This is a genomic window from Janthinobacterium sp. GW821-FHT03A03 (assembly GCF_059421435.1).
In genome coordinates, this window is sequence record NZ_JBWKUZ010000009.1 from 54,156 (window position 1) to 169,498 (window position 115,343).

The window sequence follows — 115,343 nt, forward strand, 5'->3', positions numbered from 1 at the left end:
ATTCGATATCAAACCTATCCTGGAACGCTTGCTGCTCAAGGGCAGCATCGTTGTCAAGAAGGCATATTGCGACTGGGACCGTTATAAAAGTTTTAAGGGCACCATGCATGAGGCGAACTTCGAGCTGATCGAAATCCCCCACGTGCGCCAGTCGGGCAAGAATTCGGCCGACATCCGCCTGGTCGTCGACGCGCTCGACCTGTGCTACACCAAGGCCCATGTGAATACCTTCGTCATCATCAGCGGCGACTCCGATTTCTCGCCGCTGGTATCGAAACTGCGCGAAAACGCCAAGCAGGTGATCGGCGTGGGCGTCAAGCAGTCGACCTCCGACCTGCTCGTGGCGAACTGCGACGAATTCATTTTCTACGATGACCTGGTGCGCGAGAGCCGCCGCACGGCCGCCAAGCGCGACGCGCGCGAAACGCCGGCAGCCAAGCGTTCGCCCGACGAGGAAGTGCGCCGCAAGGAAAAATACGAGTCGCGCAAGACGGAAGCGATCGAGATGGCCGTCGCCACCTTCGACGCGCTGGTCTCCGAGCGCGGCGACAGCGGCAAGATCTGGGCTTCGATGCTGAAAGAGGCGATCAAGCGCCGCAAGCCCGACTTCAGCGAGTCGTATTACGGCTTCCGCACCTTCGGCAACCTGCTGGAAGAAGCGCAGACGCGCGGCCTGCTGGAATTTGGCCGCGATGAGAAATCGGGCGCCTACGTCTACCGCAGCAACGCCCTGGCGGCCGTGCCGGCCGCCGTGAGCGGCGATGTGGCCAGCGAAGCAGTCGTCGCCGGCGAAACGGTCGTGACGGCCGAAGAGGGCAGCCGCGAAGGCGGCAGCCGCCGTGATTCGCGCCGCAATGGCCGTGGCGGCCGCAAGCAGAACGAGCAGCGCCGCGGCGAGTCCGCGCCACAGGCCTTCGTGCCGGTGGCCGAGGCCGAAGCGGCCGTCGCCGTCATCGAGCCGTATCCGGAAGCGCCGCAACCCGAGGTCCTGCATGAAGTGGCCGAAGCGGTGGCGGACGAAAGCAGCGCCAAGCGCGGTTCGCGCCGCAATGGCCGCGGTGGCCGCAAGAATGGCGACGGCGCCCGCGAAGCGCGTGCCGGGGCCCTTGAGGTAGCGCAAGCCGCGCCGGCACCCGAGCCGGCACCCGAGCCGGTGCCTGAGCCGGTCCCGGAAGCGGTCGTGGCAGCCGCCGCCGAAGCCAAGCCGAAGGCCAAGCCGCGCACGCCGGCCCGCAAGGCGGCTGCGGCGAAAAAGCCGGCCAAGAAAGCGGCCGACGCCGTGGTTGAAGCGGCGCCCGTGATTGAGGCGGCGCCGGTGGAAGCGGCCGTCGTGGCGGAGGACAAGCCGGCCAAGGCGCCGCGCAAGACGCCGGCGCGCCGTCCCGCGCGCAAGAAGGCGGAAGCGGCTTGATAGCCTGAGCAGGAACAAGCGGGGCGGCAAGCGCATGCGCCCCGGCTTTTCTGGCCTTGCCTTGCGCAAACCGCGCCCCCCGTTCCCCCAAGCGTGTACGATGAGCCTGTTTTTAACGAGGCGGGCGGTCAGGCATGTATCACGGTGAACGGTTCAACAGCATTTCCCATACGGTGGGCGCCGCGCTGGCGGCCATCGGCGGCGTCATCCTGATCGTCGTGGCGGCCCGCACGGGCGACCCCTGGAAAATCGTCAGCTGCAGCGTGTATGCGGCCATGCTGCTCACGCTCTACCTCACTTCCACCCTGTACCACAGCGTGCGCGGCAAGGCCAAGGCCGTGCTGCAGCGCCTCGACCACTGCGCCATCTACCTGCTCATCGCGGGCACCTACACGCCGTTCATGCTGGTGACGCTGCGCGGGCCATGGGGCTGGTCGCTGTTCGGCGTCGTCTGGGGCCTCGCGCTGTTCGGCATCGTGCAGGAATATGTGTATGCCAGCGGCGCGCGCATCCTGTCGCTGGTGATTTACGTGGCCATGGGCTGGCTCGTCGTCATCGGCATCAAGCCGCTGCTGGCGGCGCTCGAGTGGAACGGCTTTTTGTGGCTGGTCGCCGGCGGCCTGTGCTACACGGGCGGCATTGTTTTTTATGCCACCGACCACAAGCTGCGCCATGGCCACGGCATCTGGCACCTGTTCGTGCTGGCCGGCAGTAGCTGTCATTTTATCGCCATTTTGTTCTACGTTGCCTGACGTTGTCTGCCGCCTTCACTGTTGCCACGATTCCATTATAATGACGCGATATGTGAAACTCGGGCAACAATGCAGCAATAATAAGGCAACAATGGATATCAATTCGGACGATCTGAAAATCTTCGTCACCGTCATCGACAGCGGCACCCTGAGCGCGGCCGCCGTGCACCTGGGACAAACCACCTCGGGCGTCAGCCGCGCCCTGTCCCGCCTGGAAGACAAGCTGGCCACCTCGCTGCTGACGCGCACCACGCGGCGCATGGAGCTGACGGAAGAAGGGCAGCTGTTCCTGGACAAGGCGCGCGCCATCCTCGCCTCGATGGAAGACGTGGAGGAATCGATCCGCATCCGCCGCCAGAAGCCGGCCGGGCGTCTTTCCGTGGACGCCGCCTCGCCCTTCATGCTCCATTGCGTGGTGCCCCACATGGCGCAATTTCGCGCCATGTACCCGGACATCCGCCTGGAGCTGACCAGCAATGACCAGATCGCCGACCTGCTCGAGCACCGTACCGATATCGCCATCCGCATCGGCGCCCTGGTCGACTCGACCCTGCATGCCCGCCCGCTCAGCGCCAGCCCGCTGCACGTGCTGGCCACGCCCGCCTACCTGGCGCGCCACGGCACGCCCGCCACGCCGGAAGACCTGGCTGCCCACGCGCTGCTGGGCTTTGCGCAATATGAGCCGGGGAATAGCTGGCCGCTGCGCCACGCCGCCGGCAACAGCCTGCAAATCGTGCCCGCGCTGGCCGCCTCCAGCGGCGAGACCCTGCGCCAGCTGGCCCTGCACGACCAGGGCATCGTCTGCCTGTCCGACTTCATGACGCGTGACGACATCGCCGCCGGCCGCCTGGTCAAGGTGCTCGAACCGTTCTATACAGGCTACCGCCAGCAGATCCACGCCGTGTACTACCGCAATACGCAGCTGGCGCAGCGCATCAGCTGCTTCCTCGAATTCCTGCAGCAGAAGCTGTAGGCGGACCCATGCCTGTTCCGGCGAAGGAGGCAATCATGCAGTGTCCCACCTGCGACGAATACGGCGACCTGGTTCTTGCGAAAGTCAGGAAGACGGGGCAAAAGGTGGTCGTTTGCACCGAATGCGACAACCTGTGGGCCGATCCGGACAGCGCGCCCGATATCGACGCCAGCGAGGGCGTGGCGGAGTTTCTGGCGGCAGCCGGCCTCGCTGACGACTGGGAGGAACTGGCGCTGCTCGCCAGGCTGCCGGCGCGCTAGCCGGCGCGCACGCCGCGTCAGGCCATGGCGTTCACGTCCTTCGTTTCGGCCCGCAGCAGCAGTTCCACCTCGTGCGCCGGCAGCGGATGGCTGAAGTAATAGCCTTGCGCCTCGTCGCAATCGTGACTGCGCAGATAATCGAGCTGTTCCGCCGTTTCCACGCCTTCGGCCACCACGCGCAGCTTCAAATTGTGCGCCAGCGCGATGATGGAGACGACGATGGCCGCGTCGTCCGCATCGCGCGCCACGTCGTTGATGAAGCTGCGGTCGATTTTCAGCACGTCGATGGGGAAGGTGCGCAGGTAGGCGAAGCTGGAATAACCGGTGCCGAAATCGTCGATCGACAGTTGCACCCCCAGCGCCTTCATGTCGTGCAGCTGGCTCACGGCCAGCGCCACGTCGTGCATGAACAGGCTTTCCGTCAATTCCAGCTCCAGGCAGGCCGGCGCCAGGTCCGTTTCGGCCAGCACTGCGGCGATCGAGGCAACCAGGTTCGGCTCGTTGAACTGGCGCGCCGACAGGTTGACGGCCAGGCGCAGATTGCCCAGCCCCTCCCGATGCCAGGCCTTGACCTGGGCGCAGGCCTGGCGCATGACCCAGGCGCCGATCGGCACGATCAGGCCCGTATCCTCGGCCAGCGCGATGAAGCGGTTCGGCGCCACCATGCCAAGGTCCGGATGCTGCCAGCGCAGCAGCGCCTCCACGCCGACGATGCGGCCGCTGGCCAGGTCCAGCTGCGGTTGATAGTGCAGCACGAACTGCTCGCGTTCGAGGGCGTTGCGCAGCGCCGTTTCGATGCGCAGGCGCTCCAGTGTGGCCTGGTTCATGGCCGTGGTGTAGAACTTGATGTTGTTGCGGCCCTGTTTCTTGGCGCAGTACATGGCGATGTCGGCCTGCTCGATCAGGTTCTGCGTCTCGCCATTGAGGGTCACGTCGCCGGGGGCGTCGTAGCGCGACATGTCGTAGACGGCCACGCCGATGCTGCAGGTGACGAAGAATTCCTTGCCGTCGAGCAATACCGGCTGGGCCACGGCATCCATCACGCGCTGCACGATGGCGCCGCTGAGCGCTTCGTCGGCCTGCTCGCACAGGATGGCGACGAATTCGTCGCCCGACAGGCGCGCCACCGTATCGCTTTCGCGCAGGCTGGCCTGCAGGCGCGTGGCGATGGTTTTCAGCAGCAGGTCGCCCGCCTTGTGGCCCAGGCTGTCGTTGACGAACTTGAAACGGTCGAGGTCGATCAACAGCACCCACAGCGCGCGGTTCTTGCGGCGCGACAGGGCCATGGCCTGCGTCAGGCGGTCGCGCAGCAGGGCGCGGTTGGGCAGGCCCGTCAGCACGTCGTGGTGGGCGATATGCTGGATTTGCTGCTCGGCCAGCTTGCGCTCCGTGATTTCCGAGCCCGTGCCCCGGTAGCCGCGAAACTCGCCCAGCTCGTTGAACAGCGGTTCGCCATTGACGCTGAACCAGCGCAGCTGGCCATTGCGGTCGTGCATCGCGTATTCGAGGTTGGAGAACGGCAGGTGCGCTTCCAGGGTGGCGATATGCTGCTTGCCCCAGCGTGAATTGCGCATCTCCGGGTTGTTGTCCCAGCGCCGCATGCCGATGAAGCGTTCCAGCGGCATGTTCGACTTGTCCGTGAAGCCGCTGGTGATGTGGGTGAAGCAGAAATTGACGTCCTGTTCCCAGTACCAGTCCGACGACAGGGCCAGCAGGCGGCGGAAGCGCTTCTCGCTTTCCTGCAGCGCCCGCTCCGTGCGCTGGCGCGCGCGCACGTCGGCGCTGAGCAGTTCATTGCTGCGCTTGAGGTCGGCGGTGCGCTGCTCCACCAGCAGCTGCACGCGGCGCGAACGCTGCGTCAGCGATTGCACGAAGGCGGCCGTCAGCAGACTGAACAGCAAACCCATGATGAGGGTGAACAGCGAGCCCAGGTGGTCGGCGAGGAAGGGGCGCGGATGGGCGTCGACGCGCACATGCCAGGGCCGGCCGGCGGCGGAAAAGGCGCTGTCGTAGCGGCTGTGGTAGGCAAACTGCAGCCAGCGGGGCAGCGATTGCCAGTTGCCGGCCGTGTTTTCGACAGTCGTCTGGCCGTGCCGGAAGATCAGTTGCCGGGGATCGGCGCCCGCGTCCGCGTACACGCTCAGTTCCAGTTGCGGGTCGCCCAGCAGGTCGGCGCCGGCGAGGATTTTCTGTACCAGCTCGCCGGCGCGGATGACGGCCGCCGTGTCGCCGATCAGCGCCGCGCGCCGCTGCTGCACGGTCTGCAGCGGCGCGCCGTGGCGGTACACGGGGCGCAGGATGACGAAGCCGCGCTGCGGCCCCTGCGCCAGGGCCAGCAGGCCGGTGGCCGTGGTCTGGCCGCTGACGATGGCCTGTTCCAGCGCGCCGGCCAGCAAGCCGTCCGGGCGCACGTTCAGGCCAAAGGCGGGGCGGTTGCCCTGCAGCGGTTCGAGATAATCGACGATCAGGTAGTTTGCGTGCTCGGCCACGGGATGGATGGCGCCATCGCGCATTTCCGTCATCGCATAGTCGGGCGCGATGCGCCGCAGCCCGGCCTCGAACGCGGCGCGCTGCGCATGCGGCACGAGACGGTGAAAATTGAAGGCCTGGATGAACGGGTGGCGCTGCAGCAGCGGCGTGGTGAAATCGTGGAATTGCTCGCGCGTGACGGGCACGACGGCCGCAAACAGCTGGTTCGTCGTGGTCAGCACTTCCACCGCATCGTCGAGTCCCTGTTCGATAGCCGCTACTCTGGCGCCGGCGCGCTGCTGCAGGCTCAGGCTCATCTTGTCGTATTCAAGCTGGCTGATGGCGGCGAACAGCACGGCCGTCACGCTGACGCCGCAGGCGAAGGTCAGCGCGGCCGCAGCGGAAATCGACAATGGCAGGCGGCCACGCAACATGGGTTTTCCTATCTCACTTCATGGACACAATTGCTCGGCAGCACCTGCCGGCCCGCGCAGGCCGTAGTTTGTCATAAACCACATCCATCATGCGAATTTTGCACCAGATCGCTGCTAATAAGCAACAATATCTCTGGCCATCGCGGACGACTATCGGTTGCCGCGTGCGCCTGATTGCCGGCGCAAACGCCACAACTGCCATGCCGGCAGCAGCCGGTTCAGGAAGGCCAGCCCTGCGGCGCGGCGCCAGCGCACCAGGCGCACGACGCGCACGGCGCGGCCCTTCCCCGGCTGGTCCGGCCTGGCGGCGAAGAGGATGCAGTTGTTGCCGGCGATGCCGTCGAACTGGCACACGGCGCCGCGGAAGGTCAGCATCAGGCGTTTCAGCATGGCGGGGTAGTGCTCGTCATAGCTGAACAGGTTGGCCACCAGCACGCCGCCGGGCAGCAGGGCGCGCAGGCAGTCCGCGTAGAAGCGCGCGCTGCCCAGGGCCGGCGGCAAGCCCGTTTCGTCGTAGCCGTCGAGCAGCAGCACGTCGGCGCAGCCCGGATGCTGGCGGATGTAGCTGACGGCGTCCGTTTCGATGACGCGCAGGCGCGCGTCGTCGGGCGGCAGCATGAATTGCTCGCGCAGCGCGATCACGTCGGCGCGCAGTTCCAGTACGGTGATGCGGGTGTCGGGCAGGTGGCGGTGGCAGAACTTCGCCAGCGAGCCGCCGCCCAGGCCCACCATCAGGATATGCCGCGGGCGCGGCACGAACAGGGTAAAGCACATCATGGCGCGCGCGTAGCGCAGCAGCAGATGGTCGGGGCGCGACAGCAGCATTTCGCTCTGGATCATGCCCGGCTGGAATTCGAGGCGGCGCCGGTCGCCGCAGGTATGCACCTGGGGCGCGCGCGCGGCGGGGAGTTTGCTATCCGGCATAGGGCGACTTCGCTGAGTGGACGGTGGGAGATGCTTTGTTGCATTCAGAGAAATCTGATAAGCTCCCGTGAGCATACCCGATTAATCCGCACCGAGCGTCCATATATGGCAGAGGCGGGCTGGCCGCTTGCACGCCCGGCGTGCAAGCTGGAGCAGCGCAAGGCAGCCTGTGGCACGCGGCGGCACGGCCGCGCAGTCGGGCACCATGGAGACAAGCATGTTTTTGGATCACCCCATTATCACGGCCACGAATAGTTTCACGGAGCCTGACCGCATCGAGCGGCTGACGCGCGTGTATGGCTACGCGGCGGCGCTGGCCGACCAGGCCGCCAATTTCGGCTTCATCGAGAAAGTGGCGCAAATCCACGATCACAAGGGTACCCTCATCGTTTTCTGGCATGAAGCCCCCAGCGAAGCGGAGAAGCAGTACTTCGTGCAGGCCTGGGCCAGCAAGGTCGGCGACGGCAGCACCAATGTCGAACACGAAATCTGACAGGATGCGCCGCGCCGGCGCGGCGATGGCATAGCCCATGGATATCAAGACCCTGGTACTGGCCCTGGCGCTTGGCAACCTGAGCCTGTGCGCGGCCCTGTTCTTCTTCGAATACGAGCGCAAGAAGTCGCTCAGCATGTCCACCTGGGCGGTGGCCAAGCAATGCCAGGCCGTGGCCTGGTGTCTGCTGTATTTCCGCGGCGTGCTGCCCGATTTTCTCTCCATCTTGCTGGGCAACAGCCTGCTGTTCGCCGGCATGGCGCTGGACGCCGGTGCCCTGTGGCAGGCGGCCGGACGCAGCGGCTGGCGCCGCCATGTGCTGCCGGCGCTGGGCGCGGCGATAGGGCTGTTTGCCGCCTGCTATCTGTTCGAGGTGGCGCCGCTGCTGCGCAGCGCGGGCGGTTCGCTGATCGTGGCCGGCTTCTTCCTGGCCGGCGTGGCCGCGCTGTGCCTGAAGTGGCGCGAGGCGAGCATGCTGCGCCGCTTCCTCGTCGTCAGCATGGGCATCCTGTCGCTGCTGATCGCCGCGCGCGGCGTGCTGGCCGCCAGCGTGCCCGGTTTCGATGCGGAGCTGATGCAGCTGGCCGGCTTCGGCGCGCTGTACCTGATGATGCTGACGAATGCCTTCGGCTACCTGCTGCTGTCGCGTGAAAAACTGGCCGGCGAGCTGGCGCGCCTGGAAGTGCTCGACGCGGCCACGGGCGTGCCGAACCGGCGCGGCTTTTACCAGGCGCTGGCGCCGTGGATGGCGCTGGCGCGCCGGCCCGGCCTGCCGACGGCGCTGGTGGTGCTCAATATCGACCATTTCAAGCGCGTCAACGACAGCTATGGCCATCCGGTGGGCGACGCGGTGCTGAAAACCATCGTCGACACCTGCCGCCAGCAGCTGCGCGACAGCGACCTGATGGGCCGCCTGGGCGGTGCCGAATTCGCCATCCAGCTGCCGCGCACGACGCTGGCCGATGCGCTGATGGTGGCCGAGCGCATCCGCGCCGCCGTCGAGGCGCTGCCCGTCAAGACGGAACGCGCCGTGCTGCAGCTGACGGCCAGCCTGGGCGTGACCACTATCCGCGCCGAGGACAGCACCGTCAGCCTGTTCAAGCGGGCCGACGAGGCGCTGCAGGCGGCCAAGCAGGCAGGCCGCAACCGCGTGGTCGAGGCGCAGGGCGCCAGCACGCTGGACATTTAAGCCGGCTTTACTTCTTGCGCGAGCCCAGCCAGCTCGGTTCCTTGCCGCACTCCTTGGGCAGGAACAGGGCGTCCAGGCCGGGATCGCAGCGCCGGTCCGGCGCCTTCATCGGCTCCACGGTGAGCCATTCGCTCCTGGGCAGTATCTTTTCTTCGCGTGGCGCCACCGGCGGCGCGGGCGGCAGGCTGTCTTGCCACCGTGCCTCTGCGGCAGGCGCGGGCGCGGTGGCCCAGTTGGCGTCAACCTGCGCTGCCTGCGCTGGCGATGTGTCCGCGTGCGCGGCGGCGCACAGCAGGCTGCCCGCGAAGAAGAACGTGCGCATGGCTGTGCTGTTTATGGAAATCATGGTTAGTCCTTGGTCGGTGCCCGGAAGGCGGACCCTGCATTATGACGGCGGCAGGAAGCAAAAAGACAAGAAAATTGCAACGGCATGTTACCAAAGGGACTATAGTTACTGGTAGCAAGCAGGTGCACTGTGGCAAGGTGATTGAAAGGCGGGTCAGGCGCGGGGCGCCGTCACGCGAGATGTGTATTCCCTAACTTTCATTTAAGCTAAGCAAGTTATGCTATCGGGTGCACGCCAGGACCCTCTTGCCGTCCGCACCGCAGTTCCCCTTTTTTACTCTTGCCAGGCCCATAATGAAAATGCTCAAATCCCTGCCTGTATGGCCGCTTGCCGCCCCGCTTGCCGGCTGGCTGTTCCTGTTCGGTTCCACCTTCAATGTCGGCGGCTTCTATCAGATCCTGCTGGTGGCCGGCCTGATCGGCAGCGTGCTGGCCGCCGTCTACCACGCGGAAGTGGTGGCGCACCGCATCGGCGAACCGTACGGCACCCTGGTGCTGGCGCTGGCCGTGACCCTGATCGAGGTGGCGCTGATCGTCTCGCTGATGCTGGCCGGCGGACCGGAAACGACGGGGCTGGCGCGCGACACGGTGTTTGCCGCCATCATGATCATCCTCAATGGCATCGTCGGCATCTGCCTGCTGCTTGGCGCCGGGCGCCACCGCGAGCAGACCTTCGGCCTGCTGGGCGTGAGCGCGTCGCTGGCCACGCTGGCGGCCATCGCCATCCTGACGCTGGTGCTGCCGAACTACACTTCGAGCGCCGCCGGGCCGTACTACAACTCGAGCCAGTTGATCTTCATCGCCGTCATCTCGCTGGTCCTGTATGGCACTTTCGTGCTGGTGCAGACGGTGCGCCACCGCGATTACTTCCTGCCCAAGGAAGCCGTGGGCGACGAAGAGGTGCATGCGGCGCCGCCCACGCCTACCGTCGCCTGGGTCAGCGCCGGCGCGCTGCTGGTCTGCCTGGGCGCCGTGGTGCTGCTGGCCAAGTCGCTGGCGCCGGCGCTGGAAACGGCGATTGCCGCCATGGGTGCGCCAAAGACCCTGGTCGGCATCGTCATCGCCGCCATCGTGCTGCTGCCCGAAGGCCTGGCCGCCGTGCGCGCGGCCCGCGCCAACCGCCTGCAAACGAGCTTGAACCTGGCGCTGGGGTCCGCGCTGGCCAGCATCGGCCTGACGATACCCGCCGTGGTGGTGGTGTCGCTGGCCACGGGCCTGACGATCACGCTGGGACTCGATATCAAGTCGACAGTGCTGCTGCTATTGTCGCTGATGGTGGCCACCCTGTCGCTGGGCACGGGCCGCACCACGGTCATGCAGGGGACGGTCCACCTGGTGATTTTTGCCGTGTATTTGTTCACGACCATCGTGCCGTAAGCCGCCGCACGACTGCCGTTTTGTCACAATCCTGTCACGCCGCTGTCATACGATGAGAGTAGTGTGGTAGGATTTTTAAATCGTCTAAATGATTTATATAGTTTAGCAACTGATTTTGCCAACTTTTTTCGGTTGGTGCAGCAATGACAAGACAAGAGGCCAGTATGTATGCAGCGGTGGACCTGGGGTCCAACAGTTTTCGTTTACACGTCGGCACGCATGATGGCGACACGATCCGCGTGGTCAAGAGCGTGCGCGACCCGATACGCCTGGCCGCCGGCCTGGATGCCAATGGCGACTTGACCGAGGCGGCCATGCAGGGCGCGCTGGCCTGTTTGCAGCGCTTTCGCGCCACCCTCGCCGGTTTCGAGCTGGAAGCCGTGCGCGTGGTGGCCACATCGGCCATGCGCGTGGCGCGCAACGGCGCCGTTTTCCTGCCGCTGGCCGAGCAAGCCATCGGCTACCCGATCGAGATCATCTCGGGCGAGGAAGAGGGGCGCCTGATTTACATGGGCGTGGCCAATTCACTGGCCATTCCCGGCGAGCGCCGCCTGGTGATGGATATCGGCGGCGGCTCGACGGAGCTGATACTGGGGCGCGGCCAGGATATCGAGCGCGTGGAGTCGTTCAGCCTGGGCACGGTCAAGCAAAGCCTGTCCTTTTTTATCGGCGGGCGCATCGACGCCCCGTCGTTCGAGGCGGCCATCCTGTCGGCGCGCAGCCATTTCGAGGATGCCGCGCCGCCGTACCATCCGCAGCACTGGAAGACCGCCTACGGTTCTTCCGGCACCATCCGCACGATCGCCGACATCATCGCCCGCAACAAGCTTGGCGACGGCTTGCTCACCAGCGCCAGTCTCGATGCGCTGGCGCGGCGCTTCATCGAACTCGGTCACACCAGCCGCATCGACATGCCGGGCCTGCGGCCCGACCGCGCCAGCACCATCGTCGGCGGCCTGGCCATCCTGATCGGCCTGTTCCGTGAACTGGCGATTCCCGCCATGACGCCGATCGAGGCGGGCTTGCGCATGGGCGTGATGTGGGACCTGTATCTGCGCTCGACCAAGCGTGACCGCCGCGAACAGTCGGTGCAGGGCTGCATGGAGAAATTCCATATCGACCAGCAGCGGGCGGGCCGGGTGGCCGAGCAGGCGCTGGCCATGTACGCCCAGCTCAAGCCCACGTCCGAAGCCCTGGTGAAATGCCTGCGCTGGAGCAGCCTGCTGCACGAGGTGGGCCTGGCCGTGTCGCAGACGGGCTACCACAAGCATGCGGCCTACATCGTGGAAAATGCGGATTTGCCCGGTTTTACGACGCGCGAACAGAAGACCATGAGCCGCCTGATCCTGGCGCAGAAGGGCAATCTGCGCAAGATCGGCGAGGTACTGTCCGATCCCGATTTCGCCAAGGCCGTGCTGGCGCTGCGTTTGTCGATTTTGCTCATGCATGCGCGCATCGAGGCCGATTTCAGCGAACTGCGCCTGCGCATGAAGAGCCGCATCGAACTCGATATCAAGCGCGGCTGGGTGGCGCACCATCCCACCGTGTCGTTCTGGATCGAAAAGGAACAGGAATTCTGGGATGAGGTCGGGGTCGACTTCACGATACGCGCCAGCGCGTGAGAGGACGGCAAGATTGCTGAAGTTTGATATACAGCAAGCAAGGTTTTTAAAAACAGTATATATTGTTTATATTATTTGTTAGATTGGAAAATCCATGACCAAAACCGTACCTGCCAAAAAAGCCGACAGCGCGCCCGTATCGATGTTCCCTACGAGCGCTTCGATCAATGCGGCCGCAGCCAAGGCCGCGCCTGCCAGCAAACCTGCCGCCAAGCCTGCCGCCAAGCCGGTGGCAAAGGCCGCCGCCAAGCCAGTGGCGGCCAAAGCCGCCGCAGCGAAGCCTGTTGCCGCCAAGCCTGCCGTAGCCAAGCCTGCCGTAGCCAAGGCGCCGGCCGCCAAGCCGGCGGCCAAGGCCGTGGCTGCCAAGCCAGTCGCGAAAGCCGCCGTCAAGCCAGCCGCGCCGGCCGCTGTCAAGCCAGTCGCCAAGGCGGCCGTCAAGCCAGTTGCCAAGGCGGCCTCCAAGCCGGTCGCGAAAGCTGCGGCCAAACCGGTGGCCAAAGCCGCCGCCAAGCCGGCCGCCGTGAAAAAAGCGCCGGCCGCCAAGGTCGCCGCCGTCAAGGAAAAAGCCCGCAAGCCGAAGCTGGTGCGCGACAGCTTCACCATGCCGGAAGCCGAGTATGAAGTCCTGGGCCAGGTCAAGAAGGCCTGCCTGAAAGCCGGTTTCGAGATCAAGAAAAGCGAATTGCTGCGCATCGGCGTGGCGCTGATCAGCCAGATCGACCTGGCGACCCTGCAAAACGTGCTGGCCGGCCTGCCGCAGCTGAAAACGGGCCGTCCGAAGAAGGATTGAGGTTGACGGCAGGGCGGTCCCGCGTGGACTGCCGCCTGCTTGCCCATTCTGGTTTACCATGGGGGCTGTACTAGTTCCCCATGGTTGCCATGTCAGAAGAAACAGAGATCGAACGCGCCGGCTTCGTCGAGCGCGCCATTGTCCGCCACCGCGCGGGCGATTCCACTGCCGCCATCGACCACATCGCCGAGGAAATCCCCGTCGCGCTGGTCTTCAACGGCATTTCCCACGTCGTCATGATGGCTACGCCGCGCGACCTCGAAGCGTTCGCGTACGGCTTCGCGCTGACGGAAGGCGTGGTGGCATCGGCTGCCGCCATTTTCGACTGCGAAGTGTTGCTGCGCCCCGATTCCGCCGAAGTGGCGCTGACCATCGCGCAGGAAGATTTCGTGCGCCTGAAGGACCGCCGCCGCGCGCTCACGGGCCGCAGCGGCTGCGGCGTGTGCGGCATCGACAGCATCGATATGCTCGACCTGCATCCGGAAGCGCTGCCGCCGTCCCTGATCCGGGTCGACCTGCCGGCTGCGCTGGCGCGCGCCGCCAGCGGTTTGCGCGAACACCAGGCGCTGATGCGGGAAACGGGCGGCGTGCATGCGGCTGCCTGGTGCACGCCGGACGGAGACATCGTGCGGGTGTGCGAGGATATCGGCCGGCATAACGGACTCGATAAGCTGATCGGCCATCTCGCGCTGCAAGATGCCGACATGCGGCGCGGGTTTGTTTTCCTGTCCAGCCGCGGCAGCTACGAGCTGGCGCGCAAGGCTGCGCGCATGCGGATTCCCCTGCTGGCGACGATTTCCGCCCCCAGTTCGCTGGCCATTTCCATCGCCGTGCAGGCGGGCATGAAGCTGGTGGGCTTCTGCCGCCAGGATGCCTGGGTCGATTACACGCCCGGCATCACGCTCTAAGTTCACTGCGCCGCCGCGCGCCACGCCGCCGGCCCATGCGCCGGTCAGGTCCGCCATGCCGGCATCGGCAAAGCGCGCCATGGCGGTGCCGGCCAGATTGGAAGGGGAGTGTGGTAATTCTGCACGATCCTGCCATGGTATTGACTTGCGTCATGGAAATGACATTCGGCTGTCATTTTCCTGACATATTAGGCAAGTACGCTGGAGTCGTCTTGATCACAGGGGATGAAACCATGCAAAACCTAATTGCGTCAAACGAAGCAAAGTCCCGGCCGGTCCAACTGGTGCTGAGCCAGGCCACTACAGCTGCGGAATTGCGCGAAGTACAGCGTCTGCGCTACAAGGTGTTTATCGAGACCATGGGCCTGACGTCGTTGGCCAATGCCGATGGCCTCGACAGCGATGAATTCGACGAGCACTGCGATCATCTGATCGTGCGCGACGCCGACACCCTGAAAGTGGTGGGAACTTACCGCGTGCTGAGCGCGGCCAAGGCCGCCAAGATTGGCCGCCTGTATTCGGAAAACGAGTTCGACCTGAGCCGCCTGAACAATCTGCGCGGACGCATGGTCGAAGCGGGCCGCGCCTGCATCCATCCCAAGTACCGGGGCGGCAGCGTGATCATGCTGCTGTGGTCCGGGCTGGCCGAATACATGCGCCGCGAACGCTGCGACTACCTGGTGGGCTGCGCCAGCATCAGCCTGGCCGATGGCGGCCACAATGCCGTCGCCGTCTACCAGGCGCTGGCCGAGAAGCACATGGCCCCAAGCGAGTACCGCGTCACGCCGCACCTGCCTTTCCCCATCCACCAGGTGGAAGCGGCGCACAAGCCGCAGGTGCCGCCGCTGATCAAGGGCTATCTGCGTTCGGGCGCGTGGATTTGCGGCGAACCGGCCTGGGACCCCGATTTTGAAAGCGCCGACATGTTCATGATGATGCCTCTGGCGAATCTGGACGAGCGTTATGCGCGCCATTACGGAGTGGTGCCTGGCTGATACCCTGCAGTGACGCCTGCAGCTGGCTGGCCAGCGCCTGCGCGGCGCTGCGCAAGCCGGTTTCCGCGCCGTCCGGCGGCAGCAGGTCGAGCAGGAAGCGCAGGGGCACGGTGATCGCTTCGGGTTCGCCGATGCTGCCGTGGCGCAGCACGGCGTCGCGGTACAGCGCCAGGAAGGCGGCGCGCGCCGGCGCGTCGAAGGGCTGGCCGTCTGGCACCTGCCACAGGGCTGCCAGCAGGGCGGCGCGCACGGGGGCGCCGGCGTCGATGGCGCGGTGTTCGTCCGCGTGGCGCTGGCGCGCATAGGCAACGGCGTCGTGCAGCAAGTCCCCCAGCTGCGGGTGCAGCGCCTGCCAGGCGCTGTCGTCGCCATGGGCCTTGAGCAGCAGCGCGCCCGCCAGTACCTGAAAAATCAGGTGGCAGTCGGCTGCGCCGCTGCGCCGCCGTGCTTCCTCCAGCGCGGCCAGGCAGGCGTCCGTCATGGCGCGCAGTGCCGGCGCGCCGGATTGCCCTTCGCTGCAGGCCAGGCGCGCCTGCAAGGCCCAGTAGCGGCCCAGCAGGGCCAGGCGCTGCGCCGTCGGCGCCAGTGCGATCAGCAGGTCGATATGCTGTTTACCGTCGTGCATCAATTGCCGGCCCAGCGCCGTATCGGGCACGGCCGGCACCTCGATGCCGGCGCCCGCATCGAGGCCGCACAGGGCCGCGCCCTGGCGTATCTCCAGCTCAGCCCAGTGCGCCAGCGCGCGCAGGGACACCCTGCCGTCCGCCGCGCTGTGCGCCGCCCGATAGTGTTCGATGGCGCGCAGGGTATTGTCTAGCCCGCCGAGGCCGGCGCGCGTGGCGGCCATGTTTTCGCGGATGTCGGCGCAACCGAAAAAGCGCGCGCGCACGGCTTCCTCGATGCTGCCCAGCTTTTCCTCGATGGCCGCGCGGCGCGCCGCATCGGCGCCCGCCAGGCGCGCGTGCAGGGTTTCCAGGTCGGCCAGCAGGTGGCCGTGGTAGTGGTAGGCGGGGGCCTGCCATGGCCGGCTTTGCGTATTCGGAAAATGGTAGTGGTCATCACCGTACGCCTGGTAGGCGCCCCAGGTATTCGAGGTGGGGAAGTGCAGGTAGGCCGCCTCGCGCGCCAGGCGCACGGCGTCGCCGAAGAATTCGCCGCTCAGCATGGCGTGATAGAAGCTGTGCGCGAAAATGCTGGCCGCCTGGTCGTCGATGCGCCAGCCGGCCGCGATCACCGCCTGCGCGCCCATTTCAATGAAGGCCGTGGCCAGGCTGGCGGCCAGCTTGGACCATGGCGCGATGGCGTCCGGGCGCATGTCGCCCAGGTGGCAGCAATTGATGAAGACGAATTGCGGCACGCGTTTGAGCTTGCTCACCTGCGCCGCCGTCAGCCGCGTCTTTGGTCCCAGCACCAGGCCCGTATGCGCGATGCCGGGGCCGGCCACCTCGCCGTGACCGGCCAGGTGGATGGCGAAATAACGTTCGTCGAACAGGTGCACCAGCACGCGCTGCGCCTGCGGGCGCAGCAGCTCGCGCACCTGGTAGCCGTACGCGCCGAACATGCGCGTCACGTCCTGCGCCTCGGCTTGCGCGCCGGGCAGCTCGGGCAGGCCTGAATCCGTGTCGCCGATCACCAGCACGCTGTTGCTGGGCGGGCTGGTGGCGGGCGGCTGTTCGCGCAGGCTGGCCAGCTGGCGCACCATGCCGATGCGCGTCGACAGCGGGCTTTCCTCGCTGCCTGCCTCGTCGCGCATGAGTTCCCACGGGTAGATGGCGGCGCTCTGGTCGACGGCCAGGATCAGCCCGCGCATCTCGGGAATGGCCGCCTTCAGGCCATTGGGCAGCATCAGTTCGTACAGCGCGCGCGACAGGCCCGGCTGGTCGGTGGTGTTGTCGGTGGCGTCCATGATCAGGCCATCGACGGCCTGGCGCTGGTTCGGCTCTTCGTCGACGCTGTTGTGGGCGCGGTCCGTCAACAGCGTGAAGCGCAGGGCGCCGGACAGGTCGGCGGCGACGATCTGCACGCGGCGCCAGCCGTTGTCGCCGCTCAGGCTGGGCAGGATGCGACGGTAGCCGCCGGGGCTGTGGCGGATGCGCCGCTCGAACGTGAAGCTGCCCTGGTAGCGCGCCTCGGCCATGATCTGTTCGATGGCCATGGCGGCGGCGATGGCGCGCGCCTCGGACTGTTCATAGATGGCGATATGGCCGATGCGGCAGGCCATGCCCGCGTCTTCCAGGCGCCGGTTGGCGCTGCGCGCGCCGTCGATCAGGGCGCGCGCGCACAGGGCGATGCTCAAGCCGCCATAGCCGGAACCGGACAGCAGGCTGGCCACGCGCAAGCCGTGTTCGCCCATCGGCGGCGTGGCGACATGACCGGCGGCGCGCACCTGCATGCAGACGCACGCGTATTCGAGCAGGCCGCCGGCGAATGCGCGCGCCAGTTCGCCCGGCGTCAGTTCGCCCAGCGCGCCCAGGCCGATGACGATGGCGCCGCCGGGCCGGCGCGCCGCGTCCGGCTGCAGCACCACCAGCGCCGCATCGGGGCGTTGCGGGAAGCGTCCCAGCGCATGGATTTCCTGCAGCCGGCCCGCCAGCAGGCGGTCCAGAAAGCTCATGCTGCCGCGCAGCGATTCGTAGGCATAGCAGCCGCTCATGACGGGAGCGTCGGCCGAAGCCATGCTGCCGTGGATGACGGAAATGCCCAGGCCCGCCGGCGGGCTTTCCGGCGCCAGGGCGGGGCGCGCCGCGCCGACGGCCGCGTCGAGCAGTTCCTGCGGCTGCGGATACAGCGGCGGCACGTCGGCGGGCTGGGGGCGGAAGCGCGGCGGCACGCCGCCCGGCGGATGCGGCGGATGCCTGGCCAGCTGGGCGCTGTTGCCGCTGTCGAGCAGCTGCGCGATGGCTGGATACAGCGCCTTTTGCAGCAGCAGGTCGCCGTGCGCAGCCGGCAGGTACCAGGCGCGCACGCCGTCCGGAACGGCGCCGTCCCATGCCGTGCGGCCGTCGCCTTCCGCCGACCAGGCCACGTCGATGCCGCCGTCGCGCAGGCGCAGCGCGACGGGGGTGTCGGCGCAGCCGGCCAGGTAGCTGCAGTGGCGCGCGTCGGGCGGCGCGGCGTCCAGCAATGCCACGGTGGCGCGCGCCGCCTGCAGGGCCGCCGCCGCCGGCGCATGCCAGCCGCCGGGCAGGCCGGACTGCCGGTCGCCGTCGGCCAGCCGGGTCCAGGCGTCCGGGTCAAAATAATCGATGCCGCCCGGCGCAGCGCGGGCGGCGGGCCACGGCAGCATTTCCAGCACGCCGGGAAAGTCGCGCACGAAGCCGAGGAACTGGCGCCGCGTGTGCTTCCAGCCTATCCAGCTGGCCAGCATCCGCACCAGCGGATCGCGTCCCAGCAGCACCTGCACCATGGCCTGCGTGCCCCGGTTGGGCGTGCCCACCTGCAGCAGGCGGCTGCCTGGAATGGCGCCAAAGCGCTGCCAGCGGTCTTTCAGGGCCAGGCGCGCCGCCAGCCCGCCCATGCCGTGGGCGACGATGCGCAGCGGCTGGCCGCGCTGTTCGGCATCGCGCATGGCGTCGTCGAGCACGGGCAGGAAGGCGGCGCAGGTGTCCTGCAGCGAGAGGCGCCAGTCATACGTAAAGGGGCGCACTTCCTGGCTTTGCGCGAGAAACCGGGCGAACGGCTCATAGCAGGATTCGAGCCAGCCGGCGCTGACGATGTGCGGCTGGCCCACGGCCAGGCGCTCGATACGTCCCTCGACCAGGTTGACGGGGTCGAACCAGATGCGGTTGCTGCCCACCTGCAGGTGGCTGCCCATGATGTCGGGCAGCAGCAGCACGATGGGCGCCTGCGCGCGCCGTTTCGGCACTTCGCCGCCGCGCGCCAGCATGCCGTGCTCCATGCCGGCCAGCGGCTCGTAGGCCGCGTCGTCGCCGGCCAGCGCCTGCAGCGCGGCCGTGCCGGAAGGGGCGCGCTCGAAGTAGTTCAGGTGGTGCACCTGCGGCCCGCGCAGCAGCAGTTGCCGCACGGGCGTGCTGCGCACGGCGCCGCCCGCCATCGCGGCGCAATTGACCACCAGGTCGTTCTGGCCGCCGTAGAAAATCTCGCCGAGGCAGTCGCCCAGCCAGCCCAGCAGGCTTTCGCCGCTGCAGGCGCCGGCCAGCACGTGCAGGGGGCTGGCCACGCGCACGTCGGGCGCGTTGAGCAGGGCTACCAGCGGCGAGTCGGGCATCATCGCTTCCAGGCCGGGCAGGATGCGCGCGTCGCAGCGCTGACGCACCACGGCCAGCAGGAAGGCCGCCGCGCCATCGGGCGCCTCGGCCGGCGCCGCGCCCGGGTCGGCGCCGTGCAGCAGCAGGTTGAACATCACGCTGGCCCAGCGGTCCAGGCGGCCCGACATCAGGGTGGTGCCGCGCGCGGGACAGGCCACGCGCACGAAGCGGGCGACGCGGATGGCACGCGCCTTCAGTTCCACGCTCAGTTCGCGCAGGCGCGCCGCATCGTCGGCGTAGCCGGCGCGCCCGCACAGCTGCGACTGCGCCGTGAAGTGTTCGATATCGTGGTTGTTGAACGCTTCGCCGCCCACCGTGTTCTCGCTCAGGCGGCCCAGGCCGTCGCTGGCCAGGTCGACGGCGCCGCGGCTGTCGATGCGCTGCGCGCGCGCCAGCAGTTCGCCCACGAGGCCGCCGCGCGAATGGGCCAGCAGGTGCAGCACGGCGCCGTGCGGCAACTGGCGCACGAGGGCCAGCGCGTTCTGGATCGGGCTTTCGCTGAGGCTGCGGTGTTCGTAGCCGTAGATGCGGTTGCCATACTGTGCCGCCAGCTGCGGCGCCAGGCCGTTGCGCCACAGGCCGCCAAAGCTGCGCTGGGTGGACGCCGCCGTGCCGTGCAACAGCAGCAGCACGGGTTCCGGCCCGGCGGGCAGGCTGGCGACCTGGGTCATGGCCCCTTCGATACCGCAGCGGTACAGGCCCAGGCGCTGCTCGAGCTGGCGGTCCTGGAAGGCGCCGGCCGCCGCCAGCGCCGTCATGGCGCCGGCGCCGGCGCGGTAGACGCGCAGGGCCCGCAGCATCCAGGCGCCCAGGCCGTCGCGGCTGGCGCCGGGCGGCGCGCGCACGGCGTGCGGCCGCAGGGCCAGCCCCACGTCGATGGCGGCCGGCGCACGGTCGCGCGACGGCGTGGCGGCGCCCAGGTAGCGCGGCAGGTCGGCGCTGCTGGCCAGCAGCGAGCTGCCGTCGCACAGCAGCAGCTCCACCACGTCGGCAGGGCCGATGTCGAGCGAGACACGGCTGCTGCCGGCGCCGCGCGCGCCGGACAGCACGTAGCTTGCGCTGTCCCAGCCGGGCGCGACGGGGCCGTCGCCGGCACGGGCAAGGGGATCGCGCGTGAGCGTCAGGCGCAGCTCGGGCGGCGCGGGCAGGTCGCTGGGCATGCTGTCGGGACGGTGGCCTAAAAGCTGACCTTGATACGGGAGACGGGAGTGCGTGTTGCGTCAGATCAAGCGAGGGCGGGAATTCTGTCGGGCGAGGGGCGTGGCAAGGCGAACGGAAGGGGGCTGGAGCGGGTGGCGGCAGAAACGGACAGCAAGGTTTGGGCTGGGTCTCTTCGCTATCAGGCTCGGGTGCTCTGCGGTGAGCGAACTGCGCGAATTTTATGGCAAAAGTTCATGGCGCCGGGGACCTGGGTGCCTGGCATGGCAATACTGCAGCAAGATGTTTCAATGTACCGGGGTGGCCGATAGTTCCTTCAGTTCGCGGATGGTGATATCCGATTTTTCATGCATGCGCAATAAAATCGTTGCACCGACCGACAATTTGCCGTGCCGAATCTTGCTGATGATGGGGGGCTGGACCTCGAGTACACGGCACAGTTCCGCATCATTTTTAAGATTCATCTTCTCGATCAGGGTATCGAGCAGCTTGTTGGGCACAAAACTCGATGGTTCGAGCGCGCGCGCCCGGTTCATCGCTTCAATCATTTCCAGCTTCTTTTGCCGAACGTTCATTTACTCCTCCTTCAGGTTATGCAAGGGACGAGACCACACTTATGCGGCCCCGGCTATAGTTCGTCATCGCAGTACTGCTGTCTGGGTGACGTGACAACATTCGCGTTAAACATTGATAACCAGGCAAGTGTTTTCAATAATACTACGATAACAAAACTTGTGACAGATGGTCAGTTAAATTAACTGATTGTTTGATCAATTCGGTTGACGATTGTTGTATTTTGTAATCCGCTCTTCGTTAGTATCATGGTCCTGTCCGCCATTTCGGCGGCGGCCAGCGAGTGCGTGACCATGATGGCGCAACTGCCGTTGGCCTTGATTTCGGCGCGCAGCAATTGCAGGATGCTGTGCGCCGTGTCCGGGTCGAGGTTGCCGGTCGGCTCATCGGCCAGCACCAGCGCCGGCTTGTGCACGAGCGCGCGGGCGATCGCCACGCGCTGCATTTCGCCGCCGGACAGCTGCTGCGGAAAGTCGCCGCCGCGTCCGCCCAGTCCGACCGCCTCGAGCATGCCGGCGGCACGCTCCTGGGGCAGGCCGTTGAGCAGCAGCGGCAGGGCCACGTTTTGCAGCAGGGTCAGGTGCGGCAAGACGTGGAAGGCCTGGAAAATAAAGCCCATGCGGGCACGACGCAGCCGGGTCGCGGCGGCGTCATCGAGGCTGGACATGGCAATGCCGTCCACCAGGATAGGGTGCGCTTCGGCGCCCGCATCGGGGGTATCGAGGCCGGCGATCAGGTTCAGCAGGGTCGATTTGCCCACGCCCGAGTCGCCCATGATGGCGATGAATTCTCCCGCCCGGAAGCGGCAGGAAAGGTTCGCCAGGACGGGCCGGGCATTGGCATAGGACTTCGACAGATGGCGCAATTCGAGCATGGTGTTAACGACTATCGTAAAGGGAGGCACGCGGGGGAGAGGGGGGCCTGGGAACTGCAATGGCGCGCGGATTGTTTGGCCGGCAATGTGGAGTATACGACAGGCTTATGCTTTTTGCTTGGCAATACCAATTTTGTGTGCACGCCGCGCGTTTGACCTTAAGTTACCTGGCGCACGGCTGGCTTGCGCGGATTCCGCTATGATGGAAAAAAGTCATCGGCAAAGGCGCCCGCAGACCGCTGCGGCTGGGGCGGCGCGCCCGGTGGCTGCCCGTGCAAGCCCTTCGTGAACCTAACATTGACGACGCCAGCCCATGACCACGCCACCCGCGCAGCACCTGTCCGATTTGTATCCCGCTAGCAACATAAAAGCGGCCAGCGCCACTCCAGCCACGATAGCCGAGATCAGCGCCGGCCTGCTGACGCGCGACGCCTGGACTTCGCCCAAGTACCTGTACGACGCGCTGGGCTCGAAACTGTTCGAGGCCATCTGCGCCTTGCCCGAGTATTATCCGACGCGCACGGAGGCGGCCATCTTTGCCCGCCACGGCGCCGATATCGCGCACGCGGTGGGGCCGGGCAGCACCCTGATCGACCTGGGCGCGGGCAATTGCGCCAAGGCGGCCAGCCTGTTTCCCCTGCTGCATCCGGCGCAATATGTGGCCGTGGATATTTCCTATGATTTCCTCAGTGAATCACTGAGCCGCCTGCAGCAGCGCTTTCCGCATATCGAGATGACGGGCCTGGGCCTGGATTTCTCCAGCCGCCTCGATTTGCCGGCCAGCGTGCGCGCCGCGCGCCGCCTGTTCTTCTATCCCGGCTCGTCGATCGGCAATTTTGCGCCGGAGCAAGCCATCGCCTTCCTGCGCCGCCTGCGCGCCAATTCCGACGGTGACGGCGGCCTGCTGATCGGCGTTGACCTGATCAAGGATGACGCCATCCTCGATGCCGCCTACGACGATGCGCTGGGCGTCACGGCCGCCTTCAACCTGAACATGCTGCGCCATGTGAACGGTTTGATCGGCGCCGATTTCGACGTGCGCGCGTGGCGGCACCACGGGTTTTTTAATGCTGACGAGAACCGCGTCGAAATGCACCTGGAAGCGCGCAGCGACCAAGTTGTCCACTGGAAAGGCGGCCAGCGCCGCTTCGCGAAAGGCGAACGCATCCATACGGAAGACAGCCATAAATATACGCGGGCGACCTTTGTCGGCTTGCTGGAGCAGGCGGGGTTTTCCACGGTGCAAGTCTGGACGGACCCGCAGCAGTGGTTTGCCGTCATGTACGCCAGAGTGATCCGAGACTAACAACGCCTGACCAAACCTGCTGCGCGTCGCGCTTTGCGGCCTGCGATGCTCACCGTACTAAAGTACGGTTGCGCTTCCTAGCCACCAATCACTGCCGCTTGCTACGGTTTTGTCAGGCGTTCAAGATGCCAACACAAAAAAACTACCATGCTGATCGATCATTACCATACCGTGCGCCAGCACTCGCTGCGGCTGGCCGCACCCCTGTCCGACGAGGATTGCGGCGCGCAGTCGATGCCGGACGCCAGCCCCGTCAAATGGCATCTCGCGCATACCACCTGGTTTTTCGAAACGTTTATTCTGGAAAGCATGGAAACGGCGTTCGCGCCGTTCCACCCCGCCTTCCGCGTGCTGTTCAACTCGTACTACAACGGCGTGGGCGAGAAGCACCCGCGGGCCCAGCGGGGCTTGCTGACGCGGCCTGGCATGGCGCAGGTGCGCGCCTACCGTACGGATGTCGATGCGCGCATCGCCCGCCTGCTGGCCGGCGAACTGGCGCCTGAGGCGCGTGAACGGCTGAGCATGCTGCTGGCGCTGGGCCTGGAACACGAGCAGCAGCACCAGGAGCTGCTGCTGACGGATGTCAAACACTTGCTGGCGCAGAGCGCACTGTTTCCCGCTTATCTGGACAATGCGCCGGACGGCAGGTTTGCGCCAGGGCAACAACAGGCAGCAACTGCGGCCTGGCTCGCCTTCGACGGCGGCCTGGCGCAGATCGGCCACGCGGGCGATGGTTTTTGCTTCGACAATGAATTGCCGCGCCACCCGCAGTACGTGGCGCCGTTCCAGCTGGCCAGCGCCCTCGTGACGAACGGCGAATTTCTCGCCTTCATCGAGGCGGGCGGCTACCGCACGGCCCATCTGTGGCTGGCCGAAGGCTGGGACTGGGTGCGCAGCCAGCAGCTGCACTGTCCGCTGTACTGGCAGCGCGATGATGCGGGACACTGGCTGGAATTTACCTTGTCCGGCCTGCAGCCGCTTGACCCGGGCTTGCCGGCCACGCACCTGTCGCTGTTCGAGGCCGACGCCTATGCGCACTGGGCCGGCGCCCGTCTGCCGACGGAAGGGGAGTGGGAGCTGGCCGCGCAGGGCGTGGAGGTGGCGGTGGGCCGGCTGCACCCGGCGGCCGTCACGCCGGGCGGGGGATTGCGGCAAATGTTCGGCCACTGCTGGCAGTGGACCAGCAGCAGCTACGCGCCCTACCCGGGCTACCGCACGGCGCCGGGCGCGCTGGGTGAGTACAACGGCAAGTTCATGCTGAACCAGTATGTGCTGCGCGGCTCTTCGTGCGTCACGCCGGCCGGCCATGCGCGCGCCAGCTACCGTAATTTCTTTCCGGCAAGCGCGCGCTGGCAGTTTGCGGGCATCCGCCTGGCGCGCCAGGTGGAATAGCGGCCTTACTGCAAGCGCTGGACGGCGGGCGCGGCGGGGCGGGCCGGCGCCTTGCCGGCGGCAGGCGCCGGCTGCTCCAGCTTGAACTGGCTGACCAGCGCTTCCAGTTCGCCCGCCTGTTCATGCATGGCGGCTGCCGCGGCGGCGGCCTGCTCGACCAGGGCCGCGTTCTGCTGCGTCGTCTGGTCCATCTGCATGATGGCCGCGTTGATCTGTTCGATGCCTTCGCTCTGCTCGTGGTTGGCGACGCTGATTTCGCCGACGATGGCGCTGACCCGGCCCACGCTGGTCACCACTTCCTCCATCGTGCTGCCGGCCTGGCTGACCAGCTGCGCGCCCTGGCCGACACGGCTGACGGAGTCGGCAATCAGTTCCTTGATTTCCTTCGCCGCCGCCGCCGAGCGTTGCGCCAGGTTGCGCACTTCCGAGGCCACGACGGCGAAGCCGCGTCCCTGCTCGCCAGCCCTGGCCGCTTCCACGGCCGCGTTCAGGGCCAGGATATTCGTCTGGAAGGCGATGCCGTCGATGACGGCGATGATGTCGACGATCTTGCGCGAGGAGGCGTTGATGGCGTCCATGGTGTCGATCACCTGGGCCATGGCCGTGCCGCCGCGCTGGGCGATGGCGGATGCCGAGCGGGCCAGACTGTCGGCCTGGCGCGCATTGTCGCTATTGCTGCGCACGGTGCCGGTCAGCTCGATCATCGACGAAGCCGTTTCTTCCAGCGCGCTGGCCTGCGCCTCCGTGCGGGCCGACAGGTCGGCATTGCCGCTGGCAATCTGGCTCGACGCCACGGCTATCGTGCCCGTGCCGCCGCGCACCTGGCCTACCAGGGTGGCCAGGTTGCGGTTCATGTCGTGCAGCGCGCGCAGCAGCTGGGCCATTTCATCGTTGCCCTCGGCCACGATCTTGCTGCTCAAGTCGCCCGCCGCCACGGCTTGCGCCACGCCAAGCGCATAGGCGACGGGCGTGGTGATCGAGCGCGTGACCCGCCATGCAAAGAGTATGCCCAGCAGCAAGGCGACCGTGCCCAGGCTGGCCATCAGCACATTTGCCGTGGAGATATTCTCGTGGATTTTCTGGCCGCCATGCACGACCACCTGGCGCTGCAGTTCGTTCAGGCGATTGACCGTATTTTGCAGCTGGTTCAGGGCGGGCAGGGTGTCGTCGCGCACGTGTCTGGCCGCTTCCGCGCGCTGGCCGGCCACCAGCAGCTTGTCGGCCTGGCTGAACGAGACCACATAAGCCTTGCGCTGCTGTTTCAGGGTGGCCAGCAGTTCCTTGGGCTCAGGCAACACGATCAGGCGGTCGAGGATGACCAGCGCCTCGGTGATGGTGGCCTTGTTGGCGTCGATTTCCCCGTGGATGGCGCTGGCGCGGGCCGGATCTTCATGGATGAACAGTTCCAGCACCAGCGCCGCGTTCGAGCGCGTGGTGCTGCGGATGGTGGCGATGGCATCCGCCTTGGCCCAGTCGCGTTCGATAATGGCGTCGCTGAGCGCGCCGATCTTGTCCAGCCTGAACAGGCCCGTGCCGACCAGCACAGCCATCAGCAGCAGCACCACGCCAAAGCCCGCACCCAGGCGCGCGCCTATCTTCATGTCCGTCAATTTCATACTCATTCCCTCGGTAGCTAATAGTCTGTCCCCGGTGGTCTTATTATGAGTCGATTATACGGCGCGTGATACTTCTTTTGCAGCAACAATTGCCCTACGGAAATGAAAAAGCGGCACGGCGATCAAGCCATACCGCTTTTTTTCCCCGTGTGAGAGGGAAAGCCGTTTTTAGGCGGCGCTGGCCGCCACGTCGGCCGCTGTTGTTTTTTCGGCTTCCGTCTGCCCGATGCGGCGGTTCACGGCCGACAGCACGGCCTTGAACGAGGCGGTGACGATATTGCTGTCGATGGCGGCGCCGAACAGGGTCGGACCGTTGTCGAGGCGCAATTCGACGTAGCAGGCCGCCTGCGCGTTGGCGCCGGAACCGATCGCGTGCTCATGGTAATCCATCAGCTTGATGTCGAGACCGAGCGCATTGACGAAGGCGTCGATGGGGCCGTTGCCGCCGCCCTGCAGGGCCAGCGGCGTGTGGCGGTGCGACAGGCTGATGTCGATCTGCACGGATTCATCGCTGCTCGTGTCTTCCACCATGCGGTGCGAGGCGTAGGCGTAGGGCGCCGTCTGCTCCAGGTACTCGCGCTGGAAGATTTCATGGATATCCTGGGCGGCGATTTCGCGGCCCGTGGCGTCGGCCACGGCTTGCACGGCGCGCGAGAATTCGATCTGCAGGCGGCGCGGCAAGACCAGGCCGTATTCCTGCTCCAGCAGGTATGCCATGCCGCCCTTGCCGGACTGGCTGTTGACGCGGATCACGGCGTCGTAGCTGCGGCCCAGGTCGGCCGGGTCGATCGGCAGGTAGGGCACTTCCCAGATGCTGTCCGGTTGTTGCTTGGCGAAACCTTTTTTGATGGCATCCTGGTGCGAGCCGGAGAAGGCCGTGAACACCAGGTCGCCCGCATACGGGTGGCGCGGGTGGACGGGCAGCTGGTTGCACTCTTCCACGCATTTGCGCACGGTGTCGATGTCGGAGAAATCGAGGCCCGGATGCACGCCCTGCGTGTACAAATTCATCGCCAAAGTGACGAGGTCGACGTTGCCGGTGCGCTCACCATTGCCGAACAAGCAACCTTCGACGCGGTCGGCACCCGCCATCACGGCCAGCTCGGCCGAGGCGACGGCCGTGCCGCGGTCATTATGCGGGTGCACGCTGATGATGATGGAATCGCGGCGCGCCAGCTTGCGCGACATCCATTCGATCTGGTCCGCATACACGTTCGGCGTGCTGCATTCCACGGTCGATGGCAGGTTGATGATCATCTTGTTGGCCGGCGTCGGCTTCCAGATGGCGCTGACGGCGTCGCAGATATGCTTGGAGAAATCGAGTTCCGTGGTGGAGAACGATTCCGGCGTGTATTCGAAGCCCCATTCCGTTTCCGGATGCTGGGCCACCAGCTGTTTGACCAGGGTGGTGCCGGTGGTGGCGATCTGCGTGATTTCTTCGCGCGACATGCCGAACACGACCTTGCGGAACACGGGCGCCACGGAGTTGTACAGGTGGACGATGGCGCGCTTGGCGCCGACGACGGACTCCACCGTGCGGCGTATCAATTCTTCGCGCGACTGGGTCAGCACGATGATGGTGACGTCGTCCGGGATGCGGCCTTCATCGACGAGTTTGCGCACGAAGTCGAAATCCGTCTGCGATGCCGATGGGAAACCCACTTCGATTTCCTTCAGGCCGATGGCGATCAGCATGTCGAAGAACCGCAGCTTCTTTTCCGCGCTCATCGGCTCGATCAGGGACTGATTGCCGTCGCGCAAATCGGTGCTCATCCAGATGGGCGGCTTGCTGATGATCTGGTTCGGCCATTGACGGTCGGTCAATTTGACGGGAGGAAAGGCGCGGTATTTGGAAGCTGGGTTTTGCAACATCATGATCGGGTACTCCTGAAGATAGGGGGAAATCAACGGTTGTGGCGCAAGCTTGCCGGGCGGCCACGCAACACTAGGCCAGGCAAGCGATCGGTAGCGGTAGCAGGGCGGCCGCGATGCCGGCAGGGGCGGTCGCAGCGGGGATTATGTGTACGTATGGGGATGGTGCAAACATCGTCAAACCTTCCAGGGTTTTTGAAACACGCCGGCGTGTGGCCAGGCGAAGCAATGCGGCAAACTTATGCGCGTGCTAGGTGTAGTCGCGATAGCGACAGCAGGGAAGGGGAGGAATGTTTGAAGGAGGACATGCATCCAATGTAAGGGAAGTGGGGCGCGGCTGTCAAGCAGATTTCAGCCGGGAACGCTGCTGCTGCCATGCCGCGGGTCGACTTATTGTTCTTGCGCAACTTACTTTTCTATCATTGTTGAATAATGCGGATTCCGTCTGGCGACATGTGTCGCCCGTCCTGCATGGGAGTCGGCTGCATGGAATCTTTGCTGAAATACTATGAACTGGAACTGGGCATGTTGCGTACGCACCAGCAGGAATTTGCCGTCCGCTATCCTGGTGTCGCTGCCGCACTGGGTATCGTGGGCAGCAACTGCCACGATCCGCATATCGAGCGCCTGATCGAGGCATATGCGCTGTGCAATGCCCGTACGGCCAAGAAGATCGATGATGCGCGTCATGTTTTCACCGAGTCCATGCTGGAAGTGAATTTTCCACACTACCTGAGGCCGTTTCCAGCGTGTTCGATTGCCCATGTGGATGCCAGTGGTGCGCTTGGCCAGGCCCGTGACGGCATCGACACGCTACCGCGCGGAACCTTGATGCATGCACCGCCATATCAGGGTGTCGTCTGCAAGTTTCGCACCGCCTATGATGTGGTGCTGGCGCCGCTCAGCCTCGCTGGCGCGCGTTTCGTTTCCATTCTTGACGTGACTGCGGCGATTAATCTGCCGTCCGAGATATCGACCGCGATTGCCATCGATATCGTGTCCACGTCGGCCACAGGCACGCTGGAGCAACTGGCCTTGCCTGGCGTGCGCGTCTTCATCGACGGCACGCCATCGCTGACGGCCACCTTGCGCGATGCCCTGTTTCTGCACGCCGCGTACGCCTGGATCGAAGCCGGAGGCGCGCAGTTGCCGCTGGCGCAAGTGCCGCTGCGCGCCGTCGGGTTTTTGCCGGAGGAAGCGCTGTTGCCGCGCAAGCCGGGTTCCCATCGTGCCTATTGCCTGTTGACCGAATACTTTGCCTTCCCTGACAAATTCCAGTTCTTCGATATCGACCTTGGCTTGATCACACCGCTTTTGCCGCCTGGATGCCGGCATTGGACGCTGTATGTCGGCCTGCGGGACATGCCCGTCAGCAGCGCTGGCGCACGCCTGCTGCGTTCTGTATCGGCAAGTAATTTGTTGCTTGCCTGCACGCCGGTGATTAATCTGTTCCAGCAAGCGGCAGCGCCGATCAGGCTGACGCACATGCACAGCGAATATCCGTTGCTCGCCGAACATAAATATGCGCACGCGTACGACATCCATAGTGTCGATGCCGTGCGCCTGGTGCGGCATGGCGCCCATGCCGGCACGGTGACGCACTGCCAGCCGTTTTATGCCATGCACCATGGGCAGGCTGGCGGAGCGAAGCGTCGTTACTGGGTGGCGCGGCGCGATGAAGCGCGGGCGCTCAGCCATCCCGGTTACGAAAGCAGCCTGGCGTTTGTCGACAGCGACGAGGACGATACCTATGACGGCCTGGCGACGGTATCGGTCGACCTGACGTGCAGCAATCGCGATTTGCCGAGCGCATTGCCATTCGGCGCGCCCGGCGGCGATCTGCGGCACGAGGGCGCTGCCGGCGCGCTGCCGGTGCGCCTGTTGCGCCAGCCCAGTCCGGCGTATCGCTTCAAGACCGACTTGCCTGCGCAAGCCCGTTTGCTGGCATTGTTGTCGTTGAATCATCAATCTTTGCTGGCCGATGGTGTCGCGCTGTTTCAGGAAATGCTGACACTGCATGATTTGCCCGCTTCCTTGATGTCACAACGGCAAATTCAAGGCATCAAGGCCTTGACGCAGCGCGCCAGCAGCACCTGGATGCCCGACGCCAGTGGCGGCGTGCTGGTGTTTGGCATCGATGTCTTGCTGACGGTGGATGAAGAGGCCTACGTCGGCAGTGGCCTGCATGTCTTTGCGCAAGTGATCGACCATGTGCTGGGCATGTATGTGCATGTCAACAGCTATTGCCGTTTGTTCTTGATTTCGCACAAAAGTGGGAAGGAGCTGCTGCGATGCCAGGCCCGCAATGGCCAGCAAGCACTGGCGTAATCGCGCTGCTGTCCCAGGCGCCATACCGTTTCGGTTTCTTTCAGGCCGTGCGCCTGCTCGAACGCTGGCTATGCCGGCAGGGAGCGTGCGCCGATTCCGCATTGCACGATGGATTGCGTTTCCATCAGAGCGTTGCGCTGGCCTTTCCTGCCTGTGAAATAGAGGCAGTGTGGCATGACGGCGAGCATGGCCGCCTGCACCTGCGGCCCAGTTTCATGGGCTTGCTGGGCGTGAATGGCACCTTGCCCCTGCACTATACGGAACGCCTGATTCGCCAGGAACGGGCCACGGGCGATGCCGGCGCGCGAGCCTTTCTCGATGCCTTGTCGCAACGCGCCCCCGTGCTGTTGTATCAGGCCTGGGCCGGCAGCCGGATCGAGTGTCAGGCCGACGCAAGCGGCCGCCCCGGCTTCCTGTCGTTGCAGCTGGCGCTGGCTGGCGCCTGGCCGTCGCGCCTGGCAAGTGCTGGCGCGCTGCCGCCGGAAGCGCTGGCTTACTACGCGGCGGCACTGCGGCAGCGGCCCGTCAGCGCCGCCTTGATGGTCGACGTGCTGGCTGATTATTTCGGCGTGCCCTTGCGCATCGAGTCCTTCGTCAGTACCTGGCACGTGCGCCCAGGCAATGAGCATTCCCTGCTCAACCTTGGCAATGTGAGTCTGGGGCAGGGTGCCATGCTGGGTGAGCGCTGCCGGCGCCGGGACTTGCGCTTGCGCCTTTACCTGGGTCCTCTGACGCGGGCGCAGTTTGACGATTTTCTTCCTGGAAATTCAGGCGCGCTGGCCTTAAAAAGCATGTTGAGCCTGTTTGGCATGCCTTCCATGCAATACGAAATCCGTCTGATCCTGCGCACTGCGGATGTGCACGGCAGCAGCCTGACGGACAGGATTGGGCAAGGGGCTGCTTGCCTGGGGCAGGCAGCGCGTCTGCTGGCGGGAGAGGCAAGCAGCGATTGCGACGCCATGCACTATGACCTCCGGTTTCCCGGCGCCGCTTGATGTGCCGCAATTGGCCGTCGGCAAATGCATGAATACTGATGAGCTGGGAGCGAGGCGTATCGGCATTGAGGGAGATGGAATGGAGAGCGCGGACGAATTCATGCAATTCATGCTGGCGGACAAGGAATTGAACTCCAGCAACCGGCCGTTGCGCCTGCGGCTGGCGTATGCGGACGGAATCAACGACGATGTGCTGTTGCCGCAGCGGGTAGATGGCCGCGAAGCCATTTGTGCTGGCCTCGAGTACAGCATAGGTTGCGTCTCGCTTGACGCGCATTTGCCGCTCAAGCAGTTCATCGGTGTGCCGGCCGAGTTGCAGATTGTCACCGATACGGGGCAATTGCGCAGCGTGTGCGGCATCGTCGCGCAGGCATCGGCCGGACTGAGCGATGGCGGCCTCGCCACTTACCGGCTGGTGCTGCACGATGCGCTGACCTTGATGGAAAAGCGCCGCAATACGCGGGTTTTTCGTGCCAAGACGGAGCTGGAGATCGTCGAACTGCTGATTGCCGAATGGCGGCTGGGCAACAGCATCATCGGTGCCACGTTCGCTTGCAAAATCGATCAGGCCCTGGCCGGCCGTCACTTTCCGGCGCGCGAGTTGACCATGCAGCACAATGAATCCGATGCCGCATTCATCCGGCGCCTGCTGCGGCGGCGCGGCATTTCCTGGGTCATCCAGCCTGGCGCCGCACAACATGGGGTATCCGACGCCATGCCCTCGCACGTTTTGTTGCTGTTCGACGACGCCAGCCGCCTGCCGGAGAATGTGGCGCCGGTCATCCGCTACCACCGGGCGGATGGCACTGAAGAGAGCGATACCATCACGGCCTGGGGCGCCGTACGCACTTTGCAGGCAGGCAGCACGGGGCGCCATAGCTGGGATTATGCTGCGCCGCGCAACCGCCAGTTCATGCAAACGGATGCGGGCGCGATGGCGGACCAGGGTGTCAGCGGCAATAGCCTGGCAACCAGCCTCGACGACTATTTTGTGGCGACGCCGCACTTGGGCAACGATGCAGAAGATTTTCGCCAGCTGGGTTTGCTGGCGATGGCGCGCCATGACGTGGAAACCAAGTGTTTTCATGGCGAGGGCGTGGTGCGCTCGCTGTGCGCCGGCCAGCAGTTCAGCCTGGAAGGACATCCGGAGATCGACCGGCACCGGCCGGATGGCCGGCGTTTCCTGGTCACGGCATTGGAGGTGCATGCCAGTAACAACCTGCCGCAAACCCTGGATGCCCGCCTCGCGCGCCTGTTCGCCTCCAATGGCTGGCAGGCGCAAGGAACGTCCTGGCTGCACGGCGAGACGGGGCAGGAAACGCCGCGTTATCGCATGCGCTTCAGTTGCGTCCGCTCCAGCGTGGTGCTGGTGCCCGCCTTCGATCCGCAACGCGATGTGCCCCAGCCGCAACTGCAAAGCGCTATCGTCGTCGGACCTGCCGGCGAAGAAGTGCATTGCGACGGACAGGGGCGCATCAAGGTGCGTTTCCCTGCCACCCGCGCGGCAGACCATGCGCACGCGCAAGGTTCCGGTGCCTCGGATACGGAGCGCGACACAGCCTGGCTGCGCGTCGTCGGCAATTGGGCTGGCGACGGACAGGGCAGCGCGCACCAGTGCGGCACCTTGGCATTGCCGCGCATCGGCTCGGAAGTGCTGATCGGATTTTTGGCGGGCGACCCTGACCGACCGATTGTACTGGGACAATTGTTCAACGCCGTGGCGCCGCCGCCGGCGCTCAGCAAGCGCGGTGCGCTGCCGGGCAACCGCTACCTGGCGGGCATGCGCAGCCGCGAAGTGCGCGGCCAGGGCGGCAATCAGCTGCGTTTCGACGATACGCCCCGGCAAATTAGTGCCCAGCTGGCCAGCGATCACGCCGCCACCGAGCTCAACCTGGGATTCCTCGTCGAGCCGCGCGCGGGCGGCGCTGGCCGGCAGCGTGGCGACGGATTCGAGTTGCGCAGCGATCACGGCGGCGCCGTGCGTAGCGGCAAGGCGCTGCTGCTGTCTGCCTGGCAGCGGCTCGACGCGACAGGCGGGCAGTTATCGGCCGAGGAACATCTGGCGTTGATGCAAGAGTGCCTGGACCTGTTCAAATCGCTGGGCGAGTACGCTGGCGCGCACCAGGCGCTGCCGGTCGACGCAGCGCCCGCCGCAGCCTTGAAGGAGGCGGTGGCGGGTGCCGAGGCGCCTGCGGCCAGCCTGACGGCGCCTGTGGGGCTGGCGCTGAGCAGCCCGAAGACCATCGTCAGCTACGCCGGCGTGAATGCCGACACGGTGGCGCAGCAGCATGTGCACGTGATCGCGGGCCAGCGCTGCAGCATGCAGGCCGGCGAGGGCGTTTCCGTGTTTGCCCACAAGGGCGGCATCACCCAGATTGCGCACCATGGCAAATTTCTCATGCAGAGCCAGTTTGACGAGATGCAGCTGAACGCCGCCAGGGCCCTGAAATTGACGGCCAATACCCGTCTGATCGGCATGGCGCAGGATGAAATCACGTTCATGACGGCCGGTGGCGCCTATCTGAAACTGGCGGGCGGCAACGTGGAACTGGGTGGGCCGGGTGCGCTGACCATCAAGACCGACGGTCATCACTGGAATGGCCCGGCCAGCAGCAAGGCTGAACTGCCCAGCTTTGACGAGGGCGACCTGGGCCGCTTGCCGCAGGTGCTTTCCGGCCTCGATGGCAGTCCCGTCGGCGGCGTCAAGATCGTCGTCGAGCGCGAAGATGGTTCGCAGCAAGTGGTCGATGCCGACAGCGAAGGCAAGGGTGCCGCCATCGTGGGCGACAGCCTGGAAAAACTCAAGGTGCGTATTTTCAGGCCGCGCGACTGAGCGTGGATAGTGCGTTGCCCATCATTCACGGGAGTCAGGCATGAGTGTGCACAAGCCCAAGGCAGGTTCCCTGCCCTTCGATGAAAGCAAATACCTGCAGATAGGCGAAAAAGACGGCTTGCTGCGCTTCGACCATGACACGCTGCCGATTACCACGCGCCTGCCCTTGCCAGGCATCATGATCTTCGTGCATGGCGTGAATTCCGATGGCGAATGGTATGACGAGGCGGAAACTGGTTTGTGCGCGGGATTGAATGCGCGCTTGCACCGGCGCGTACACGATGCCGGGCGTGGCGCCCAGGAAGGCATTGCCATGACGCCGGCCCGCTATCTGAAACAGCTGACGCGCGACGGTTTCATTAACCCGCTGATGAAACCCAGAACCTTCATGGAAGGCGATGGCTATTCGCCCGTGATCCGCTTTCGCTGGGGCTATGCAGCCAATGATATCGAGTTGCAGACGTATGGCGACGGCATATTCCTGAACGAACAGAATTACTGGGGCGGCGGACCGTTCGCCAATGGCTGCACTTCGCTGCCGGACCTGTGGAGCGAAGGCCTGTCGGACCAGCTGTTCCTGTGGATGCAGATCCAGCACATGAATCCGACCAATGACCGGCAGGTGTACGCCTGCCCGCCACGCCCGTATTTCGTGCTGGCCGCCTACCGCCTGGCCCGGCTGATCGAGGCCATCCGGAAAAAGCAGGCCGATGTGCCGATCACCATCGTGTGCCATAGCCAGGGCAATATGGTCAGCATGGCAGCGGCCTTCCTGGGCGAACGCCTGCCCAAGGTGGCTGATTCCCAAGGCAGGCTGTGGCCTTGCATTGCCGACAATTATGTGTTGTGCAATCCACCCTACAGCGTGGTGGAAGACAACATGGCGGAGAACTGGACGTCGTCGAACCTGAAAGCGGCCGATGGCAGCACGGGCCGCCAGACGGCCGCGGCGCGCATCGACACGCTGGCGGCCTTCTTTGCCCTCATCGGCGAGCGGCGCGCCGCACAATGGCCGGCCGAAAAAATCGACCAGGCCATGAGCAGTGCGCACCACCCATTCAAGGCGCAGCACGATATTGACAGTTATGGCGTGCGGGGCGCGACCGTGGGACGCGTGACCCTGTATTGCAATCCGCACGACCAGGTGATCTCGTCCCTGACGGTGCAAGGCATCGGCTGGCGCGGCCTGGCCGGCCCAGTGCTGGACAAGAATGGCCTGCCAAAGAAAGACCGCCAGGGCAAGCTCGACCCCGGCGAAATCGCCAGGGCAGGCGGCGAGGGAGTATTTACCCAGCGCGTGTTTGCCGAGGGTTTTCCTGTCGGCGTAAAAGGCGCGTACGACTACTGGGGTGATCACCGTCCTGCCATTGATTTTGGCAGCGACCATTTCTGGAATCCGCCTTCCATGATTTCCACCTATAGCGTGGAAAAGGGGGTGGAAGCGCAAGAGAACTGGCTGTTCCAGATACTCACCGTGGCGTTTGCGCCCATCGCCATCGTGGCCACCACCTTGATGCGCAAGCGTATCAATGCCTCGCCCGACAAGTACTGGAAAATCCCGCTGGAAGCGCCCGACCTGCCAGAGAGCTTCTTTCCGCAGGCGAAGTTATTTGGCGCTATCTGCCCCAGTTTCGACATGGGACTGCATCCGCATGGCTGGAATCGCAACAAGGATGCCGCCCATCCGGCGGGGGACCCGTTCCATGGCGAGCGCGAGCTGTCGATACCGCGCGGCGGCCTGCATGGCGAAAAACAGCGCACCGATGCCGCGCGCGGCAACGAGGAGAGCGAAGCGGCCCTGCAATACGAATACCACGCCTCCCTGCGCATGATGGCCAAGCGCGAAGGCAAGGTCGGGAAAGACAAACAAGTCACGGAAGAAGACCGTCCCGAGACGGCGAGCGCGCAATACACGGCATGGCGCCAGCGGAAAATCCAGGCGGGCCTGGCCGGCAACGTGGGCACCTATGCCACCGATCACTCCACCATCCTGACCAACAGCGAGCATTCCAGAAAGGCGCTTGCGTATGACGTGGCCGTGGGCTGTTGCCATCTGCTGGAAACGGATTTGCGGGAGTTGAGGACGATGGCGGATTGGCGGTTTCTTGAAGGACGGTTAGATAATAAAGATATGAAAATCTTTCATAGATATTTCGCAAAAGGAGATTTGGAGGGAAAAACAGTTATTGATTGGAGTAGATATTCTACAGAAGGATCCATTCCGGAAAAAATAAAAAATTTCCGAGAAAATAAATAAATACAAATATTTCAATATTTTTGTATTTTATTTTTCAATGATGAAAGATTTGTCATGGTAAAAAAATACTTATTATCTGCAATCACTTCGATCATGGCGACAATGGGAGTGTCTGCCAGTACAGTTGTTCATGAATTCCCTATCGGAAATGCTAAATTGGGAGTGCCAGATGTTGATGAGAAATTTATTGCGCAGGTTGTCGGTGTGCAATGGTTGAATCCTTTGCAACGTCAAGATTATTCGACGGAATGGCAGCTTTTATGGACGTTGGGGAAAGTTCGTCCGAATAAGAAAGATGACATGTTGGAGCTATATCCGGAGATTTTTTCAAAAATCAGGTTTGTTTCAGATATTTCACAAGTAGAAAAAAGTAAGAGTAATTTTAGTAATTTTCACTATTCTTATGTTTCAAATATGATATTGAGATTTCATGGAGTCTATTTTTCCAACCCCACCTATTTTTATAACGCCCACGACTTCAAACACAAAAAAGGCTGGAATGAGTTGGCGGGTATCCACGTCGAATACGCGGTGCCCGCAGTGCGCTTTGACCCTATTCAGGCAGGCGAGGCACTGCGCGAAGAAATCATCGATACTTTTTCCATCGGGAATCCAAGTTTCCCCAACTCCTGGACCAAGTCCACCCCGCCCGACGTGCGCGTGACGGCCGGCGGCGCGAATGCCGGTTTTATCTCTCTGGCCGCCGCCCTCGATTATCTGCAGGCGCATCCGAAGGAAACGGTGTGGGTGATGAGCTGGGATGCGCCCAGTTTTCCGAAAGATGAGCAGATCAATGAAAACATGGTCTTGCTGGTATTGGCAGGTCCGAACTACAAGACGGAGCGCGATGCGCTGGCGTGGATAGGCTATCCGGCCACGCAGCAGGTCGGTGCCTTTACGGCGCAGAAGGGCTTGCCGCCGCCCACGGTGCAGGCGTGGCAGGCGACCCTGGCGCAGGCGGCAGGCAACGGGCGCAAGAGCGAGGTGGATATCGGCTATGTGATCCACGACGCGCACAACACGCATCCGGCCTCGTCGGACCGCATCGGCCACCTGGCGCAGACCTTGACGATGGAATTGCCGGCCTTCGATTTCCTCCGGCAGACCTTCAACCCCCCGGCCTTGCTGGGCGAAATGGGCGCCGCCACGGCCTTGACCAACGTGGCGCTGGGCATTGCGCAGGCGAATCACTTTGGTGAGAACGTGCTGGTGGCGGGCACCAGCGACGCGGCTCAGACGACCGGCGTGCTGATCTTGCCGCCGGCTAAGGTGCGGCCGATCGACCCCGTGAAACCATGGTTCCGCGCGCGCGGCGGCGGCAATGCCTATCTGATGTGGTGGGGCATCCGCCATGCCTGGGCCACCTTGGATGCGGGGCAGTTCAATGAGCAGGGATATTCGAAGTAATCGATGGTAAAAGCTCAGGCATGGCGCACCTGCGCCGCCTGGGCCGGCATGTCCTGCGCCATGCGCGCCAGGATGCGCTGCAGCATGGCCGCATCGTGGGGCAGGCGTGCCGCGAAGGCTGGCCAGCCGTGCAGCTCCAGCTGTTGCGGCATGTCCACCAGGCCCGTGATGGCGTCCCAGAACGCATCCCAGTTCATGCCGTAGAAGGAAGGGAAACCCAGCGTGGCCGCCAGCGCCGCGTGCAGCTGGCGCGGCGTATTGATCTCGCTCAAATCGATTGTCACAAGGGTTTGCCTGTTCACAGTATGCCTTTGAGCAGGTTCTGCAGGTTTTGCCGCATGCCGCCCACCACAGACGCGTGCTGCTCCAGGATGGCGGGCGCATCCTTGAATGGTGCCGGGTCGAGGTACAGGCGCGGCAAGTCGGCCACGGCCACGCCGCGCGGGCCGCCGCGCAGGATCTCGTCCACGTGCTTGTTGATCGAGCCGATGGCCGCCTGGATGCGCGGCGTGGAAGATGCCGCCAGACAGGCGGCCAGCGCGGCGTCGAGTTCGGCGCGCGCGGGCGCCTGCGGCAGCACGGGGGCGGCGATCTGTTCCAGCGGCGACATGTTGACGGCTGGCTTGCGGTAGGCCAGCAGGGTATCGAGCGCCATCAGCCGGTGTGCGCTGCCCCGTTGCAGCCAATCAACGATTTGCGGCCAGGGCGTGTCCAGCAGGGCCGCCGCCACGCCCCATTGCCCGGCCACGGGCGAGCCGACATTGGCCTCTAGCCAGGCGATGGCGGCCGGATTGCCCGTGTAGGCCAGCAGGATGGCGTTCGACGAGCGCAGCATGGGTGCCTGCGTGGCGAGGATGGCGCTCAGCCAGGCGAGGGCGCCATCGGGCGGCTGCCTCGATAACTGTTCTGCAAATGGGGCGCTCAGGGCGCGGCTGTCGGAAAATTGATATTCGTCGGACATGTTGAGCGATTTGGCGAGTAATACGATGTTAGGGCGATTCGATATGCGAACCAGCTATCCCATGGGCAGGGTTGTCCCATGGACAGGATGCTGCGTCCCGGCCGAGTTGGCTGCTACTGTTCCGATTTTTGGCAGCGTGCGGAAAATTGCAAGGCGATGCTGTTTTCAAACGGGGAATTGAATTCGCCCTTTACCTGCGTCAAGTTGCCGGTAAAGCGCATGGTCAGCGGGCCGCTGCTTGGCCCCGCGTCATACGTGCAAGACAAGCTGTCGCCGCTTTGCCGGCAGCCGTAGAAATTACTCGCCTTGCCGCGCCCGTCAATGATGTGGGTGCCTTGCGCGCCGTGCCGGTCGGGGGCGTCGAAGCTGAGTTCAATCGTGTGCTCCTCCTGATCAGGGGGAATCTGTATGTTGCCCGTGCAGGTAAAGCCCGCCATCCTTTCCGCGATGCTATCTGGGCGCTGCGTTGCCGCCGCAGGGGTGGCGTTGGCGCAGGCTGCGCCGAGCAGGGTAGCAACGAGCAAGCATGGGTGCGCGATGAGGCGGAACAGGTCTGTTTTCATAAGCCAGGAGGTGGGGAGGTGGGAAACCATGCGCCAGTCTAGCAGCCGGCGCGGCGCGCACGGTTCGGAATCTTGTCATTTATAAACATTTAAGACGGCCTTCAGTGCGGGCGGCCCCGCTTGCGCTACAATCGGCTCTCCTTTGTTGCCACTGCCGCGTGCGGTTCTCCCCTGTCACTATGTTCCCTAAACGCCTGACCCTGCTTGCCCTGGCCGCCTTCGTGCTGGCCGGCTGCGATACCACCGCCCCGAAACCCGTACAAGTATTGACGCCGCCGGAACCCGTCGTCGCTCCTCGCAAGATCAGGATCGGCCTGGCCCTGGGCGGCGGCGCGGCGCGCGGCTTTGCGCATATCGGCGTGATCAAGGCGCTCGAATCGCAGGGCATCCACGCCGACATCGTCACCGGCACCAGCGCCGGCAGCGTCGTGGGCGCCCTGTATGCGGCGGGCAACTCCGGCTTCGCCTTGCAAAAGATGGCCTTCGACATGGACGAGGCGGCCATTTCCGACTGGGCCTTGCCCCTGTTCGGCAAGTCGTCCGGCGTGCTGAAGGGCGAGGCGCTGCAAAGTTATGTCAACAAGGCCGTCGGCGGCGTGCCGCTGGAAAAACTCAAGATTCCATTCGGCGTCGTGGCAACCGATTTGAAAAATGGCCAGCCGATTCTGTTTCAGCGTGGCAACACCGGCATGGCCGTGCGCGCCTCGTCGGCCGTGCCGGGCGTGTTCCAGCCCGTGACCATAGCCGGCCACACCTATGTCGATGGCGGCCTGGTCGCCCCCGTGCCCGTGCGCTTTGCGCGCGACATGGGCGCCGACTTCATCATTGCCGTGAATATCTCGTCGCAAACGGATGCGCAAAAGGCCATCAGCTCGATGGAAGTGCTGATGCAGACGTTCGCCATCATGGGCCAGCGCATCAACCAGTTTGAACTGAAAGATGCGGACGTGGTGATCCAGCCCAGCCTGGGCACCATGAAAGGCAACGATTTCAACAGCCGCAACCAGGCCATCCTGGCGGGCGAGCAGGCGACGTTTGCCGTCATGGCGCAGCTTAAGCAAAAGCTGAAGGCCAAACGCGAGCAGTAAGCAGTGGTTTCACCGCGCATTTCGTATACAATTTTGCTTCAACATAACAAGGATGCACCATGCAATCGAAACCGATTTTGACCCTGGACGACGTAAAGAAAATCGCTGCCGCCGCCGAAGCGGAAGCGGTCAAGAATAACTGGGCGGTCACGATCGCCATCGTCGACGACGGCGGCCACCTGCTGTGGCTGCAGCGCATGGACGGCGTGGCGCCGATCTCGTCGCACATTGCCCCGTCGAAAGCCAAGACGGCCGCCCTGGGCCGCCGCGAATCGCGCATCTATGAAGAGATGATCAACGGCGGCCGCGTGTCGTTCCTGAGCGCCCCGGAAATCGACGGCTTGCTCGAAGGCGGCGTGCCCATCGTGTACGACGGCCACTACGTGGGCGCCGTCGGCGTCTCGGGCGTCAAGTCGGCGGAAGATGCGCAAATCGCCAAAGCCGGTATCGCCGCCTTGGTGTGATGGGCACCTGGCCAAACCTACTGCGCGGCGCGCCTTGCGGCCGGCGATGCTCGCCGTACTTTAGTACGGTTGCGCTTCTCGGCCACAAATCACTGCCGCTCGCTACGGTTTTGCCAGGTGCCGTGACGTCAACTGTGATTTGTGTGATTTAAGTAATAACCGCAATTGTGTATTCAGAAGAATGAACTAGCCGCTCCGCGCAAGCCGGGCGGCTTTTTTCATGGGGCGCCGATTTTATGTTGCTGCGCAAAAAAATGCCGGGCCTTCTGTATTTTCTTCCTTGTGGAAAAGCTTCCTTTTGGTTATAATTCAAAGGTTTAGCCAATCACACATATACCGTAGCGACTACCCATCCCCTCATTCAAAATGACCGTTGAAACGCCCTGAGTGCATGCAGCTCGGGTATCTAGGCGGTCGGTCTGACGTGGCGCAGCTACGGTAACTTTATCAGGAGTTGCCCTTGCCGCCATTTTTTTCTGGCCCTGCCGTTCCAGCCATATTAGCGCTTGCTGATGGAACGATCTTTAAAGGTTTTTCGATCGGCGCCGCCGGTCATACCACGGGCGAGGTTGTGTTCAACACCTCGATGACCGGGTATCAGGAAATCCTTACCGACCCAAGCTATTGCCGCCAGATGGTCACCCTGACCTATCCCCATATCGGCAATACGGGCGTCAATCCGGAAGATGTCGAATCTTCCAAGATTCACGCCGCTGGCCTCATCATCCGCGATCTGCCATTGCTGGCATCCAATTTCCGTTCCACCCTTTCCCTGTCCGACTACCTGAAAGCTGAAAATATCGTCGCCATCGCCGGCATCGATACACGCAAGCTCACGCGCATCCTGCGTGAAAAAGGCGCGCAGGGCGGCGCCATCCTCGTCGGCACGCAAGGCAATGAGCCGTCTTCCGCGCAAGCGCTGGAACTGGCCCGCTCCTTCCCCGGCCTGGCCGGCATGGACCTGGCCAAGGTGGTATCGAGCAAGGCCGCCTACGAGTACCGCGAAACGGAATGGACCTTGGGCGAAGGCTATGGCCAGCTGCTTGACGCCGACGCGAAATACCATGTGGTCGCCTTCGACTACGGCGTCAAGCGCAATATCCTGCGCATGCTGACGGCGCGCGGCTGCAAAGTCACCGTGCTGCCGGCGCAGGCGACGGCGGCCGACGCCCTGGCGCTGAATCCGGACGGCATATTCCTGTCGAACGGCCCCGGCGACCCGGAACCGTGCGACTACGCCATCGCGGCGACCAAGGAGCTGATCGAGAAGGGCATCCCGACCTTCGGCATCTGCCTCGGCCACCAGATCATGGCGCTCGCTTCCGGCGCGAAGACGCTGAAGATGAAGTTCGGCCACCACGGCGCCAACCACCCGGTGCAAGACCTGGAAACGAAACAGGTCTTGATTACCTCGCAAAACCACGGTTTCGCCGTTGACGCGGCAACCTTGCCCGCGAATTGCCGCGTAACCCATGAATCGCTGTTCGACGGCTCCCTGCAGGGCTTTGCCCGCACGGACAAGCCGGCCTTCTGCTTCCAGGGCCACCCTGAAGCGTCGCCGGGCCCGATGGATGTTGCTTACCTGTTTGACCGCTTCATCAACTTGATGGCTGCGGAGGAGAAAAAGAAAAATGCCTAAACGTTTAGATATCAAAAGTATTCTGATTATTGGCGCCGGCCCGATCGTCATCGGCCAGGCCTGCGAATTCGATTATTCCGGCGCGCAAGCGTGCAAGGCCCTGCGCGAAGAGGGCTACAAAGTCATCCTGGTCAACAGCAATCCTGCGACCATCATGACCGATCCGGAAATGGCCGATGTGACCTATATCGAACCGATCACCTGGTCGGTCGTTGAGCGCATCATCGCCAAGGAGCGTCCGGACGCCATCCTGCCGACGATGGGCGGCCAGACGGCGCTGAACTGCGCGCTGGACCTGTTCAACAATGGCGTGCTGGCAAAATACAACGTCGAACTGATCGGCGCCTCGCCGGAAGCCATCGACAAGGCGGAAGACCGTGCCAAGTTCAAGGACGCGATGACCAAGATCGGCCTCGGTTCGGCACGCTCGGGCGTGGCGCACTCGATGGAAGAATCGTGGGCCGTGCAGCGCACCTTGGGCTTCCCGACCATCATCCGTCCATCGTTCACCATGGGCGGCTCCGGCGGCGGCATCGCGTACAACGAAGAAGAATTCGAAACCATCTGCAAGCGCGGCCTGGAAGCATCGCCGACGAAAGAGCTGCTGATCGAAGAATCGTTGCTGGGCTGGAAAGAGTACGAGATGGAAGTGGTGCGCGACAAGGCGGACAACTGCATCATCATCTGCTCGATCGAAAACCTCGACCCGATGGGCGTGCACACGGGCGACTCCATCACGGTGGCGCCAGCGCAAACGCTGACGGACAAGGAATACCAGATCATGCGCAATGCCAGTCTGGCAGTGCTGCGCGAGATCGGCGTCGACACGGGCGGTTCGAACGTGCAATTTTCGATCAACCCCGTCGATGGCCGCATGATCGTCATCGAGATGAACCCGCGCGTGTCGCGTTCGTCGGCACTGGCATCGAAAGCGACGGGTTTCCCGATTGCCAAGATCGCCGCCAAGCTGGCCGTCGGTTTCACCCTGGATGAGCTGCGCAATGAAATCACGGGCGGCGCCACGCCGGCCTCGTTCGAACCGTCGATCGATTACGTCGTCACGAAGATCCCCCGTTTCACGTTCGAGAAATTCCCGACGGCCGACGACCACCTGACGACGCAGATGAAATCCGTCGGCGAAGTGATGGCCATCGGCCGTACCTTCCAGGAATCGTTCCAGAAAGCCTTGCGCGGCCTGGAAGTGGGCGTGGACGGCATGAACGAAAAGACCAAGGACCGCGAGAAGATCGAAGAGGAGCTGGGCGAGCCCGGTCCCGAGCGCATCTGGTACGTGGGCGACGCGTTTGCCCAGGGCTTTACCCTGGAAGAAGTGCACCAGCTGACCAAGATCGACCCATGGTTCCTGATCCAGATCAAGGAAATCGTCGACCTGGAACTGTGGCTGGACACGCAGAAGCTGGAAAACCTGGACAAGAACACCCTGTACAAGCTGAAACAGAAGGGCTTCTCGGACCGCCGCCTGGGCTTTTTGCTGCAAACGACCGACACGGCCGTGCGCCAGCAGCGCCATGCGCTGAACATCCGTCCCGTCTACAAGCGCGTCGACACTTGCGCAGCGGAATTCTCGACCGACACGGCGTACATGTATTCCACGTACGACGAAGAGTGCGAGTCGAATCCGACCGACAAGAAAAAGATCATGGTGCTGGGCGGTGGCCCGAACCGTATCGGCCAGGGCATCGAGTTTGACTATTGCTGCGTCCACGCGGCCCTCGCCATGCGCGAAGACGGCTACGAGACCATCATGGTCAATTGCAACCCGGAAACGGTTTCCACCGACTACGATACTTCGGACCGCCTGTACTTCGAGTCGCTGACGCTGGAAGACGTGCTGGAAATCGTCGCCATCGAAAAACCGGTGGGCGTGATCGTGCAGTACGGCGGCCAGACGCCATTGAAACTGGCGCTGGACCTGGAAGCGAACGGCGTGCCCATCATCGGCACCTCGCCCGACATGATCGACGCGGCCGAAGACCGCGAGCGTTTCCAGCAGATGCTGCACACGCTGGAACTGCGCCAGCCGCCTAACCGCACGGCGCGCACGGAAGCCGACGCTTTGGCGCTGGCGCAGGAAATCGGCTACCCGCTGGTCGTGCGTCCATCGTACGTGCTGGGCGGGCGCGCCATGGAAATCGTCCACGAGCAGCGCGACCTCGAGCGCTACATGCGCGAAGCCGTCAAGGTTTCGCACGATTCGCCCGTGCTGCTGGACCGCTTCCTGAACGACGCCATCGAGTGCGACGTCGATTGCATCTCCGACGGCGAAACGACGTTCATCGGCGGCGTGATGGAACACATCGAACAGGCCGGCGTCCATTCGGGCGACTCGGCTTGCTCCTTGCCGCCGTATTCGCTGGCAGCGGAAACCATTGAAGAACTGAAGCGCCAGACGGCGCTGATGGCCAAGGGTTTGAACGTGGTCGGCCTGATGAACGTGCAATTTGCTATCCAGAAACAGGAGATCGACGGCCAGCTGAAAGACGTCGTCTTCGTGCTGGAAGTCAATCCACGCGCGTCGCGCACCGTGCCTTTCGTGTCGAAAGCCACCGGTCTGCAGCTGGCGAAGATCGCCGCCCGCTGCATGGTCGGCCAGTCGCTGGCCTCGCAAGGCATCACGCAGGAAGTCGTGCCGCCATATTTCAGCGTCAAGGAAGCCGTGTTCCCGTTCGTCAAGTTCCCGGGCGTGGACACCATCCTCGGCCCTGAAATGAAGTCGACGGGCGAAGTCATGGGCGTGGGCCTGACGTTCGGCGAAGCGTTTGTGAAATCGCAACTGGGCGCCGGCGTGAACCTGCCAAAATCGGGCAAGGTCTTCATCAGCGTGAAAGCGTCGGACAAGCCGCGCGCCGTGCAAGTGGCGCGCGACCTGGTCGAGTCCGGCTTCACCGTGGTCGCCACCAAGGGCACGGCTGCCGTGATCGCGGCTGCCGGCATCGCCGTCACGCCGGTGAACAAGGTGATCGAGGGCCGTCCGCACGTGGTCGACATGATCAAGAACCATGAAATCGTGCTGGTGATCAACACCGTGGAAGAAAAACGCAGCGCCATCGTCGATTCGCGGGCCATCCGCACCTCGGCCCTGGCGTCGCGCGTGACGACCTACACCACCATCGCCGGCGCGGAAGCGGCCGTCGAAGGCATCCGCCATCTGGATGAGTTGCGCGTCTACGATCTGCAAGGCCTGCACAAGACCCTGCAGCAGGCTTAATAGTCCGCGTGTCATTTGCAGTGGCCGCCGTTAGGCGGTACACTGCATGCTTATCAACCACAGAGTTCCGTGCAGAGCAGCGCGCGGCCTCTGTGGTTTTCACTTGGTAAGTCCGTTCAGCGTGACAAAACACGGCAACGGCGCCGATAACTAGCAGATAGTAGAGATAACATGACCTCAGTCCCATTGACCAAATACGGCGCAGAACTCCTGAAGGAAGAGCTGCATCATTTGAAGACCAAGGAACGCCGCATCGTCATCGATGCGATCGCCGAAGCGCGTTCGCACGGAGATTTGTCGGAAAACGCCGAGTACGATGCCGCCAAGGAACGCCAGGCCTTCGTCGAAGGCCGCATCGCCGAGCTCGAAGGCAAGCTGGGTGCAGCGCAAATCATCGACCCGACCGCGCTGGACGCGGAAGGCCGCGTGGTGTTTGCCTCGACCGTGAACCTGGAAGACCTGGAATCGGGCCAGAAAGTCACGTACCAGATCGTCGGCCTCGATGAAGCCGACCTGAAAATGAACAAGGTTTCCGTGACGTCGCCGATCGCCCGCGCGCTGATCGGCAAGTACGCCGGCGACGTGGTGGAAGTGCAGGCGCCGTCCGGCCCGCGCGAATACGAAATCCTGGAAGTGCTGTACATCTGATGCTGACGCGCCTGCGCATCCTCGTTGCCACCCTGTGGGCGGGCAGCCTGTGGACCATCGGCTTCGTCGTGGCGCCGACCCTGTTCGGCACCTTGAGCGACCGCGTGCTGGCAGGCAATATCGCCGGCAGCATGTTCCGCGCCGAGGCGTGGCTGTCCTTCGCCTGTGCGCTGGTACTGCTGGCCCTGCTGCAGTGGTGCCCCGGCGCGCTGGAAGCGAAGCGCCGGCGCCTGCTGGGCGCGCTGGTGCTGTCCATGCTGGTGTGCGCGCTGCTCAGCCATTTCGGCATCACGCCGCTGATGGCCGAACTCAAGGCGCAAGCGCCAGCGGGCATCATGGACGAGACCATGCGCAGCCGCTTCGGCATGCTGCATGGCGTGTCGACCCTGATCTTTGCCGTGCAGAGCCTGCTGGCGGGCGTGTTAATCTGGAAACAGCAGTAAAGTGTTAACTGCCGGGGCAGTCTCTTTGAGCGTGGATTCCATCCCATCGGGACGGAATCCCCCGCCGGGTCTGCCCCCAAAAAAAAGCGGAGCAGGGGATATCCCGTGCTCCGCTTCTTGTTTCAAGCCCGGCCGCCTTGCGGTGGCCGGGTGAACAGGCTTACTTGCTGCCCAGTGCGCTTTTCTTGGCGCTTTTCTGACGTGGCTTGGCACGCTTGATGGAACCGCCTTCGGTAACGCGTTCATTGCCCTTGATCATGACTTTCGTCACGCTGGGGCGCTTGGTGCCGCTGGCGCTGGCCTTGACGATGGTCACTTCGCGCATGCCTTTGCCGGCGCTGACCTTCTCTTTAACCACTTCTTTTTTCGGACGGTAGATTACCAGCAGTTTGCCTATATGTTGTACCGGGGCGGCGCCGAGATTGCCGCAAATCGTATCGTACATTCCAACGCGGGCTTCGCGGTCGTCGCCGAACACGCGGACTTTAATCAGGCCGTGCGAATCCAGGCCCAGGTCGATCTCTTTGAGGACAGCAGGTGTCAAGCCCGCTTCGCCAATGATGACGATAGGCTTCAGCGCGTGTGCTTCGGCGCGCAGTGCGCTGCGCTCTACGGGTGTAAGTTTTAGCATAATAATATTTAGTAATTCCCTTAAAAGCAGTATTCTACGCGAATGGCAAAGAAGAAATTAAACAAAAACTGGTTGCACGACCACATAAATGATCCTTATGTGAAGTTGGCGCAAAAAGAGGGCTACCGCGCCCGGGCAGCATACAAGCTCAAAGAAATCGATGAAGACGAAAAACTGATCAAACCTGGCCAGGTGATTGTCGACCTGGGCTGCACTCCCGGCAGCTGGGCCCAGTACACGCGGCGCAAGCTGGCCGGCAAGGACGGCGGCGGGGTCAATGGTACCCTGATTGGCCTGGACATGCTGGAAATGGAGCCGATCGCCGATTTCCACTTCATCCAGGGCGACTTCCGCGAAGCGCGCGTGCTGCGCCAGCTGGAGGTGGTGTTGCAAGGACGCAAGGTTGACCTGGTCCTGTCGGACATGGCGCCCAACCTGTCGGGCATCGCCACGGCGGACGCCGCGCGCATGGAGCATCTGATCGACCTGGCCATCGAATTTTCGCAATTGCATTTGAAGCCATCGGGCGTATTGCTGGTGAAATGCTTTAAAGACATGGGTTTCAGCCAGATCGTGGAGAAATTCCGCGCCGAATTCAAGGTCGTGGTGCAGAAAAAGCCCAAGGCCAGCCGCGATAAATCATCGGAAATCTTCCTGATGGGACGCGGAATCAAGAATCCGCTGAAAAATGCCGTTGAAGAAGATGATTCCGCCCTTGATATTTAAGGCGGAATCCGCACATGGGAACGAGAAGTGCGGTAGAGGCAGTGGTGGAAAAGCCTGAATTGTTTATACTGCATTTTTTTGCGTGAACGCGGTTTTTTCGCGCGCACGGATCGGCGGGCTTTGGCACGGCCCGCTTATTGCGAGTAAAATCGTGTTTCTAGCTATAGGTAAAGAGATGCGCACTGCATCCAAGGAGTCTTCGTGAATAACATGTTTTCCAAATCTGCCATCTGGGTAGTCGTATTGCTGCTGTTGTTCATGCTGTTCAAGCAATTCGAAAGTCATGGCTCCACAGGCGGCAGCAAGGCCATCGCTTATTCCGACTTGCTGGATGAAGTCAAAGCCAAGCGCGTCAAGGATGTCGTCATCGAAGGGTCGACGATCACCGCCAAGCTGATGGACGACACCAAGGTGCGTACCACCGCGACCAGCCTCGACAAGGGTCTGATCGGCGACCTGCGCGACAATGGCGTGCATTTCGATGTGCGTCCGCCCGAGGAAGCGTCGTTCCTGCAAACTATTTTTGTTTCCTGGTTCCCCATGCTGCTGTTGATCGGCGTCTGGGTCTTCTTCATGCGTCAGATGCAGGGCGGCGGCAAGGGCGGGGCATTCTCGTTCGGCAAGTCGAAGGCGCGCATGATGGATGAAGCCAGCAACACCGTTACCTTCGCCGACGTCGCCGGTTGCGACGAAGCGAAAGAGGAAGTCAACGAAGTGGTCGACTTCCTCAAGGACCCGAGCAAATTCCAGAAACTGGGCGGCCGCATTCCCCGCGGCGTGCTGATGGTCGGCCCGCCGGGCACGGGTAAAACCCTGCTGGCGCGCGCCATCGCCGGCGAAGCCAAGGTGCCGTTCTTCTCGATTTCCGGTTCCGACTTCGTGGAAATGTTCGTCGGCGTGGGCGCCTCCCGCGTGCGCGACATGTTTGAAAACGCGAAAAAGCACTCGCCTTGCATCATCTTCATCGACGAGATCGACGCTGTGGGCCGTCACCGCGGCGCCGGCATGGGCGGCGGCAATGACGAGCGCGAGCAGACCTTGAACCAGCTGCTGGTCGAGATGGACGGTTTTGAAGCGAACTCCGGCGTGATCGTCGTGGCCGCCACCAACCGCGCCGACGTGCTCGACAAAGCCTTGCTGCGTCCGGGCCGTTTCGACCGCCAGGTCTCCGTCGGCTTGCCCGATATCCGCGGCCGCGAACAGATCTTGAACGTGCACATGCGCAAAGTACCTATCGGTACCGACGTGAAAGCCGATATCCTGGCCCGCGGCACCCCCGGCTTCTCGGGCGCTGACCTGGCCAACCTGGTCAACGAGGCAGCCCTGTTTGCCGCCCGCCGCAGCAAGCGCCTGGTGGAAATGATCGACTTCGAAGACGCGAAAGACAAGATCTACATGGGTCCCGAGCGTAAATCGATGATCATCCGCGAGGAAGAGCGCCGCAATACGGCTTACCACGAGTCCGGTCACGCCGTCGTCGCCAAGCTGCTGCCGAAGGCCGATCCCGTGCACAAAGTGACGATCATGCCGCGCGGCTGGGCCCTGGGCCTGACCTGGCAGTTGCCGGAACACGACAATCTGTCCGCCTACAAGGACAAGATGCTGGAAGAAATTTCCATCCTGTTCGGCGGCCGCATCGCCGAAGAGATTTTCGTGGGGCAAATGTCCACCGGTGCTTCGAACGACTTCTCGCGCGCCACCAAGCTGGCCCGTTCCATGGTGACCCGCTTCGGCATGTCCGACAGCATGGGCGTGATGGTCTACGAAGACAGTGAAAACGAAGGTTTCTTCGGTGGCGCCACCAAGACCATCTCGGAAGCGACCCAGCAAAAGGTCGACGCGGAAATCCGCAGCATTCTCGACAAGCAATACGCGCTGTCGCGCAAGTTGCTCGAAGAGAACCGCGACAAGGTCGAAGTCATGACCAAGGCCTTGCTGGAGTGGGAAACCATTGATGCAGAGCAAATCAATGACATCATGGCCGGCCTGGAGCCGCGTCCGCCGAAAGTCATTCCGCCACGCCGCAATGCGGGCGACAGCGGTTCGGGCGGCATCTCGCCGAACGCGACGGCGCCAGCCTGATAGCGGCCGCCCCTTGACCGGTGGCGCGCTGTAAAAAAGGGTAAGGAGCAATCCTTGCCCTTTTTCGTTCCCGCGCCGGTTTTTCCTGATGACAAAAAAGAGTTACATGCGACACTATTTGCAATTCGGCCGCTTCGGCTTCAACCTGTCCGGCACGCAAGCGCTGGTGATGGGCATCCTGAACATCACGCCCGATTCGTTTTCCGATGCGGGCCAGTACCAGCACCTGGAGTTTGCCCTGTCACGCGCCGAGCAGATGATGCTCGATGGCGCCGACATCATCGACATCGGCGGCGAATCGAGCCGTCCCGGCGCGCCGCCGCTGCCGCTGCACGATGAGTTGCAGCGCGTCATGCCGGTGCTGTACGCCTTGCGCGATTGCGGCAAGCCCCTGTCCGTCGACACCTACAAGCCGCAAGTGATGCGCGAAGCCATCCTGGCGGGCGCCGACATGATCAACGATATCAACGGTTTCCGCGCTCCGGGCGCCATCGAGGCCGTGCGGGACAGCGACTGCGCGCTGTGCATCATGCACATGCAAAGCGTGCCGCAAACCATGCAGGACCAGCCGCAATACGAAGACGTGGTGGGCGAAGTCATCGCCTTCCTGCAGGAGCGCGTCGAAACGATGACGGCGGCCGGCATCGACCGCGAGCGTCTGTGCATCGACCCCGGCTTCGGTTTCGGCAAGACGGTGGAGCAGAATTACGCCTTGCTGCGGGCCACGCGCCGGCTGCGCAGCGAACTGGGCTTGCCCGTGCTGGCCGGCCTGTCGCGCAAGTCGATGGTGGGCGCCGTTACGGGCCGCCCCGTCGAGCAGCGCCTGGCCGGCAGCCTTGCCGGCGCACTTGCTGCGGTAGCGCAAGGTGCGGAAATTGTCCGTGTGCATGATGTAGCGGAAACGGTCGATGCCCTGAAGGTCTGGCGCGCAGCGCACTGAGCCTGTAAGATTCATTATAAACAACAAAAAGAGAAATTTATGACCCGGAAATATTTTGGTACCGATGGCATTCGCGGCCTCGTGGGCGCCGCCCCGATCACGCCTGACTTCGTCATGCGCCTCGGCTATGCGGCCGGCAAGGTGCTGGCCAAATCGCAGGGAAGCAAGACGCGGCCGACTGTGCTGATCGGCAAGGACACGCGCATTTCCGGCTACATGCTGGAAGCGGCGCTGGAGGCGGGCCTGTCGGCCGCCGGCGTGGATGTGATGCTGGCCGGCCCCATGCCGACTCCGGCCATCGCCTACCTGACGCGCGCGCTGCGCCTGTCGGCCGGCGTGGTCATTTCCGCTTCGCACAATCCCTACCATGACAATGGCATCAAGTTCTTTTCCGGCCAGGGCACCAAGTTGCCTGACAGCATGGAACTGGAAATCGAGGCGGCGCTGGACGAGCCCATGGACTGCGTGCCGTCGGACAAGCTGGGCCGCGCCAAGCGCCTCGACGATGCCCAGGGCCGCTACATCGAGTTTTGCAAGAGCACCTTCCCCAATGAGCTGGACTTGCACGGCCTGAAGATCGTCGTCGATTGCGCGCACGGCGCCGCCTACCATATCGCGCCCCACGTCTTCCACGAACTGGGCGCGGAAGTCATCGCCATCGGCAACAAGCCGGACGGCTTCAACATCAATGCGGGCTTCGGCGCCACGGCAACGGCCGCCATGGCTGCCGCCGTCGTCGAGCACGGCGCCGACCTGGGCATCGCGCTCGACGGCGACGCCGACCGCCTGATCATGTGCGACGCCACGGGCCGCCTGTATAACGGCGATGAGTTGTTGTACGTCATGGTCAAGGACCGCCTGGCAACGGGCCCCGTGGCCGGCGCCGTGGGCACCCTGATGACCAATATGGCGCTGGAGGTGCTGTTCAAGCAGCAGGGCATCGGCTTTGCGCGCGCCAAGGTGGGCGACCGCTATGTGCTGGAAGTCATGAAGGAAAAGGGCTGGATACTGGGTGGCGAAGGTTCCGGCCATCTGCTGTGCCTGGACAAGCACACGACGGGGGACGGCATCGTTTCCGCGTTGCAAGTGTTGTCCGCGCTCAAGCGCAGTGGTCTCGGCCTGCAGCAATGCCTGGCGGAACTGGTGCTGTTCCCGCAAACCCTGATCAATGTGCGCGTGGCGCCCGGTTTCAACTGGCAGCAGAACGCCGCCATGGTGGCCGAGAAAGAGCAGGTCGAGGCCGAGCTGGGCGACACGGGCCGCGTGCTGATCCGCGCCTCGGGCACGGAACCGCTGATCCGCGTGATGGTGGAGGCGAAGGAGAAGGAAAAGGCCGAGTCGATGGCGCGCCGCATCGCCGACAAGCTTGGCGCCTGATGGCGCGCAGGGCAGCCTTGCCCTGATCGTTTTCAGCAAGCGCCCAAGCGGGAGCGATAGTTATTTCCAGCTAATTCGTCTATGGCAATTGACGAAATTGTGGGGAAGCGTTATTATCTTGTCTTCGGAGTGTGGCGCAGCCCGGTAGCGCACCTGGTTTGGGACCAGGGGGTCCAAGGTTCGAATCCTTGTACTCCGACCAAAGTCATAAGCGGGCTGTCAGAAATGACAGCCCGTTTTCTATTCCGCGCAGGCATTTCATTGCTGGCGCGCATGGATTAAAATACTGCACCTTTCCGCCCATCGTTCAACGGATAGGACAACGGTCTTCTAAACCGTGAATGGGGGTTCGATTCCCTCTGGGCGGACCAGCTCTTGCTGGCCCTGCACGCGGCACCTTGCCGCATTGCCATCTCTTCTGCAGCAGCCCATGTCACGGCTGCGCGCACAGCACCACGCTCAGCAAATACAGCAACGGCACCGCGCACAGCAGCGCAGATAATACCGATACCATTTTCTTGCTGGCCAGCCTGGCCAGGCGCAGCCGTTCCCGCGCGGGCAGATGCTGGCGGATCACGCTGCGCGCGCGTGGCTGAAACGGTTGTTCGTGCATGAAATCTCCCTCGTCGACAGATGCCTGATGCCATCGAGCATAGCGAGGGGGATCTAAAAATGGTGTAAACAGTGGGCCTGGCGCCGCAAGCGCGGCGTAAACAGGCCACCGGCGGTGAAGGCGGCAGCGGGCGCGGGCGCTGCCGCACCGCTGCCGTTGTGATGCGGATGGTGCGGCTTACTTTCCCTGGCGGCGGCGTGCCAGGAAGCCCAGCATGCCCAGGCCGGCGAGCAGCATGGCGTAGGTTTCAGGTTCCGGCACGGCGGAAATGAAGGCCCTGTAGTTGCTCAGGTCCTTGGGCAGGCCCGCCACATTGAAGGTGGTGCCGGCAGCCAAAGGAGCGGCCCAGTGGAACACCAGTTCGCCCTGGCCGAAGTGGATGGCCAGGTAGTCATAGGCGGCCGCGCTCGTATACGAATTGACGCCGCCGCTCAAGCCTGCCGTGGTGCCGGCAGTGCAGCCCGAGGTGGCGTTGTCGCAATACGAGACGGCGGGGCCCAGGCTGGTGCCAAAGACGCCATTGATATAGCCCTGGATATCCGATGGGCTTTGCGGCACCAGATTATCGTCATAATATTTCACCTGCAGCGCCGGCGATGGCGTATAGGTGACGGTGCTGCCGGCGATGACGAAACCGCTGGCCGGCCCCACGTCGACCCAGGTGGCCGCTTGCGCCGCACTTGCCAGTACGGTCATTGCGGCCAGCATGGATGCCTTGACGGCAATGCTCTTTATGCTTTCCATGAAAATCCCCTTTGTTGAAGACAGTCGCTTCTAGTATTGGGACGCGCCCCTGCCTGCCGGGGGATATCATCCCATTGCCCGTTTTACCTATCTTGTTAGCTATTTGCTGTGCGTAGAGAGTACGCAAATGAAAGCTTACTCTTGATGCAAATTAATACAATTTAAATAATACTATTGGTTCAGTTGACAACATCGCATACGGCTATGTATGGCTGTGCTAGCGATAGCCAACATGAGTGGAGGAAATGGCGTGACAAGGCAAGCCGCTTGTGCTAGCGGCTTGCCGGATGGGGGGCGGGGAGGGCGGGGCGGACTTCAGTCGCTGTTGTTGCTGACGCCAAACAGGCGATCCTTGGCGTTGAGCAGCTTTTGTACCTTGGCACCCATTTTCATCAGCTGCGCCATCGATTCGGGCGACAGCCGCTGCAAGTCGTCGAACCAGGTGTTGGCCAGGTCGACCAGTTCATACATTTCGCGCATGCGTTCCTGTGCATATTGATCCACGGGTTCCGTGGCCGGCGCCAGCAGCGATTCGCGCAGCACCGTCAGGGTGGGCGCCACTTCGCGGCGGCGGCGCTCGGCGGCCACGACGCGGAAGATCTGCCACACGTCGCCCAGCGAGGAAAAATACTCGCGCCGGTCGCCGGGGATGCGCGATTGGCGGATCAGGCCCCAGCCCTGCAGTTCCTTCAGGCCGATGCTCACGTTCGAGCGCGAAAAACTCAGGTGCTCCGCGATTTCATCCGCGTGCAGGGGATGCTCCGCGACAAACAACAAGGCGTACACTTGCCCCACCGTGCGGTTAAAGCCCCAGCGGCTGCCCATCTCGCCGAAATGGCTGACGAAGGTGAGGATCAGCGGCGTCATTTGGATATTTTGAGTTTTCATAATTATCTGAATTTTTTCACGCCAAACCGCCCCGGTCAATTGATATATGTCATGTTTCGCAGTATTATACAAAAAATCGAATTTACAGAAAATTCTGAAAACTCAAAAAGTATAAGATGCCAACCACGCCCCTGACCTTGCCCCGCTTTGTCCTGCCCCGCGCCGCCAGCCTCGTGCAGGGCGGCGCGGCCCTGCTGTGGCTGCCCCAGGCGGCGTTGCTGGCCTGGGCCCTGCAAGCCATGCTGGGCGGTGCGCCCTGGCGCGCGGCCCTGCTGCCGGCGGCCGGCGTGCTGCTGCTGGGCGTGCTGCGCGCCTGGGGCGAGGCATGGGGGGCGCGGCGCATGTACGCGGCGGCCCGGGCCCACCTGTCGACCCTGCGCGCGCAAGTGGCGCAGGCGCTGGCGCGCCGTTCGCCGCTGGACCGCCGGCGCGCCCAGTCGGGGCAGGCGGCCAGCGTCATCGCCGAGCAGGCCGAAGCCATCGTGCCCTACCTGGTGCGCTACAGGCCGGCGCGCTGGAAGGTGATGACCGTGCCTTTCGTGATCCTCGCCGTCGTGACGCCGCTGTCGTGGATCGCCGCGCTGATCCTGCTCATCGCCGCGCCCCTGATCCCCGTCTTCATGGCCCTCGTGGGCATGGGCGCGCAGGCGGCCAGCCGCGCGCAGATGGTGGAAATGGGCAGCATGAACGCCTTTCTGCTGGACCGTTTGCGCGGCCTGGCCACCCTGCGCGCGCTGGGCGCCGTCGACGCCACGGCCGCGCGGCTGGACGCCTCGTCGCAATCCGTGCGCCGGCGCACGATGGTGGTGCTGCGCATCGCCTTTTTGTCGTCGGCCGTGCTGGAACTGTTTTCCGCGCTGGGCGTGGCCATGGTGGCCGCCTTCATCGGTTTCTCCTTGCTGGGCAGCCTCCATTTCGGCACCTGGGGCCGTGAACTGACGCTGGGGCAGGGCATGTTCATCCTGCTGCTGGCGCCCGCGTTTTTCGAGCCGCTGCGCGAGCTGGCCGCCGTCTGGCATGACAAGGCGGCCGGCGAAGCGGGCCTGGCCGGATTGAGCGACCTGGCCGAAGGCGGCGTGGCCTTGCCCGGCGCCGGCGTGGCAACGGCTGCCGTGTCCGCCGCCGCCATGGCGGTGGCGCCGGCGCCCGCGATTGACATCCATCAATTGTCTTTTGCCCATCCCGGCGAAGCGCCCGTGTTCGACGGTTTTGACTTGACCGTGCGCGCCGGCGAGCACGTGGCCCTGCTGGGCGCCAGCGGCGCCGGCAAGACCACCTTGCTGTCCCTGCTGGCCGGCCTGCTGCCCGCCAGCGGCGGCGAGATCCGCATCGGCGGCGTGCGCCTGACTGACAGTACCGTCAATACCCTGCGCCAGCGCATGGCCTGGATGGGCCAGCGCCCGCACGTGTTTGCCGCGTCCGTCAGCCAGAACGTCACGCTGGGCCGCAGCGGCGCCGGCGGCGGCCCCGCGCAGGTGACGCAGGCGCTGCACCTGGCCGACCTGGCCGGCGTGGCCCAGGCGCAGCCGGCCGTCATGCTCAGCGATGGCGGCCAGGGCCTGTCGGGCGGCGAAGCCGTGCGTCTGGCGCTGGCCCGCGTGGCCCTGCACCCGCATGCGGATCTGCTGCTCGTCGATGAACCGACGGCCCACCTGGACAGCGAAACGGCGGCGCGCGTCACCGACGCCCTGCTGGCCCTGGCGCAAGGCAAGACCATGCTCGTCGCCACGCACGACCCCGTGCTGGCCGGCCGGCTGCAGCGCGCGGTGCAGGTCGATGCGCCGGCGCAGGCACTGGAGCAGGAACAGCCGGCATGAAAACTTCCCTCATGCTGCACCCCGTCCTGCGGCAGCTGCTGCTGGCACAGCCGGGTAAATTGATCGCCGGCGCCGTGCTGGCGGCGCTGACGGTGGTGGCCGGCATGGCCCTGCTGGGCTTGTCCGGCTGGTTTATTACCGCCACCTCGATCGCCGGCCTGCACGCGTCCACGGCCATCGTGTTTGACGTCTTCGGCCCGTCGGCCGGCATCCGCCTGCTGGCCATCGGCCGCACGGGTTCGCGCTATGCGGAGCGCCTCGTCACGCACGACGCCACGTTTGCCGCGCTGGCGGCCATCCGCGTGCAGCTGTTTCGCGGCTGGTCGCGTCCCGAGGCGGCGGGCCGCTTGCTGCGCCAGCCCGCCAGGCTGCTGTTCCGCCTGACGGCCGACATCGACGCCCTCGAAGCGCTGTATTTGCGCCTGCTGGTGCCCGCTTTTTCCGCCCTGTGCGCGGCCTTGCTGGCCGGCGTGGCGCTGGGCGTGATGCAGTGGCAGCTGGGCGTCGGCCTGGCGCTGTGGCTGCTGGCCGCCGGCGGCGGCATCGGCTGGGTGGTGGCGCGGCGCGCGCGCCGGCCCGCCATCGTGCGCTCGCGCGCCATCGAAAAATTGCGTTCCGGCGCCATCGACCTGCTGGCGGGGCAGACGGACCTGGTGATGGCGGGCCGCATCGACGCCCAGTGCGCGGCGCTAGCGCGCATCGACGCCTCGCTGGCGCAAGCCGATTTTGCCCTGCAGCGCCTGGAGACGGCGGCCGGCGCCGCCTACGGCGTGGCCGGCAGCGCGCTACTTTCCGGCGTGCTGCTGGCCGTGGCCGGGCTGGCGCAGCAGCAGGCGCTGAGCGTGCCGGCGGCGGCGCTGGCCTTGCTGGTCGCCCTGACGGCCGTGGAACCGTTCGCCGGGCTGCGCCGCGGCGCGCTGGAAGCGGGACGCATGCTGCTGGCCATGCGCCGGCTGGCGCCGCGCCTCGATGCGCGCGAAGCCGCCGCGCCGCCCGCTGACCGCGCGACTGGCCTGCGCCTGGAACGCGTCAGCGCCGCGCATGCGGGCAGCAATGTTGCAATTTTGCATGACATATCGCTGCACATGGCCGCCGGCGAGCGCGTGGCCGTGATCGGCCCCAGCGGCGCGGGCAAGTCCACCCTGCTGGCCATCGCCGCGCGCGAGCTGGCGCCGCTGTCGGGCTGCGTCAGCGCGCCGCGCGCCTGCCTGCTGACGCAGAAAACGCAATTGTTCCAGGACAGCCTGCGCGACAACCTGCGCCTGGCCGATCCGTCCGCCAGCGACGCGCAGCTGTGGCAAGCCTTGCACGCGGCCGGCCTGGACGGCGAGGTGCGGGCCTTCGCGGGCGGCCTGGACACCATGCTGGGCGAGGGCGGCCTGGGCCTGTCCGGCGGCCAGGCCCGTCGGCTGGCCCTGGCACGCCTGTTCCTGCACGAATCGACCTTGTGGCTGCTGGACGAGGCGACGGAAGCGCTCAATGCGCAGACGGCGATCGACGTGCTGCAGCGCCTGCGCGCGCGCAGCGCGGGACGGACCTTGCTGATCGCAAGCCACCTGCGGCGCGAGGCGGCGCTGGCGGACCGGCTGCTGCGCATCCGCGACGGCCGCATCGTCGAGGACGTGCGGCGCGGCACGGACGCCTTCGAGGCGGCGCTGGCGGGCTTGCGCGGGGATTGACGAAGCACAAGGGAAGAATAAGGGCGAGACAGGCGGCGCTGCCTGACCGCTTTGCAACACTGGCGCCAAAGGAACTACACCAGATAGTTGGCAAGTTAGCAAATTAAATACCAAGTTTACACACAGTCGGGAAATACCAAGGAAATCATATGGACTTCGATATTGTCGCTTTATCCAGACTGCAGTTCGCGCTGACAGCTCTGTACCACTTTATATTCGTGCCGCTGACGATAGGGCTGTCAGTGATCCTCGCCATCATGGAGACGGTTTACGTGATGACGAACCGCCCCATCTGGCGCGACATGACCAAGTTCTGGGGTGTCTTGTTCGGCATCAACTTCGCCATGGGCGTGGCGACGGGCATCGTCATGGAATTCCAGTTCGGCATGAACTGGAGCTATTACAGTCATTATGTGGGCGACATTTTCGGCGCGCCGCTGGCCATCGAGGGCTTGATGGCCTTCTTCCTGGAAGCGACCTTCGTCGGCCTGTTCTTCTTCGGCTGGGACAAGCTGTCGAAGCGGGGCCACCTGGTCACCACCTGGCTGGTGGCCATCGGCTCGAACTTCTCGGCCCTGTGGATTTTGATCGCCAACGGCTGGATGCAAAATCCCGTCGGCGCGGCCTTCAATCCGCAGACCATGCGCATGGAAGTGACGGATTTCGGCGCCGTGCTGACAAATCCTGTTGCGCAGGCGAAATTCGTGCACACGGTGTCGGCCGGCTATACGGCGGCGGCCATCTTCGTGCTGGGTATTTCCGCCTGGTATCTGCTGAAGGGCCGCCACGTGCAGCTGGCCAAGCGCTCGATGACGGTGGCCGCCTCGTTCGGCCTGGCCGCCACCTTGTCGGTGGTGGTGCTCGGCGATGAAAGCGGCTACCTGTCGTCCGAACATCAAAAAATGAAGCTGGCCGCGATCGAAGCCATGTGGACCACGGAGCCGGCGCCCGCCGCCTTCACGGCCATCGGCTTTCCTGACGAGAAAGCGCGCGAGACGCATTACGCCGTGCACATCCCGATGGTGATGGGCTTGATCGGCACGCGTTCGCTGACGACGGAAATCCCCGGCATCGAGCAACTGGTCGACCGCGGCGAACTGCTGATACAGGATGGCATCAAGGCCTATGACGCGCTGCAAACCATCCGCAGCGTGGCGCCGGGCAGCCCCGTGCCGCAGGATGCGAAGGACGTGTTCGAGTCGAAAGGCCAGTCCATGGGCTATGCCTTGTTATTAAAACGCTATGTCGATGATCCGCGCCAGGCCACGCCCGAGCAGATCCGCAAGGCCGCGCTCGACACCGTGCCGCCCGTGGCGCCCTTGTTCTGGTCTTTCCGCGTGATGGTGGGCCTGGGCATGTTCTTTATCTTGTTGACCGCTACCTTCTTCATCCTGTCGACGCGCCGCACGCTGGACAAGCACCGCTGGCTGCTGAAGCTGGCCGTGTTCGCCATCCCGCTGCCGTGGGTGGCCATCGAGGCGGGCTGGATCGTGGCCGAAGTGGGCCGCCAGCCGTGGGTCATCGAAGGCGTGCTGCCGACGGCCGTGGCCGTATCGAACCTGGGGGCGTCGACACTCCTGATTACCATCGCCGGCTTTGCCGCCATCTACACCGTGCTGTTGATGATCGAGATGAAGCTGATGCTCAAGGCCATCCGCAAGGGGCCGGAAGAAACGCCGCCGGCTTCCGTGCCAGCGGCCGCAGCCATTCATACCCAACGCGCCTGAGGAGGGCCAGACCATGATTTTGCATGAAATGATTTCTTATGAAACACTGCGCCTGATCTGGTGGCTGCTGATCGGCGTGCTGCTGGTGGGCTTCGCCATCACGGACGGCTTCGACCTGGGTACCGGTATTTTGCTGCCCTTCGTCGGCAAGACGGACCTGGAGCGCCGCGTCGTCATCAACAGCATCGGTCCCGTGTGGGAAGGCAACCAGGTGTGGCTGATCCTGGGCGGCGGCGCCATCTTCGCCGCCTGGCCGCAGCTGTACGCCGTCTCGTTCTCGGGCTTTTACCTGGCCATGTTCGTCATCCTCGTGGCGCTGATCGTGCGTCCCGTGGCGTTCAAGTTCCGCAGCAAGCGCGAAGATCCGCGCTGGCGCGCCCGCTGGGACGCGGCCCTGTTCGTGGGCGGCTTCGTGCCGGCCCTGATCTGCGGCGTGGCCATCGGCAACGTGCTGCAGGGCGTGCCGTTCCGTTTCTCGCCGGACATGCACATCTTCTATGACGGCACGTTCTTCGCGCTGCTCAACCCGTTTGCGCTGCTGTGCGGCCTCGTCTCGGTGGCCATGCTGGTGATGCACGGCGCCACCTGGCTGCAACTGAAAACGGACGGTGCCGTGGCGGAACGTGCGCGCCGCTACGGCAGCGTGGCCGCGATCGCGACAGTCGTGCTGTATGCGGCCGCCGGCGTGGCCCTGTGGCTGTGGGTCGACGGCTACCGCGTCACCAGCGCCGCCGTCGTCGACGGCCCGTCGAACCCGATGCTGAAAACGGCGCAAGTGCACGCGGGCGCCTGGTTCGCCAACTTCGCGGCCCACCCGTGGACCTGGATCGCTCCTGCGGTCGGCCTGCTTGGTCCCTTGCTGGCCTTCGCCTTCCAGCGCGCGCGCCGCGAAGTGCCTGCCCTGCTGGCCAGCGCGGCGGCCATCGCCGGCATCATCCTCGGCGTGGGCGCGGCCATGTTCCCGTTCATCCTGCCTTCGTCGATCGACCCGCGCGCCAGCCTGACGGTGTGGGATTCCTCGTCCAGCCACATGACCCTGTTCATCATGCTGGTCGTCACGGCCGTCTTCATTCCCCTCATCGTGGCCTACACGACGTGGGTGTATAGAGTGCTGTGGGGCAAGGTTGACGGCAAAGCCATCGAAGACGACACCGGTCACGCTTATTGAGAACACCTGACTAAACCTCCTGCGCGTCGCCCTTTGCGGCCGGCGATGCTCACCGTACTGGAGTACGGTTGCGCTTCTCGGCCACAAATCGCTGCCGCTCGCTACGGTTTTGTTAGGTGTCGTTAGTTTGATAGTAAAAACGATCAAGCTGGAATTGAAGAAAGGAAATAATTATGTGGTATTTCGCCTGGATACTGGGTCTGCCGCTGGCGGCGACCTTCGCCGTGCTCAATGCGATGTGGTATGAAGTCGCCGATGGCGACACGACGCCCGAGCAGTACCGCGACACGCCCAAGTAAGCGCGTGTCGGTTTGACTGGCCCCGCCCGGCGCGATGGTTTGACCATCGCTGCCCGGCGGGGCTTTTCTATGGTTTTCCGCATTTTCGGAAAGCAACCACCGCAATAATTATGCCGTGATGCACGGGAAGATGCGTGGTGCGGCCAACATGGAACGCGTCGCCGTACCGGTGGGACTTCACCGCGCCGTGCCGCACGCACGGCTTTCCATTGCCCGCTCCCGGCATGGTCATCGACGAGACCCGCGTTCGCGGATCGGGGCGGTCCGCACAGGAGGAAGTCGCTAGCGCTTGCCTTTGCATATTTCACATCATCCGCGGGAAAATTCATGTATTTTGTTTTGATTTTGTTGTTTTCATTTATTTTCATTAAATTCACTTCAATTTGGTGGAAATTCGCGGTAATGTAAGTTGCTTCTTGTAAAAATAAAATAATGATTTGGCAATGAATTTGGCGTCGCATGATCGCCTGCCACCCACGCGAGAGTAGTGTCAGCTCAGTCGCTGAAGCAGAGGCAAGCATAGTTAATCTAAGGAAAACATTATGAGCATGATAAGGGAACTCAAACTAACGCACCGCCTGGCTGCGCTGATCGTGATCTTTTCAGTTGGTTTCATCCTCTATGGCCTGTGGTCGTTCAAGACTCTGCAAGAATGGAAAGTGAACGGCCCTGTTTATCAGAAAATAGTGCAAAGCAAGGATCTGATTGCGGACGTATTGCCACCGCCGGAGTACATACTGGAATCGTATCTGGTCAGTTTCCAGCTGCTGGCGACCGAGGATCGTGCCGAGCAGGCGCAGTTGATCGCCCAATTCAAGACGCTCAAGCATGATTACGATGAGCGCCATGCATTCTGGAAGGGGGAGACACTGGATGCCGATATCGCCGGGCTGTTGCTGAACAAGGCGCATGCGCCGGCGCTGGACTTCTATACGGTTGCACTGCAACAGTTCATTCCCGCAATCGAGGCGCAGGACAAGGCTGGCGCCGCCGTTGCCATGAAAAAAATGACGACGAGTTACGCCCGGCACCTGCAGGCCATCAAGCAACTGGTCGAGTTGACCACCCAACGGGCGTCGGCGATAGAGGCGGAGTCGGGCGCGCGCATCACGGTGGCGAGCAGCTTGCTGCTGGCGATACTGCTGCTCTCGCTGGGCACGGCGATTGCGGTGGCCGTGCTCATCAGCAAGAGCATTACCAAGCCACTGCAGGACGCCGTGCACGTTGCCCGCATTGTCGCTTCCGGTGACCTGCGCAACCATATCGCGACCGACTATCGCGACGAGCCGGGCGAACTGATGCGTGCCCTGAAAAGCATGACGGAGAGCCTGCGTCATACGGTGGGCCGTGTGCGTGGCGGTACTGAAACCATTTCGACAGCCTCGCAGGAAATTGCTGCTGGCAATCTGGACCTCTCGGCCAGGACGGAGGCTCAGGCCGGTGCACTGGAGCAGACGTCGTCGGCGATGCAGCAATTGACCAGCACGGTGCAGCAGAATGCCGAAAGTGCCCAGCAAGCCAATCAACTGGTCTTGTCGGCTTCAGCGGTAGCGGTGCAGGGCGGGCAGGTGGTCGAGCGTGTCGTCGCCACCATGGTATCGATCAAGGACAGCTCGAACCGTATCGTCGAGATCATTTCCGTAATCGATGGCATCGCGTTTCAGACGAATATCCTGGCCCTGAACGCGGCGGTCGAAGCGGCGCGCGCCGGTGAACTGGGGCGTGGTTTTGCTGTCGTCGCATCGGAAGTGCGCGCCCTGGCGCAGCGTTCCGCCAGTGCCGCCAAGGAAATCAAGCAGCTGATTGCCGAGTCCGTCGAAAAAGTCGAGCTTGGCAGCAATCTGGCCGATGAAGCGGGCGGCACGATGAAGCAAATCGTCTCATCGGTCCAGCAAGTGGCGGGCATCATGGGCGAAATCGCCGTCGCCAGCAACGAGCAGAACGATGGCATCAAACAGGTGAATCAGGCCATCAGCCAGATGGATGCGGTGACCCAGCAGAACGCCGCCCTGGTGGAGCAGGCAGCAGCGGCAGCGGCCAGCATGCAGGAGCAGGCGGACAGCATGATGCAGGACGTGCGCGTGTTCAAATTGCTGGCGTGACCTCAGTGACCGGCCTTGCGCCCCCGGGGCGGCGCCTGGCCGGCCAGGAAAGGCAGGGGACTCAGGCCGGCGTCCTGGGTGCTGGTTTCGGTACGGCAACAGCGATCGGGTCGCTGGCCGGAAAGCTCTCCTTCAGCGCTTCATCGAGCGCTTCCTCGGCGTGGCTTTCGCCGGCCGGCGTGGGCGAATCGCGCTCCGGTGGCGGGGCGGGCGTGGTGGCGGCGTTGGTGCTCGAATGCATGATATTCCCCTCGCGGTGGTGCGCCATGCGGCCGGAGCGGCCTTGGCGCGGACGGATGCTTCCAGCCTAGCACATCGCGCAAAAACCGCGCGCCGGATGCGCCTGCCACAGGAGCGGATGACGGCGTCTGCTACACTGCGCACCACTTTGACCGACGGAACCGCCATGACTTCCCTATCCCTGCCATACCGCGCCACCGCCCTGGACGCCTGCGCCTGGCTGGCGCAACAGACGGGCACGCCGTGGACCCTGGCGCGCCTGCTCGAGCAGGGCGGCTTGCCCTATGTCTGGCTCGACTACAGCGAGGCGTGGAGCGAGCTGTTCCATGACGGCGTGACGCGCTATGCGGCGCCCGTGGTTTTTATCGAGGACAAGCAGCACCTGGCCTCGGGCGCCGGCGACGTGTGGCTGCGCTTTACGCGCGACTCCAGTAACATTGCCATCGAACTCAAGGCGCCGGGCTTGCGCGTGCCGCTGGACGGCCTGCACTTCCAGGAGCGCGATCTCTTGCGTTTGCTCAAGGAGTTGCAGCACCCGCCGCCGGCTGAAACGGCAGCGGACAAGGCGCCCGTGGTCTTGCCCAGCGCCCTGAAGGGCCTGGGCCGCGAACAGATTCTGATGGCCTTCGCCGGCGTGGGCAAGGTCGACCTGGACCAGGGGATGGCCGGCGGCGTGGGCATCTTTGGCGACGATGGCGCCCGCGTGCGCAAGAATTCGCGCGGCGGCAAGAACAGCCATTTGTGGCATCCCGTCACCCTGGCCTTCGGCTTGCACGATGTGCACCGCGTGCCGATGGCGCACCTGAAGAAGGCGTTCGCCACGCAGCCCTTGCTGCGCGAATGGAAGGCGGACTGGCTGGAATCGCTGCGCCTGCTGGGCGAGTGAGGGCCTGGGGCAGTCTTACAGCTCGATGGGCGCGACCTCGGTGCCGATGTCGGGCGCCGCGTAATGCATGCTGCAATACACGAAAGCGCCGATATTGACGGCGACCGTGAGCCAGAACGCGATGCGGAACGAGCGCTTGCTCGACTTATGGCGCAGCCACTGCTGGGCCAGTACGGCGCCCGGCCAGCCGCATAACAGTCCCAGCAGCAGCAAGGTGCGCTCCGAGGTGCGCCAGCGTCCTTGTTTGGCGGCCGACTTGTCGATTGCATAGGCAACGAAACAGCTCAGGCTCAGTACGCCATACACGAGGGCGACCAGGGCGGGGATGTGGAAAAAGAATGTGGCCAGCAAATACAGGACGACAAAGAACAGGATGGCAAGGTAGGGCATAGCATGGGTCGGCTTGAGCGGGGACGTGAGTATCCCACACGGGCAGCGATGCCGCTGATTAAAATAAACAGCCTTGCGCCGTATCAATGTGCACGGCGCGGCGGCGGGCGTGGCCCGTTTTCAGTGCTTCGCGGTCGCTGGACAGGGCGATGCCTTCCAGCGCCAGCAAGGTTTCCTTGGCATGCAGTCCGCCCGCAAAGCCCGTCAGCTCGCCCGTGGCGCCGATGACGCGATGGCAGGGGGCGATGATGGAAATGGGATTCTTGCCGTTGGCGGCGCCCACGGCCCGCACGGCGGCGGGGCGGCCGATCTGGCGCGCGATCTCGCCATAGCTGCGCGTCTGGCCGTACGGTATCGTCAGCAGTGCGCGCCACACCTCCTGCTGGAAAGCGGTGCCGGCAAAATCGAGCGGCACCTCAAAATGCTGGCGCGCGCCGGCGAAATACTCGCCCAGCTGGCGCGCCGTTTCCCGCAGCACGGCGCAACCGTCATCGACGCGCATGGCGCCCAGGCGCACGCGGTTCGGCTTGTCGTTTTCCCACAAAATGGCCGCCAGGGCCGCGCCGCGCGCCACCAGGGTCAGTTCGCCCACGGGCGAGGGCACCACGATGCAGCCGTATTCCATGTCTGTTCCTTGACCACGCACGCCGTGCGAATGAGATGGCGCCAGTGTAGCAGGATGGCGGCCGCATGCATATTGCGGGTAGGATAGTGTTTTATCGACATGGAGCACTGGCTTTGACGACGATCCCTACCTACGACGCCATCCGCGCCATTGCCGCGCGGCTGGTGCAGCAACGCTATCCCACGGCCGTGGCGGCCGTCATCGGCGGCTCTTTCGCCACGGGCCGGCAGACACCCACTTCCGATATCGACTTGCTGCTGCTGTTCGAGCATGTCGATTACGCCTGGCGCGACACCATCGTGGCCGAGGGGCGCACGGTGGAACTGTTCGCGCACGACATGGCCACGTTCACGTATTTCTGCAAGGAAATGGATGCGCCCGGCGGCACGGTGCCGCTGGCGAGGATGGTGCTCGAAGGGGAAAACATCGTCGCACCCGCTGCGCAGTACGCGCAGCTGCTTGCGCTGGCGCAAGCCATCGACGGGGCCGGGCCGCCCGTGCTCGACGTGGAGAACTTGCGGCGCCGCCGCTACGCCGTCACCACGGCGCTGGAAGACCTGGTCGACAGCACGCACCCGGGCGAGGCGCTGGCCGTCGCCTGCCAGCTGTATGAAGCGCTGGCCGACCTGCGTCTGCGCGCGGCGGGGCAGTGGAGCGGCGGCGGCAAGCATCTGTTCCGCCGCCTGCAGGCGTTCGACGCCGCCATCGCCGGGCAGCTCGACGGCGCGCTGCGCCTGGTCGCGGGCGACTTGCCGGCCGGCCAGCAGGCGTTTGCGCAAGTGGTGGCCGCCGTGCTGGCGCCCGTGGGCGGCCCCCTGCTCGACGGATTTTTCCTGCCGGCGCCGGCGCACTGGCGCAGCGCGCCGGCGTGATGGCCGCGCTTAGAACGCCGTGCGCACGGCCAGGCTGATGTTGCGCGGTTCGCCCCAGAACACGCCGTCGAAGAAGCCCACGTTGCGGTAGTACTTTTTATCGAGCAAGTTATTCACGTTCAGCTGTACGCTGGCGTGGCGGCTGAGCGCATAGCTGGCCATGGCGTTGACCAGTGCATAGCCCGCTTGCGGGATATTCGTGATCTCGCCCGATGGCGGGCGGCCGTACCACGATGCGCTGTAGGTGGCGCTTTGCGCCGTCATGCTGGCGCCCGCCTTCAGGCCGGCCAGGCGGCCGTCGAAGCGGTAGCTGGTGGCCAGGCGCAGCAAATGGCGCGGCTGCGTGGTGGCGGCGCGGCGGCCGTCGGCCTCGGCCGCGTGCAGATAGGTATAGCCGCCGCTCGCTTCCCAGGCGGGCGTCAGCTGGCCGGACACGTCGAATTCCACGCCCTTGGCCGTCACGCCCTTGCCATTGGCCACCATGGCCTGGCCGCCGTCGGGCAGCAAAAAGCCGGGCGGCACGCTGCGGTCCAGTTCCGCCAGGTTCTTTTTCTTCGTGTGGAACAGGGCGGCCGACGCGTTCAGCTGGCCTCCATAAAATTCGCCCTTGACGCCCAGTTCCGCATTGTCGCCCGTTTCCGGCGCCAGGAACTGGTTGTTGCGGTCCTTGCTCGTTTGCGGATTGAACAGCTGCGTGAAGCTGGCGTAGGCCGAATATTGCTTGTTGATATCGAACACGGCGCCCACATACGGCGTCACTTCATTGCGCGTTTCCACAAAGTTGCCGCTGCCCGTGTACGCGCCTTGCTTATTGTATTTGCGCGTATCCGTGCGGTACGTGCTGCTGCGCGCGCCGATGATCAGGTGCAGCGGGTCAGCCAGGCTCAATCGCGTGGCGACATAGCCGCCGGCCAGGCGCGTGACGGTTTCCGTGTGCGAGCCGTCGGGATGGAACACGGGGCGGGGAATATTGCCCGTCCAGCTGCGGTAGTCGGGGACGAAGTCCGGGTAGTTGATTTCCGCCTTGCCACCCAGCGAGCGGGAGCGCTGGTTGTCGCCATTCCACCCGACGATGGCCGTGTGCTTGCGTCCCAGCAAGGTAAACGGTCCGCTGGCGTAGACGTCGAAATTGTCGCTGTTCTTTTCGCCTGTGCCATAGGCACCCGTCCACAGGCGCATGCCTTCGCCCGTGGCCGGGTCGGGATGGCCGGCGCCCGCGTAGGCGACGGTGGTGCGGTTCGTGCTTTCCGTGCGCGCGTAGCCCAGGTGCAGATTCCAGTTGCCGGGCAGCCGATGGTCCAGCGACGTGAAGAAGGTGTGCTGCTTGTTGGCCCAGGTGCTCCATGGCGTCGTGAGGCTGGTGTTGCGCGGCAAGTTCGCCAGGCTGCCATCCGCGTTCCAGTAGGGGACGGCGCCCCAGGTGGCGCCCGTCGGCTGGTTGTCCTGGAAGTCGACGCCGACCGTCAGCAGGGTGCCGGGACGCAAGTCCGCCTCGACGATGGCCATGCCGACCGTCTTGCGTTCGTGATACATGTCCAGGTAGGAATCGCGCTTTTGCCACGCCAGGGCCGTGCGCGCGCGCACGCTGGCGTCGGCGTTCAGCGGCGTGGAAAGGTCGGCTTCGACGCGCTGGTCATCCCAGCGGCCCATGATGAGGCCGGCGCTGGCCTGGAATTGCTTCGTGGGCCGCTTGCGTATCATGTTGATGGTGGCCGACGGGTCGCCCTTGCCGCCCATCAAGCCGGTGGCGCCGCGCACGACTTCGATGCGGTCATACAGAATCGTGTCTTGCAGCGGCGCATTGCCGCCACGCGCCATGCCGTCGATCTGGATATTGTTGATGCCGAAGCCGCGCGCATAAAAGGTCGTGCGCTCCGTGTCGTTCTGGCCCACCTGGATGCCCGTCGTCTGTCCCAGCGCCTGGTCCAGGCGCACGGCGCCCAGGTCGTCAAGCAGCTGGCGCGTGATGACGCTGACCGATTGCGGCGTCTCGCGCAAGCTCAGTTCCATGCGCGTGGCGCTGCGCGCTTCGCCGGCCGTGTACGACTGCGTGCCTTCCGTGCCGGCCGTCGACTGGCCCAGCACGGTGACGGCCGGCATGGTGACGGGCGTGTCGCCGGGCACGGCGTCGGCCGCCTGTGCCGGCAAGACCATGCCGGCGGCAAGACTGAACAGGGTGAGGCGCAAGAGCTGCGGCAGGGGGCGCAAGGCGGGATGGGAGGCAGGGCGCGGTTCTATAGTCGATTGCATCATATTCCTGGAGTATTTTTAGTCGTCGTTTTTCCTATCTCGTCTGGCAAGTGGCGCAGTAGCTGGGGGATGGCGTGAGGCTGGCCCGGGATCTGGCTCGGATAGCAGTTCCACCGTAAAGCCCGGCGCGGATGGGCGTGGAAAAGACAAGGCGCGGTATTCCCTTCACGATTTTGTGAATAAGAATCATTATCAATATAGGCTGAATGTGATAAATAAGCAAGCGTTTGCACCAAGAGAGTGCATGCGGCTGGGGAGGCGCGCTGGCGGCGCTTCTGCCATAATGTGGATGCTGAAAAAATATTTTCCTAATTGAAAGAAATGCATGCGTACATGGATAGTCTGTGCAGGATGGTTGTGTGTCGTGTCGCTGGGCCAGGCCCAGGAACACGCGCCGACGCCGGCCATTCCCGCGCCGCTGCACAGCGCCGGCGCGCCGCCCGCGGCTGAAGCGCCGCCGGTGGCCGCCACGACGCCCGCGGCGGAAGCGCCGCCCTCGCAGACGGTGACGATCACGGCCAGCAGCGAGCAGAAGCCGCCGCGCGTGCGCTTCACGGCTTACCGTGAAAGCTATCTGACGGCGAAGAAGGTGTGGCAGGTGTCGAGCGGCAGCGTGGTCATGGCCTTGCGCCTGATTCCCGCCAAGCTGAGCGCCACCATCGACGACGTGCGCGTGGCCTTGCAGGGCACGGGCGCGGCCGTGCCCATCAAGGTGTCGGAAGGCGGCGTGTTTGTCGTGCCCCTCAATGACGACATCGCCGCCCAGGATGGCAGTTTTTTCGTGAACAAGGGCAAGGGTGAGTTGACGGCGAATATCGTCATCCAGCCGTCTGTCGCGCGCGACGCGTGGAATGTCACGCGCATCGGCCAGGTCTTACACGACGCCAGGCGGGCCGTGCGGGCCATCACGCCGTGGTACAAGCGGCCGTTCGCCAATGAAGTGCAAGCGCTGGCCTTTTGCGCGGCCGAGCGGGGCAGCGCGCTGCAGCTGGTCGAAGGTGAACAGCTGATCGCCACCCTGCCCATGAACGAGCCGGCCGTCAACGACATCAACCAGCCCGTGTTTTGCAAGATTTTTGACGGCGAAGACAGATACCCGGGCCACTACCGCGTCGTCGTGCCCGAGCAGGCGACGGTAGTGCTGCTGTAACCTTAGTTGGGCTGGCGCTGCACCAGTTCCAGCGCCGCCGCCAGGGCCAGGTCCATGGTGGCCTGATGAAAGATCAGCCATTGCGGCAACAGCGACAGCGCATGGCGTCCCTGTTCCAGGTCGCCTTCATCGACGGCGGCCCAGGCATGGTGCAAGCCGCTGAGCACGCGCGCATGCTGTTCGCGGTGATTCGCCAGCGAAGGAAAGCCGATTTCCTCCATCAAATCCTCTTCTTCGCGGAAGTCGCGCTCGACAGCCGCGATGAGGTCGCGGAACGCAGCACTGAAATGCTGGTCGCTCAATTTTCCCAGCCGCGCCAGTTCCAGAAACAGCGCCTCATGCGCCTCGTCGATGGCGGGTACGCCCAGCGCCATCTCATCTTTCCAATACGATACGCCCATACCTGACCTCCCCGTTAAACCCGTCCCGAAGCGAAGCGGGCTGTTCCAGTGTGGACGCAGCGCAGGTCGAAATCCATGATCTGGATCAAAAGTATGGCGAAGAGGGGAGGAAGAAAACGAGACAAAAACAAACGAGTGCAGGGAACAAATTCCCACCCGCAACAAAGCGGTTTTTTAACGATGCGCCGTGTTACCGAGCGCCGCTGAAAAACGCCGCTGGCAAGGCGCCGTGCCGAAGGCAGTACGAATGTACGACGAGGCACGGCAACGCAGCCAGCGAAGTTTTCTCAGCCGCGCGTGTATTACTGCTTGGGCCAGTGGGCCCACATGCCCTGCGCATCCACATTCGGCACCTGCAACTGCTGCCCGGCCGACGTCTGCATCGCATCGCGCAGCACGAGGGGCACGAGCATCAGGGCCGACAGGGCCAGGCAGAGCAGCACTTTGAGCGTCAACATGGTCGTCTCCCGGTGTTCCGGCGGCGGCGCGGGGATGCGGCGCCTGCCGGCCACTCTCATTACGTACTACCATGCTTGCAGTTTAGTTCATCTGATTGAAACTTCAACTAGTTGCTGTGATGCACTGCACCAGCTGCCGGCCGTGATAACCCTATTTGGCCTTGCGGCTGCGCCGCGGCTTGCCGGCGGCGGGCAGGAAAGAGTCGAACCACACTTGCGTCAATTGCCGCGTATTTTTCGCCGCCTCGCGCTTGACGGCGGCCGTGGCGTGGCCGCACGCCGTGTTGGCGATGCGGTTGGCGGCGCTCAGGTACATGCTCATCCAGGGGTTTTTCATGGGAGACCTCGCAGACAGTGAGTGGGCAGGCGGTCTTGCCGCCATGCCCCTACTGTAGCCGGATGGCTGGCGCCGACCGTGCGGCGGCCCACATAGCCGGGCGCTAGCCTGATGCAGATCAATACACGTCGCGGCGGTAGCGCCCGGCCGCCAGCAGGGCGTCGAGTCCCTCCTGGCCCAGCACTTCTTGCAGCACAGCATCGATTCCCGCCGCCATGCCTTGCAGGCTGCCGCACACGTAGACGATGGCCCCTTGCGCCAGCCAGTCGCGCAGTTCATGCGCGCAGGCGCGCAGGCGGTCCTGCACGTATTCGCGCTGGCCGCCATCGTTGCCATCGCGCGAAAAGACCTGGTCCAGGCGCGCCAGGTGGCCGGCGTCCAGCCAGCCTTGCAACTCTTCGGCGCAGACGCTGTCAAAAGCTTGCTGGCGCTCGCCGAACAGCAGCCAGTTGCGCGCCAGCCCCGCCCGCTGGCGGGCGCGCAGGTGCGCACGCAGGCCGGCCAGGCCGGAACCGTTGCCGATGTAGATGCAGGGCACGTCGACCAGGGCGGGGGCGAAGGCGGGATTGGCTTGCAGGCGCAGGCGGATGGGGCTGCCTGGCGGGGCGAAGCGCGTGAGCCAGCCGGAACAGATGCCGTAGCCCCCGTTGTCATCGCCCGCATGGCGCTCCTGGCGCACCAGCAATTGCAGTTCGCCATCGGAGGGCAGCGAAGCGATGGAGTAGCTGCGCGGCGCATGCTGGGCGCCGTTGGCGTCGCCCTCGCTGCCATCGCCGTTGCACGCAATGATTTCCGTCAGCGCGCCCGCTTGCCAGGCAGCATCGGCGGGGCCTGTCAAGGTGATTTCATGCAGTTCGCCACCCAGGCTGCCCGGGTTGAGCAGCACGCGGCGCGCCAGGCGCCACTCGGCGTACGACGCGTCTTCCTGCACGCCGATGGCGTCGATGGCGCTGCCGCTGCAGCGGGCCAGCGCCTGCGACCAGGCGGCCAGGGCGGCGGGGTCGTGCTTGTCGACCTCGATCAGCGGGAACAGGGGCGCAGCGCCCAGTGCTTGTAATTGTTGCGCCAGCGCATGGCCGAAGCCACAGAAGGCGCTGTAATGGCGGTCGCCCAGGGCCAGCATGCCGAAGTCCAGGCCGGCCAGCGGCGCACCCGAGGTCGCTTGCAGCAGGCGCGCGAAGCGGCGCGTGCCGTCCGGCGCCTCGCCTTCGCCAAAGGTGCTGGCGACGATCAGTGCCCGTTCGTACTGGCGCAATTGCGCGGGATCAAACTGCGCCAGCGATTGCACGTCGACGGCCACGCCCGCCTGTTGCAAGGCGCGCGCGCTTTCCAGGGCCAGGCGCTCGGCCTGACCCGACTGGCTGGCGTAGGCCACCAGGGTGGGCAAGCCCGTGTCCGTCTTGCCCGGTGCGCCGGCACCCAACAGGGCACGCTGCGCCTGCACAGCGCGTTTTGCCTTGCGGCGGCCCAGGTACAGCATCCAGCCCGTGATGGCGAACAGGGGCAGGCCAAGGCTGGCGAGCGTCACGATGATGCGGCCCGGCAAGCCAAAATACGTGCCCATGTGCAGCGGATAAATGATGTTGACCAGGCGCGCGCCCAGCGCCTGCTGGCTGTACGGCGCGTTTTCCGTGAGCCTGCCGTCGGCCGGCGCAATGCTCATGCGGCTGCGCGCCCGTTCGTGCGGCGCATCGCTGGCCAGCCACGTGAATTGCACGGCTTCGCCGGGGCGCGTGGGCAGGCGCACCGTGGCCAGGGTCCAGCCGGGGGCGTGCTGCTGGAAACTGCTCCAGGCCAGGCCGATGTCGGCGGCGGGCGATGGCTCCTTCGACGCGCCTTTTTTGCCCGGTGCCTGCGCCGTCCGGGACGGCTTGCCGGCCCAGGCGTCGATATTGTCGCGCACCACGTCATAGCTCCAGTAAATGCCCGTCAGGGTCAGCGCCACGTAGACCACCAGGCACCAGGTGCCGGCCACGGCGTGCAGATTCCACAAAAAGGAGCGGCCTTTTAATGCCGGGTCGAAGGTCAGCCAGGTGCGCCAGTCCAGCGGGCGGCGCGGCCAGCGCAGGTACAGGCCGGACAGTGCCAGGCCCAGCAGGCACAGGGCCAGCGCGCCTGCCACTTGCCGGCCCGGATCGCGCGGCAGCAGCAGCCAGCGGTGCAGCGATTCCGTCCACTCGAAAAATGCCGCGCCCGCCAGCGCCGGCTGGGTCGCGCCCGTGTACGGGTGCAGATAAACGGACTCGCCGCGCCGCTGGCCGTTCTTTGGCGCGAAGAACAGCCGGGGCGCCGCGCCCGCCTGCGCATACACGGTGACGGAGGCCACGCGCTGGCCGTGTTCGGCTGCGGCAATGCTGGCGAGCTGGGCCGGCGTCAGCGGCGCGCGCGCTTCCACGGGCACATGGCGCACGCCGGGGTTCAAAACGTCGAGCAATTCATCCTTGAAGGCCAGGGTGGCGCCGCTCAGGCCGATGATCACCAGCACCGTGCCGGCCGTGATGCCGATAAACCAGTGCAATTGAAACCAGACCTGCTTCCAGCTCCAGCGCCAGCGCCGTTGTTGCGGGGCGGCGGCAGGCGGGCGCTGCCGGCGGCTTGCGGACGCGGCGTCGGCATCGGTGCTGGCGCGCAACTGGGGCAGGGAGGAGGTGGTCATGGCGGCTTTCGATAGCGCTGCCACGCAGGGCGTCAGGCGTGGCAGGGGAGAAGGAAGGCTGACATACTATCGCAAACGAGAATCATTCGCAAATAAGTATCAGTTCATGAGGCGGGGAAAATAGCCACGGAATTGAGAAATGCTGACATTGATAATTTACATCACAGTGAAATTATGTAAAAATAAAAATCATTCTCATTCGTACTTATGAACTCGTCCTGAATTCTCGAACGTGCACTGCGATACAGGCTGACCCGCCTGCCAGGCAAATCGGGCAGCTCCTTGCTGCGTTTTTCCGTGCCCGCCATCGACGTTTTCAGCAGCCCGTGCGCGAGCCAGCACGGCTGGCTGGCGCACCGGCGCAGGACACTTCCTATAGCAATGACAACGTCGCGCCCGCCCGGTTCGCCCCGGGCGCTGCGCGTGACGGTGCTGTGACAGTTTTGTAGTACCCAAGCAAGCATGGCCAGCCAGGCGCTACGGCGCATTCGCCAGCTATATTCAGCCCACTTGATAGATTGAAAGAAAACGATGACATTGAAACACACCGCAGGCGCCGCCAAGCCAGCCGCTGCCATCCGCAGCCGCAAGCACCAGATTGCCGCCGCGCCGCGCATGCATGGCACGGCCCTGGCCGCTTTCGCCACCCTGGCCATGCCGCTGGCCTTGCACGCGCAAACGGTGGACAAGCCGCAGCAGTTGCAGGAAGTGAAAGTCATCGGCACGGCTGAGCGCCTGATCCAGGCGCCCGTCAAATCGGCCAACGACAAGCTGACGGCGCCCCTGCTCGACACGCCGAAATCCGTGACGGTGATTCCCGCCGAAATCATTTCGCAAACAGGCGCCGTCTCGCTGACGGACGCGCTGCGCACCGTGCCCGGCATTACCATCGGCGCCGGCGAAGGCGGCAACCCCGTGGGCGACAACCTGTTTATCCGCGGCTACAACGCGCAAACGGATACGTATATCGACGGCATCCGCGACACGGGTTCGCAGTCGCGTGAAATCTTTGCGCTGGAACAAATCGAAGTCGTCAAGGGCCCGAATTCGGCCTACGGCGGGCGCTCGTCCGCGGGCGGCGGCGTCAACCTGATCAGCAAGACGCCGAAGGCGGAAGATTTCACGAACGCCACCGTGGGCCTGGGCAGCGCCAAGTACCGCCGCGCCACGCTCGATGCCAACCGCGTCGTCAGCGACGACGTGGCCGTGCGCGTCAACGTGATGGCGCATGACGCCCACGTTGCCGGCCGCGACTACATCAATGGCGACCGCTGGGGCATCGCGCCCTCCGTCACCTTCGGCCTGAAATCGGCCACGCAGGCGACCCTCAGCTACTACCACATGCAGTCGAGCGAATTGCCGGACACCGGCTTGCCGTTCAACAACCCGTTCTCCTCGGGCGCGAATGTGTCGAAAAACGGCAACGGCACGCCCGTCAACGTGCCGCGCGACACTTTCTATGGCCTCGTCAACCGCGACTTCCGCGACACGCAGAGCGATATCGGCACCATCGACGTGCGCCACGACTTCGGCAACAAGTTGATCTTGCGCAACGTCACCCGTTACGGCAAGACCAGCAACGATTACGTGTGGACCCAGCCCGACGATTCCAAGGGCAACACCATGCTGTACGGCACCGTCTGGCGCCGCGCCAACACGCGCACGACCGATACGGACGCGCTGGCCAACGCCACCAGCCTGGGCGGCGAATGGCTGGCCGGCGGCGTCAAGCACACGTACACGCTGGGCCTGGAAATCAGCCGTGAAGAGACGGACCGCAGCTCCTACCTGTTCAGCCCGGGGACGAACAATCCGCTGGAAAAAGTCGGCTCCAGCTGCCCGACCTCTGGCGCGGCCACCCTGTACAACTGCGCACCGTTGCTCAATCCGAACGCCAAGGACCCGTGGGTCTACACGCGCTCGGTGTCGCCGGCCCGCACGAACATCGTCACCAACACGCGTTCCGTCTACGGTTTCGACACCATCGAGTTCACGCCGCAATGGCTGCTCAACGTGGGCATCCGCTGGGATGACTACAAGAGCGCGCTGAACACGCCGCAATACACGCTCGACGGCAAGACCACGGCCGCCGTCAGCGCCAATGTGCATGCCACGTTCGCCAGCTACCAGGCGGGCCTCGTCTACAAGCCGTCGGCCAACAGCAGCGTGTATGTGTCCTACGGCACGTCGTCCACGCCGCCGGGCAATGACGGCGGCGACGGCATCGACGGCCTGTCGGTGGCGATCCAGAACCTGAAACCGCAAGAGAGCAAGAGCTTCGAGCTGGGCACGAAATGGGAAGTGCTGCCGGGCGGCCGTTTGTCCGTGAGCGGCGCCTATTTCCAGAGCGACATGAGCAATGCGCGCGTGACGGCGCCCGACGGCAGCACGCAAAACGTGGGCGACAAGCAAGTCAAGGGCATCGAACTGGGCGTGAGCGGCAATATCACGAAGGAATGGTCGGTCTTCGGCGGCTACACGCACTTGAACGCCATCGTGGAAAACAATGGCTACGTGACGAATGGCGTCATCAATGGCGTGACGCAATACGCGCCGTCGCCGTACAACGGCAACCAGTTCCCGACCACGCCGAAGAACAGCGCCTCGCTGTGGACGTCCTACCTGCTCACGCCCGCCATCACGGTGGGCGGCGGCGTGAACTACGTCGACAAGGTCTACGCCAACGTGGCCAACAACAAGTATGCGCCGGCCTACACGCGCTTCGACGCCATGGCCAGCTATGTTGTCAGCCGCAACGTGACCCTGCAGCTGAACATCCAGAACCTGACGAACAAGCTGTACTTCGACAAGGTTTCCTCGCCGCACTACGCTGGCGTGGCCCCGGGCCGCTCCGCGACCCTGACGGCCAACATGAAGTTCTGATGCAGTGATTTTGCTGTAATGCAAAAGCGCCGTTTCCACCGCAAGGTGGACGGCGCTTTTTTTGCGCCCGGATTGACACGGGGCGGGGCGCAGTCCCGGCCATCCTCGTTTGCCTGATTAGGCGCTACAATAGGGATACTGTTCACTAGTTCCCATTGCTGCCATGACCACTTCCACACCGAATCTCGTCGTCACCCCATCCGCCCACCCCCTGTCCGACGCCGAGCGCGCCGCGCGCATGGTCAACCCGGCCTTCGGCCGCATTTTTACCGACCACATGGTGGTGATTCCTTACCGTGACGGCAAGTGGCAGCAGGGCGAACTGAAGGCTTACGGCCCGCTGATGCTGGACCCGTCCGCCTCGTCCCTGCATTATGGCCAGGCCATCTTCGAAGGCTACAAGGCGTTTGCCCAGCCTGACGGCAGCATCAAGACTTTCCGTCCAGAACAAAATGCCGAGCGCTTCAACCGCAGCGCCGCGCGCCTGGCCATGCCGGCCATTCCCGTCGAGCTGTTCCTGGAAGCGGGCGACGCGCTGATCGCGCAAGACCGCAACTGGGTGCCGAAGAACACGGGCGAGAGCCTGTACATGCGTCCGCTGATGATCGCCACCGACCCCTACCTGGGCGTGCGTCCGTCGGAAGAATACCTGTTCGTGCTGTTCGCCTCGCCGGCCGGCGCCTACTTCCCGAAAGGCGTGAAACCCGTCACCGTGTGGATCAGCGAAGACTTCGTGCGCGCCGCGCCGGGCGGCACGGGCGAAGCCAAGTGCGCGGGCAACTACGCGGCCAGCCTGATGGCCCAGTCGCAAGCGCAGGAGAAGGGCTGCGACCAGGTCGTCTGGCTCGACGCCGTGCACCGCGAGTACATCGAGGAAATGGGCGGCATGAATTTGTTCTTCGTGTACAAGGATGGCGAGAAGATCACCGTCGTGACGCCGGAACTGACGGGCACCTTGCTGCCAGGCATCACCCGCCGCAGCCTGCTGGAAATGGCGAAAGACCTCGGCTATGCGACGGAAGAGCGTAAATTGTCCGTCCAGCAATGGCGCGACGACATTGCCTCGGGCCGCATGACCGAAGTGTTCGCCTGCGGCACGGCCGCCGTCATCACGCCCGTGGGCGTGGCCAAGGCCAACGGCTTTGAAATGACCATCAACAACAATGAAAACGGGGCCGTCACCCTGGCCCTGCGCGAAGCGCTGCTGGGCTTGCAGCATGGCACGGCTCCGGATACGCAGGGCTGGATGCATACCGTCTGCTAGTAGGTGTCGTGACTGATGTTGTTTGTTTTGACCGCGCCGGCACCCAGTTGCCGGCGTTTTTATATCTTGAAGGAAACTCGATGAAAATCCGCCCTGTCTTGTCCGCGCTGGCCGCCGTTTTCCTCGGCCTGTCGGCCGGCGCCGTCCACGCGGCCGATGCCGCCTGCGCCATTCCCCGCAACGTCAGCTATTACGATTACGACGTCAAGCCCTCGGACGAGAAAAACACCTGCTACAAGCAAAGCACGAACGTGCCCACCGATTACTTCATGCTGGCGCTGTCGTGGTCGCCCGGCTTTTGCGACAGCCAGCGCCGCCGCGGCGCCGTGTCGAAGAAGGCCGGCTTCCAGTGTGCCGAGAGCAACCAGTTCGGCTGGATCGTGCATGGACTATGGGCGCAGTCGGCCAATCCGGCCAGCTGCGAAGACATTTCCGTGACGCCGCCGCGCAGGACGGAACTGCATCCGCGTTACTGCAAGGGCAATTTGCCGAAGCTGGCGCCGTCAGAAATTTTGCCGTACATGTGCATGCAGCCCGGCGAAGCCTTGCTGCAGGGCGAATGGGAAAAGCATGGCGCCTGCGATTTCGATACGGCCAAGCAGTATTTCGAGAAAGAACGCGAACTGTTCCAGGCCTTGAAGTTGCCGGATTCCACCATGCCAAAGAACGAACTGTTCCAGTGGATGAAGCAGCACAACCCGCAGCTGAAGGGCCGCTGGCTCGGCTATGAAAAGCATTCGGGCGAGTTGCGCATCTGTTATTCGAAAGATTTCAAGGTCATCGACTGCCAGAAGTAAGCTTGCCAGTCCTGCAGGTTTCTTACATACATGTTAGTGTATTGTCCGGATCAGCAAGATGAACAGGTAGTTTATGCACACGCAACCCGTCATGGTTGGCGAGGACGGCTTGCCGCCCGGCGCCCGTTTATGGGCCATGCTGGCGCTGGCCATCGGCGTGGGCATGGCTTCGCTCGATACGGCGATCGCCAACACGGCCTTGCCGGCCATCGCCAGCGAGCTGCGCACGACGCCGGCTGCCTCCGTCTGGATCGTGAATGTCTATCAGCTGGCCATGGTGGCGACCCTGCTGCCGTTTTCCACCCTCGGCGAGATCGCCGGCTACCGCCGCGTGTTTATCTCCGGCATATTTTTATTTACTTTGGCCTCGCTTGCCTGCGCGCTGGCCTGGTCCTTGCCTTCGCTGGTGGCGGCGCGCCTGTTCCAGGGCGTCGGCGCCAGCGCCATGATGAGCGTCAATACGGCGCTGCTGCGCGCCCTGTATCCTAAACATTTGCTGGGCCGGGCGTTTGGCAACAATGCGCTGGTGGTGGCCGTCGCCTTCGCCATCGGACCCACGGCCGCCTCGCTGATTTTGGCGACGGCCTCGTGGCCATGGCTGTTCGCCATCAACGTGCCGCTGGGCCTGGCCGGCTTTTTCCTGGCCAGCCGCATGCTGCCGGCGACTCAACTGTCCGGGCACACCTTGGATGCGCGCACGGCGCTGTACAACGTGGGCGCCTTCGGCTTGCTCATCTTGCTGTTTGGCGATGCGGCCCATCACGCGTCCAATGCCGTCCTGGTGCCGGAACTGGTCGCCGTGGCGATCTTTTTCATCTTGCTGCTGCGCCGCCAGGCGGGACACGCGGCGCCCATGCTGCCCATCGACCTGTTCCGCCGTCCCCTGTTTTTGCTGTCGTCGCTGACGGCCGTGTGCACGTTTGCCGCGCAAGGCCTGGCGTTCGTCTCCTTGCCCTTCTATTTTGAAGTGACACTGGGCCGTTCGCCCGTGGAAACGGGCTTTTTGATGACGCCGTGGGCCGTGCTGGTGGCCGTGATGGCGCCCGTGGCGGGGCGCCTGAGCGACCGCTATGCGCCGGGCGTGCTGGGCGGCATCGGCCTCGCGGCGCTGGCGGGCGGCTTGCTGACGCTGGTGTGGATGCCGGCCCACCCCAGCGCCTTCGACATCGGCTGGCGCATGGCCTTGTGCGGCATCGGTTTCGGCTTTTTCCAGGCGCCCAATCTGAAGGCCATCATGGGCAGCGCGCCGCCCGAGCGGGCCGGCGGCGCCAGCGGCGTGGTGGCCACCTCGCGCCTGATCGGGCAAGCCACGGGCGCGGCGCTGGTCGCCTACTGCTTTACGGTGTCGGCTGCCAAGGGCACGACGTATGCGCTGTGCCTGGCGGCAGGGTTCGCCGCCGTGGCCAGCATCGCCAGCTTTGCGCGCCTGGCGGTGGCGCAGCCGGCGTGGCTGCAAGGCAAGCGCGATTGATCCAGCGCAAATCAAGCACAATGCTCAAACGTCGATGGCCTTGTCCGAGTGCATGCGCTTGCGCAATTCGAACTTCTGGATCTTGCCCGTCGACGTGCGGGGCAGGGGGCCGAAATAAATGGCTTTCGGCACCTTGAAGCCCGCCAGGTTGTTCTTGCAGAAAGCGATCAATTCCGCTTCCGTCACCGTCGCCCCTTCGCGCAATTCGACGAAGGCGCACGGCGTCTCGCCCCATTTCTCGTCCGGCTGGGCGATGACGGCGGCGGCCAGCACTTGCGGGTGGTGGTACAGCGCATCTTCCACTTCCACGCTGGAAATGTTCTCGCCGCCGGAAATGATGATGTCCTTGCTGCGGTCCTTCAGCTTGATATAGCCGTCCGGATACATGACGCCAAGGTCGCCCGTGTGGAACCAGCCGCCCGCGAACGCTTCCTGCGTCGCCTTTTCATTCTTTAAATAACCCTTCATGCAGATGTTGCCGCGGAACATGATCTCGCCTATCTGTTCGCCGTCGGCCGCCACATGCTGCATGGTTTCCGGGTCGATCACGGCGACGGCGCTTTGCAGGTGGTAGCGCACCCCCTGGCGCGATTTCAAGACGGCCCGCTCTTCCTGGCTCAAGGCGGCCCACTCGTCCTGCTCGGCGCAGATGGCGGCCGGGCCGTACACTTCCGTCAAGCCATACGAGTGGATCAAGTCAAAGCCCATGGCTTCGATCTTCGCCACCATGGCCGCCGGCGGCGGCGCGCCGGCCACCATGCCGCGCACGGTCCAGTCGATTCCGTCGCGCCAGTTGGCGGGCGCGTTGGCCAGGGCCGCATGCACGATGGGCGCTGCGCAATAGTGGGTGATGCGCAATTCGCGCATCAGGTCAAACACCAGTTTCGGCTCGAACTTGCGCAGGCACACGTTCACGCCCGCGCGGGCGGCCACGGTCCACGGGAAGCACCAGCCGTTGCAGTGGAACATAGGCAAGGTCCACAGGTAGACGGCGTGCTTGGGCATGTCCCATTCCAGGATGTTCGACAGGGCGTTCAGGGCCGCGCCGCGGTGGTGGTAGACCACGCCTTTCGGGTCGCCCGTGGTACCGGACGTGTAGTTGAGGGCGATGGCGTCCCACTCGTCGGCAGGCGGCCGCCAGTCGTAATCGGGGTCGCCGCCGGCCAGCAGGCTTTCGTAGTCGAGGTCGGAAAACGCATCCACTTCCGGTCCCAGCACGTCGTTGACCTGGATCACGCGCAAGCCGGGTATCTGCGCCGCCATCTGGCGCGCCAGTTCGGCGAACTCCGTGTCGGCCAGCAAGACTTTCGCCTGGCCGTGGCGCAGCATGAAGGTCAAGGAGGCCAGGTCGAGCCGGATATTGAGGGCGTTGAGGACGGCGCCGGCCATGGGCACGCCAAAGCTCGCTTCCACCATGGCGGGGGTGTTCGGCAGCATCACGGCCACCGTGTCGCCCGTGCCCACGCCCAGCTTGATGAGGCCGGACGCCAGGCGGCGCGTGCGCGCATACGTCTCGCGCCACGTCTGGCGGATGGCGCCATGTGCAATTGCCAGGCGATTGCCATATACTGCGGCTGCCCTGGCGATATAGTCGAGCGGGGTGAGGGCGGCGTAGTTGGCGCTGTTTTTGCCGAGGCCGGTGTTGAAATCAGGTGTCATGCTTGTCTCCTGGTAAAAAGATTCTGTAGCTCCCTGTTTCGGGATTGATACCGGTGAGCATAGCACCGGCGCTGGAAAATCACTGTCATCTTAGTGACAGGTCTGAAAGATGGAATGGATAGCAACGATAGTGTAGATCGTACCGTACCCGAACTCGACAGCCACGACTGGTTTGCGGCCCTCGACGCCCGCCACCAGGCGCTGCTGCGCGCCGCCAGCGTCGTCCGGCACTATGAAGCGGGCGCCTTCATCACGCGGCGCGGCGAACCGTCGGCGCACTGGATCGGCGTGCACACGGGCCTGATCAAGCTGGCCGTGTACAACGCCGATGGGCGCGGCGCCACGTTTTCCGGCGTGCCGGCCGGCGGCTGGTGCGGCGAGGGCAGCGTGCTCAAGCGCGAACTGCGCCGCTACGACGTGGTGGCCGTGCGCGCCGCCGACATCATCCTCGTGCCCGTGGACCTGTTTCATTTGCTGCTGGCCGAGAGCCTGTCCTTCAATGCCTTCGTCATCCGCCAGTTGAACGAGCGCATGGGCCAATTCATCGCCACCATCCAGAACCAGCGCCTGCTGGCCGTCGACGCCCAAGTGGCGCAAGCGATCGCGCAGCTGTTCCACCCCATGCTATACCCGCGCACCTCACGCGTGCTTGAGCTGTCGCAGGAAGAAATCGGCTTGCTGACCGGCATTTCGCGCCAGCGCGTGAACCAGGCGCTGGGGCATCTGGCCGGGCTCAAGCTGATCAGCATCGCCTATCAATCGATCCGCGTCGTCGACCTCGACGGCTTGCGCCGCTACGGCGTGGCGTCGCTGTGATGACAGACTGGGCGCGCGATGTGTGGCATGCTGATGCCTCGTTCACCACACTGGCTTGACGCATGGCACTCGTTTCCGATCATCCTCTGCATTTGCTGGGCTTGCGCTTTCCGCTCCGGCTGCGCGTCACCGTGCGCCAGGGTTTTGTGACTTTGCATAATGAAATCGCCACCAAGAAACTGGGCAGCGGCGACAGCTTCGTCGTGCCCGCCTTCTTGCGCTTTGCCTGCGACGTGATGCCGGGACGGGGCAAGCCGGCCGTGTTCACCCTGGCGCTGGAAGACGACGACGCGCAGGCCAGCCATGGCGGCGGCAAGCGCTGGAGCCAGGCGCTGGCGCAGCATATCTTCCATTCGCCGCAGGGCAAGTGGACGGCTGCGCGCCTGGCGGCCCTGTGGCAAGTGACGCCGCACAAGGCCAGGGCGCGCCTGTTTGCCGAGGGGGAAGCGCTGCTCAGCCTGGTGCGCGAACAGCGGCTCGCGCATGCGCTGCACGCGGTGGCGCAGGTAAGCGGCGACGGCGATGCGGGGCGCGACCTGGCGCAGGTGGCGGCCGGCTCCGGCTTTGCGTCGATTCCCGCGTTTTGCGACGCCTGCGTGGACGTGGCGGGCGTGCGCCCGAGCCTGTTCCTGCAGGGACAGGCGCCCGCATAGCCAGACTCCGTTATAATCGGGGCCATGGGATCTTTATTGAAACGCAAACAGTGGCATATGTGGTTCGCCTGCCTGGCGATACTGCTCAATGCGCTGTCGCCGTCCCTGTCGTATGCCTATGCTGCGCTGCACGCCAAGGCGAACGGGGCCACGGTCGAGATCTGCTCGGCCAGCGGCGCCGTCTACACGCAGGCCGACCTGGCATCCGCCTTCCAGGCCGCGAAATCCACCACCGATTCCGTCCTGCACCACATCGAGCATTGCCCGTTCTGCATGAACCATGCGGGCAGCTTTGCCTTGCCGCCGCCGCAATCGACGCCGCTGGCCGTCTCTGACGGCCACGACGGCTATCCGCCCCTGTTTTACCAAGCGCCGCAGCCCCAGTTCGCGTGGCTGGCCGCCAGTCCGCGCGGGCCGCCTGCAGCGGCCTGAACGCACCTGTTCTGCCTGCCGCCCTGCGGCATGGCCTCTACGTCCTAACTTGTCTCAACTACGCCCATTGGGCTGGAATTGCCATGAAACGTCGTTTATTTCTTCTCGCCGGCACGGCGGGATTGCTCACGCTTGCCGCTTGCGAACAAGCACCGAAACCCCATTACAACGGCCTCGACCTGACGGGAGGCGATTACAAGCCCGACTTCAAATTGAGCGGCCCCGACGGCAAGGTGTATACCCTGGCCGACTTCAAGGGCAAGTATGTGATGGTCTTCTTTGGCTTCACGCAATGCCCGGACGTGTGCCCGACGGCCCTGTCGCGCGCGCTGGAAATCCGTCAGAAGCTGGGCGCCGACGCCGACAAGCTGCAAGTGCTCTTCATCAGCATCGACCCCGAGCGCGACACGCCCGAGCTGCTGGGCGAGTACATGCGCGCCTTCGACCCCAGCTTCCTCGGCTTGCGCACGGACCCGCAGGCGACGGCGCAGACGGCCTTCAACTACAAGGTCTTCTACCGCCGCGTGCCCAGCGGCAGCTCGTACACGATGGACCACACGGCCATCAGCTATGTGCTCGATACGGAAGGGCGCATGCGCCTGGGCCTGAAACACCAGTTGACGGGCGACGAGTGCGTGCAGGACATCAAGACCTTGATGAAATCGAAATACACCTTATAACATCCATTGAAAGGAATGATCATGACCCATCTGAAAACCCTGCTGGCCACGGCCCTGGCCGTGCTGTCCTTCTCCGCCGCTGCCCAGACGTCCGTGCAGATCAGCGACCCGTGGGTGCGCGCCACCGTGCCGCAGCAAAAGGCCACGGGCGCCTTCATGCAGATCACGGCGCCGAAAGCCATGCGGCTGCTGGAAGTGCGCTCGCCCGTGGCCGGCGTGGCGGAAATCCATGAAATGAGCATGGTCGACAACATGATGCGCATGCGCCAGGTCAAGGAAATCGCTTTGCCTGCCGGCAAGGCCGTCGAACTGAAGCCGGGCGGCTACCACGTCATGCTGCTGGACCTGAAAGGGCAGGTGAAGGCGGGCGACAAGATCCCGCTGACCCTGGTCGTCGAAGGCGAGGACAAGCACCGCGAAACCATTGAAGTCCATGCCGTGGCCCGTCCGCTGGGCGCCGCCTCGGCCCCGATGCCGGCGATGAAACACTAAGCCTGCCGCTGCACGCTTGAAAAGCCCGGTTCGCCGGGCTTTTTTGCGCCCGCCTGAAAGTTAAACGGTTGTTTGATATAATCCCATGCAATATTAAACAGCTGTTTAAATGATGGGAACGGCATGACTGAAGATAAAGAAAACGAACCGGCGCGCGCGCGCATCCTGCAGGCGGCGGCGGACCTGTTTGCCGACGAAGGCTACAAGGCGGCGTCCGTGCGCAGGATCTGCGAGGCGGCCAAGGTCAACGTGGCGATGGTCAATTATTACTTTCATAGCAAGGAGGAGCTGCACCTGGCCGCCTTCGACCATGCGCGCGAGCTGGCGCGGGCCTCGGCCGCCGACGTGGCCGCCGCCAGCGCGCGGGCGCAGCTGCCGCCCGTGGAACAGTTGCGCCTGGCCATCGAGGCGCTGGTGTCCGACATGTTGCGCTCGGGTCACGCATCGCTGTTCAGCCGCCTGGTGGCGCGCGAACTGATCGAGCCGACGGCCGCCATCCACAAGCTGGCCGAGCGCAATGTGCGTCCGCAGCACGCGCTGTTTACGGGCTTGATCCGTGGCGTGGTGGGGCCGGCCATGCCGGACGACGTGGTGCAGAAATGCGTGTTCAGCGTGATCGGCCAGGCCGTGTTCTATGCCCGTTCGCGCATCGTGCATGAGCTGGTGGCGCCGGAAATCACCTATGACGAGGCCGGCATCGCCAGCATCGCGCGCCATGTGTCGCGCTTTTCCCTGGCCGCCCTCGACGGCATGCGCCTTGAATTTGACGCTGCGCAGGTGCGCGCATGAAGGCCCGCAACCTGACCATGGTGCTGGCCGGCCTGGCCATGCTGGGCCCGTTCGCCACCGACACCTTCCTGCCATCGTTTCCCGCCATCAGCGCGCATTTCGACGTCAGCAGCGTGCTGGTGCAGCAAACCCTCAGCATCTACCTGGCCGCCTATGCCTTCATGACCCTGTTCTACGGCACCCTGTCCGACTCGTTCGGCCGCCGCCCCGTGATTCTCGCTTCGCTCCTGATCTTTGCAATCGGCTCCATCGGCGCCGCGTTTGCACCGAGCTTTGGCTGGCTGCTGTTCTTCCGCGGCATGCAGGGCGCTTCGGCGGGGGCGGGCAGGGTGATCGGGCAAGCCATCGTGCGCGACACCCTGTCCGGCGCGGCAGCGCAAAAGATGCTGGCCAATATCATGATGGTGTTCGGCATCGCGCCCGCCATCGCCCCCGTCATCGGCGGCTGGCTGCATGTGGCCTATGGCTGGCAATCGACGTTCGTCTTCACCTTTTCCGTCACCGTGCTGCTGGCGCTCGCTTGCCTGAAAGGTTTGCCGGAAAGTTTATCTATTGAACAACGTCAACCATTTCATCCCAGCAACATTGCGCGCAATTACTGGCTGGCGCTGCGCCACCGGACGTTCCTGCTGCGTTCGCTGGCCGTGGCCTTCGCCTTTGGCGGCTTTGCGCTGTACATCGCCTCGGCGCCGCATTTTATTTTGGAATTGCTGCGGCTGCCGGAAACGGCGTTTGGCTGGATGTTCATCCCCATGGTGGCGGGCCTGGTGGGCGGCTCGGCGCTGTCGGGCAAGCTGGCGCACACGGTGAAAAGCACCGTGCTGGTGCGCTGGGGCCTGCTGGCCATGGCGGCCACGGGCGCGCTCAACATCGCCTACAACCATTGGTTTGCGGCCAGCATCCCGTTCGCCGTCGTGCCCGTGATGCTGTATGCGTTCGGCATGTCGCTGGCCTTGCCGGGCATGACCATGTCCACGCTCGACATTTTTCCGCAGATGCGGGGCCTGGCCGCATCGCTGCAGAATTTCGTGCAGATGCTGGTGTTTGCGCTGGTGTCCGGTTTTGTCGCACCCTTGCTGTTCGACAGTGCTTTCAAGCTGGCGCTGGGGCAGGCTTCGGCCGTCGCGCTGGCCGCCGCATTCTGGTGGCTGGCCAGCCGCCAAGGGGCGGGGCAGGGCATTGGCAGGGTTGCCAAAACGGCATGAGCGGCCCTGGAAAAGGATGGCATGCTTTCTGCTTTGTTACACTGTGACAATCAGACCCCCGCCGCGGGCACGGCAGCACGCGCGCGGGTCTAAGCAGTTTTGCAACTTTACCTTTGGCTATCATGCACTTGATTAACTCCAGTTTGAACCACGCCTTGCGCGTGCCGCTGGCTGCGGAAATCCACTCGCGGCCGTTTTTGCAGCTCGACGCCCCCGAACTGATCACCCACCTGGCAGTGTATAAAGATGACAGCGCCGCGCCCGGTGCGTCGAATATGGCGGCCCAGCACGCCACGCTGGCGGCCCTGTGCACGCATTTCGGCGTCACGCCTCCCAACGCCGAAGCCAAGTATTTTTACTACGACTTCGGCCGCTTCCGCCTGAAATGGGAATGCCACACGGAATTTGCCACGTTTACCTTCGCCGAACATCCGGGCGCTGCCTTGCCCCTGGAGCAGGCGTTCGAGCGCATGCCTCTGGAACAGTTGCCGCAGCAATGGCTGGCGGGCTTGAAGGGCAAGCTGATGGTGGCCGCCCACGTGGTGCTGGAACAGGCAACGGAGCCGGCCGAAATCTTCATGCAGGGCCTGTCGCGCGTGTTCGAGGGCAATACCCTGGCCGGCAGCAAAGTGCTGCAGGGCGGCGAATTGTGGACGGATTTTACGATCCAGTCCGACGGCTTCAGCCGTTTCGTCATCCGCGACGCGGGCATGCGCGCGCAGCAGTCGGGCCGGCTGGTGCAGCGCGTGCTGGAAATCGAAACCTACCGCATGATGGCCTTGCTGGGCTTGCCCTACGCCATGCAGGCGGCGCCGTCGCTCAATGCCATCGAAAACGAGCTGGCCACCCTGGCCGCCGCCATGGTCGACACGGACGACGCGCCGGGAGCCGGCGATGATGGCGTGTCCGAGCAAGCTTTGCTTGACCGCATCACGCGCCTGGCGGCCCGCATAGAAAAATTGTCACTCGATAATAGCTACCGTTTTTCCGCCTCGAAAGCCTACATGGGCCTCGTCAAGGCACGCATCGAGGAGTTGCGCGAAGTGCGCATCGAGGGCATCCCCACGGTCGAGGAATTCATGGACCGCCGCCTGACGCCGGCCATGAATACCTGCGAAGCGATGTCCAGCCGCCAGGAAGCCATGGCGCAGCGCATCGCCAACACAAATGACTTGCTGCGCACGCGCGTGGGCATCGTGCAGGAATTGCAAAACCGGCAAATCCTGCAATCGATGAACGCCCGCGCGGCCCAGCAGCTGCGCTTGCAGCAAGCGGTGGAAGGCTTGTCCGTGGCCGCCATCTCGTATTACGTGATCGGCCTGTTCAGCTACACGGGCAAGGCGGCCAAGGTGCTGGGCTTGCCCGTGAATCCGGAAATCCTCGTCGGCGCCCTGGTGCCCTTCGTGGCCGGCGCCGTCTGGCTGGGCTTGCGCCGCATGCACCACAAGCTGCACGCGGACTGAGCCGGGGATGCTCCGGCGGCGCGTACGCCGCGCGCCGCCAATCTTTGCTATCGTGCTGACCTCATTGTTTGCTACAAGGAAATTAGCGTGCTTGCCAAGGTTGGAGATATCTACAGTGTGTTTTCGCACAGGCTGCAGCAGTATGTGGCTTGCCAGGTCACGGCCATCGACGATGCTGCGTCCGGCAGCGCACCGCTGGCCGCCATTTTGCAGCTGGACTGGACGGGCGACGCCTTGCCCGATGCCGCGGCCGTGCAGGCGATGCGCCCGCTGGTGTGCGATTACTATTTCTGGAACAGCCGCCACGACCACAGCTTTGCCAATGCAAAAGTGCCGCGCCATTACACCCTGGTGGCCAATGTCGCGCCCCTGGTCGATGCGGCAGTGAAAAGCTACAGCGGCGGCTGGCACATGGGCGACAGCGTGTACCGCCAGCGCCGCTGGGAGCAGCTCGACCCGGCCAGGCGCCGGCGCTTCAAGGCGGCATCGAGCGAGGAAGTGATGGTCGGCGGCCAGGCCGTGCGCCAGAAGACGAGCCGCATCGGCGACGATATCCTGCAGGCGATCGGCGACCTGTCCGAACTGGACCGGCTGCCTTGCCTGACGACCATCGAGACGCGCCACGGCAGCGCGGCGCTGGCCGCCTACATCAACGGCAACCCCATCATCAACGAAGTGCAGTGGCAGTCCTCGACGGAGAGCGAACTCGACTTGCGCAACAGCAATGTCAGCCGCCTCGTCGTGCATGGCGCAGGCTTGCGCTCGCTGCGCCTGAATGAGGGTGTGAGCACCCTGATACTGAATGGCGCGCCGTCGGCCGCCCTGCGCATCGACGACCCGCATGCGGGGCGCTTCCTGCGGCTGCAGTTGTCCGGCGCCCTGGCGCCATTCCACGGCCTCGACCAGCTGGCGCGCCTGTCGCTGAGCGCGATGCCGCTGGTCGATTTCGACGCCGTGGCGCAGCGTTTCCCCGTGCTGACGGACCTGACCGTGTGGGGCAAGCCGGGGCTGGCGTCGAACGTGGCCAGCATCGCCAGACTGGACCGTTTGCGCTCCTTCACCGCGTATGAACTGTTTGGCTACGGTGCCGATGACTTCCCCGCGCCGGCGCAGTTGCCGGCCTTGTCCAGCCTGTGCCTGGCCAGCCTGCCGGCCGACGCCGCCAAGGCCATCAAGGCCAGTTATAAAAAGGCGGCGGCGCTGGGTCTGGACTTGTCCGTGACGCGGCCGCGCAAGCCGGAATGGCTGGCGGAAAACCTGGACAATCCGTTCCGCGACTGGGATGGCCGCGCGCACATTGCGGCGGCCTATGCCAAAAAGGCCGCGCAGGCGTATAAAAAGCTGCTGGCCACGGCGCGCACGCTCGACGGCGCGAACGATGCCGGGACGGCGCAAGCCGTGGCGCAGGAGATGATCGCCGCCTACGTCGGCGTGTTCAACCAGATCGAACGGCGTTCCAGCGTCATCGAGACGGTGGAGCGCGACGAAATCTATGTGGCGCTGGAGCAGGTGCTGACGCAGGTGCCGCTGCCGGATGTGGCGGCGCTGTACGCCCTGTTCGACCGCCTGCGCGATTTTTAGTCAAGCATGGACTAGAAAAAAAGTTCTAGACATCGAGTTCTAGAATCGGTATTCTAGCGTCATGCTAAAAAATACCTCCACTCCCCATCCCACGGCCGCCGAACTGGATTTGCTGCGCATCCTGTGGCGGCGCGGTCCGTCCGACGCGCGTGCCGTGTACGACGCCCTGGCCGAAGAGCGTGCCGACGCCAGCTACGCCACCGTGCTGCGCCAGTTGCAATTGATGCATGGCAAGGGCTTGCTGAGCCGTGATGAAAGCCAGCGGCCGCAGCTGTATGCGGCCGTCGAGGCGCAGGAAAAGCTGCAGACCAGCTTGCTCAAGGACTTGATCGGCAAGGTGTTTTCCGGTTCCGGCAAGGCGCTGGTGCTGACGGCCCTGCGCGAGCACGTGAGCGACGCCGAACGCGTGGAAATTGAAAAGATCCTGCGTGGCGACAGGGACGGCGGCCAGCCATGAGCCTGCCCATCATGGATGCCTTCCTGCCCGCGCTGGGCTGGGTGCTGCTGTATTTCGTCTGGCAGGGCCTGTTGATCGGCGGCGTTGCCGCGGTGGGGCTGTGGCTGCTGCGCGCTGCGGGCCCGCGCTGGCGCTATGCGCTGTGCGCGCTGGCCCTGCTGCTGTGCCTGGGCATTCCCGCCGCGCACTTGCTGGCGCTGCTGCTGGACGGCGGGCCGGCGCAGGCCCGCGCATCCATGGCGGCGCTGCCCGCGTGGCGCTCCGCCGTCGCTGCCTGGCTGCCGGCCCTGGTGCTGGCCTGGAGCGCCGGCGTTGGCCTGATGAGCTTGCGCCTGTGCCTGGGCCTGGCCTGGGTCGGCAAGCTGCGCCGCCAGGCCGTGGCGGCGCCGGCCATCTGGCAGGCGCGCCTCGATGCGCTGGCCGTGCGCATGGGCTTGCGCCAGGCGCTGCCGCTCAAGCTGCATGCGGGGCTGTCCGGTCCCGTCACCCTCGGTTTCTGGCGTCCCGTCGTGCTCTTGCCCGTCGCCTTGCTGAGCGGCATGCCGGTGGCGCTGGTCGAAGCCTTGCTCGCGCATGAGCTGGCGCACGTGCGGCGCTGGGATTACCTGGTCAACCTGCTGCAAAGCGTGGCCGAGGCGCTGCTGTTTTTTCACCCCGTCGTCTGGTGGCTGTCGGCGCGCATGCGTGCCGAACGGGAGCAGGTGGCCGACGCGCTGGCCGCGCAGGCGCTGCAAGACCCGCAGCGGCTGGCCAGCGCGCTGCACGCCTTGTCCCTGCAGGCGGGGGCACTGCGCCAGCCCGGCCTGGCCATGTCGGCCCGGGGCGGGGCGCTGCTCACGCGCATCCGTTCCCTGATGGCGCCGGCGCCGGCCGCCAGCGGCTGGAAGCTGGCCGTGCCCGCCTTGCTGCTGGCCGGCGCCACCCTGCTGCTGCAGACGCAGGGCAAGCCGGCCGTCACGGCGGCGACGATTGCCGGCGCCGCTACCGCGATGCTGGACTTGCCCGTCAGCGCCAGGCACATGCTGGTGTTTGACGACAGCACGGGCCAGGTGCTGATGGCAAAAGACGCGGACGCCGTCGTGCCCATCGCCTCGATTACCAAGCTGATGACGGCCATGGTGGTGCTCGACGCGGGCCTCGATCCTGCCGAAACGCTGCGCATCGCGCGCGCCGACGGCGACTCGTCGCTGCAGCGCCGCAGCGTGCTGGCCGACGGCGTGGCCGTGTCGCGCGGCACGCTGTTGCAGCTGGCGCTGCTGCCATCCGAAAACCGCGCCGCCGCCGCGCTGGCGCGCACCTATCCGGGCGGCAACGCGGCCTTTGCGCAAGCGCTGCAGGCGAAGATACGCGCGCTGGGCCTGACGCGCACCACGCTGACGGACCCCGTCGGCAGTTCGCCCGCGAATACGTCGACGGCCAGCGAGGTGGCGAAGATCGTCGCGGCGGCGGCCCGCTACCCGGACATTGCGCGCATCACCAGCCACCCGCAAGCGAGCGTGGCCGTCGATGGCAAGTGGCGCACCCTGCACAACACCAACCCGCTCGTCGGCGGCAAGGGCTGGGACATTCTGCTGTCGAAAACGGGCAGCAGCCACGAGGCGGGCAGCTGCCTGAGCATGCGCATGCGCAGCGGCGGCAAGCACGTCACCGTGGTGCTGCTGGACGCCGACGGCGCGCAGCGGCGCTCGCTTGACGCCGGACACATCCGCGACACCCTGGCCGACAGGACCGGCCGCATGCATTGATACCCCCCGGGCGCGCCGCGCGGCGGCCGCCTTTCTTTTTTACACTCTGGAGATGAAGATGACACTATTGGCGAAGTTGATGCTGGCGACGGTTGCGACCATGTCGGCGGGCACAGGACAGGCGAAGACGCCCGCACCGGTGCAGGATACGCCTGTCGATTGCGACAGTTGCAAGGAATGGAATGCGCCCGTCAAGCCGTTCAATATCCATGGCAACAGCTGGTATGTGGGCACGGCCGGCCTGTCCGCCGTGCTGGTGACGGGTCCGCAGGGCCATATCCTGCTCGACGGCGCGCTGCCGCAGTCGGCGCCCCTGATCATCGACAATATCAAGGCGCTCGGTTTCCGCATCGAGGATGTGAAGTTCATCCTCAATTCGCACGCGCACTGGGACCATGCGGGCGGCATTGCCGCGCTGCAGCGCGCCAGCGGCGCCACCGTGGTGGCCAGCGCCTCGGGCGCACTGGGGCTGCAAAGCGGCACGAATGGCAAGGATGACCCGCAATACCAGGCCAACCCTGTCGTGCATGTGGCCAAGGTGCACAAGGTCAAGGTGGTGGGCGAGGGCGATACCGTCAAGGTGGGACCGTTGACCTTGACGGCCCGCATGACGCCCGGCCACACGCCAGGCGGCACGACCTGGACGTGGACGTCGTGCGAAGGCCAGCGCTGCCTGAACGTCGTGTATGCGGACAGCCTGAACCCGTATGCGAGCGGCGATTTTACTTACACGGGCAAGGGCGGGGGCAAAGGCAGGACGCCGGACGTCTCGGCCGCGTTCGAAGCGAGCATCGCCAAGGTGGCTGCCTTGCCATGCGACATCATCATCCCCGTGCATCCGGGCACGACGGACGTGCTGGGCAAGGCGGCCAGGCGCAACGGCACGGATAACCCCCTGGTCGACGCCAACGCCTGCCGCGCTTATGCGGCCGAAGCGGGCGGCTTGCTGGCCAAGCGCCTGGCGAAGGAACGGGGCGAGGCCGCGCCGGCCGCCGATGCGGCGCACGTCCACTAAACCGCTGTCGCGTGGGGAGGCTACTGCGTCGGCTGGCCCGGCGCGGCCTTGTGCAGGCGGTTGACGAACACGGTCATTTCCTTGACGGCTTGCAGGTCGCCCTGCTTGCGCGCCACCGCCAGGCCGGTCGTCCAGGCGGCCTCGGCCTCATCGGGCCGCCCCAGCTGCCGCAAGGTCTTGCCCAGCAGCTTCCAGGCGGCCGAATAGCCGGGCTGTTGCACCGTGGCGTGCGCCAGGTGGACGGCGGCTTGCCCGACGTCGTTCTCTTTCAGGCAGGCATCGCCCAGGCCAAAGCGCAGCAGGGCGTTGTCGCGTCCCTCGGCCAGCATTTTTTCCAGCTTTTCACGCATGTCTCGCTCCATTAATATGCAAGTTAATTCTTGCATATTAATGCCTGGGGCGTTTGTCCGCAAGCCTGCTCCGGCCTTGCTGCCGATGCCCGAACTCTGCTTTCCCGGCCGCGCGCTTGCCCCTTGCAGGCGCGCGTCGCGGCAGGAGGGGGCTATTTCTGAGGCCTGCCTATTTGCAATACAGCCTGTCGATGCTGTGCGCCGACGCCAGGTAATGCCGCGTCTGCCACGTAATCGCCACGCGGTAGGCGCAGGGCGGGTCGAGCGCCACGTTGACGGGGAAGCCGCCATTGTTGCCCGATAAATGCGGGCCGCCGGCCCCGCCGCGGAACAGATAATTGCCCGGTGGCGGAGGCGGCGTGAAACTGGCGGCCGGCAGCGGCGGCGGCGGGTGCGCGATGCCGTTGTTATTGGAAATCGTGATATTGAAAAAGCGCAAATGCGGATGGTCTATCGTGTACAGGATATGCACGAGGCCGCCCGCGATGGGGTTGCAGGCATTGCTGCGCAACTCTTCCAGGTCCAGCGCGACGATGACGGCTGAATTGTCGAAGACGATGGAGTCGAGCCCGTCCGTGGCCACCAGTGCCAGGGTGTTGCCGTCGCGCACTTCGAAGCCCAGGCGGTAGCGGCGTATCGGTTCGCTCTCGGCCGCCGTCAGGCTGCGGCCCGCGTCGAGGATGGGCAAGCCGCCCGGCAGCTTGGCCGGATGCAGGCTGGTGATGGCGGGGGTGTTGATGGTCAGCAAGTCGAACGTGCGCAGGAAGATGTTGGGCGCCACGTTGACGACGGCCGTCGTGCCGTCGCGCATGTCCACGGTGACAGGCTTGCCGTCCACCCGTATCCACCCGCCCGGTTTCAGATCGCCCGCATTGATGATGACCTGCGCCGAGTCGGCCAGGCCCAGTCCGTTCGTATAAAACACATAGCCGACGAGCGTGCCGAGAATTTGCGTGAGCGGCGCCAGGCTGGCCGGGGCCACTGCGGGCAAGGCAGTCGGGTCGTCGCTGCCGCCCGGCCACGTCCATTCGCCGATGAGGAAGCGGTATTCGAGCGGGTTGGCGGGGATGGCGCTGTTGCGCAGCGGGCAATTGCCCTTCAGGGTCACGCCGCCGCCGAACACGTAGGAGGCGCCCGCGCCGCCCGCATAGCCTTGCGCGGAAAAGCCTGCCGGCGAGGGAAACGGGTGGATGTCGAACACTTCCACCTGCTGCCAGTGGGGCACGCCTTCGACGTCGGGCGGCAAGACCTCTTTCGAGCACAATTCGACGCAGAAACAGTGGCCCACGTTTTCGCGCCCTGGCTGGCGTCCGTCGGCCTGGGTTTCCGACAGGATGGTCACGCTGCCCAGCTGCGCCGTGAAATACACGTCCGGCCCGCTTGTAAATTCCACGTTGATGAACGGCGAAAACGGCGTGAGCGTGAAGTCGGACGTCAGGTAATCGATGCGAAAGCGACCGCTGGCGTCCGTGACGGCGTCGCCCAGCGCATCGTCCTGCAGCCAGTCCGCGTCGAACGCGCGCACGGTGGCGCCGGCGATCGGCGTTTGCGGCGCGGCGCAGGTACGCAGGCGGCCGCAGATGGTCCAGGCGCCGAAACGGGCGCGCACCAGGCACCAGAAGCGTTGCGGCAGGCAATAATCCCAGACGGCAAGGAAATCGTTGTCGACCTGGCGCCAGCGGGGCTGGAGGGTGGTGATGGAAAACTGCAGCGGCACGGGGTCTTTCGGCCCAGGCTTGAGGTGGGGCACGGTAGGACACAGCACGTCGACTTCGACGGCCTCGCCGTGGTAGTCGCCTTCCAGGGTGAAACTGTAGTTGCCGTCCTCGTCCGTGCGCGCTTCGGCCAGCAGGAAGGGCGCTTTCGCCTGCACTTCCTCGTCCGTGAGGATGGCGAAGGTTTCCTTGGCGCTGGCCACGGCCAGGGCCGTGACGTTTTGCGTGTCGCGCGGCCGGTACAGGCGCACGATCACGTGCGACAGCGGTTCCGGACATTCGGCACAGATCAAGCCGCACAGCTTGCCCCGCAGGATATAGGCCATGATGGTTCTCCAGCTCGGTTGGACAGTTGCGCCGCTCGCAATGGCGGTGCTGTTACCAAGCTAGCAAATGGATAGCCTTTGGGCTTGATCCTGCGTAAAGGAGTGGCTATTTAATCAGTGCCAATACCTCGCGGAAACGCGGATGCTTGCAGTCGCGCAACCATTCAAAGGCCAGCATTTCGACCGTCACCAGATGTGCGCCCAGCTTGCCGAGGCGGGCCAGCGCCGCGTCGCGGCTGGCGGCCTGGCGCGAGCCGACGGCGTCGATGGCGATGATGACCTCATAGCCAAGCGCGAGCAGGCCGATGGCTGTCTGCAGCATGCACACATGGGCTTCGCAGCCCGTGACGACGACCTGTTTTCGGCCTGGCGGCAGGATGTCCTGCAAGCCATCAAAACAGGCGCCGAAATGCGTCTTGTGCAAGGTCCGTTCGCACAGGGCGGCGATCTCGTCCACGTTGGGCCCCAGTCCCTGGCGGTTTTGTTCCGTGCCCAGCACGGGCACGCCGAGCAGGCGCGCGATCCTGGCCAGGCGCAGGTTTTGCGCCAGCACCAGGCCGGCGTCGTGGATGGCCGGCATCAAGCGGCCTTGCAGGTCGACAATGACCAAAACGGCCTGGTTTGCATCTATCAGCATGGCGATCTCCTGAAACACCTGCCAAAACCTGCTGCGCGTCGGTAGTCGCGGCCTGCGATGCTCACTGTACCTTCGTACAGTTGCGCGTCTCGACCACAACTCCCTTCCGCTCGCTACGGTTTTATCAGGCGTTGTTAGTAATTAATATGTGGCGACAGTGTAGCGCGCCGCAGTGTGCTCAAGTTGGCCAGCTGGGCATGGCCGTCTCGCCCATCAGATAGGCGTGATTCAAATCGATGGCGCCGCGCAGGTAGTTCCACAGGGCGCTGACGCGGGCAATGTTGCGCCGCTCGCTAGGTGAAATCATCCAGAAAGAGCGCACGAGGTCGATGTCGCCGTCGAGCACGGGCACCAGTGCATTCGACTGCTGCGCCACGAAGCAGGGCAGTATCGCCAGCGCCTGGCCCGCGCGCGCCGCGTGGTACTGGGCGATCACGCTGGTGCTGCGGAACGCGCGCAGCGAGTCGGGCGCCACATTGTCCATGTAGCGCAGTTCCGCGCTGAAGACCAGGTCGTCCACGTAGCCGATGATCGGGTGCTGCGCCAGCTGCGCCACGCTGGTGATCGGCGCGTGGCGCGCCAGGTAGCCTGGCGTGGCGTACAGTTTCAGCCGGTAGTCGGACAGCTTGGTCACCACGTAGGGGCCGGACAGGGGCCGTTCGATGGAAATGGCCACGTCCGCCTCGCGCTTGGACAGGCTGACGAAACGGGGCACGGCGATCAGGTCCACGCTGATGTGCGGATAGCGGCCGCAAAACTGCGCCAGGTGGGGCGCCAGCACGACGGCGCCGAAGCCTTCCGTGGCGCCCAGGCGCACCTGGCCCGACAGCAATCGGTTGTGTTCACCCAGTTCCTCGGTGGCGGCAAACACCGTGCTTTCCATCGTTTCCGCGTATTCCATCAGGCGGTGGCCCTCGGGCGTCAGCTGGTAACCCACGTAGTTGCGGTCGAACAGCTGCGTGCCCACCTGCTCCTCGAACTTGCGCATGCGCCGCGACACGGTGGAATGGTCGATGCCCAGCTTTTTCGCCGCGTCGACGAGCCCCGCGCTGCGCGTCAGTTCCAGAAATACCCGTACATTGTCCCAATCGAGCATGGCCATTCCTCTCTGTGCATTTTTGCAAAGGAATTATGCATTAATTTCACTTGAGTGCATATTTTTACACATGCAGAATGCATCTACACCTATAAGAAAACCCGTTCACCTGGAGACACGCATGAAAAAAACCGTTCTGGCCATGGGCGCGCTGGCGCTCGCCCTTTCCTTTGGCGGCGCGCACGCGCAGATTTCCGATGGCGTCGTCAAGGTCGGCATCCTGACCGACATGTCCGGCCCGTATTCGGCCATGGGCGGGCGCGGCTCCGTCGTCGCCAGCCAGATGGCCGTCGAGGATTGTCTGAAAGCCGAATGCAAGGGCATGAAGATCGAAATCCTCTCGGCCGACCACCTGAACAAGGCCGACATCGCCGCCTCCAAGGCGCGCGAATGGATAGACCGCGACAAGGTCGACGCCATCGCCGATCTCACCAATTCCTCGGTGGCCCTGTCCGTGCAAAAGCTGATGAAGGAGAAGGGCGGCATCGCCATGTTCAGCGGCCCGGCCACCACGCGCCTGACGAATGAAGACTGCTCGCCGAACGGCTTCCACTGGATGTTCGACACGTATTCGCAGGCGGCCGGCACGGCGGCGGCATTGACGAAACTCGGGCAGAAATCGTGGTATTTCGTCACCGTCGATTACGCCTTCGGCCATTCGCTGGAAAAGGACGCCAGCGAAGTCGTCAAGCGCAACGGCGGCACGGTGCTGGGCGCCGTGCGCCATCCGCTCAACGCCTCCGACTTCTCGTCCTTCCTGGTGCAGGCGCAAGGCTCGAAGGCGCAGGTGATCGGCCTGGCCAACGGCGGCGCCGACACGGTGTCGGCCATCAAGCAGGCGCGCGAATTTCGCATCGGCAGCGGCAAGGACCAGCGCCTGGCCGCCTTGCTCGTGTTCCTCTCCGACGTGCATGCGCTGGGGCTGGACACGGCCCAGGGCCTCGTCTATGCGGACGGCTTTTACTGGGATTTCGATGACCGCAGCCGCGCCTTTGCCAAGCGCTTCGAGGCGCTCAACAAGGGCGCCAAGCCGACCATGGTGCAGGCGGGCGTGTATTCCAGCGTCTACCACTACCTGAAGTCGGTGGCGGCGGCGAAGAGCGACGACTCGAAGGTCGTCGCCCAGAAAATGCGCGAACTGCCCATCAAGGATGCCGTCATGAACAACGCCTCGATCCGCCCCGACGGCCGCGTCATCCACGACATGTACCTGGTGCAGGTCAAGACCCCGGCCGAATCGAAGGGCGCGTGGGACTACCTGAAAGTGCTGTCCACCATTCCCGCCGACCAGGCGTTCAAGCCTATGGATGCGGCGGCGTGCAATCTCGTTAAAAAATAGTCACGGAGCCAAACAAATGAACCAAGCCCTCAACTCAGTTCCCGCCATCCCCCTGCACATCGCCGGCAAGCATCACGCCTCGACCAGCACGGAGTGGCGCGACGTCGTCAACCCGGCCACGCAGGAAATCGTCGCCCAGGTGCCGTTTTCCACGCCCGAGGAAGTGAATCTGGCCGTCGCCACAGCCAGGGAAGCCTTTAAAACGTGGCGCAACACGCCGCTGGCGGCGCGCATGCGCATCATGCTCAAGTACCAGCAGTTGATCCGCGACAATATCGGCGCCCTGGCCGAACTGATCACGCGCGAGCACGGCAAGACCTTGCCCGATGCGGAAGGGGAGGTGATGCGCGGCCTGGAAGTGGTGGAGCATGCGTGCTCGATCGCCACCCTGCAGCTGGGCGAAATCGCGGAAAACGCGGCCACCGGCGTCGATGTCTACAATATCTACCAGCCGCTGGGCGTGGGCGCCGGCATCACGGCATTCAATTTTCCCGTCATGCTGCCGTGCTTCATGTTCCCCATCGCCATTGCCTGCGGCAATACGTTTGTGCTGAAACCGTCCGAGCAGGACCCGTCCTCGACCATGTACCTGGTCGAGCTGATGTACCAGGCGGGCTTGCCGGCGGGCGTGCTGAACGTCGTGCATGGCGGCGCCGACGTCGTCAACATGCTGTGCGACCATCCCGACATCAAGGCTGTCTCCTTCATCGGCTCCACCCACGTGGGCACGCATGTGTACCGCCGCGCCAGCGAAGCGGGCAAGCGCGCGCAATCGATGATGGGCGCGAAAAACCATTGCGTGGTGCTGGCCGACGCCAACAAGGAGCAGGCCATCAATAACCTGATCGGCGCCGCGTTCGGCGCGGCCGGCCAGCGCTGCATGGCCAATTCCGTCGTCGTGCTGGTGGGCGAGGCCCGTTCCTGGCTGCCGGAAATCGTCGCCCGCTCGCAGGCCCTGAAAGTGGGGCCGGGCAGCGACCGCACGGCCGACCTGGGACCGATGGTGTCCAGGGCCGCCATGCAGCGGGCGGAAAAGCTGATCCAGGCGGGCGTGGACGAAGGCGCGCAGCTGCTGCTCGACGGCCGCGGCCGCAAGGTGGCCGGTTACGAGGGCGGCAATTTCATGGGCCCGACGATATTTTCGAAGGTGGCGGCGTCGAACTCCGTCTATACGCAGGAGATTTTCGGCCCCGCCATGTGCGTCGTCGAAACCGATACGCTCGACGAAGCGATCGCTTTTATTAACGCCAACCCGAACGGCAACGGCACCTCGATCTTCACCGCCTCCGGCTGGGCGGGGCGCAAGTTCCAGAACGAGATCGACGTGGGGCAGGTGGGCATCAACGTGGCCATTCCCGTGCCCGTCGCCTATTTCAGCTTCACGGGCTCGCGCGCCTCGAAACTGGGCGACCTGGGCCCGAACGGCAAGCAGGCCTTGTACTTCTGGACGCAGACCAAGACGGTCACGGCGCGCTGGTTCGCCCCGGACGACGGCGGCAGCGGCGTCAACACCACCATTGCGATGAAATAAGGAGACGGCGATGAGCGCAAATATCGTTTTCATCGGCCTCGGTAACATGGGCCTGCCCATGGCGCAAAATCTGGTGCGCGCCGGCCATGCGGTGACGGGCTTCGATTTGCTGCCGGCCAGCGTGCGCCAGTTCGCCGACGGCGGCGGCCTGGTGTCCGACGACCAGGCCGCGGCGATTGCCGCCGCCGACATCGTCATCACCATGCTGCCGGCCAGCCGCCACGTGCTGGGAGCCTACCTTGGCGACACTGGCATCCTGGCGCAGGCGCGGCGCGGCACCCTGCTGCTCGACTGCTCGACGATTTCCACCGAGGCGGCGCGCCAGGTGGGCCGCGCGGCACAGGAGAAGGGCATGCCCATGCTGGACGCGCCCGTCTCGGGCGGCACGGCGGGCGCCACCAACGGCACCCTGACCTTCATGGTCGGCGGCGAAGCGTCCGCGCTGGCGGCGGCGCGGCCTTATTTGGAGATCATGGGCAAGGCCATCTTCCACGCGGGCGGCTCGGGCAGCGGCCAGGCGGTCAAGATCTGCAACAACATGCTGCTGGGGATTTTGATGATCGGCACCAGCGAAGCGATACGCCTGGGCGTGGCCAATGGCCTGGACGCCAAGGTAGTGTCGGACGTGATGGCGAAAAGCTCGGGCCGCAACTGGACCCTGGAAGTGTATAACCCGTGCCCGGGCGTGGCCGAGAACGTACCCGCGTCGCGCGGCTACACGGGCGGCTTCGGCGTCGACCTGATGCTCAAAGACCTGGGACTGGCCATGGAAAGCGCCGAGGCGTCGGGTGCCAGCGTGCCGCTGGGCGCCCTGGCGCGCACGCTGTATGACATGCACAGCAAGGCGGGGGCGGGCGGGCTCGATTTCTCCAGCATCTACCAGCTGCGGGACACGCCGGCGTAAGGCAGCTGTCGTGGCGATGGCGCTCCTGCGGGAGCGCTTTTTTTTTGTTTGCCGCAATCCTAATGTGCATGCTATCAGGAGGTTAAGAATATACAATCAGCAACTTGATTGAGTGCAAGATTAATGCTGCAGATCTGGATGCCGATAGCGAAAAACCCTGCCCGGCAAGGGCCTTGATGAACAGGAAAGACGGATCACCCGATGTTTAAAAAAATACTGGAACTGGCGCAGGGCATAGTGGGCGTAGCAGGCCTGGATGAGCATGCGCAGTTGAAAAAGGGCCTGCGCGGCCTGGCGCAGATATCGCCTGCGCTGTGGGAGCGCGCCTGCGAGTTTGTCTGCGAGGGAAGGCAGGAAAGCGTGCTGCTCGATTTGCCGGCGGCGGCGCCGCGCGGCGGTGACTTGCTGGGCAAGCCAGGGCGCCTGTACTCGCATTTTTATACCCATAACATGCATAACAAGGATGGCGCGCTGGCCAATGAAAGCCTGCGCCACCGCCACCAGTTTTATGCCCAGTCGGATGCGGCGGCGCTGGACGCGGCGCTGCTGGTCCGCCTGGGCAAGCTGCTGCAGGCCGCCGACGGGGGCGATTTGCTGGAGCGCACCGGCGCCGCGGTGCCGCAGTGGCTCGACTATCTGCTCGGCGATGCGCTGTTCGCCAGTTTTTCCGAGACCCGCGCGCAGGCGACCACGGTCAACCGGCGCGGCTGGGACGTGGCGCTGCTGGCGCGCCTGCTGGCCGCCGATGGCGAAGCGGAAGAAGGCGCGCTGCAACTGGTGTTCGAGCGGCGCGAATTGAGCGAGTACGTGCGCGATAACTGCCTGCAGCGCCTGCTGGCGCCGGGCGCGCTCGACGCTTACATGCTCGCGCATGCCGCGCAGGTGGAGCAGTTGCCGGCGCTGCTGTCGGCCAGCGGCAAGGCGCAGCTGGCCAGACGCCTGGGCGCCACGCCCGCGCTGGCCGAAGCCTTTGCCGCCGTGCTGGTGCGCCTGGCCGTCGACGGCGGCAAGAGCGTGCGGGCCGAAGCGGCACCCCATCTGGCGGCCATCCCGCAGGAACGCAGGATCGCCTTGCTGCAGCATTGCCTGTTGACGGGCAAGACGGACGAGCGGGTGCAGGCGGCCGAGTTGCTGGGCCGTGGCCTGGGCCCGCAGCAGGGGGCGCTGCTGGAACAGGCGCTGGCGCTGGAAACGAGCAAGCCGGTGCAGGCGGCCATCCGCAACGCCTTGTCGTGGCTGGGCGCGGCAAGCGATGCCGGCGCGGCGGAACAGCCCGTGCCGCCGTTGCCGCCCGTGCCGCCGGCGGCGCGCCTGGGCGACGCCGCGCTGCAACTGCTGCAGGCCAACCATGCGGCACTGCTGGAAAAGTACCGCGCCGAAGCACGGCAGGAGCGCGAAGACAACCAGCACGCCAAGCACAAGTACGAGTGGCATCAGGAGCGCCTGAAACGCTTTGAGGCGATCAAGCCTGCCTACATGGACGCGGCCATCCGCGTGTTCAATGGCGAGGCAGCGAAGGGCGAGGCGCAGCCCCTGAAAAACAACCAGATGCGCGAACCGGTCGAGTTGCAGGGCAAGCTGGCCGCCTTGCCGGAGTTCGGCGTGGCGCACATGGCGCGCTGGCTGCTGGCCACGCAGCGCAACAGTCTTTACTTCTGGCAAGATGACTTCTTCCAGCAATGGCTGGCGCGCCAGGACCTGGCCGCGTTCGACCTGCGCCTGCTGGCGCGCGCCATGCGCGAGGCCGGCGACGAGCATGACAGCGTGGCCATGCTCTGCCTGGCCAGCAACTGGTGGGGCGCCAAGCCGCAGCAGGTGCTGGCGGCGGACATGGTGTGGCCGCTGTTCGCGGAACGCCCCGAACTGATCGACCAGGGCCTGGGCTTGCGCGCCGTCGAAAGGCGCCAGGGCGTGCTGCCCGAGCTGGGTGCCACGCTGGAAGTGCTGGCCACCTTTCCGGTGCTGCCGCTGCAATGGCTGCCGCGCGTGATGGAGATTGCGCTGGGAGAAGGCAAGCAGCACCGCGCCAGCGCGCAGCAGGCGCTGGCCAGCTTGCCCGATATCGGCAAGCGCGTGGCCGAAGCGCTCGGTTCCGGCAAGCAGGACATGCGCATCGGCGCCGCGCGCTGGCTGGCCGACCTCGATTACCGCGCCGCCATCCCGGCGCTGTACCAGGCACTGGACAAGGAGACGCGCGAAACCGTGATCGCGGCGCTGCTGACGGCGCTGGAAAAACTGGGCGAAGACTTGAGCCCGCGCCTGTCGCCCGGAATACTGCTGGCGGCCGCGCGCAAAGGCCTGAAGGGCAAGGCGCCCGTCGGCCTGGCCTGGTTCGTCTTCGAAGCGCTGCCCGCCTGCCGCTGGCGCGATGGCACGCCTGTCGACGCCGACATCATCCGCTGGTGGGTGGTGCTGGCCTGTAAATTGAAGGAACCGGGCGGCAATGCCCTGCTGCTGCGCTATCTGGGCCTGCTCGACGACGCCGGCCGCGCCGCCCTGGGCGAGACGGTGCTGCGCCTGTTCATCACCGAGGATTTGCGCGGTCCCAGCCTGGAGGTGGCAACCGCCGAAGCGCAGGCGCGTGCGCCGCAGGCCTACCAGAGCTACCAGGATCTTGCCAGGCGCTATCCCGAGCATTATGCTATGGAAGGCAAGATGACCGAAGAGCAGGTATTCGATCAGATCCGCCGCAACAAGATGGCCGAGTACCTGGGCAGCGCCATCGGCGAGAAGGGCATCCTGGCGCTGGCTGCCCATACGCCTGGCCATGTGGCGGTCAGCCTGCTGCAAGCGTATATGCGCGACCATTACCCGCGCCGCGCGCAGATCGAAGCGATGCTCGACGGCCTGGCCGACGGCTACGACCCGGCCGTCATCCAGTTACTGCTGGGTATCGCGCGGCGCTACCGCACCGCTTCGGTGCAGGAAAAGGCGCGCCTGCTGGTCGAACGCATCGCCCAAGGCAAGGGCTGGAGCCAGGACCAGCTGGGCGACCGCACCATTCCTGCTGGCGGCTTTGACGACAGCGGCCGGCTCGAACTGTCGTATGGCGAGCGGGTCTTCCATGTGACCCTGGACGGCGCCATGAAGCCGCGCTTGCACAACGCGGACGGCAAGGAGATCAAGGCCTTGCCCGAGCCGCGCCAGGGCGAGTCTCCGGACATGGTCAAGGAGGCCAAACAGCAGCTGTCCGTGTGCAAGAAAGAACTCAAGCAGGTCATCGCCATGCAGACGGCGCGCCTGTACGAGGCCATGTGCGCGGGACGTGTCTGGCCGGCGCAGGAGTGGCGCGACTACCTGCTTGGCCATCCGATCGCGGGCCGCCTGGTGCAGGCGCTGGTGTGGATCAGGGAGGCCGACGCAGGCCGCACTTTGCTGCGCCCCAGCGATGATGGCAGCCTGCTCGACGCGGACGACGAGGAAGTCGCCCTGAACGAAGGCAGCCAGCTGCGCCTGGCGCACGCCTCGCTGCTGGATGCGGCGCAGATCGCCGCCTGGCAGCGTCATTTCAAGGATTACAAGGTCAAGCCCCTGTTCGAGCAGCTGGCGCACCAGTTGCCCGACGCCGCGCTGATGGCGGGCCGGCAGATCGCCGACCGCGAAGGCTGGGTGGGCGATACCTTCGGTCTGCGCGGCGCCTTCGGCAAACAAGGCTATCAGCGCGGCCCGGCCGAGGATGGCGGCGTCTTTACCGAGTATCACAAGGATTTTGCCAGCGCCGGCCTGCGCGCGGTGATCGAATTTTCCGGCAGCAGCCTGCCCGAGGAGCTGATGGCGGCCGCCCTGAAAACGCTGCAGTTCTATCCGCTGCCGCGCTCCTGGCGCGACGAGGCGGTGGCGCTGGCCGACGTGCCGCCGGTGCTGCTGGCCGAGACCTATGCCGATTATCTGGCGGTGTCGAAGGCGTGCAGCGGCTATGATGCGCAGTGGGAAAGTAAAATGCCGTGGTAAGGCAGGAGAGCAAAATGATGACTGAAAAAGATAACGACAGCCAGGTGGTGCGCCGCAGCGCGGAACAGCGCTATGCCAGCGAGCTGGAACGCTTGAAAGCTGCCGATGCCGATGCGCGGCCGGAGGGATGGCGGCTGTCGCCGCGCGCCGTGCGCCGGTTTATCCTTGGCGACGCGGCGCTGCAGGTGAGCCGCAAGTTCTATGGCGACGACCCGCTGGTCGACCGTGCCATCGTCACCCTGATGGGGCACCAGGGGCTGATGCTGGTGGGGGAGCCGGGCACGGCCAAGTCGCTGCTGTCCGAATTGCTGGCCGCGGCCATCAGCGGCGACTCCGCGCTGGCGATACAGGGAACGGCCGGCACCACCGAAGACCATATCAAGTATTCGTGGAACTATGCCTTGCTGCTGGCCGAAGGGCCGAGCCGGCGCGCGCTGGTGCCGTCGCCGCTGTACCAGGGCATGGAGGCGGGCAAGCTGGTGCGCTTTGAGGAAATCACGCGCTGCGCGCCCGAGATGCAGGATGTGCTCATTTCTCTGATGTCGGAAAAGCAGATGATGATCCCGGAACTGGGCGGCGACGCGCGCGTGCATGCGCGGCGCGGCTTCAACATCATCGCCAGCGCCAACTTGCGTGATCGCGGCGTGCATGAAATGTCGTCGGCGCTGAAGCGCCGCTTCAATTTCGAAACCGTCAAGCCGATCCGCGACCATGGTTTTGAAGTCGAGCTGGTGATGCAGCAGCTGCGGCGGGAGCTGGACGCCATCGGCGCCACCGTCGTTGTCGGGCGCGCGGTCGTCGAACTGCTGGTGACCACGTTCCAGGAACTGCGCGCCGGCCAGACCCGCGAAGGCACGGCCATCAAGACGCCGGAAGCGGTAATGTCGAGCGCCGAGGCGGTCAACCTGGTCTATGCGGCCTCGCTGGAGGCGCTGCATTTCGGCGACGGCACCTTGCGCCCGCGCGAACTGGCCAACCAGCTGCAGGGCGTGGTCCTGAAGGACAATGCCGACGATATCAAGCGCGTGCGCCATTATTTCGACACGGTGGTGCGCGAACGTGGCCGCCGCGACGATTTGTGGAAAAGCTTCGGCGATGCGGCCCGCCAGTTATGGCTGTAGCGCTGCCGGACTTGCCGGCCGGCGTGGCTGCCGCCCGCGCCAGGCTGTTCGAGCATGGCCTGTACTTTGCGCCGCTGCGCCATCATAGCCCGGCGTGCGCCTATGCATTGCAGGCGCTGCTGCGCGAGGTGCGCCCGGCCGCGGTGCTGATCGAGGGGCCGGAAAGCTTCACGGACATGCTGCCCCTGCTGCTGGACGAGCGCACGCGCCCGCCCGTGGCGCTGTTGTGCCAGACGCCGGCGGCAGGCAAGGAGGGCGCGCGCGCGCAATCGGCGTTTTTCCCGTTCTGCGATTACAGCCCCGAATGGGTGGCGCTGCGCGAGGGGGCGGCCATGCAGGCGCAACTGGCTTTCATCGACCTGCCGTGGCAGGCGCGCGCGGACAATCCAGACGCGCAGCCTGATGCCGAGGCGCGCAGCCTGATGGCCGAGCGCTACCTGGCCCACAGCGCTTATCTGAACGCCCTGGCCGCGCGGGCGGGCTGCCGCGACCAGGACGAACTGTGGGATCACCTGTTCGAGGCGCGCTCGCGCGCCGCGCTGGCGGACTGGCGCAGCTTGTTTGGCGACGTGTTTTCGTATTGCGCCATGGCCCGCCTCGATTACGAGCCGGCTGTGCTGGAAGCGGAAGGCAGCCTGCCGCGCGAGCGGCACATGGCGGCGCATATCGCCCGCTGGCGCAAGCAGGTAGACGGCCCCGTGGTGGTGGTCACTGGCGGCTTTCATACGAGCGCGCTGATCGAGCTGCTGGACGCCGGACTCACGCCCGCCAAGCCAGCCGCTGCCGCGGCCAGCTGGCTGATACGCTACAGCTTCGAACGGCTCGACGCCTTGAACGGCTACGGCGCAGGCATGCCGTCGCCCGCCTACTATCAGGCCGTATGGGATGCCTTGCAGTCGTCGGCGGACGTCGATCACCAGCTTGCCGTCGCCGTGGACCAGTTGACCAGGCTGGCCCAGCACAGTCGTGCGCGTGGCTTGCACGAGCGTATCTCCACGGCGGAAGTGCAGGCGGCCATGCTGCAGGCGGCCAGGCTTGCGGCCTTGCGCGGCCATGCGGGGCCGGGACGCCAGGACGTGCTTGACGCCATGCGCTCCTGCTTTGTCAAGGGCGCCGTCGACGACGGCACGCAAGGCTTGTTTGACGACGTGCGGCGCCAGATGACGGGCAGCCGGCTGGGCGACGTGCCGCCGTCTGCCGGCTCGCCGCCGTTGGTGGCCGATGCGCGCGCGGCCGCGCGTCGTCATGGCCTGCGCCTGGATGACGGCGACCAGCGGCTGGCGCGGCTGGATTTGTACCGCAAGGAGCGTCACCGCCGGCGCAGCCGGTTTTTTCATCTGATGCAGTATCTCGATACGGGCCTGGCGCGCTGGCAGGGCGGCCCGGATTTCATGGCCGGCAGCCGGCTGGAATTGCTGTTCGAGGAATGGACGTATGCGTGGACACCGCTGGTCGAAGCGCGCCTGATCGAACTGGCGGCCGATGGCGCTACCCTGGCCGAGGTGGCGCTGGCGCGGCTGCTGCGCGAAGAGCAGGCGCTGGGCGCCGCGGGCCGGGCCCGTTCGGCCGGCAGCGCCGCGGCCCTGCTGGTGCGCGCCTGCCTGGTGGGATTGCATGCGCGTCTGCCCGGCTTGCTGGACCTGTTGTCGCGCCATCTCGATGAGGATGCCGATTTTGCTTCCGTCATCGCCTGCGGCCATGCGCTGGTGACCCTGTGGCGCGCGCGCGAGCCGCTGGACGTGCGCGAGCATCCCGGCGTGCTGGCGCTGATGCGGCGTGTCTGGCCAGCCGCGCTGTTCCTGCTGCCTGGGCTGGCTGACACGGCGATGGACGGGGAAAGCGCGCAAGTGGCGCAGTTGCTGGCTTTGCGCGAATTTGGCCGCGCCGCGTGCAGCGCCTTGCCGGCCGGAGAGGCAGGCCTGGCCTTCGAGGCTGGCGATCTGCACCAGCGCCTGCGGGCCCTGACGGCCACGCGTGGCTGCGCGCCCGGTATCTGCGGCGCTGCCGCCGCGCTGCTATTTCTCGATGGCGCCTGGGGTGAACAGGATGTATCGCGTTTGCTGGAACAGCGCTTCGGCGTCGGCGCCACGCCGCAGGACGCCGTGCGTTTCCTGTCGGGGCTGATGGCTGCCGCACCTGAACTGCTGTTGACGCAGCCGGGACTGCTGCGCAGCTTCAATTCCCTGGTCGGCAGCTGGGACGAGGCCAGCTTCATCCACTATTTGCCCGATTTGCGCCTCGCCTTCACGGGCCTGAAACCGCAGGAGACGAGCGACCTGGCCGAGGCGCTGGCGCTGCTGAACGGCGCTGCGCCGGACGCCTTGCAGGCGCAATTGCATTACGACGTCAGCGAAGGCGAGATGCTGGCGGGCGGCCGCCTGAACGCGGCGCTGGCCGCCTGCCTGGAGCGCGATGCGCTGTCTGGCTGGCTGAATCTTTCATCGGAGAAGCCGCATGGCTGAAAATCTGCCTAATCAGGAGTTGCTGCGCCGCTGGCGCCTGATGCTCGGGCGCTACGCGCAGCCGCTGCAGGGCGAGGACTGGTCCGCCAACGATGGCAAGCTCGATGCCAGCCTCGATTACCTGTATGGCCGCGAGTATGAGCGCAAGGGCATGTTGCGTGCCGGCGGTGGCGGTTCGCTGGATCCCAGCCAGCTGCGCGCCATCGACTGGCTGGCGCAGGCGCGCAAGCTGTTTCCGCAGGATGTGTACGAGCGCGTCCAGGGGCATGCGATCGAGCGCTATGAACTGAGCGGCTTGCTGCGCGACCCGGCCGTGCTGGCCAGCATGGAACCGAATCAGGCGCTGGCGCGCGCCCTGATCGGCATGCGCGGGCGGCTCGGCGCGGAGATGCACGATGCGGTGCGCGCGGTGATACGGCGCGTGGTCGGGGAAATCACCGAGCGCCTGCGCAAGGATTTCGTCAATGCGGTGGTGGGGCGGCGCAACCGCTTTCGCCGCACGCAGATGAAGAGCGCGCAGAACTTCGACTGGCGCGCGACCATTGCCGCCAACCTGAAACACTATGATACGGCCAGTCGCCGCTTGCTGATCGCGCGGCCCGCCTTCAATGCGCGCGTCAAGCGCAGCCTGCCGTGGGACGTCATCCTGTGCGTCGACCAGAGCGCTTCGATGATGGATTCGGTGATCTATGCGGCCGTGGTGGCCGGCATCCTGTCCGGCCTGCCGGCCGTCAATGTGCGGCTGGTGGTGTTCGATACCAGCGTGGTGGACCTGACGCACCTGGCCGCCGACCCGGTCGAGGTGCTGCTGACGGTGCAGCTGGGCGGCGGCACGAATATCGGCCGCGCGGTGCAGTATTGCGAGCAGCTGGTGCGCCATCCGCAGCGCACGGTGCTGGCCCTGATCAGCGATTTCGAGGAGGGCGCTCCGCCGGGGCCGCTGCTGGCGGCGCTCAAGCGCATGGCCGAGTCGCGCGTCACCCTGCTGGGCCTGGCGGCGCTCGACGAGCGCGCGCAGCCTGTGTATGACCATGGCATGGCGCAGCGCCTGGCGGATCAGGGCATGCACGTGGCGGCCTTGACGCCGCAGCACTTTGCGGAATGGCTGGCCGGGGTGATGGGATGAGCTGGCACGCCGTATACCGCAGCTTCGACGACGACAGCCTGGCGACGCTGGCCAACGCTGGCCTGTTGCGCCGCGCCCTGAAAGATATCGAGGCAGGCAAGGTGGGCTGGCAGGGCGACGCTGGCGGCGCCCTGCTTGCCGATGGCCAGCGGGTGCTGCTCGATGCGGGCGGGCCGCGGAAGGGCCGTTGCGATTGTCCTGCGCCCGGCATGTGCAAGCATATCCTGGCCGCTGCCGTATGGCTGCGGGAACTGCCGCAAGACAGTCTCCAGGATGTGCCGCCGGCCAGCGTGCAGGAAGAAGTGCTGGCCCTCGACAGCGCCGCCGTCTGCCAGCAGGCGGGCAAGCCTGCGGTGCGCCAGGCGCTGGCCTGGCTGGCGGAAGGCGATCAGGCGGACGTCACCATCGTCAACGCCAGGCTGCGGATCGAGCTGCCCTTGTTAAAGCTGGACTGCAGCTATCTGCGCGGCGCCGGCGTGGACGCCATGGTATCCGATACGCCGGCCGCCCTGCGCAAGGCCTTGCACCTGTATGCGCTGGCCTGCGTCTGGCGCAAGCATGGCCAGGAGTTTGCCTGGCCGGCAGGCCTGGCGACGGCGCCCGCCGCCCCGGCGCCGGGGTTGAGTACGTCCGAACTGGTGTTCCTGGCCCAGGTACGGCGGCTGCTTGGTGAGCTGTATGACAATGGCTTGTCGCATGCCAGCGCGATTGCCGCCGGCCAGCTGCGCGCGCTGACCATGTCGGCGCGCGGCGAAAACCTGCCCCGTCTTGCCGCCATGTTGCGTGGCCTGGGCGGAACGCTGGACTTGCTCGTGCGCCGCGATTACCAGGCCAGCGAGCGCCAGGCATTTGCAGAGATGGCGGCCATTTGTGCCTTGTGCGCGGCGCTCGAACACGCGCCTGGTCCGCTATTGCCGCGCTTGCGCGGGCAGGCGCGGCGCAGCTTTGACACGGCCGGTGACGCGCCCCTTGAGCTGCTGCCGCTGGGCGCGTATTGGTGGGAAACACGCGGCGGCGCGCGCGGTCTGACCTTGTCGTTCTGGCAGCATGGCGCGGCAGGCGAGGGACGGATCGTGCAGGCGGTGCTGGCGCGGCCCGACGCCAGCGACCGCTCGTTTACGCGCGACTCGGCATGGGATGCGACCAGCCTGTGGACTGGCGCCGGCAGCGCCCGGCACATTTGCGAGGCGAGCTGGCAACTGGCAGGCGCGTCTTGTGCCGACGATGGGCGGCTCTCCCTGGACAGCCAGGCACGGGCCAGCGCAGCGCCGCTGTGGCCGCTCGACGATGCGCGCTGGCAGCGTCTGGGCTTTGACGACTGGACGGCGCTGGCCGCCTTCATGAGTGGCAACGTCGGCCTGACGCCAGATCCCATCGATTGCGTGGTGCTGCGTCCGGCGGCCGTGGCGCGGCCGCAGCTCGACGAAGTGGGCCAGCGGCTCGATTGGCAAGTGTTCGACACTGGCGGCGCCGTCCTGGGCTTGCAGATTCCGGCACTGCCGGCGCTGCGGCCGCGCATCACGCGGCTGCAGGCGGCAGTGACGGAAGGTACCGATATCCGGGCCGTGCTGGCCAGCCGTGCGCGTGACGAGTCAGGCGGCTGGCAACCGGTGGCGCTGCTCATCGCCAAGAATGGCAAGCTGCGCGTGGTGTCGCTCGATTTCGAGATCGACGCGGGCAAGCTGCCGTCGGCGCTGGCGCGGTTTTTCAAGAGTTTGGGAGGCGCCAGCCTGGCACCGTCGCTGCCGCAACAAACGTCGGCGGCAGCGCGGGTGCTGGCCCAGGTGCTCGACCTTCTCGCACTGCAGGCGCGTAGCGGGCGGCCGCGCCTGGAAACCGAGCTGGCCGGCGAACTGGCGCAGCACGGCGCCACCTTGCGCGCGCTGGGCCTGGACTTGCCGGCCGGCTTGCTGGCGGCCTACGTCAGCGCGCCGCGCGCGCCTGAAGCCTTGCGCCTGGCGTATGTCTGTACGACGTGCATCGCGCTGGAGGCGGCAGGGTAGGCGCGGCTTGCCGTCACGGCTGCTGCGCCTGCAGGGCGGCCAGCTCGGCCCTGGCCTTTTCCAGCTTGCCTTCCAGCTTGGCGATCTTCTTCGGCTCCTTGTTCGCTTCCTGGGCCAGGCGCAGCGAACGCTCCGTCTGGTTCACCTTGGCCTGCGCCTTCAGCACCTTCTTGTTATGGCGCTCGACCAGCGCGTTGTCGCGGCAGTGGGCGTTGACTTCGTCGAGCGCGCGCGTCAGGCCCGCGACCTTGTCGTTCAGTCCCTGTTCCTGCGCCTGCTGCAATTCGCTGCGGATGCTTTCGCGCTTGGCGGCGCAGCCGGCCAGCTGGGTGTCTGCGGCGCTGGCACCCACGCAGGCGGCGAGCAGCAGGGTCAAGGCGGTTGTGGTGAGGCGGTTCATGGCATTCCTGTGTCAGTGGTGAGCTTGTGCAATGTAAGCCTGCCGGCCTGACCTGTCAAACTTCGCCTGCCGTGCGCGCCAGTCTGGCATGGCATCGGCTACCATGCGTGTTTTCTTCTTTCCGACGCCGCCGCATGCCCAAGAAATTACTGTTGCTGATCCCTTTGCTATTGCCGCTGCCTGTCCTGGCGCAAACCTCGCCCACCTTGCTCGATCTGCAGTTGATCGCCGTCAAGGCAAGGGCCGATGCGACCAGCCATAGCCCGGAAAGCATGGCCGAATTTGCCGAGACCCGGCGTGCGGCCGAAGCGGGCGACGTGGAGGCGCAGCTGGAACTGGCGCGCATGCTGCAGCTGGGCGTCGGCGCGCCGCAAGACACGGCGCTATCGATGGCCTGGGTGCGCAAGTCGGCCGAAGGCGGCTATGCGCCGGCACAATCGGCTTTGGGGCTGGCCTACACGGTGGGCGGCAAGGTGCCCGTCGACCGCGTGCAGGGGCAATATTGGCTGCGCAAGGGCGTGGCGCAGGGCGACGCGCTGGCGCAAACCATCCTGGCGCTGGAATTCATCGATGGCAGCAGCAGTGCCGAAGAACAGGCGCTGGCCATCACATGGCTGAAGAAGGCCGCGCTCGAAGAACACTTTATCCCAGCTTACAACGCGCTCGGCGAACACCTGATGCGCGCAGCCGCCGACGAGCAGGATCGCGGCGAGGCCTTCCGCTGGTATGACAGATCGGCGCGTGAAAAGCAGCCGGCCGGCATGCGCAACCTGGCCCGCGCGCACGAGCTTGGCCTGGGCGTGGCACAGTCGGACAAGCTGGCCCTGGTCTGGTACGAGCGGGCGGCATGGAGCGGCGACTTGCCCGCCATGCGGCGCATGCTCGACGTGTATGTCAAGGGCGAACTGGGACAGCAGGCAAATGCCGAAGACGCCGCCGAATGGCGCGCCAAACTGGCGGAAAGGGAGAAGAAATGAAGACCATCGTAGTGTTATTGACCCTTGCGCTGGCCCAGCCAGTGCTGGCGCAGCAGGAATCCAGCAAAGAACCGCGCCAGCATCCGGCGCTGGCCGAATTCGACATGTCCGGCCTCGATGCCATGCGCGCGACGGTGCAGGCCGTGATCGACCGTCCGGCAGACCTGTCGCCGGAAAAAATCGCCGCCTACGACAAGACGCGCCGCGCCGCGGAAAAGGGCGATGCGGCGGCCCAGCTGGGACTGGCGCAGATGCTGCACCAAGGCGAGGGGACGCCGCGCGACTTTGACGCCGGCCTGGCGTGGATGCGCAAATCGGCCGAAGGCGGCCATGGCCCGGCGCAGGCATTCCTGGGCGTCGCCTATACGCTGGGCCAGGGCGTGGCTGTCGACCGCACGCTGGGCGAATACTGGTCGCGCAAGGGCGCCGCGCAAGGCGTGGAACTGGCCAACTTCACGGTGGCCATGCACTTTGAGAACATCCACAGCAGCGCGGAAGAACAGGCGCACGCGCTGCACTGGCTGAAGTTTTACGCCGAAAACGGCTTTATTCCCGCCTACAATGAAATCGGCTACCGCCTGATGAAGACGGCGCACGATGACGCGCAGCGCAGGGAAGCGTTCGGCTGGTACATGCGGGCGGCCAAGGCGCTCGATCCGCCCGGCTTGAACAATGTCGCCTATTCCTATGAAGTGGGGCAGGGCGTGCCGCAGAGCGACGAGGCGGCGCTGGGCTGGTATGAAATGGCGGCCATCGCGAAAAGCCCGCCGGGCCAGACGGGTTTCGCGCGCCTGCTGGAGCAGGGCCGCGGCGGCCCCACGCGGCAAGGAGCGGCACCCAAGCCCCTCGCGTTATATCTGCTGGCGGCGAAACAGGGCGACCTGGAGGCCATCGAACGGCTGGTCAGGGTGTACGATCAGGGCGAGCTGGGACAGGCGGCCGACCAGGCCAAGGCGGCGCTGTGGCGCGAAAAACGCAAGCCGGCCAGGACGCCCTAAGTGGATGAGACGGGGCGGAAACGGCATGCTATCATCATTGTTATCGATAACAATATCATGAGAGACCCATGAATCCCGATTTCCGCTCCAGGCAGATGCTCGAAGGGCATATCCTGCACACGATGCACTTTTATCACCCGCGCGCCATCGATGCGAGCGGCGGCTTTTATCACTTCTTCCTCGACGACGGCACCGTCTACGACGCTGCCACGCGCCACCTGGTCAGCAGCACGCGCTTCATCTTCAATTACGCCATGGCCTACCGCCATTTCGGCGATGACGATTATCAGGCGGCCCTGCGCCATGGCGTGGCCTTTTTGCGCGAGGCGCACCGCGACCCGGCCACGGGCGGCTATGCCTGGCAGCTGAAGTGGCAGGACGGCGCCAAAACGGTGGAAGACGGCGCCAACCACTGCTATGGCCTGGCCTTCGTGCTGCTCGCCTATGCACACGCCCTGCAGGCGGGCATGGCGGAAGCGCGCGCCTATCTGGACGAAACGTTTGAGTTGATGGAGCGGCGTTTCTGGCTGCCCGAACACGGCCTGTACGCGGACGTGGCCAGCGCCGATTGGTCCACGCTGGACGGCTACCGGGGCCAGAACGCCAATATGCACGCGTGCGAAGCCATGCTGGCCGCGTTCGAGGCGACGGGCGAAGCGCGCTACCTGCACCGCGCCGAAACGCTGGCGCACAACATCACGGTGCGCCAGGCGGGCCTGGCCAACGGCATGATCTGGGAACACTACAAGAGCGACTGGGCTATCGACTGGGATTACAACCTGCACGACAAGAGCAATATCTTCCGCCCCTGGGGCTACCAGCCCGGCCACTTCACGGAATGGGCGAAGCTGCTCCTGATCATGGAGCGCCACGCCCGCTTCATGGCCGGTCCGTCCGGCTGGCTGCTGCCGCGCGCGCGCGAACTGTACGACACGGCGCTGGCCAGGGCCTGGGATGGCGCGCATGGCGGCATCCACTACGGTTTCGGTCCGCAGGACGAGATTTGCGACGGCGACAAATACTTCTGGGTGCAGGCGGAAAGCTTCGCCGCCGCCGCCGTGCTGGCCACGCGCACGGGCGACGACGCCTAT

General features: G+C 64.7%; 94 protein-coding genes and 2 tRNA genes (2 of these 96 cut by a window edge). 66 read left to right on the forward strand and 30 right to left on the reverse strand.

Features of this window, described 5'->3' with window-relative positions:
• The 4 genes from AC07VI_RS17755 to AC07VI_RS17770 form a co-directional block, all read left to right on the forward strand.
• Positions 1-1,411, forward strand: the 3' portion of a protein-coding gene (locus tag AC07VI_RS17755) for an NYN domain-containing protein (RefSeq protein WP_492993571.1). 89 nt of this gene lie to the left of the window's left edge; only the last 1,411 of its 1,500 coding nucleotides appear in the window; its start codon lies off the left edge, out of view; its stop codon occupies positions 1,409-1,411.
• 134 nt (positions 1,412-1,545) lie between these two features.
• A complete protein-coding gene (gene trhA / locus AC07VI_RS17760; protein WP_086146353.1) occupies positions 1,546-2,163 on the forward strand; it encodes a PAQR family membrane homeostasis protein TrhA in 618 nt (205 codons plus the stop codon).
• Between the two features lie 91 nt (positions 2,164-2,254).
• A complete protein-coding gene (locus AC07VI_RS17765) occupies positions 2,255-3,136 on the forward strand; it encodes a LysR family transcriptional regulator (RefSeq protein WP_086146352.1) in 882 nt (293 codons plus the stop codon).
• Between the two features lie 35 nt (positions 3,137-3,171).
• A complete protein-coding gene (locus AC07VI_RS17770) occupies positions 3,172-3,396 on the forward strand; it encodes a hypothetical protein (RefSeq protein ID WP_086146351.1) in 225 nt (74 codons plus the stop codon).
• A gap of 17 nt (positions 3,397-3,413) precedes the next feature.
• On the opposite strand, the gene AC07VI_RS17775 is transcribed toward AC07VI_RS17770, so the two are convergent.
• Together AC07VI_RS17775 and AC07VI_RS17780 are read right to left on the reverse strand one after the other, a co-directional pair.
• Positions 3,414-6,299 carry a bifunctional diguanylate cyclase/phosphodiesterase gene (locus AC07VI_RS17775; protein WP_099375705.1) on the reverse strand — a complete coding sequence of 962 codons (2,886 nt, stop codon included), beginning with the start codon at positions 6,297-6,299 and terminating at the stop codon, positions 3,414-3,416.
• 150 nt (positions 6,300-6,449) lie between these two features.
• The gene (locus AC07VI_RS17780) at positions 6,450-7,223 is read right to left on the reverse strand and encodes a spermine/spermidine synthase domain-containing protein (protein WP_099375706.1); all 774 of its coding nucleotides are present in this window, start codon (positions 7,221-7,223) and stop codon (positions 6,450-6,452) included.
• A 217-nt stretch (positions 7,224-7,440) separates the two neighbouring features.
• Here AC07VI_RS17780 and AC07VI_RS17785 point away from each other — a divergent pair, with 217 nt between their 5' ends.
• Complete coding sequence (locus AC07VI_RS17785) at positions 7,441-7,716, forward strand: hypothetical protein (protein WP_076570163.1); 276 nt, start codon at positions 7,441-7,443, stop codon at positions 7,714-7,716.
• Positions 7,717-7,753: 37 nt separating this feature from the next.
• Entirely contained in the window at positions 7,754-8,905 is a 1,152-nt protein-coding gene (locus AC07VI_RS17790; RefSeq protein WP_086146348.1) for a GGDEF domain-containing protein, read from the forward strand.
• 7 nt (positions 8,906-8,912) lie between these two features.
• Here AC07VI_RS17790 and AC07VI_RS17795 read toward each other — a convergent pair whose 3' ends face one another.
• Positions 8,913-9,251 carry a hypothetical protein gene (locus AC07VI_RS17795; RefSeq protein WP_492993575.1) on the reverse strand — a complete coding sequence of 113 codons (339 nt, stop codon included), beginning with the start codon at positions 9,249-9,251 and terminating at the stop codon, positions 8,913-8,915.
• A 293-nt stretch (positions 9,252-9,544) separates the two neighbouring features.
• On the opposite strand from AC07VI_RS17795, the gene AC07VI_RS17800 reads away from it, so the two are divergent.
• The 5 genes from AC07VI_RS17800 (at position 9,545) to AC07VI_RS17820 (ending at position 14,942) form a co-directional block, all read left to right on the forward strand.
• Positions 9,545-10,627: a calcium:cation antiporter gene (locus AC07VI_RS17800; protein ID WP_086146346.1), complete on the forward strand. Its 1,083-nt coding sequence runs from the start codon at positions 9,545-9,547 to the stop codon at positions 10,625-10,627.
• A gap of 164 nt (positions 10,628-10,791) precedes the next feature.
• Entirely contained in the window at positions 10,792-12,249 is a 1,458-nt protein-coding gene (locus AC07VI_RS17805; RefSeq protein ID WP_086146345.1) for a Ppx/GppA phosphatase family protein, read from the forward strand.
• Positions 12,250-12,343: 94 nt separating this feature from the next.
• The gene (locus tag AC07VI_RS17810) at positions 12,344-13,039 is read left to right on the forward strand and encodes a hypothetical protein (protein WP_099375707.1); all 696 of its coding nucleotides are present in this window, start codon (positions 12,344-12,346) and stop codon (positions 13,037-13,039) included.
• A gap of 89 nt (positions 13,040-13,128) precedes the next feature.
• Complete coding sequence (gene fdhD / locus AC07VI_RS17815) at positions 13,129-13,947, forward strand: formate dehydrogenase accessory sulfurtransferase FdhD (RefSeq protein WP_492993578.1); 819 nt, start codon at positions 13,129-13,131, stop codon at positions 13,945-13,947.
• Positions 13,948-14,180: 233 nt separating this feature from the next.
• A complete protein-coding gene (locus tag AC07VI_RS17820) occupies positions 14,181-14,942 on the forward strand; it encodes a GNAT family N-acetyltransferase (RefSeq protein WP_086146342.1) in 762 nt (253 codons plus the stop codon).
• Here the strand turns inward: AC07VI_RS17820 and AC07VI_RS17825 are convergent.
• The 3 genes from AC07VI_RS17825 to AC07VI_RS17835 form a co-directional block, all read right to left on the reverse strand.
• Positions 14,875-20,370: a CHAT domain-containing protein gene (locus AC07VI_RS17825; RefSeq protein WP_494808810.1), complete on the reverse strand. Its 5,496-nt coding sequence runs from the start codon at positions 20,368-20,370 to the stop codon at positions 14,875-14,877. The two genes, AC07VI_RS17820 and AC07VI_RS17825, sit on opposite strands and share 68 nt — an antisense overlap.
• 285 nt (positions 20,371-20,655) lie before the next feature.
• Positions 20,656-20,943 (reverse strand): hypothetical protein, encoded by a 288-nt coding sequence (locus AC07VI_RS17830; RefSeq protein ID WP_034786045.1) that lies wholly within the window; start codon positions 20,941-20,943, stop codon positions 20,656-20,658.
• A 179-nt stretch (positions 20,944-21,122) separates the two neighbouring features.
• Positions 21,123-21,815: an ABC transporter ATP-binding protein gene (locus AC07VI_RS17835; RefSeq protein WP_086148219.1), complete on the reverse strand. Its 693-nt coding sequence runs from the start codon at positions 21,813-21,815 to the stop codon at positions 21,123-21,125.
• A 313-nt stretch (positions 21,816-22,128) separates the two neighbouring features.
• Here AC07VI_RS17835 and egtD point away from each other — a divergent pair, with 313 nt between their 5' ends.
• Both egtD and egtB read left to right on the forward strand, forming a co-directional pair.
• Positions 22,129-23,121, forward strand: a complete 993-nt coding sequence (gene egtD, locus AC07VI_RS17840; RefSeq protein ID WP_226936458.1) for an L-histidine N(alpha)-methyltransferase — start codon at positions 22,129-22,131, stop codon at positions 23,119-23,121.
• Positions 23,122-23,268: 147 nt separating this feature from the next.
• The gene (gene egtB / locus AC07VI_RS17845; RefSeq protein WP_492993583.1) at positions 23,269-24,513 is read left to right on the forward strand and encodes an ergothioneine biosynthesis protein EgtB; all 1,245 of its coding nucleotides are present in this window, start codon (positions 23,269-23,271) and stop codon (positions 24,511-24,513) included.
• A 5-nt stretch (positions 24,514-24,518) separates the two neighbouring features.
• On the opposite strand, the gene AC07VI_RS17850 is transcribed toward egtB, so the two are convergent.
• Positions 24,519-26,129, reverse strand: coding sequence for a methyl-accepting chemotaxis protein (locus AC07VI_RS17850; protein WP_492993585.1), 1,611 nt, complete (start codon positions 26,127-26,129; stop codon positions 24,519-24,521).
• Positions 26,130-26,297: 168 nt separating this feature from the next.
• Positions 26,298-28,004, reverse strand: a complete 1,707-nt coding sequence (gene leuA, locus AC07VI_RS17855; protein WP_086148221.1) for a 2-isopropylmalate synthase — start codon at positions 28,002-28,004, stop codon at positions 26,298-26,300.
• 429 nt (positions 28,005-28,433) lie between these two features.
• On the opposite strand from leuA, the gene tssF reads away from it, so the two are divergent.
• The 5 genes from tssF (at position 28,434) to AC07VI_RS17880 (ending at position 37,821) form a co-directional block, all read left to right on the forward strand.
• Positions 28,434-30,329: a type VI secretion system baseplate subunit TssF gene (gene tssF / locus AC07VI_RS17860; RefSeq protein ID WP_494808811.1), complete on the forward strand. Its 1,896-nt coding sequence runs from the start codon at positions 28,434-28,436 to the stop codon at positions 30,327-30,329.
• Entirely contained in the window at positions 30,293-31,324 is a 1,032-nt protein-coding gene (tssG, locus tag AC07VI_RS17865) for a type VI secretion system baseplate subunit TssG (RefSeq protein WP_492993587.1), read from the forward strand. The genes tssF and tssG overlap by 37 nt, the downstream gene beginning before the upstream one ends.
• Positions 31,325-31,403: 79 nt before the next feature.
• Positions 31,404-34,157, forward strand: a complete 2,754-nt coding sequence (locus AC07VI_RS17870) for a type VI secretion system Vgr family protein (RefSeq protein ID WP_492993589.1) — start codon at positions 31,404-31,406, stop codon at positions 34,155-34,157.
• Between the two features lie 40 nt (positions 34,158-34,197).
• Positions 34,198-36,414 (forward strand): T6SS effector phospholipase Tle3 domain-containing protein, encoded by a 2,217-nt coding sequence (locus AC07VI_RS17875; RefSeq protein ID WP_492993591.1) that lies wholly within the window; start codon positions 34,198-34,200, stop codon positions 36,412-36,414.
• Between the two features lie 54 nt (positions 36,415-36,468).
• Positions 36,469-37,821 carry a hypothetical protein gene (locus AC07VI_RS17880; protein WP_492993593.1) on the forward strand — a complete coding sequence of 451 codons (1,353 nt, stop codon included), beginning with the start codon at positions 36,469-36,471 and terminating at the stop codon, positions 37,819-37,821.
• 14 nt (positions 37,822-37,835) lie between these two features.
• On the opposite strand, the gene AC07VI_RS17885 is transcribed toward AC07VI_RS17880, so the two are convergent.
• The 3 genes from AC07VI_RS17885 to AC07VI_RS17895 form a co-directional block, all read right to left on the reverse strand.
• Positions 37,836-38,105 carry a barstar family protein gene (locus tag AC07VI_RS17885; protein ID WP_253252001.1) on the reverse strand — a complete coding sequence of 90 codons (270 nt, stop codon included), beginning with the start codon at positions 38,103-38,105 and terminating at the stop codon, positions 37,836-37,838.
• A 14-nt stretch (positions 38,106-38,119) separates the two neighbouring features.
• Positions 38,120-38,782, reverse strand: coding sequence for a hypothetical protein (locus tag AC07VI_RS17890; protein WP_492993595.1), 663 nt, complete (start codon positions 38,780-38,782; stop codon positions 38,120-38,122).
• 113 nt (positions 38,783-38,895) lie between these two features.
• Positions 38,896-39,375, reverse strand: a complete 480-nt coding sequence (locus AC07VI_RS17895) for a hypothetical protein (protein ID WP_492993597.1) — start codon at positions 39,373-39,375, stop codon at positions 38,896-38,898.
• Between the two features lie 149 nt (positions 39,376-39,524).
• On the opposite strand from AC07VI_RS17895, the gene AC07VI_RS17900 reads away from it, so the two are divergent.
• The 6 genes from AC07VI_RS17900 (at position 39,525) to AC07VI_RS17925 (ending at position 46,856) form a co-directional block, all read left to right on the forward strand.
• Positions 39,525-40,433, forward strand: a complete 909-nt coding sequence (locus AC07VI_RS17900; protein WP_086148231.1) for a patatin-like phospholipase family protein — start codon at positions 39,525-39,527, stop codon at positions 40,431-40,433.
• Positions 40,434-40,492: 59 nt separating this feature from the next.
• Positions 40,493-40,897, forward strand: a complete 405-nt coding sequence (locus AC07VI_RS17905; protein WP_086148232.1) for a GlcG/HbpS family heme-binding protein — start codon at positions 40,493-40,495, stop codon at positions 40,895-40,897.
• A 460-nt stretch (positions 40,898-41,357) separates the two neighbouring features.
• Complete coding sequence (gene carA, locus AC07VI_RS17910) at positions 41,358-42,536, forward strand: glutamine-hydrolyzing carbamoyl-phosphate synthase small subunit (RefSeq protein ID WP_086148383.1); 1,179 nt, start codon at positions 41,358-41,360, stop codon at positions 42,534-42,536.
• Positions 42,529-45,765 carry a carbamoyl-phosphate synthase large subunit gene (gene carB, locus AC07VI_RS17915; protein WP_099419875.1) on the forward strand — a complete coding sequence of 1,079 codons (3,237 nt, stop codon included), beginning with the start codon at positions 42,529-42,531 and terminating at the stop codon, positions 45,763-45,765. The genes carA and carB overlap by 8 nt, the downstream gene beginning before the upstream one ends.
• 171 nt (positions 45,766-45,936) lie before the next feature.
• Positions 45,937-46,413 (forward strand): transcription elongation factor GreA, encoded by a 477-nt coding sequence (greA, locus tag AC07VI_RS17920; protein WP_034757428.1) that lies wholly within the window; start codon positions 45,937-45,939, stop codon positions 46,411-46,413.
• Positions 46,413-46,856: a DUF4149 domain-containing protein gene (locus AC07VI_RS17925; RefSeq protein ID WP_172404916.1), complete on the forward strand. Its 444-nt coding sequence runs from the start codon at positions 46,413-46,415 to the stop codon at positions 46,854-46,856. The genes greA and AC07VI_RS17925 overlap by 1 nt, the downstream gene beginning before the upstream one ends.
• A 160-nt stretch (positions 46,857-47,016) precedes the next feature.
• On the opposite strand, the gene AC07VI_RS17930 is transcribed toward AC07VI_RS17925, so the two are convergent.
• The gene (locus AC07VI_RS17930) at positions 47,017-47,487 is read right to left on the reverse strand and encodes a YhbY family RNA-binding protein (RefSeq protein WP_010397237.1); all 471 of its coding nucleotides are present in this window, start codon (positions 47,485-47,487) and stop codon (positions 47,017-47,019) included.
• Between the two features lie 42 nt (positions 47,488-47,529).
• Between AC07VI_RS17930 and AC07VI_RS17935 the strand changes: the two genes are divergently transcribed.
• The 6 genes from AC07VI_RS17935 (at position 47,530) to AC07VI_RS17960 (ending at position 52,983) form a co-directional block, all read left to right on the forward strand.
• Entirely contained in the window at positions 47,530-48,213 is a 684-nt protein-coding gene (locus AC07VI_RS17935) for an RlmE family RNA methyltransferase (protein WP_034757436.1), read from the forward strand.
• Between the two features lie 201 nt (positions 48,214-48,414).
• Positions 48,415-50,295, forward strand: a complete 1,881-nt coding sequence (ftsH, locus tag AC07VI_RS17940; protein ID WP_086148380.1) for an ATP-dependent zinc metalloprotease FtsH — start codon at positions 48,415-48,417, stop codon at positions 50,293-50,295.
• Between the two features lie 106 nt (positions 50,296-50,401).
• Positions 50,402-51,235, forward strand: a complete 834-nt coding sequence (gene folP, locus AC07VI_RS17945) for a dihydropteroate synthase (protein ID WP_086148379.1) — start codon at positions 50,402-50,404, stop codon at positions 51,233-51,235.
• Positions 51,236-51,274: 39 nt separating this feature from the next.
• Positions 51,275-52,612, forward strand: coding sequence for a phosphoglucosamine mutase (glmM, locus tag AC07VI_RS17950; RefSeq protein ID WP_086148378.1), 1,338 nt, complete (start codon positions 51,275-51,277; stop codon positions 52,610-52,612).
• A 125-nt stretch (positions 52,613-52,737) separates the two neighbouring features.
• Positions 52,738-52,814 (forward strand) — tRNA-Pro (locus AC07VI_RS17955).
• Positions 52,815-52,908: 94 nt separating this feature from the next.
• Positions 52,909-52,983 (forward strand) — tRNA-Arg (locus tag AC07VI_RS17960).
• 62 nt (positions 52,984-53,045) lie between these two features.
• On the opposite strand, the gene AC07VI_RS17965 is transcribed toward AC07VI_RS17960, so the two are convergent.
• The 3 genes from AC07VI_RS17965 to AC07VI_RS17975 form a co-directional block, all read right to left on the reverse strand.
• A complete protein-coding gene (locus AC07VI_RS17965; RefSeq protein ID WP_086148377.1) occupies positions 53,046-53,225 on the reverse strand; it encodes a hypothetical protein in 180 nt (59 codons plus the stop codon).
• A gap of 177 nt (positions 53,226-53,402) precedes the next feature.
• Complete coding sequence (locus AC07VI_RS17970; RefSeq protein WP_086148376.1) at positions 53,403-53,969, reverse strand: PEP-CTERM sorting domain-containing protein; 567 nt, start codon at positions 53,967-53,969, stop codon at positions 53,403-53,405.
• Positions 53,970-54,284: 315 nt separating this feature from the next.
• Positions 54,285-54,836: a GbsR/MarR family transcriptional regulator gene (locus AC07VI_RS17975; protein ID WP_170909696.1), complete on the reverse strand. Its 552-nt coding sequence runs from the start codon at positions 54,834-54,836 to the stop codon at positions 54,285-54,287.
• 137 nt (positions 54,837-54,973) lie between these two features.
• On the opposite strand from AC07VI_RS17975, the gene cydD reads away from it, so the two are divergent.
• The 6 genes from cydD (at position 54,974) to AC07VI_RS18005 (ending at position 63,649) form a co-directional block, all read left to right on the forward strand.
• Positions 54,974-56,674, forward strand: a complete 1,701-nt coding sequence (gene cydD / locus AC07VI_RS17980; RefSeq protein ID WP_099420705.1) for a thiol reductant ABC exporter subunit CydD — start codon at positions 54,974-54,976, stop codon at positions 56,672-56,674.
• Entirely contained in the window at positions 56,671-58,353 is a 1,683-nt protein-coding gene (locus AC07VI_RS17985) for an amino acid ABC transporter ATP-binding/permease protein (protein ID WP_494808812.1), read from the forward strand. The genes cydD and AC07VI_RS17985 overlap by 4 nt, the downstream gene beginning before the upstream one ends.
• A 149-nt stretch (positions 58,354-58,502) precedes the next feature.
• Positions 58,503-60,080, forward strand: coding sequence for a cytochrome ubiquinol oxidase subunit I (locus AC07VI_RS17990; RefSeq protein ID WP_099375721.1), 1,578 nt, complete (start codon positions 58,503-58,505; stop codon positions 60,078-60,080).
• A gap of 13 nt (positions 60,081-60,093) precedes the next feature.
• Positions 60,094-61,248 carry a cytochrome d ubiquinol oxidase subunit II gene (gene cydB, locus AC07VI_RS17995; protein ID WP_086147222.1) on the forward strand — a complete coding sequence of 385 codons (1,155 nt, stop codon included), beginning with the start codon at positions 60,094-60,096 and terminating at the stop codon, positions 61,246-61,248.
• Positions 61,249-61,421: 173 nt separating this feature from the next.
• A complete protein-coding gene (gene cydX, locus AC07VI_RS18000; RefSeq protein ID WP_076570210.1) occupies positions 61,422-61,547 on the forward strand; it encodes a cytochrome bd-I oxidase subunit CydX in 126 nt (41 codons plus the stop codon).
• Positions 61,548-62,095: 548 nt separating this feature from the next.
• Positions 62,096-63,649, forward strand: coding sequence for a methyl-accepting chemotaxis protein (locus AC07VI_RS18005; protein WP_494808813.1), 1,554 nt, complete (start codon positions 62,096-62,098; stop codon positions 63,647-63,649).
• A gap of 61 nt (positions 63,650-63,710) precedes the next feature.
• On the opposite strand, the gene AC07VI_RS18010 is transcribed toward AC07VI_RS18005, so the two are convergent.
• Complete coding sequence (locus AC07VI_RS18010) at positions 63,711-63,890, reverse strand: hypothetical protein (protein WP_099375752.1); 180 nt, start codon at positions 63,888-63,890, stop codon at positions 63,711-63,713.
• A gap of 165 nt (positions 63,891-64,055) precedes the next feature.
• Here AC07VI_RS18010 and AC07VI_RS18015 point away from each other — a divergent pair, with 165 nt between their 5' ends.
• Complete coding sequence (locus AC07VI_RS18015) at positions 64,056-64,775, forward strand: hypothetical protein (protein ID WP_086147220.1); 720 nt, start codon at positions 64,056-64,058, stop codon at positions 64,773-64,775.
• 15 nt (positions 64,776-64,790) lie between these two features.
• Here the strand turns inward: AC07VI_RS18015 and AC07VI_RS18020 are convergent, their stop codons facing one another.
• Both AC07VI_RS18020 and AC07VI_RS18025 read right to left on the reverse strand, forming a co-directional pair.
• A complete protein-coding gene (locus tag AC07VI_RS18020; RefSeq protein WP_099420703.1) occupies positions 64,791-65,165 on the reverse strand; it encodes a DUF1294 domain-containing protein in 375 nt (124 codons plus the stop codon).
• A gap of 58 nt (positions 65,166-65,223) precedes the next feature.
• Positions 65,224-65,790 (reverse strand): methylated-DNA--[protein]-cysteine S-methyltransferase, encoded by a 567-nt coding sequence (locus AC07VI_RS18025; protein ID WP_086147218.1) that lies wholly within the window; start codon positions 65,788-65,790, stop codon positions 65,224-65,226.
• 113 nt (positions 65,791-65,903) lie between these two features.
• Between AC07VI_RS18025 and AC07VI_RS18030 the strand changes: the two genes are divergently transcribed.
• Positions 65,904-66,662 (forward strand): nucleotidyltransferase domain-containing protein, encoded by a 759-nt coding sequence (locus tag AC07VI_RS18030; RefSeq protein WP_492993607.1) that lies wholly within the window; start codon positions 65,904-65,906, stop codon positions 66,660-66,662.
• Between the two features lie 9 nt (positions 66,663-66,671).
• On the opposite strand, the gene AC07VI_RS18035 is transcribed toward AC07VI_RS18030, so the two are convergent.
• Positions 66,672-68,912: a TonB-dependent siderophore receptor gene (locus tag AC07VI_RS18035; RefSeq protein ID WP_492993609.1), complete on the reverse strand. Its 2,241-nt coding sequence runs from the start codon at positions 68,910-68,912 to the stop codon at positions 66,672-66,674.
• A 325-nt stretch (positions 68,913-69,237) separates the two neighbouring features.
• Between AC07VI_RS18035 and AC07VI_RS18040 the strand changes: the two genes are divergently transcribed.
• Positions 69,238-70,062 carry a hypothetical protein gene (locus tag AC07VI_RS18040; protein ID WP_157792431.1) on the forward strand — a complete coding sequence of 275 codons (825 nt, stop codon included), beginning with the start codon at positions 69,238-69,240 and terminating at the stop codon, positions 70,060-70,062.
• Between the two features lie 2 nt (positions 70,063-70,064).
• Here AC07VI_RS18040 and AC07VI_RS18045 read toward each other — a convergent pair whose 3' ends face one another.
• The 5 genes from AC07VI_RS18045 to AC07VI_RS18065 all read right to left on the reverse strand — a co-directional run bounded on the left by AC07VI_RS18045 (position 70,065) and on the right by AC07VI_RS18065 (position 74,402).
• A complete protein-coding gene (locus AC07VI_RS18045; RefSeq protein ID WP_086147214.1) occupies positions 70,065-70,463 on the reverse strand; it encodes a bacteriohemerythrin in 399 nt (132 codons plus the stop codon).
• Between the two features lie 302 nt (positions 70,464-70,765).
• Positions 70,766-70,921: a hypothetical protein gene (locus AC07VI_RS18050; RefSeq protein WP_157792430.1), complete on the reverse strand. Its 156-nt coding sequence runs from the start codon at positions 70,919-70,921 to the stop codon at positions 70,766-70,768.
• A gap of 151 nt (positions 70,922-71,072) precedes the next feature.
• The gene (locus AC07VI_RS18055) at positions 71,073-71,258 is read right to left on the reverse strand and encodes a hypothetical protein (RefSeq protein ID WP_492993612.1); all 186 of its coding nucleotides are present in this window, start codon (positions 71,256-71,258) and stop codon (positions 71,073-71,075) included.
• A 118-nt stretch (positions 71,259-71,376) separates the two neighbouring features.
• Complete coding sequence (locus AC07VI_RS18060) at positions 71,377-73,914, reverse strand: PepSY domain-containing protein (protein WP_492993614.1); 2,538 nt, start codon at positions 73,912-73,914, stop codon at positions 71,377-71,379.
• 161 nt (positions 73,915-74,075) lie between these two features.
• Positions 74,076-74,402 carry a hypothetical protein gene (locus tag AC07VI_RS18065; protein WP_099420697.1) on the reverse strand — a complete coding sequence of 109 codons (327 nt, stop codon included), beginning with the start codon at positions 74,400-74,402 and terminating at the stop codon, positions 74,076-74,078.
• Positions 74,403-74,445: 43 nt separating this feature from the next.
• Here AC07VI_RS18065 and AC07VI_RS18070 point away from each other — a divergent pair, with 43 nt between their 5' ends.
• The 4 genes from AC07VI_RS18070 (at position 74,446) to AC07VI_RS18085 (ending at position 80,329) form a co-directional block, all read left to right on the forward strand.
• Entirely contained in the window at positions 74,446-76,797 is a 2,352-nt protein-coding gene (locus AC07VI_RS18070; RefSeq protein ID WP_086147211.1) for a TonB-dependent receptor, read from the forward strand.
• A gap of 163 nt (positions 76,798-76,960) precedes the next feature.
• Positions 76,961-78,061 (forward strand): branched-chain amino acid aminotransferase, encoded by a 1,101-nt coding sequence (locus tag AC07VI_RS18075; RefSeq protein ID WP_492993617.1) that lies wholly within the window; start codon positions 76,961-76,963, stop codon positions 78,059-78,061.
• Positions 78,062-78,141: 80 nt separating this feature from the next.
• Positions 78,142-78,858 carry a ribonuclease T2 family protein gene (locus AC07VI_RS18080; protein WP_216356382.1) on the forward strand — a complete coding sequence of 239 codons (717 nt, stop codon included), beginning with the start codon at positions 78,142-78,144 and terminating at the stop codon, positions 78,856-78,858.
• A gap of 73 nt (positions 78,859-78,931) precedes the next feature.
• Entirely contained in the window at positions 78,932-80,329 is a 1,398-nt protein-coding gene (locus tag AC07VI_RS18085) for an MFS transporter (RefSeq protein ID WP_086147209.1), read from the forward strand.
• Between the two features lie 24 nt (positions 80,330-80,353).
• Here the strand turns inward: AC07VI_RS18085 and AC07VI_RS18090 are convergent, their stop codons facing one another.
• A complete protein-coding gene (locus AC07VI_RS18090) occupies positions 80,354-81,988 on the reverse strand; it encodes an acyl-CoA synthetase (protein WP_492993620.1) in 1,635 nt (544 codons plus the stop codon).
• A gap of 114 nt (positions 81,989-82,102) precedes the next feature.
• Between AC07VI_RS18090 and AC07VI_RS18095 the strand changes: the two genes are divergently transcribed.
• From AC07VI_RS18095 to bla, 12 genes are all read left to right on the forward strand, one after another.
• A complete protein-coding gene (locus AC07VI_RS18095; RefSeq protein WP_086147207.1) occupies positions 82,103-82,804 on the forward strand; it encodes a Crp/Fnr family transcriptional regulator in 702 nt (233 codons plus the stop codon).
• A 62-nt stretch (positions 82,805-82,866) separates the two neighbouring features.
• Complete coding sequence (locus tag AC07VI_RS18100) at positions 82,867-83,457, forward strand: helix-turn-helix domain-containing protein (RefSeq protein WP_099420696.1); 591 nt, start codon at positions 82,867-82,869, stop codon at positions 83,455-83,457.
• A gap of 36 nt (positions 83,458-83,493) precedes the next feature.
• Complete coding sequence (locus tag AC07VI_RS18105) at positions 83,494-83,889, forward strand: DUF2946 domain-containing protein (protein ID WP_157792429.1); 396 nt, start codon at positions 83,494-83,496, stop codon at positions 83,887-83,889.
• An 83-nt stretch (positions 83,890-83,972) separates the two neighbouring features.
• Positions 83,973-84,569, forward strand: coding sequence for an SCO family protein (locus AC07VI_RS18110; RefSeq protein ID WP_086147204.1), 597 nt, complete (start codon positions 83,973-83,975; stop codon positions 84,567-84,569).
• Between the two features lie 21 nt (positions 84,570-84,590).
• Positions 84,591-85,061, forward strand: a complete 471-nt coding sequence (locus AC07VI_RS18115) for a copper chaperone PCu(A)C (protein ID WP_172404833.1) — start codon at positions 84,591-84,593, stop codon at positions 85,059-85,061.
• Positions 85,062-85,184: 123 nt separating this feature from the next.
• Entirely contained in the window at positions 85,185-85,850 is a 666-nt protein-coding gene (locus AC07VI_RS18120) for a CerR family C-terminal domain-containing protein (protein ID WP_099375728.1), read from the forward strand.
• Complete coding sequence (locus tag AC07VI_RS18125) at positions 85,847-87,055, forward strand: multidrug effflux MFS transporter (protein WP_099420695.1); 1,209 nt, start codon at positions 85,847-85,849, stop codon at positions 87,053-87,055. The genes AC07VI_RS18120 and AC07VI_RS18125 overlap by 4 nt, the downstream gene beginning before the upstream one ends.
• 122 nt (positions 87,056-87,177) lie before the next feature.
• On the forward strand, positions 87,178-88,518 hold the full coding sequence (locus AC07VI_RS18130; RefSeq protein WP_086147201.1) for a DUF3422 family protein: 1,341 nt from the start codon (positions 87,178-87,180) through the stop codon (positions 88,516-88,518).
• Between the two features lie 87 nt (positions 88,519-88,605).
• Complete coding sequence (locus tag AC07VI_RS18135; RefSeq protein WP_492993625.1) at positions 88,606-90,099, forward strand: hypothetical protein; 1,494 nt, start codon at positions 88,606-88,608, stop codon at positions 90,097-90,099.
• A 61-nt stretch (positions 90,100-90,160) separates the two neighbouring features.
• Positions 90,161-90,556, forward strand: coding sequence for a BlaI/MecI/CopY family transcriptional regulator (locus AC07VI_RS18140; protein ID WP_086147199.1), 396 nt, complete (start codon positions 90,161-90,163; stop codon positions 90,554-90,556).
• Positions 90,553-92,301, forward strand: coding sequence for a M56 family metallopeptidase (locus AC07VI_RS18145; RefSeq protein WP_193068945.1), 1,749 nt, complete (start codon positions 90,553-90,555; stop codon positions 92,299-92,301). Before AC07VI_RS18140 ends, AC07VI_RS18145 begins: the two co-directional genes overlap by 4 nt.
• Positions 92,302-92,359: 58 nt before the next feature.
• Positions 92,360-93,316 carry a subclass B3 metallo-beta-lactamase gene (gene bla, locus AC07VI_RS18150; RefSeq protein ID WP_226936469.1) on the forward strand — a complete coding sequence of 319 codons (957 nt, stop codon included), beginning with the start codon at positions 92,360-92,362 and terminating at the stop codon, positions 93,314-93,316.
• A gap of 20 nt (positions 93,317-93,336) precedes the next feature.
• Here bla and AC07VI_RS18155 read toward each other — a convergent pair whose 3' ends face one another.
• The 4 genes from AC07VI_RS18155 to AC07VI_RS18170 all read right to left on the reverse strand — a co-directional run bounded on the left by AC07VI_RS18155 (position 93,337) and on the right by AC07VI_RS18170 (position 97,440).
• Positions 93,337-93,666, reverse strand: coding sequence for a tetratricopeptide repeat protein (locus AC07VI_RS18155; protein ID WP_492993628.1), 330 nt, complete (start codon positions 93,664-93,666; stop codon positions 93,337-93,339).
• A 169-nt stretch (positions 93,667-93,835) separates the two neighbouring features.
• Complete coding sequence (locus AC07VI_RS18160) at positions 93,836-95,707, reverse strand: transthyretin-like family protein (RefSeq protein ID WP_492993630.1); 1,872 nt, start codon at positions 95,705-95,707, stop codon at positions 93,836-93,838.
• Between the two features lie 106 nt (positions 95,708-95,813).
• Positions 95,814-96,344 (reverse strand): isochorismatase family protein, encoded by a 531-nt coding sequence (locus AC07VI_RS18165; protein WP_086147195.1) that lies wholly within the window; start codon positions 96,342-96,344, stop codon positions 95,814-95,816.
• 178 nt (positions 96,345-96,522) lie between these two features.
• On the reverse strand, positions 96,523-97,440 hold the full coding sequence (locus AC07VI_RS18170) for a LysR family transcriptional regulator (RefSeq protein WP_086147226.1): 918 nt from the start codon (positions 97,438-97,440) through the stop codon (positions 96,523-96,525).
• Between the two features lie 121 nt (positions 97,441-97,561).
• On the opposite strand from AC07VI_RS18170, the gene AC07VI_RS18175 reads away from it, so the two are divergent.
• The 8 genes from AC07VI_RS18175 (at position 97,562) to AC07VI_RS18210 (ending at position 111,877) form a co-directional block, all read left to right on the forward strand.
• Complete coding sequence (locus AC07VI_RS18175) at positions 97,562-98,779, forward strand: ABC transporter substrate-binding protein (RefSeq protein WP_099375734.1); 1,218 nt, start codon at positions 97,562-97,564, stop codon at positions 98,777-98,779.
• Between the two features lie 16 nt (positions 98,780-98,795).
• Positions 98,796-100,310 (forward strand): CoA-acylating methylmalonate-semialdehyde dehydrogenase, encoded by a 1,515-nt coding sequence (locus AC07VI_RS18180; protein ID WP_099375735.1) that lies wholly within the window; start codon positions 98,796-98,798, stop codon positions 100,308-100,310.
• Positions 100,311-100,320: 10 nt separating this feature from the next.
• Positions 100,321-101,214, forward strand: a complete 894-nt coding sequence (gene mmsB / locus AC07VI_RS18185) for a 3-hydroxyisobutyrate dehydrogenase (protein WP_086147192.1) — start codon at positions 100,321-100,323, stop codon at positions 101,212-101,214.
• A gap of 201 nt (positions 101,215-101,415) precedes the next feature.
• Positions 101,416-105,165: a DUF4132 domain-containing protein gene (locus AC07VI_RS18190; RefSeq protein ID WP_492993634.1), complete on the forward strand. Its 3,750-nt coding sequence runs from the start codon at positions 101,416-101,418 to the stop codon at positions 105,163-105,165.
• A 14-nt stretch (positions 105,166-105,179) separates the two neighbouring features.
• Positions 105,180-106,286: an AAA family ATPase gene (locus AC07VI_RS18195; RefSeq protein WP_086147190.1), complete on the forward strand. Its 1,107-nt coding sequence runs from the start codon at positions 105,180-105,182 to the stop codon at positions 106,284-106,286.
• Positions 106,277-108,748, forward strand: coding sequence for a DUF5682 family protein (locus tag AC07VI_RS18200; RefSeq protein ID WP_086147189.1), 2,472 nt, complete (start codon positions 106,277-106,279; stop codon positions 108,746-108,748). Before AC07VI_RS18195 ends, AC07VI_RS18200 begins: the two co-directional genes overlap by 10 nt.
• Positions 108,741-109,874, forward strand: coding sequence for a VWA domain-containing protein (locus tag AC07VI_RS18205; RefSeq protein ID WP_172404832.1), 1,134 nt, complete (start codon positions 108,741-108,743; stop codon positions 109,872-109,874). The genes AC07VI_RS18200 and AC07VI_RS18205 overlap by 8 nt, the downstream gene beginning before the upstream one ends.
• On the forward strand, positions 109,871-111,877 hold the full coding sequence (locus tag AC07VI_RS18210; RefSeq protein ID WP_492993637.1) for a YehQ family protein: 2,007 nt from the start codon (positions 109,871-109,873) through the stop codon (positions 111,875-111,877). The genes AC07VI_RS18205 and AC07VI_RS18210 overlap by 4 nt, the downstream gene beginning before the upstream one ends.
• Positions 111,878-111,890: 13 nt before the next feature.
• On the opposite strand, the gene AC07VI_RS18215 is transcribed toward AC07VI_RS18210, so the two are convergent.
• Positions 111,891-112,277, reverse strand: a complete 387-nt coding sequence (locus AC07VI_RS18215; protein WP_086147187.1) for a DUF1090 family protein — start codon at positions 112,275-112,277, stop codon at positions 111,891-111,893.
• 134 nt (positions 112,278-112,411) lie between these two features.
• Between AC07VI_RS18215 and AC07VI_RS18220 the strand changes: the two genes are divergently transcribed.
• The 3 genes from AC07VI_RS18220 to AC07VI_RS18230 all read left to right on the forward strand — a co-directional run.
• Positions 112,412-113,254, forward strand: a complete 843-nt coding sequence (locus tag AC07VI_RS18220; RefSeq protein WP_086147186.1) for a tetratricopeptide repeat protein — start codon at positions 112,412-112,414, stop codon at positions 113,252-113,254.
• Positions 113,251-114,252, forward strand: coding sequence for a tetratricopeptide repeat protein (locus AC07VI_RS18225; RefSeq protein ID WP_492993639.1), 1,002 nt, complete (start codon positions 113,251-113,253; stop codon positions 114,250-114,252). Before AC07VI_RS18220 ends, AC07VI_RS18225 begins: the two co-directional genes overlap by 4 nt.
• A gap of 68 nt (positions 114,253-114,320) precedes the next feature.
• Positions 114,321-115,343, forward strand: partial view of an AGE family epimerase/isomerase gene (locus AC07VI_RS18230; RefSeq protein ID WP_099375742.1) — the 5' portion only. Its footprint extends 192 nt past the window's final position; the window shows 1,023 of its 1,215 coding nt (coding positions 1-1,023); it begins with the start codon at positions 114,321-114,323; its stop codon lies beyond the right edge, outside the window.

What these genes read in the sequence shown, in the direction of transcription:
- AC07VI_RS17820 (WP_086146342.1), top strand. Translation starts at nt 14,181, where the DNA reads ATGCAAAACCTAATTGCGTCAAACGAAGCAAAGTCCCGGCCGGTCCAA.
- AC07VI_RS17785 (WP_076570163.1), top strand. Translation starts at nt 7,441, where the DNA reads ATGTTTTTGGATCACCCCATTATCACGGCCACGAATAGTTTCACGGAG.
- AC07VI_RS18050 (WP_157792430.1), bottom strand. Translation starts at nt 70,921, where the DNA reads ATGTTGACGCTCAAAGTGCTGCTCTGCCTGGCCCTGTCGGCCCTGATG.
- AC07VI_RS18015 (WP_086147220.1), top strand. Translation starts at nt 64,056, where the DNA reads ATGACTTCCCTATCCCTGCCATACCGCGCCACCGCCCTGGACGCCTGC.
- AC07VI_RS17835 (WP_086148219.1), bottom strand. Translation starts at nt 21,815, where the DNA reads ATGCTCGAATTGCGCCATCTGTCGAAGTCCTATGCCAATGCCCGGCCC.
- AC07VI_RS17810 (WP_099375707.1), top strand. Translation starts at nt 12,344, where the DNA reads ATGACCAAAACCGTACCTGCCAAAAAAGCCGACAGCGCGCCCGTATCG.
- AC07VI_RS18145 (WP_193068945.1), top strand. Translation starts at nt 90,553, where the DNA reads ATGAGCCTGCCCATCATGGATGCCTTCCTGCCCGCGCTGGGCTGGGTG.
- AC07VI_RS17825 (WP_494808810.1), bottom strand. Translation starts at nt 20,370, where the DNA reads ATGCCCAGCGACCTGCCCGCGCCGCCCGAGCTGCGCCTGACGCTCACG.
- mmsB (WP_086147192.1), top strand. Translation starts at nt 100,321, where the DNA reads ATGAGCGCAAATATCGTTTTCATCGGCCTCGGTAACATGGGCCTGCCC.
- AC07VI_RS18120 (WP_099375728.1), top strand. Translation starts at nt 85,185, where the DNA reads ATGACTGAAGATAAAGAAAACGAACCGGCGCGCGCGCGCATCCTGCAG.
- AC07VI_RS17800 (WP_086146346.1), top strand. Translation starts at nt 9,545, where the DNA reads ATGAAAATGCTCAAATCCCTGCCTGTATGGCCGCTTGCCGCCCCGCTT.
- AC07VI_RS18180 (WP_099375735.1), top strand. Translation starts at nt 98,796, where the DNA reads ATGAACCAAGCCCTCAACTCAGTTCCCGCCATCCCCCTGCACATCGCC.
- AC07VI_RS17970 (WP_086148376.1), bottom strand. Translation starts at nt 53,969, where the DNA reads ATGGAAAGCATAAAGAGCATTGCCGTCAAGGCATCCATGCTGGCCGCA.
- AC07VI_RS18175 (WP_099375734.1), top strand. Translation starts at nt 97,562, where the DNA reads ATGAAAAAAACCGTTCTGGCCATGGGCGCGCTGGCGCTCGCCCTTTCC.
- AC07VI_RS18090 (WP_492993620.1), bottom strand. Translation starts at nt 81,988, where the DNA reads ATGACACCTGATTTCAACACCGGCCTCGGCAAAAACAGCGCCAACTAC.
- AC07VI_RS17965 (WP_086148377.1), bottom strand. Translation starts at nt 53,225, where the DNA reads ATGCACGAACAACCGTTTCAGCCACGCGCGCGCAGCGTGATCCGCCAG.
- tssF (WP_494808811.1), top strand. Translation starts at nt 28,434, where the DNA reads ATGCGGATTCCGTCTGGCGACATGTGTCGCCCGTCCTGCATGGGAGTC.
- fdhD (WP_492993578.1), top strand. Translation starts at nt 13,129, where the DNA reads ATGTCAGAAGAAACAGAGATCGAACGCGCCGGCTTCGTCGAGCGCGCC.
- AC07VI_RS18075 (WP_492993617.1), top strand. Translation starts at nt 76,961, where the DNA reads ATGACCACTTCCACACCGAATCTCGTCGTCACCCCATCCGCCCACCCC.
- AC07VI_RS17905 (WP_086148232.1), top strand. Translation starts at nt 40,493, where the DNA reads ATGCAATCGAAACCGATTTTGACCCTGGACGACGTAAAGAAAATCGCT.
- cydD (WP_099420705.1), top strand. Translation starts at nt 54,974, where the DNA reads ATGCCAACCACGCCCCTGACCTTGCCCCGCTTTGTCCTGCCCCGCGCC.
- AC07VI_RS18010 (WP_099375752.1), bottom strand. Translation starts at nt 63,890, where the DNA reads ATGCATTCGAGCACCAACGCCGCCACCACGCCCGCCCCGCCACCGGAG.
- AC07VI_RS18160 (WP_492993630.1), bottom strand. Translation starts at nt 95,707, where the DNA reads ATGGCCTATATCCTGCGGGGCAAGCTGTGCGGCTTGATCTGTGCCGAA.
- tssG (WP_492993587.1), top strand. Translation starts at nt 30,293, where the DNA reads ATGCCAGGCCCGCAATGGCCAGCAAGCACTGGCGTAATCGCGCTGCTG.
- folP (WP_086148379.1), top strand. Translation starts at nt 50,402, where the DNA reads ATGCGACACTATTTGCAATTCGGCCGCTTCGGCTTCAACCTGTCCGGC.
- AC07VI_RS17850 (WP_492993585.1), bottom strand. Translation starts at nt 26,129, where the DNA reads ATGAAATTGACGGACATGAAGATAGGCGCGCGCCTGGGTGCGGGCTTT.
- AC07VI_RS18005 (WP_494808813.1), top strand. Translation starts at nt 62,096, where the DNA reads ATGATAAGGGAACTCAAACTAACGCACCGCCTGGCTGCGCTGATCGTG.
- AC07VI_RS17935 (WP_034757436.1), top strand. Translation starts at nt 47,530, where the DNA reads ATGGCAAAGAAGAAATTAAACAAAAACTGGTTGCACGACCACATAAAT.
- AC07VI_RS18035 (WP_492993609.1), bottom strand. Translation starts at nt 68,912, where the DNA reads ATGCAATCGACTATAGAACCGCGCCCTGCCTCCCATCCCGCCTTGCGC.
- egtD (WP_226936458.1), top strand. Translation starts at nt 22,129, where the DNA reads ATGACCACGCCACCCGCGCAGCACCTGTCCGATTTGTATCCCGCTAGC.
- AC07VI_RS17805 (WP_086146345.1), top strand. Translation starts at nt 10,792, where the DNA reads ATGTATGCAGCGGTGGACCTGGGGTCCAACAGTTTTCGTTTACACGTC.
- AC07VI_RS17990 (WP_099375721.1), top strand. Translation starts at nt 58,503, where the DNA reads ATGGACTTCGATATTGTCGCTTTATCCAGACTGCAGTTCGCGCTGACA.
- AC07VI_RS18155 (WP_492993628.1), bottom strand. Translation starts at nt 93,666, where the DNA reads ATGCGTGAAAAGCTGGAAAAAATGCTGGCCGAGGGACGCGACAACGCC.
- AC07VI_RS18200 (WP_086147189.1), top strand. Translation starts at nt 106,277, where the DNA reads ATGGCTGTAGCGCTGCCGGACTTGCCGGCCGGCGTGGCTGCCGCCCGC.
- AC07VI_RS18115 (WP_172404833.1), top strand. Translation starts at nt 84,591, where the DNA reads ATGACCCATCTGAAAACCCTGCTGGCCACGGCCCTGGCCGTGCTGTCC.
- egtB (WP_492993583.1), top strand. Translation starts at nt 23,269, where the DNA reads ATGCTGATCGATCATTACCATACCGTGCGCCAGCACTCGCTGCGGCTG.
- AC07VI_RS18225 (WP_492993639.1), top strand. Translation starts at nt 113,251, where the DNA reads ATGAAGACCATCGTAGTGTTATTGACCCTTGCGCTGGCCCAGCCAGTG.
- AC07VI_RS18100 (WP_099420696.1), top strand. Translation starts at nt 82,867, where the DNA reads ATGGCACTCGTTTCCGATCATCCTCTGCATTTGCTGGGCTTGCGCTTT.
- AC07VI_RS17830 (WP_034786045.1), bottom strand. Translation starts at nt 20,943, where the DNA reads ATGAACGTTCGGCAAAAGAAGCTGGAAATGATTGAAGCGATGAACCGG.
- AC07VI_RS17900 (WP_086148231.1), top strand. Translation starts at nt 39,525, where the DNA reads ATGTTCCCTAAACGCCTGACCCTGCTTGCCCTGGCCGCCTTCGTGCTG.
- AC07VI_RS18125 (WP_099420695.1), top strand. Translation starts at nt 85,847, where the DNA reads ATGAAGGCCCGCAACCTGACCATGGTGCTGGCCGGCCTGGCCATGCTG.
- AC07VI_RS18170 (WP_086147226.1), bottom strand. Translation starts at nt 97,440, where the DNA reads ATGCTCGATTGGGACAATGTACGGGTATTTCTGGAACTGACGCGCAGC.
- AC07VI_RS18215 (WP_086147187.1), bottom strand. Translation starts at nt 112,277, where the DNA reads ATGAACCGCCTCACCACAACCGCCTTGACCCTGCTGCTCGCCGCCTGC.
- AC07VI_RS18055 (WP_492993612.1), bottom strand. Translation starts at nt 71,258, where the DNA reads ATGAAAAACCCCTGGATGAGCATGTACCTGAGCGCCGCCAACCGCATC.
- trhA (WP_086146353.1), top strand. Translation starts at nt 1,546, where the DNA reads ATGTATCACGGTGAACGGTTCAACAGCATTTCCCATACGGTGGGCGCC.
- AC07VI_RS18085 (WP_086147209.1), top strand. Translation starts at nt 78,932, where the DNA reads ATGCACACGCAACCCGTCATGGTTGGCGAGGACGGCTTGCCGCCCGGC.
- AC07VI_RS17775 (WP_099375705.1), bottom strand. Translation starts at nt 6,299, where the DNA reads ATGTTGCGTGGCCGCCTGCCATTGTCGATTTCCGCTGCGGCCGCGCTG.
- greA (WP_034757428.1), top strand. Translation starts at nt 45,937, where the DNA reads ATGACCTCAGTCCCATTGACCAAATACGGCGCAGAACTCCTGAAGGAA.
- AC07VI_RS18045 (WP_086147214.1), bottom strand. Translation starts at nt 70,463, where the DNA reads ATGGGCGTATCGTATTGGAAAGATGAGATGGCGCTGGGCGTACCCGCC.
- AC07VI_RS17880 (WP_492993593.1), top strand. Translation starts at nt 36,469, where the DNA reads ATGGTAAAAAAATACTTATTATCTGCAATCACTTCGATCATGGCGACA.
- AC07VI_RS18205 (WP_172404832.1), top strand. Translation starts at nt 108,741, where the DNA reads ATGGCTGAAAATCTGCCTAATCAGGAGTTGCTGCGCCGCTGGCGCCTG.
- AC07VI_RS17975 (WP_170909696.1), bottom strand. Translation starts at nt 54,836, where the DNA reads ATGACGCCGCTGATCCTCACCTTCGTCAGCCATTTCGGCGAGATGGGC.
- AC07VI_RS17770 (WP_086146351.1), top strand. Translation starts at nt 3,172, where the DNA reads ATGCAGTGTCCCACCTGCGACGAATACGGCGACCTGGTTCTTGCGAAA.
- glmM (WP_086148378.1), top strand. Translation starts at nt 51,275, where the DNA reads ATGACCCGGAAATATTTTGGTACCGATGGCATTCGCGGCCTCGTGGGC.
- cydX (WP_076570210.1), top strand. Translation starts at nt 61,422, where the DNA reads ATGTGGTATTTCGCCTGGATACTGGGTCTGCCGCTGGCGGCGACCTTC.
- AC07VI_RS18130 (WP_086147201.1), top strand. Translation starts at nt 87,178, where the DNA reads ATGCACTTGATTAACTCCAGTTTGAACCACGCCTTGCGCGTGCCGCTG.
- AC07VI_RS18040 (WP_157792431.1), top strand. Translation starts at nt 69,238, where the DNA reads ATGCGTACATGGATAGTCTGTGCAGGATGGTTGTGTGTCGTGTCGCTG.
- AC07VI_RS17925 (WP_172404916.1), top strand. Translation starts at nt 46,413, where the DNA reads ATGCTGACGCGCCTGCGCATCCTCGTTGCCACCCTGTGGGCGGGCAGC.
- AC07VI_RS18220 (WP_086147186.1), top strand. Translation starts at nt 112,412, where the DNA reads ATGCCCAAGAAATTACTGTTGCTGATCCCTTTGCTATTGCCGCTGCCT.
- AC07VI_RS18195 (WP_086147190.1), top strand. Translation starts at nt 105,180, where the DNA reads ATGATGACTGAAAAAGATAACGACAGCCAGGTGGTGCGCCGCAGCGCG.
- AC07VI_RS17890 (WP_492993595.1), bottom strand. Translation starts at nt 38,782, where the DNA reads ATGTCCGACGAATATCAATTTTCCGACAGCCGCGCCCTGAGCGCCCCA.
- AC07VI_RS17795 (WP_492993575.1), bottom strand. Translation starts at nt 9,251, where the DNA reads ATGATTTCCATAAACAGCACAGCCATGCGCACGTTCTTCTTCGCGGGC.
- AC07VI_RS18025 (WP_086147218.1), bottom strand. Translation starts at nt 65,790, where the DNA reads ATGGAATACGGCTGCATCGTGGTGCCCTCGCCCGTGGGCGAACTGACC.
- AC07VI_RS17895 (WP_492993597.1), bottom strand. Translation starts at nt 39,375, where the DNA reads ATGGTTTCCCACCTCCCCACCTCCTGGCTTATGAAAACAGACCTGTTC.
- AC07VI_RS17985 (WP_494808812.1), top strand. Translation starts at nt 56,671, where the DNA reads ATGAAAACTTCCCTCATGCTGCACCCCGTCCTGCGGCAGCTGCTGCTG.
- AC07VI_RS17780 (WP_099375706.1), bottom strand. Translation starts at nt 7,223, where the DNA reads ATGCCGGATAGCAAACTCCCCGCCGCGCGCGCGCCCCAGGTGCATACC.
- AC07VI_RS17765 (WP_086146352.1), top strand. Translation starts at nt 2,255, where the DNA reads ATGGATATCAATTCGGACGATCTGAAAATCTTCGTCACCGTCATCGAC.
- AC07VI_RS17875 (WP_492993591.1), top strand. Translation starts at nt 34,198, where the DNA reads ATGAGTGTGCACAAGCCCAAGGCAGGTTCCCTGCCCTTCGATGAAAGC.
- AC07VI_RS18020 (WP_099420703.1), bottom strand. Translation starts at nt 65,165, where the DNA reads ATGCCCTACCTTGCCATCCTGTTCTTTGTCGTCCTGTATTTGCTGGCC.
- AC07VI_RS18110 (WP_086147204.1), top strand. Translation starts at nt 83,973, where the DNA reads ATGAAACGTCGTTTATTTCTTCTCGCCGGCACGGCGGGATTGCTCACG.
- AC07VI_RS18140 (WP_086147199.1), top strand. Translation starts at nt 90,161, where the DNA reads ATGCTAAAAAATACCTCCACTCCCCATCCCACGGCCGCCGAACTGGAT.
- AC07VI_RS18060 (WP_492993614.1), bottom strand. Translation starts at nt 73,914, where the DNA reads ATGACCACCTCCTCCCTGCCCCAGTTGCGCGCCAGCACCGATGCCGAC.
- AC07VI_RS18095 (WP_086147207.1), top strand. Translation starts at nt 82,103, where the DNA reads ATGGATAGCAACGATAGTGTAGATCGTACCGTACCCGAACTCGACAGC.
- AC07VI_RS17790 (WP_086146348.1), top strand. Translation starts at nt 7,754, where the DNA reads ATGGATATCAAGACCCTGGTACTGGCCCTGGCGCTTGGCAACCTGAGC.
- leuA (WP_086148221.1), bottom strand. Translation starts at nt 28,004, where the DNA reads ATGATGTTGCAAAACCCAGCTTCCAAATACCGCGCCTTTCCTCCCGTC.
- AC07VI_RS18080 (WP_216356382.1), top strand. Translation starts at nt 78,142, where the DNA reads ATGAAAATCCGCCCTGTCTTGTCCGCGCTGGCCGCCGTTTTCCTCGGC.
- AC07VI_RS17930 (WP_010397237.1), bottom strand. Translation starts at nt 47,487, where the DNA reads ATGCTAAAACTTACACCCGTAGAGCGCAGCGCACTGCGCGCCGAAGCA.
- AC07VI_RS18165 (WP_086147195.1), bottom strand. Translation starts at nt 96,344, where the DNA reads ATGCTGATAGATGCAAACCAGGCCGTTTTGGTCATTGTCGACCTGCAA.
- AC07VI_RS18210 (WP_492993637.1), top strand. Translation starts at nt 109,871, where the DNA reads ATGAGCTGGCACGCCGTATACCGCAGCTTCGACGACGACAGCCTGGCG.
- carB (WP_099419875.1), top strand. Translation starts at nt 42,529, where the DNA reads ATGCCTAAACGTTTAGATATCAAAAGTATTCTGATTATTGGCGCCGGC.
- AC07VI_RS18065 (WP_099420697.1), bottom strand. Translation starts at nt 74,402, where the DNA reads ATGCGCCGTAGCGCCTGGCTGGCCATGCTTGCTTGGGTACTACAAAAC.
- bla (WP_226936469.1), top strand. Translation starts at nt 92,360, where the DNA reads ATGACACTATTGGCGAAGTTGATGCTGGCGACGGTTGCGACCATGTCG.
- AC07VI_RS18070 (WP_086147211.1), top strand. Translation starts at nt 74,446, where the DNA reads ATGACATTGAAACACACCGCAGGCGCCGCCAAGCCAGCCGCTGCCATC.
- AC07VI_RS17870 (WP_492993589.1), top strand. Translation starts at nt 31,404, where the DNA reads ATGGAGAGCGCGGACGAATTCATGCAATTCATGCTGGCGGACAAGGAA.
- cydB (WP_086147222.1), top strand. Translation starts at nt 60,094, where the DNA reads ATGATTTTGCATGAAATGATTTCTTATGAAACACTGCGCCTGATCTGG.
- AC07VI_RS18190 (WP_492993634.1), top strand. Translation starts at nt 101,416, where the DNA reads ATGTTTAAAAAAATACTGGAACTGGCGCAGGGCATAGTGGGCGTAGCA.